Annotated in this window: 97 protein-coding genes, 1 pseudogene and 1 riboswitch (1 of these 99 only partly in view); of the genes and pseudogenes, 62 read left to right on the top strand and 36 right to left on the bottom strand. The window is 59.7% G+C overall.

Annotation, left to right across the window (positions count from 1 at the left end; all coding sequences use genetic code 11):
- Positions 1-98 precede the first annotated feature (98 nt).
- The 7 genes and pseudogenes from KHQ26_RS06925 to KHQ26_RS06895 all read left to right on the top strand — a co-directional run bounded on the left by KHQ26_RS06925 (position 99) and on the right by KHQ26_RS06895 (position 11533).
- Positions 99-638: a cellulose biosynthesis protein BcsO gene (locus KHQ26_RS06925; protein WP_004173939.1), complete on the top strand. Its 540-nt coding sequence runs from the start codon at positions 99-101 to the stop codon at positions 636-638.
- Between the two features lies 1 nt (position 639).
- Positions 640-1432, top strand: a pseudogene (locus KHQ26_RS06920) (cellulose synthase operon protein YhjQ/BcsQ).
- Positions 1433-1451: 19 nt separating this feature from the next.
- On the top strand, positions 1452-3563 hold the full coding sequence (bcsA, locus tag KHQ26_RS06915) for a UDP-forming cellulose synthase catalytic subunit (RefSeq protein ID WP_050484911.1): 2112 nt from the start codon (positions 1452-1454) through the stop codon (positions 3561-3563).
- Positions 3560-5995: a cellulose biosynthesis cyclic di-GMP-binding regulatory protein BcsB gene (gene bcsB / locus KHQ26_RS06910; RefSeq protein WP_004215309.1), complete on the top strand. Its 2436-nt coding sequence runs from the start codon at positions 3560-3562 to the stop codon at positions 5993-5995. The genes bcsA (KHQ26_RS06915) and bcsB (KHQ26_RS06910) overlap by 4 nt, the downstream gene beginning before the upstream one ends.
- Entirely contained in the window at positions 5992-10044 is a 4053-nt protein-coding gene (locus tag KHQ26_RS06905) for a cellulose biosynthesis protein BcsC (RefSeq protein WP_029496956.1), read from the top strand. The genes bcsB (KHQ26_RS06910) and KHQ26_RS06905 overlap by 4 nt, the downstream gene beginning before the upstream one ends.
- The gene (bcsD, locus tag KHQ26_RS06900; RefSeq protein WP_002921529.1) at positions 10044-10520 is read left to right on the top strand and encodes a cellulose biosynthesis protein BcsD; all 477 of its coding nucleotides are present in this window, start codon (positions 10044-10046) and stop codon (positions 10518-10520) included. The genes KHQ26_RS06905 and bcsD overlap by 1 nt, the downstream gene beginning before the upstream one ends.
- Before the next feature lie 11 nt (positions 10521-10531).
- Positions 10532-11533, top strand: coding sequence for a glycosyl hydrolase family 8 (locus KHQ26_RS06895; RefSeq protein WP_002921526.1), 1002 nt, complete (start codon positions 10532-10534; stop codon positions 11531-11533).
- Between the two features lie 107 nt (positions 11534-11640).
- On the opposite strand, the gene bcsG is transcribed toward KHQ26_RS06895, so the two are convergent.
- The 3 genes from bcsG to bcsE are packed head-to-tail and all read right to left on the bottom strand — an operon-like array spanning position 11641 to position 15067.
- Entirely contained in the window at positions 11641-13320 is a 1680-nt protein-coding gene (gene bcsG / locus KHQ26_RS06890; protein ID WP_004173944.1) for a cellulose biosynthesis protein BcsG, read from the bottom strand.
- Positions 13317-13514: a cellulose biosynthesis protein BcsF gene (bcsF, locus tag KHQ26_RS06885; protein ID WP_002921518.1), complete on the bottom strand. Its 198-nt coding sequence runs from the start codon at positions 13512-13514 to the stop codon at positions 13317-13319. Before bcsF ends, bcsG begins: the two co-directional genes overlap by 4 nt.
- Positions 13514-15067 (bottom strand): cellulose biosynthesis protein BcsE, encoded by a 1554-nt coding sequence (gene bcsE / locus KHQ26_RS06880; protein ID WP_004173945.1) that lies wholly within the window; start codon positions 15065-15067, stop codon positions 13514-13516. Before bcsE ends, bcsF begins: the two co-directional genes overlap by 1 nt.
- A gap of 168 nt (positions 15068-15235) precedes the next feature.
- On the opposite strand from bcsE, the gene bcsR reads away from it, so the two are divergent.
- The 9 genes from bcsR (at position 15236) to KHQ26_RS06835 (ending at position 31126) form a co-directional block, all read left to right on the top strand.
- Positions 15236-15424 carry a cellulose biosynthesis protein BcsR gene (gene bcsR, locus KHQ26_RS06875; RefSeq protein ID WP_002921513.1) on the top strand — a complete coding sequence of 63 codons (189 nt, stop codon included), beginning with the start codon at positions 15236-15238 and terminating at the stop codon, positions 15422-15424.
- Between the two features lie 11 nt (positions 15425-15435).
- Positions 15436-16167, top strand: coding sequence for a cellulose biosynthesis protein BcsQ (gene bcsQ, locus KHQ26_RS06870; protein WP_002921510.1), 732 nt, complete (start codon positions 15436-15438; stop codon positions 16165-16167).
- Positions 16164-18782, top strand: coding sequence for a UDP-forming cellulose synthase catalytic subunit (bcsA, locus tag KHQ26_RS06865; RefSeq protein WP_002921508.1), 2619 nt, complete (start codon positions 16164-16166; stop codon positions 18780-18782). The genes bcsQ and bcsA (KHQ26_RS06865) overlap by 4 nt, the downstream gene beginning before the upstream one ends.
- A 10-nt stretch (positions 18783-18792) precedes the next feature.
- Positions 18793-21138 carry a cellulose biosynthesis cyclic di-GMP-binding regulatory protein BcsB gene (gene bcsB, locus KHQ26_RS06860; protein ID WP_009484214.1) on the top strand — a complete coding sequence of 782 codons (2346 nt, stop codon included), beginning with the start codon at positions 18793-18795 and terminating at the stop codon, positions 21136-21138.
- 3 nt (positions 21139-21141) lie between these two features.
- Positions 21142-22251, top strand: coding sequence for a cellulose synthase complex periplasmic endoglucanase BcsZ (bcsZ, locus tag KHQ26_RS06855; protein ID WP_004173946.1), 1110 nt, complete (start codon positions 21142-21144; stop codon positions 22249-22251).
- Positions 22233-25712, top strand: a complete 3480-nt coding sequence (gene bcsC, locus KHQ26_RS06850; RefSeq protein ID WP_004173947.1) for a cellulose synthase complex outer membrane protein BcsC — start codon at positions 22233-22235, stop codon at positions 25710-25712. The genes bcsZ and bcsC overlap by 19 nt, the downstream gene beginning before the upstream one ends.
- Before the next feature lie 242 nt (positions 25713-25954).
- Positions 25955-27961: a biofilm formation regulator HmsP gene (hmsP, locus tag KHQ26_RS06845; protein ID WP_004173948.1), complete on the top strand. Its 2007-nt coding sequence runs from the start codon at positions 25955-25957 to the stop codon at positions 27959-27961.
- 156 nt (positions 27962-28117) lie between these two features.
- Positions 28118-29404, top strand: a complete 1287-nt coding sequence (locus tag KHQ26_RS06840) for a dicarboxylate/amino acid:cation symporter (protein ID WP_002921438.1) — start codon at positions 28118-28120, stop codon at positions 29402-29404.
- 219 nt (positions 29405-29623) lie between these two features.
- Positions 29624-31126 (top strand): M16 family metallopeptidase, encoded by a 1503-nt coding sequence (locus KHQ26_RS06835; RefSeq protein ID WP_002921436.1) that lies wholly within the window; start codon positions 29624-29626, stop codon positions 31124-31126.
- A gap of 54 nt (positions 31127-31180) precedes the next feature.
- Here the strand turns inward: KHQ26_RS06835 and KHQ26_RS06830 are convergent, their stop codons facing one another.
- Positions 31181-32110, bottom strand: a complete 930-nt coding sequence (locus KHQ26_RS06830; RefSeq protein ID WP_002921434.1) for a sugar kinase — start codon at positions 32108-32110, stop codon at positions 31181-31183.
- A gap of 194 nt (positions 32111-32304) precedes the next feature.
- On the opposite strand from KHQ26_RS06830, the gene KHQ26_RS06825 reads away from it, so the two are divergent.
- Positions 32305-34356: an AsmA family protein gene (locus tag KHQ26_RS06825; protein ID WP_004173949.1), complete on the top strand. Its 2052-nt coding sequence runs from the start codon at positions 32305-32307 to the stop codon at positions 34354-34356.
- A 37-nt stretch (positions 34357-34393) separates the two neighbouring features.
- Here KHQ26_RS06825 and KHQ26_RS06820 read toward each other — a convergent pair whose 3' ends face one another.
- The 3 genes from KHQ26_RS06820 to KHQ26_RS06810 form a co-directional block, all read right to left on the bottom strand.
- Positions 34394-35716, bottom strand: a complete 1323-nt coding sequence (locus KHQ26_RS06820; RefSeq protein WP_004150118.1) for an MFS transporter — start codon at positions 35714-35716, stop codon at positions 34394-34396.
- A gap of 271 nt (positions 35717-35987) precedes the next feature.
- Positions 35988-37019: an inner membrane protein YhjD gene (gene yhjD / locus KHQ26_RS06815; RefSeq protein ID WP_004173950.1), complete on the bottom strand. Its 1032-nt coding sequence runs from the start codon at positions 37017-37019 to the stop codon at positions 35988-35990.
- A 106-nt stretch (positions 37020-37125) separates the two neighbouring features.
- Positions 37126-38025, bottom strand: a complete 900-nt coding sequence (locus tag KHQ26_RS06810; protein ID WP_004145179.1) for a LysR family transcriptional regulator — start codon at positions 38023-38025, stop codon at positions 37126-37128.
- Between the two features lie 119 nt (positions 38026-38144).
- Between KHQ26_RS06810 and KHQ26_RS06805 the strand changes: the two genes are divergently transcribed.
- The gene (locus tag KHQ26_RS06805) at positions 38145-38903 is read left to right on the top strand and encodes an SDR family NAD(P)-dependent oxidoreductase (RefSeq protein ID WP_002921336.1); all 759 of its coding nucleotides are present in this window, start codon (positions 38145-38147) and stop codon (positions 38901-38903) included.
- Between the two features lie 34 nt (positions 38904-38937).
- On the opposite strand, the gene KHQ26_RS06800 is transcribed toward KHQ26_RS06805, so the two are convergent.
- The 3 genes from KHQ26_RS06800 to KHQ26_RS06790 all read right to left on the bottom strand — a co-directional run bounded on the left by KHQ26_RS06800 (position 38938) and on the right by KHQ26_RS06790 (position 42578).
- Positions 38938-39471: a GNAT family N-acetyltransferase gene (locus tag KHQ26_RS06800; protein ID WP_002921333.1), complete on the bottom strand. Its 534-nt coding sequence runs from the start codon at positions 39469-39471 to the stop codon at positions 38938-38940.
- Between the two features lie 66 nt (positions 39472-39537).
- The gene (locus KHQ26_RS06795; protein WP_004173951.1) at positions 39538-41190 is read right to left on the bottom strand and encodes an alpha,alpha-trehalase; all 1653 of its coding nucleotides are present in this window, start codon (positions 41188-41190) and stop codon (positions 39538-39540) included.
- A 239-nt stretch (positions 41191-41429) separates the two neighbouring features.
- Positions 41430-42578: an iron-containing alcohol dehydrogenase gene (locus KHQ26_RS06790; RefSeq protein WP_020804114.1), complete on the bottom strand. Its 1149-nt coding sequence runs from the start codon at positions 42576-42578 to the stop codon at positions 41430-41432.
- Positions 42579-42704: 126 nt separating this feature from the next.
- Here KHQ26_RS06790 and KHQ26_RS06785 point away from each other — a divergent pair, with 126 nt between their 5' ends.
- Positions 42705-43328: a glutathione S-transferase family protein gene (locus KHQ26_RS06785; protein WP_004173953.1), complete on the top strand. Its 624-nt coding sequence runs from the start codon at positions 42705-42707 to the stop codon at positions 43326-43328.
- Between the two features lie 53 nt (positions 43329-43381).
- On the opposite strand, the gene gorA is transcribed toward KHQ26_RS06785, so the two are convergent.
- Positions 43382-44734 carry a glutathione-disulfide reductase gene (gene gorA, locus KHQ26_RS06780; protein WP_002921271.1) on the bottom strand — a complete coding sequence of 451 codons (1353 nt, stop codon included), beginning with the start codon at positions 44732-44734 and terminating at the stop codon, positions 43382-43384.
- 72 nt (positions 44735-44806) lie between these two features.
- On the bottom strand, positions 44807-45649 hold the full coding sequence (locus tag KHQ26_RS06775) for a 23S rRNA (adenine(2030)-N(6))-methyltransferase RlmJ (RefSeq protein WP_002921269.1): 843 nt from the start codon (positions 45647-45649) through the stop codon (positions 44807-44809).
- Between the two features lie 193 nt (positions 45650-45842).
- On the opposite strand from KHQ26_RS06775, the gene KHQ26_RS06770 reads away from it, so the two are divergent.
- From KHQ26_RS06770 to rsmJ, 3 genes are all read left to right on the top strand, one after another.
- The gene (locus tag KHQ26_RS06770) at positions 45843-47114 is read left to right on the top strand and encodes an acid phosphatase (RefSeq protein ID WP_032410624.1); all 1272 of its coding nucleotides are present in this window, start codon (positions 45843-45845) and stop codon (positions 47112-47114) included.
- 182 nt (positions 47115-47296) lie between these two features.
- Positions 47297-49339, top strand: a complete 2043-nt coding sequence (gene prlC / locus KHQ26_RS06765; RefSeq protein WP_211777868.1) for an oligopeptidase A — start codon at positions 47297-47299, stop codon at positions 49337-49339.
- Between the two features lie 7 nt (positions 49340-49346).
- On the top strand, positions 49347-50099 hold the full coding sequence (rsmJ, locus tag KHQ26_RS06760) for a 16S rRNA (guanine(1516)-N(2))-methyltransferase RsmJ (protein WP_004173956.1): 753 nt from the start codon (positions 49347-49349) through the stop codon (positions 50097-50099).
- 127 nt (positions 50100-50226) lie between these two features.
- Here rsmJ and dtpB read toward each other — a convergent pair whose 3' ends face one another.
- Together dtpB and uspA are read right to left on the bottom strand one after the other, a co-directional pair.
- Positions 50227-51699, bottom strand: a complete 1473-nt coding sequence (gene dtpB / locus KHQ26_RS06755) for a dipeptide/tripeptide permease DtpB (RefSeq protein ID WP_002921264.1) — start codon at positions 51697-51699, stop codon at positions 50227-50229.
- A gap of 256 nt (positions 51700-51955) precedes the next feature.
- Positions 51956-52393, bottom strand: a complete 438-nt coding sequence (uspA, locus tag KHQ26_RS06750; RefSeq protein ID WP_004145166.1) for a universal stress protein UspA — start codon at positions 52391-52393, stop codon at positions 51956-51958.
- A gap of 382 nt (positions 52394-52775) precedes the next feature.
- Between uspA and uspB the strand changes: the two genes are divergently transcribed.
- Positions 52776-53111 carry a universal stress protein UspB gene (gene uspB, locus KHQ26_RS06745; RefSeq protein WP_002921203.1) on the top strand — a complete coding sequence of 112 codons (336 nt, stop codon included), beginning with the start codon at positions 52776-52778 and terminating at the stop codon, positions 53109-53111.
- 55 nt (positions 53112-53166) lie between these two features.
- Here the strand turns inward: uspB and pitA are convergent, their stop codons facing one another.
- The gene (gene pitA, locus KHQ26_RS06740; protein ID WP_002921200.1) at positions 53167-54663 is read right to left on the bottom strand and encodes an inorganic phosphate transporter PitA; all 1497 of its coding nucleotides are present in this window, start codon (positions 54661-54663) and stop codon (positions 53167-53169) included.
- 229 nt (positions 54664-54892) lie between these two features.
- On the opposite strand from pitA, the gene KHQ26_RS06735 reads away from it, so the two are divergent.
- A complete protein-coding gene (locus tag KHQ26_RS06735; protein ID WP_004150109.1) occupies positions 54893-56086 on the top strand; it encodes an NAD(P)/FAD-dependent oxidoreductase in 1194 nt (397 codons plus the stop codon).
- Positions 56087-56125: 39 nt separating this feature from the next.
- Here KHQ26_RS06735 and KHQ26_RS06730 read toward each other — a convergent pair whose 3' ends face one another.
- The 8 genes from KHQ26_RS06730 to KHQ26_RS06695 form a co-directional block, all read right to left on the bottom strand.
- On the bottom strand, positions 56126-57139 hold the full coding sequence (locus tag KHQ26_RS06730; protein ID WP_002921192.1) for a magnesium transporter: 1014 nt from the start codon (positions 57137-57139) through the stop codon (positions 56126-56128).
- A gap of 57 nt (positions 57140-57196) precedes the next feature.
- A riboswitch (M-box (ykoK) riboswitch) is annotated at positions 57197-57378 on the bottom strand.
- 98 nt (positions 57379-57476) lie between these two features.
- Positions 57477-57875 (bottom strand): nickel-responsive transcriptional regulator NikR, encoded by a 399-nt coding sequence (gene nikR / locus KHQ26_RS06725; protein WP_002921188.1) that lies wholly within the window; start codon positions 57873-57875, stop codon positions 57477-57479.
- Entirely contained in the window at positions 57863-58654 is a 792-nt protein-coding gene (gene nikE / locus KHQ26_RS06720; RefSeq protein WP_004173958.1) for a nickel import ATP-binding protein NikE, read from the bottom strand. Before nikE ends, nikR begins: the two co-directional genes overlap by 13 nt.
- Positions 58651-59415 carry a nickel import ATP-binding protein NikD gene (locus KHQ26_RS06715; protein ID WP_004173959.1) on the bottom strand — a complete coding sequence of 255 codons (765 nt, stop codon included), beginning with the start codon at positions 59413-59415 and terminating at the stop codon, positions 58651-58653. Before KHQ26_RS06715 ends, nikE begins: the two co-directional genes overlap by 4 nt.
- Positions 59415-60248 carry a nickel ABC transporter permease subunit NikC gene (gene nikC, locus KHQ26_RS06710; protein ID WP_004151422.1) on the bottom strand — a complete coding sequence of 278 codons (834 nt, stop codon included), beginning with the start codon at positions 60246-60248 and terminating at the stop codon, positions 59415-59417. Before nikC ends, KHQ26_RS06715 begins: the two co-directional genes overlap by 1 nt.
- The gene (nikB, locus tag KHQ26_RS06705) at positions 60245-61189 is read right to left on the bottom strand and encodes a nickel ABC transporter permease subunit NikB (RefSeq protein ID WP_002921105.1); all 945 of its coding nucleotides are present in this window, start codon (positions 61187-61189) and stop codon (positions 60245-60247) included. The genes nikC and nikB overlap by 4 nt, the downstream gene beginning before the upstream one ends.
- Entirely contained in the window at positions 61189-62757 is a 1569-nt protein-coding gene (gene nikA, locus KHQ26_RS06700) for a nickel ABC transporter substrate-binding protein (protein ID WP_004173960.1), read from the bottom strand. The genes nikB and nikA overlap by 1 nt, the downstream gene beginning before the upstream one ends.
- A gap of 138 nt (positions 62758-62895) precedes the next feature.
- Complete coding sequence (locus tag KHQ26_RS06695; protein ID WP_004151421.1) at positions 62896-63756, bottom strand: LysR family transcriptional regulator; 861 nt, start codon at positions 63754-63756, stop codon at positions 62896-62898.
- A 97-nt stretch (positions 63757-63853) separates the two neighbouring features.
- On the opposite strand from KHQ26_RS06695, the gene KHQ26_RS06690 reads away from it, so the two are divergent.
- From KHQ26_RS06690 to arnF, 8 genes are all read left to right on the top strand, one after another.
- Positions 63854-64360: a phenolic acid decarboxylase gene (locus tag KHQ26_RS06690; RefSeq protein WP_004173961.1), complete on the top strand. Its 507-nt coding sequence runs from the start codon at positions 63854-63856 to the stop codon at positions 64358-64360.
- 396 nt (positions 64361-64756) lie between these two features.
- Entirely contained in the window at positions 64757-65896 is a 1140-nt protein-coding gene (gene arnB / locus KHQ26_RS06685; RefSeq protein ID WP_004173962.1) for a UDP-4-amino-4-deoxy-L-arabinose aminotransferase, read from the top strand.
- Position 65897: 1 nt separating this feature from the next.
- Positions 65898-66881 carry an undecaprenyl-phosphate 4-deoxy-4-formamido-L-arabinose transferase gene (gene arnC, locus KHQ26_RS06680; RefSeq protein WP_002921035.1) on the top strand — a complete coding sequence of 328 codons (984 nt, stop codon included), beginning with the start codon at positions 65898-65900 and terminating at the stop codon, positions 66879-66881.
- On the top strand, positions 66878-68863 hold the full coding sequence (gene arnA / locus KHQ26_RS06675) for a bifunctional UDP-4-amino-4-deoxy-L-arabinose formyltransferase/UDP-glucuronic acid oxidase ArnA (RefSeq protein ID WP_049125505.1): 1986 nt from the start codon (positions 66878-66880) through the stop codon (positions 68861-68863). Before arnC ends, arnA begins: the two co-directional genes overlap by 4 nt.
- Entirely contained in the window at positions 68860-69762 is a 903-nt protein-coding gene (arnD, locus tag KHQ26_RS06670; RefSeq protein WP_004173977.1) for a 4-deoxy-4-formamido-L-arabinose-phosphoundecaprenol deformylase, read from the top strand. Before arnA ends, arnD begins: the two co-directional genes overlap by 4 nt.
- Positions 69762-71417: a lipid IV(A) 4-amino-4-deoxy-L-arabinosyltransferase gene (arnT, locus tag KHQ26_RS06665; protein ID WP_004173979.1), complete on the top strand. Its 1656-nt coding sequence runs from the start codon at positions 69762-69764 to the stop codon at positions 71415-71417. Before arnD ends, arnT begins: the two co-directional genes overlap by 1 nt.
- On the top strand, positions 71414-71752 hold the full coding sequence (gene arnE, locus KHQ26_RS06660; RefSeq protein WP_002920864.1) for a 4-amino-4-deoxy-L-arabinose-phosphoundecaprenol flippase subunit ArnE: 339 nt from the start codon (positions 71414-71416) through the stop codon (positions 71750-71752). Before arnT ends, arnE begins: the two co-directional genes overlap by 4 nt.
- Positions 71752-72132, top strand: coding sequence for a 4-amino-4-deoxy-L-arabinose-phosphoundecaprenol flippase subunit ArnF (arnF, locus tag KHQ26_RS06655; protein ID WP_002920863.1), 381 nt, complete (start codon positions 71752-71754; stop codon positions 72130-72132). The genes arnE and arnF overlap by 1 nt, the downstream gene beginning before the upstream one ends.
- Here arnF and KHQ26_RS06650 read toward each other — a convergent pair.
- On the bottom strand, positions 72129-73178 hold the full coding sequence (locus tag KHQ26_RS06650; RefSeq protein WP_004145147.1) for an AI-2E family transporter: 1050 nt from the start codon (positions 73176-73178) through the stop codon (positions 72129-72131). The genes arnF and KHQ26_RS06650 overlap by 4 nt on opposite strands.
- 133 nt (positions 73179-73311) lie before the next feature.
- Here KHQ26_RS06650 and KHQ26_RS06645 point away from each other — a divergent pair, with 133 nt between their 5' ends.
- Positions 73312-74532, top strand: a complete 1221-nt coding sequence (locus tag KHQ26_RS06645; protein ID WP_004173981.1) for an MFS transporter — start codon at positions 73312-73314, stop codon at positions 74530-74532.
- On the opposite strand, the gene KHQ26_RS06640 is transcribed toward KHQ26_RS06645, so the two are convergent.
- Both KHQ26_RS06640 and KHQ26_RS06635 read right to left on the bottom strand, forming a co-directional pair.
- Positions 74533-75090 (bottom strand): DcrB family lipoprotein, encoded by a 558-nt coding sequence (locus KHQ26_RS06640; RefSeq protein WP_002920861.1) that lies wholly within the window; start codon positions 75088-75090, stop codon positions 74533-74535.
- 73 nt (positions 75091-75163) lie between these two features.
- Positions 75164-75829: a 7-cyano-7-deazaguanine/7-aminomethyl-7-deazaguanine transporter gene (locus KHQ26_RS06635; RefSeq protein ID WP_002920860.1), complete on the bottom strand. Its 666-nt coding sequence runs from the start codon at positions 75827-75829 to the stop codon at positions 75164-75166.
- A 206-nt stretch (positions 75830-76035) separates the two neighbouring features.
- On the opposite strand from KHQ26_RS06635, the gene tusA reads away from it, so the two are divergent.
- Complete coding sequence (gene tusA / locus KHQ26_RS06630; RefSeq protein WP_004173983.1) at positions 76036-76281, top strand: sulfurtransferase TusA; 246 nt, start codon at positions 76036-76038, stop codon at positions 76279-76281.
- A 103-nt stretch (positions 76282-76384) separates the two neighbouring features.
- On the opposite strand, the gene zntA is transcribed toward tusA, so the two are convergent.
- The gene (gene zntA, locus KHQ26_RS06625) at positions 76385-78595 is read right to left on the bottom strand and encodes a Zn(II)/Cd(II)/Pb(II) translocating P-type ATPase ZntA (protein WP_004173985.1); all 2211 of its coding nucleotides are present in this window, start codon (positions 78593-78595) and stop codon (positions 76385-76387) included.
- Positions 78596-78673: 78 nt separating this feature from the next.
- Complete coding sequence (locus tag KHQ26_RS06620) at positions 78674-79300, bottom strand: lysoplasmalogenase (protein ID WP_004173987.1); 627 nt, start codon at positions 79298-79300, stop codon at positions 78674-78676.
- Positions 79301-79450: 150 nt separating this feature from the next.
- Between KHQ26_RS06620 and KHQ26_RS06615 the strand changes: the two genes are divergently transcribed.
- The gene (locus KHQ26_RS06615) at positions 79451-79801 is read left to right on the top strand and encodes a DUF2500 domain-containing protein (protein ID WP_004173989.1); all 351 of its coding nucleotides are present in this window, start codon (positions 79451-79453) and stop codon (positions 79799-79801) included.
- Between the two features lie 13 nt (positions 79802-79814).
- Here the strand turns inward: KHQ26_RS06615 and KHQ26_RS06610 are convergent, their stop codons facing one another.
- A complete protein-coding gene (locus KHQ26_RS06610; protein ID WP_002920822.1) occupies positions 79815-80090 on the bottom strand; it encodes a DUF1145 family protein in 276 nt (91 codons plus the stop codon).
- Positions 80080-80676: a 16S rRNA (guanine(966)-N(2))-methyltransferase gene (gene rsmD / locus KHQ26_RS06605; protein WP_002920820.1), complete on the bottom strand. Its 597-nt coding sequence runs from the start codon at positions 80674-80676 to the stop codon at positions 80080-80082. The genes KHQ26_RS06610 and rsmD overlap by 11 nt, the downstream gene beginning before the upstream one ends.
- A 182-nt stretch (positions 80677-80858) precedes the next feature.
- Here rsmD and ftsY point away from each other — a divergent pair, with 182 nt between their 5' ends.
- From ftsY to rpoH, 4 genes are all read left to right on the top strand, one after another.
- On the top strand, positions 80859-82382 hold the full coding sequence (gene ftsY / locus KHQ26_RS06600) for a signal recognition particle-docking protein FtsY (protein WP_004173992.1): 1524 nt from the start codon (positions 80859-80861) through the stop codon (positions 82380-82382).
- A 2-nt stretch (positions 82383-82384) separates the two neighbouring features.
- A complete protein-coding gene (gene ftsE / locus KHQ26_RS06595; protein ID WP_002920817.1) occupies positions 82385-83053 on the top strand; it encodes a cell division ATP-binding protein FtsE in 669 nt (222 codons plus the stop codon).
- A complete protein-coding gene (gene ftsX / locus KHQ26_RS06590; RefSeq protein WP_004173994.1) occupies positions 83046-84101 on the top strand; it encodes a permease-like cell division protein FtsX in 1056 nt (351 codons plus the stop codon). The genes ftsE and ftsX overlap by 8 nt, the downstream gene beginning before the upstream one ends.
- Positions 84102-84370: 269 nt before the next feature.
- Complete coding sequence (gene rpoH / locus KHQ26_RS06585) at positions 84371-85225, top strand: RNA polymerase sigma factor RpoH (RefSeq protein ID WP_002920815.1); 855 nt, start codon at positions 84371-84373, stop codon at positions 85223-85225.
- 52 nt (positions 85226-85277) lie between these two features.
- On the opposite strand, the gene KHQ26_RS06580 is transcribed toward rpoH, so the two are convergent.
- Positions 85278-86801 carry a PLP-dependent aminotransferase family protein gene (locus tag KHQ26_RS06580; protein ID WP_004173997.1) on the bottom strand — a complete coding sequence of 508 codons (1524 nt, stop codon included), beginning with the start codon at positions 86799-86801 and terminating at the stop codon, positions 85278-85280.
- 118 nt (positions 86802-86919) lie between these two features.
- Between KHQ26_RS06580 and KHQ26_RS06575 the strand changes: the two genes are divergently transcribed.
- From KHQ26_RS06575 to livJ, 3 genes are all read left to right on the top strand, one after another.
- Positions 86920-88185, top strand: coding sequence for a 4-aminobutyrate--2-oxoglutarate transaminase (locus tag KHQ26_RS06575; RefSeq protein ID WP_020803514.1), 1266 nt, complete (start codon positions 86920-86922; stop codon positions 88183-88185).
- A gap of 147 nt (positions 88186-88332) precedes the next feature.
- On the top strand, positions 88333-89577 hold the full coding sequence (locus tag KHQ26_RS06570) for an aromatic amino acid transport family protein (RefSeq protein ID WP_004150081.1): 1245 nt from the start codon (positions 88333-88335) through the stop codon (positions 89575-89577).
- 257 nt (positions 89578-89834) lie between these two features.
- Entirely contained in the window at positions 89835-90938 is a 1104-nt protein-coding gene (livJ, locus tag KHQ26_RS06565; RefSeq protein WP_002920812.1) for a branched chain amino acid ABC transporter substrate-binding protein LivJ, read from the top strand.
- A gap of 391 nt (positions 90939-91329) precedes the next feature.
- On the opposite strand, the gene panM is transcribed toward livJ, so the two are convergent.
- A complete protein-coding gene (gene panM / locus KHQ26_RS06560) occupies positions 91330-91713 on the bottom strand; it encodes an aspartate 1-decarboxylase autocleavage activator PanM (RefSeq protein WP_002920810.1) in 384 nt (127 codons plus the stop codon).
- A 423-nt stretch (positions 91714-92136) separates the two neighbouring features.
- On the opposite strand from panM, the gene livK reads away from it, so the two are divergent.
- The 12 genes from livK (at position 92137) to ugpQ (ending at position 102971) form a co-directional block, all read left to right on the top strand.
- Positions 92137-93246 (top strand): high-affinity branched-chain amino acid ABC transporter substrate-binding protein LivK, encoded by a 1110-nt coding sequence (gene livK, locus KHQ26_RS06555; protein WP_009484077.1) that lies wholly within the window; start codon positions 92137-92139, stop codon positions 93244-93246.
- A 61-nt stretch (positions 93247-93307) separates the two neighbouring features.
- A complete protein-coding gene (gene livH, locus KHQ26_RS06550) occupies positions 93308-94234 on the top strand; it encodes a high-affinity branched-chain amino acid ABC transporter permease LivH (RefSeq protein ID WP_002920807.1) in 927 nt (308 codons plus the stop codon).
- The gene (livM, locus tag KHQ26_RS06545) at positions 94231-95508 is read left to right on the top strand and encodes a branched chain amino acid ABC transporter permease LivM (protein WP_004174005.1); all 1278 of its coding nucleotides are present in this window, start codon (positions 94231-94233) and stop codon (positions 95506-95508) included. The genes livH and livM overlap by 4 nt, the downstream gene beginning before the upstream one ends.
- Positions 95505-96272, top strand: coding sequence for a high-affinity branched-chain amino acid ABC transporter ATP-binding protein LivG (gene livG, locus KHQ26_RS06540; RefSeq protein ID WP_002920803.1), 768 nt, complete (start codon positions 95505-95507; stop codon positions 96270-96272). The genes livM and livG overlap by 4 nt, the downstream gene beginning before the upstream one ends.
- Position 96273: 1 nt before the next feature.
- Positions 96274-96987, top strand: a complete 714-nt coding sequence (livF, locus tag KHQ26_RS06535) for a high-affinity branched-chain amino acid ABC transporter ATP-binding protein LivF (protein WP_004145133.1) — start codon at positions 96274-96276, stop codon at positions 96985-96987.
- Between the two features lie 163 nt (positions 96988-97150).
- Entirely contained in the window at positions 97151-97372 is a 222-nt protein-coding gene (locus KHQ26_RS06530) for a type II toxin-antitoxin system Phd/YefM family antitoxin (RefSeq protein WP_004174006.1), read from the top strand.
- Positions 97369-97737 (top strand): type II toxin-antitoxin system death-on-curing family toxin, encoded by a 369-nt coding sequence (locus tag KHQ26_RS06525; protein WP_004174007.1) that lies wholly within the window; start codon positions 97369-97371, stop codon positions 97735-97737. The genes KHQ26_RS06530 and KHQ26_RS06525 overlap by 4 nt, the downstream gene beginning before the upstream one ends.
- A 272-nt stretch (positions 97738-98009) precedes the next feature.
- Complete coding sequence (ugpB, locus tag KHQ26_RS06520) at positions 98010-99326, top strand: sn-glycerol-3-phosphate ABC transporter substrate-binding protein UgpB (RefSeq protein ID WP_004174008.1); 1317 nt, start codon at positions 98010-98012, stop codon at positions 99324-99326.
- 106 nt (positions 99327-99432) lie between these two features.
- Positions 99433-100320 carry a sn-glycerol-3-phosphate ABC transporter permease UgpA gene (gene ugpA / locus KHQ26_RS06515; RefSeq protein ID WP_002920792.1) on the top strand — a complete coding sequence of 296 codons (888 nt, stop codon included), beginning with the start codon at positions 99433-99435 and terminating at the stop codon, positions 100318-100320.
- On the top strand, positions 100317-101162 hold the full coding sequence (gene ugpE, locus KHQ26_RS06510; RefSeq protein ID WP_004174009.1) for a sn-glycerol-3-phosphate ABC transporter permease UgpE: 846 nt from the start codon (positions 100317-100319) through the stop codon (positions 101160-101162). Before ugpA ends, ugpE begins: the two co-directional genes overlap by 4 nt.
- Before the next feature lies 1 nt (position 101163).
- Positions 101164-102234: a sn-glycerol-3-phosphate import ATP-binding protein UgpC gene (locus KHQ26_RS06505; RefSeq protein ID WP_004150074.1), complete on the top strand. Its 1071-nt coding sequence runs from the start codon at positions 101164-101166 to the stop codon at positions 102232-102234.
- Entirely contained in the window at positions 102231-102971 is a 741-nt protein-coding gene (gene ugpQ / locus KHQ26_RS06500; protein WP_004174010.1) for a glycerophosphodiester phosphodiesterase, read from the top strand. Before KHQ26_RS06505 ends, ugpQ begins: the two co-directional genes overlap by 4 nt.
- A gap of 23 nt (positions 102972-102994) precedes the next feature.
- Here ugpQ and KHQ26_RS06495 read toward each other — a convergent pair whose 3' ends face one another.
- Positions 102995-103315, bottom strand: a complete 321-nt coding sequence (locus tag KHQ26_RS06495; protein ID WP_004150073.1) for a DUF2756 family protein — start codon at positions 103313-103315, stop codon at positions 102995-102997.
- Between the two features lie 123 nt (positions 103316-103438).
- Between KHQ26_RS06495 and ggt the strand changes: the two genes are divergently transcribed.
- Positions 103439-105184: a gamma-glutamyltransferase gene (ggt, locus tag KHQ26_RS06490; RefSeq protein WP_004150072.1), complete on the top strand. Its 1746-nt coding sequence runs from the start codon at positions 103439-103441 to the stop codon at positions 105182-105184.
- A gap of 89 nt (positions 105185-105273) precedes the next feature.
- On the opposite strand, the gene yhhY is transcribed toward ggt, so the two are convergent.
- The gene (gene yhhY / locus KHQ26_RS06485) at positions 105274-105762 is read right to left on the bottom strand and encodes an N-acetyltransferase (RefSeq protein ID WP_004174011.1); all 489 of its coding nucleotides are present in this window, start codon (positions 105760-105762) and stop codon (positions 105274-105276) included.
- A gap of 228 nt (positions 105763-105990) precedes the next feature.
- Positions 105991-106644, bottom strand: coding sequence for a bactofilin family protein (locus KHQ26_RS06480; protein ID WP_004174012.1), 654 nt, complete (start codon positions 106642-106644; stop codon positions 105991-105993).
- 264 nt (positions 106645-106908) lie between these two features.
- Between KHQ26_RS06480 and KHQ26_RS06475 the strand changes: the two genes are divergently transcribed.
- The 5 genes from KHQ26_RS06475 to gntU all read left to right on the top strand — a co-directional run bounded on the left by KHQ26_RS06475 (position 106909) and on the right by gntU (position 111923).
- Positions 106909-107946, top strand: a complete 1038-nt coding sequence (locus KHQ26_RS06475) for an oxidoreductase (protein ID WP_004174013.1) — start codon at positions 106909-106911, stop codon at positions 107944-107946.
- Between the two features lie 121 nt (positions 107947-108067).
- The gene (locus KHQ26_RS06470) at positions 108068-108763 is read left to right on the top strand and encodes a pirin family protein (protein WP_002920779.1); all 696 of its coding nucleotides are present in this window, start codon (positions 108068-108070) and stop codon (positions 108761-108763) included.
- A 113-nt stretch (positions 108764-108876) separates the two neighbouring features.
- On the top strand, positions 108877-109872 hold the full coding sequence (gene gntR / locus KHQ26_RS06465; protein ID WP_002920777.1) for a gluconate operon transcriptional repressor GntR: 996 nt from the start codon (positions 108877-108879) through the stop codon (positions 109870-109872).
- Between the two features lie 180 nt (positions 109873-110052).
- Complete coding sequence (gene gntK / locus KHQ26_RS06460; protein WP_002920775.1) at positions 110053-110583, top strand: gluconokinase; 531 nt, start codon at positions 110053-110055, stop codon at positions 110581-110583.
- A complete protein-coding gene (gene gntU, locus KHQ26_RS06455) occupies positions 110583-111923 on the top strand; it encodes a gluconate transporter (protein WP_002920773.1) in 1341 nt (446 codons plus the stop codon). The genes gntK and gntU overlap by 1 nt, the downstream gene beginning before the upstream one ends.
- Here the strand turns inward: gntU and KHQ26_RS06450 are convergent.
- A complete protein-coding gene (locus KHQ26_RS06450; RefSeq protein ID WP_020804865.1) occupies positions 111920-112282 on the bottom strand; it encodes a hypothetical protein in 363 nt (120 codons plus the stop codon). The two genes, gntU and KHQ26_RS06450, sit on opposite strands and share 4 nt — an antisense overlap.
- Before the next feature lie 103 nt (positions 112283-112385).
- Here KHQ26_RS06450 and asd point away from each other — a divergent pair, with 103 nt between their 5' ends.
- Positions 112386-113492 (top strand): aspartate-semialdehyde dehydrogenase, encoded by a 1107-nt coding sequence (gene asd, locus KHQ26_RS06445; protein ID WP_002920570.1) that lies wholly within the window; start codon positions 112386-112388, stop codon positions 113490-113492.
- Between the two features lie 238 nt (positions 113493-113730).
- On the top strand, positions 113731-114778 hold the 5' portion of the coding sequence (gene glgB, locus KHQ26_RS06440; protein WP_004150069.1) for a 1,4-alpha-glucan branching enzyme. It continues 1139 nt past the right edge of the window; the window shows 1048 of its 2187 coding nt (coding positions 1-1048); its start codon is at positions 113731-113733; its stop codon lies off the right edge, out of view.

Below are 114778 nucleotides of genomic sequence, written 5' to 3'. Positions count from 1 at the left end.
CGCGTTATCTGCCATCCCAGAAGCGTCACGATATTTTTAATATACCCAGAAAATAACAACAAACTTAATATGAAATTTTTAAAATCATGAGGTTATCAATGAACCATTATGATGATCTGCAGCGCTTTCAAGAAAAAACGCGGACGCAAAACCTCAACTTTCAGGATCTTTCTTCGCAAGCCGCCACGCGGGAACACGGCGACTGGGCGATCCTCAATCAGCTAAATCCCGGCGCCGAGAAACCCTCTTCTCTGGCGCTGGGAGGCTCGGTCTCCGCGCCGTTGCCGCAGTCGGTGCCCGCGGATCTGTTCCGCCAGGTAGAGGCGGCCGTAGCAGCGGCGCCAACCTCTGATCCTGTTGTGTCTGCCGCTTCGGCCGCGCCTGCTACCCCCCAGCCGGTCGTGGAGACCGCCGCAGCCGCACCGGATCCGGTCAGGCAGGAGCCTGCGCCGACCCCTGCGCCTTCAATTCCGGCGTCGGAACCGGCCATGGCGCCGCCGCCGAGAATGGCCCCCCGACCCGCGCCCGCCGCCGAGAACTATGCCCACCTGTTCGCCGCGAAAAGCGCGGAGCCGGTGGCGAAAAATAAAGACCAGCCTTTGAAATCACTTCTGGAAAGGATCGCGACATGCCGTTGATTTGCGTCTGTTCACCGAAAGGCGGCGTAGGGAAAACGACCCTGGCGGCCAATTTAGCCTATTCGCTGGCGCGGACGGGCAGCAAAGTTCTGGCGCTGGATTTTGATGTCCAGAACGCGCTGCGTTTGCATTTTGGCGTACCGCTGAACGATGAGCGGGGCTATGTGGCGAAGGCGCTGGAGCTGCACGACTGGAGCCAGTGCGTGTTGAGCGCCGGCAGTAATATTTTCGTCCTGCCATATGGCGAAGTGAGCGAGGCGCAGCGTCAGGCGTTTGATGAGCAACTGACCCATAATGACCATTTCCTCCAGCGCGGTCTGTCCGCGCTGCTTAATTATCCCGGGCTTATCACCATCGCCGATATGCCCCCTGGACCTTCGCCCGCGCTAAAGGCGCTGACGGGGCTGGCGGACCTGCATCTTATCCCGCTGCTGGCGGATACCGCCTCGATGTCGACCCTGGCGCACGTAGAAAAGCAGCGCCTGACCGGCGCGGCGCTGAATCATAAGCACGGGCACTATTTCGTCATTAACCAAAGCGATAGCCGTCGCCAGGTCAGCCGGGACGTCACCAGCCTGATGGAAGAGAAACTGGGCGAGCGACTGCTTGGCGTGATCCATCGTGATGAAAGCGTGGTGGAGGCCAATGCCTCGCAGAAGTCGATCCTGGACTTTAACGCTTCCTCGGCAGCGGCCTTCGATATTGAAATCATGGCTAAAAAAATATCTTCGCTGTTGGGTATTCATATTGGCGATGGCACGGTGCACAGCCAGCCACGCATGTCAGGGCGTTAACTTTTTGCAGGGCTGCTGAATGAAAAAATCTCTTTTTTGGTTGCTGGCGCTGGTGCTGTCACCCGTCGCCGTGCTGGTGGTGATCACGCCGATGGACAGCCAAAAGCAGTATATTTTTGGTCTGTTAAGTATCGGTATTCTCTTTCTGATGGGCTTCAGCAAGCGCCGCAGCGTATCGGTCATTATGGTCGTCACGTCGCTGCTGATGTCCACCCGTTACATGTATTTTCGCCTCACGCAGACCCTGCACTTCAACTCGTCCATTGAAGCTATTCTCGGCATGGGACTCTTTCTGGCGGAAGTCTATATCTGGGTGATGCTACTGCTTAACTATCTGCAGACGGTCTGGCCGCTGAAGCGCGGCATTGTTCCGCTGCCGGATGATATGAGTAAGTGGCCGACGGTCGATATCTATATTCCGAGCTATAACGAACCGCTGGAGGTGGTGCGCGATACCGTCCTGGCGGCACAATGCATTGATTATCCAAAAGATAAAATGAAAATCTATCTTCTGGATGACGGTAAGCGCAGCGAGTTTGCCGTCTTCGCCGCCGACGTTGGGGTGGGCTATATCACCCGCAATGACAACAAGCACGCCAAAGCGGGGAACCTTAACCATGCGCTGACCCTGACTCAGGGGGAGCTTATCTGCGTTTTCGACTGCGACCACGTCGCCACGCGCGTCTTCCTGCAGGCCACCGTCGGCGGTTTCCTGAAAGACCCGATGCTGGCTCTGGTGCAGACGCCGCACTACTTCTATTCCCCGGACCCGTTTGAACGTAACCTCTCCGTCGGACGCAACATTCCCAACGAAGGGATGTTGTTCTATGGCCCGATTCAGCAGGGGAACGACAACTGGAACGCCACCTTTTTCTGCGGCTCCTGCGCGGTGATCCGTCGCGAGGCGCTGGCGCAGATCGGCGGTTTCGCCGTCGAAACGGTGACCGAAGATGCTCATACGGCGCTGAAGTTTCAGCGTCTGGGGTGGAAGTCGGCCTTTCTCGATATCCCACTGGCCGCAGGCCTCGCTACTGAACGCCTGGTGGTGCACGTCATCCAGCGTACCCGCTGGGCGCGCGGGATGACGCAGATTTTCCGCGTCGATAATCCGCTGTTTGGCCGCGGGCTGACTTTTCAGCAGCGCTTGTGCTATCTCAGCGCCATGCTCTACTACCAGTTCGCGCTGCCCAGGGTGGTGTTTGTCACCGCCCCGCTGGCTTACCTGCTGTTTAACCTCAATATTATTTACTCGTCGGCGAGCCTGATCGTCTCCTATGCCCTGCCGCACCTGTTCCTCGCTATTTACGTCGGTTCGCGAATGAACGGCCGCTATCGCTACAGCTTCTGGGGGGAAATTTACGATATTGTGCTGGCCTTCCACCTGGTGCTGCCGACCCTGGTGACGATGATTTTCCCTAAACGCGGCAAGTTCAACGTCACCGATAAGGGCGGCCTGCTGGACGTCGGCTACTTCGATTTCACCGTGGTGCGCCCGCACCTGGTGGTGGCCTGCCTGCTGGCCCTGGGGGTGGTGGTCGGCATCGTCCGGGCGATTGGCCATGACTACTTTGGCTCGGATCCCAACGTTATCGCCCTCAACGTCGGGTGGGGGATCTACAGTCTGATCTTCCTGCTGGCGGCGATTGCCGTGGCGCGCGAAACGCGGCAGGTGCGAAAAACCATTCGTATCGATGTCGACATTCCGGTGGTGATCCATTACGCCAGCGGCATCGTCTCGCGCAGCCATACCGCGGATCTGTCGATGGGCGGCTGCCGCGTGGTCGCGCTTGATAATCGCCATCTGGAGGATGACATCGAAGAGATTGAGCTGATCCTGCAGTCCGGGGCTATCTCGATTCCGGCCCAGCTGGTCACCTCTGACGAGCGCTTCCTGCGCCTCAAGTTTGATGAAGATATTCCGCTTTCGCGCCGCCGTGAACTGGTGCGCGTGGTGCTGGCCCGCGCGGATGCGTGGATTAATCCGCCGCGCCCGCAGGATAACCCGTTCCGCTCCTTCTTCACCATTTTACGCTGCGTGTTCGAACTGTTCTGGCTGACGTGGAAAACCCGTCGCAGCCAGCGCAATCGGGCAACAGTGGCGAAAACGGCGCAGGAGGATGGGACGTTATGAAGCGATTAACCACGCTGGCGCTGCTGGCAGGGATGCTTTCTGCGCCTGCGCTACACAGTGAAGAACCGGGCTCCGGCTCCGCTGCCCCGCTGAGCTTCCCGCAGCTCAACGACGCGGCGGACAGCGAGCCAGGCGACGAACCTCCGGCTGCCTCGCCGGAGGAGGGCGCCTCTCCGGCAGCCCCCGCCACCGCCGGCGATGCGGTGGCGACGGCCCCTGCGCCGGTTATGCCGGACTTACCCCCGCCGGTGAGCGGCACGGCCGCGCCGGAGGTCATTCCTGTCGCTCCGGTCTGGGGAGGCGATCTGAATCTGGCGCAGATGGGGATGCCGGACGGGATTATCCTCAGCGGCGGCCAGCGACAGGGTGGGGTCAGCTTTACCCTGCCTGCCGATCAGGTGGTGATCCATTCGCAGCTCAGCCTTGCCGTTCGCGTATCGCCGGAGATGGCGAGCCGCAACGCCACCCTGCAGCTGATGCTCAACGGTCAACCGCTCGGCACGCTGCCGCTGGGCGCCGATGGCGAGGATGTCTCCCATTATCAGCTGGATATTCCGCCCGCGCTGATGGTCTCCAGCAATAACCTGAGCGTGAAGATCAACGATGGCGATACCCTGCAGTGCCAGCGTGACATTCATGATACGTCGCGCGTGACGGTGCTGCCCACGTCGCATTTCAGTTGGGAAAGCCAGCAGCTGAACATCAGCGACGACCTGAGCCACTTCCCGCGGCCCTTCTTTGACAGCATGCAGATGACCCCGGCGGACATTGCGGTCGCCTATGGGGCCAAGCCGTCGGCGGACGTCTTCAGCGCCGCGGCGCTGATCTCCTCCTGGCTGGGTATCCAGGCGGACTATCGCGGCATCGCCTTCAGCGCTCTGCGCGACCGTCTGCCGGAACGCCACGGCATCGTGATTGGCCATCCGGGGGAGCAGGTGGGCGGCATGATGCTGCCGGAAACCGATAAGCCGCTGCTGCGCATCATCGCCAACCCCGCCAATCCGGCCTATAAACTGCTGCTGATTGTCGGCAAAAACGATACGGCGCTGCGCATGGCCGCCTGGCGGTTAACCCGCGGCAACTTTGCGCCGCAAACCGCGACGCTGGATGTCGAACCGCAGACCATCCCGGTTGGCAAAGCATATGATGCCCCGCGCTGGATCCCCACCGATCGTCCGGTCAAGCTCAGCGAGCTGCTGCGTAAGGATCAAAGCCCGACCGTCAGCGGCGTCTGGCACGAACCTTTACGTATCGCCTTCCGCGCCGCGCCCGATCTCTATCTGTGGGATGGAGAGACCATTCCGCTACAGGTTGGCTACCGCTTCCCGTCGGAAAGCTGGATTAATGAGGACAAGTCCTTGCTGAGCGTCACGCTCAACGGCACCTTCCTCAACAACCTGCCGATGAACAAGCAGGGGCCGCTGGAGAAAGTCTGGCGCTACCTCGGGGGCGATGCGCGCCAGGAGCGCTTTACCATCCCGCTGGCGCCCTACCTGATTTACGGCGATAACCAGCTGTCGATGTACTTCAATGTGGTGCCGAAGGACGATGTTCCGTGTTCGGTGCTGCTGAATAACAATATCAAGAGCCGGATCACTGACGACTCCTGGATCGATTTGAGCAAGACGCGTCACTTCTCGCTGTTGCCCAATCTCTCCTACTTTGTCGGCGCCTCGTTCCCCTTCTCGCGGCTGGCGGACTATTCGCAGACGACCCTTCTGCTGCCGGCGGACCCGTCTGAAACCCAGGTGGCGACCCTGCTGAATCTGGCGGCACGCTCCGGGAACGCGACCGGCACCGCGCTGGCGAATAACCGCGTCGTGCTCGGGATGCCCACCGGCGGGGGGGATTTGCAGTCGCTGCGTGAACGTGACGTGCTGGCGGTCACCGCTCTCGATCAGCAGGCCTTTAACCAGAGCCTGCTGGCCGACTCACCCTATCGCCCGGTAGATAATGTGCTGAGCGTCCGCGAGCCAGACCTGTGGCAAAAAGTCCAGCGCCGGCTCACCGGCGACTGGACTTCCGCCAGCCTCGACGCCGATCGCTACTTTTCGTCGAGCAGCGCCTGGCGCGGGTTCATCAGCTATCGCTCGCCGTGGAATTCCACCCGCCTGGTGGTGGTGGCGCTGGCCAGCAATGATGACCAGCTGGCGCGACTGAAGACCGATCTGGAATCGCCGCGCATTAACGCCGGGATCCGCGGCGATACCGCGGTGATCACCAGCGATAACGGGGTGCGCAGCTTCCAGGTGAGTACGCCGTTCCCCAGCGGTCAGATGCCGTGGTACATGATGGCGGTCTGGTATGCCAGCCAGCACTCAGGTTTCCTGGCGGTGCTGGGGCTGATTGCCACCTCGATAATGGGACTGGCGCTGACCGCGATGTTTAAACGTCACGCCCGTAAGCGTCTGGGTTCGGGGGATAACCAATGAAAAGAAAAATAATAATAACGATGAAGACCTCCCGTCGGCTTACCACGTTCTGCCTCACCGGCGCGTTGACTCTCGCTGCCTCGGGCGGCGCGCTGGCGGCGGGGAACGACGCGGCGCTACAGGCGCTGTTCGCTCAGGCCAACTACTGGCATGAGAAATCTCATGACGAGCTGGCGATGGAGTCCCTGCAGAAGGTGCTCTCGGTGGATGCCAACAACACCCAGGCGCTGTATCTGATGGCGCTCTGGTCGCAGCAGGGCGGCGATATGCAGGCGGCGGCGCAGTGGCGCGCGCGGCTGGCGAAAGCGGCCCCTGACAGCCCGGGATTACAGGATCTGGACAACGCCAAAAAGATGTCGCAGGTGCCGCAGGGCCAGCTCAGCCTGGCCCGCCAGCAGGCGCGCGGAGGCAATATCCCCGGGGCGCTGGCGACCTGGCGCAGCATGTTCAATGGCAATACGCCGCCTGCCGGGCTGGCGGCGGAATATTACCTGACCATGGCCAGCGACAAATCGCTCTATCCGCAGGCTATCAGCGAGCTGCGCCAGTACGTGGCGCAGCATCCGCAGGAGAACGCCCCGCGGGTGGCGTTGGGCAAAGCGTTAACCTGGCGGGAAGAGACTCGCCGGGAAGGGATCGCCCTGCTCGAGCCGATGGCCAGCGGCAATAAAGAGGCGGACAGCGGCTTGCGCCAGGCGCTGCTCTGGCTGGGCCCGCAGGCCGGGGATGAGCAGTATTACGACACCTGGATGCAGCGGCATCCCCAGGACAGCGAAGTTCAGAATTACTTTCGCGAACGGCGCAGCGGTCAGGCGCGCGGCCAGGGCTACGCCAACCTCAACAGCGGCAATACCGCCGGCGCGAAGCAGCAGTTTGAAGAGGTATTGCAGACTAACCCCCAGGATGCCGATGCGCTGGCGGGCATGGGCTATATCGCCCAGCGCAGCGGCGACTACCAGGCCGCGTCGCAGTATCTGAGCCGGGCCGCGGACCTCGGCGGCGACGCCTCGGCGACCCGTCGTCAGCAGGCGGCCGATGCGCTGTTCTACGGCCAGCTGGCGCAGGCCCAGCAGGCCTATAAGCAGGGCAATATCAGCCAGGCGCTGGCGCTCTCCGCGCCGTTGGCGCAGCAGAGCGGGGCGCAGGGCGCCTCGGCGAAGCTGTTCCGCGCCGATGTGCTGCGGCACAACAAAGATTTGCCCCAGGCGGAGCAAACGCTGCGCTCACTGTTAAATGACGATCCGCAGAACGCGGCGGCGCGGGAAAATCTCTATTACGTGCTGCGCGAGCAGAATAAATCCGCCGAGGCGCAGGCGATGCTGCAGACGCTCCCGCAGAGCCTGCGGCAAAAACTGCAGCCGCGGGTGGTGGCCGGTATGCCGGGCGATGCCCTGCGCCGTCAGGCCCAGGCGCAGGTCAGCAGCGGTAACCCAGCCGGCGCCATTGCCACCCTGCGCGAAGGCGTCGCCCGCTATCCGGACGATCCCTGGCTGCGCCTCGACCTGGCCCGGCTGCTGCAAAAATCGGGTAACGGCAGCGAGGCCTCTTCGCTGATGTCGGCGGCCTATCGCCCCGGCGCCAGCAACAGTGCGCTGTATGCCGCCGCCCTGTTTGCCAGCGAAAACGGCGCCTGGCAGCAGGCGCAGACGCTGCTGGCGCGCATTCCCGGCGGCAGCCAGACCAGCGACATGCGCGATTTGCGCCAGCGGGTGAACTACAACCTGCAGTTGGTGACGGCCGAAAACTACCTGGCGCAGGGCAATACCATCGCCGCCAGCAATACCCTGCGGGCGATGGCCTCCACGCCGCCAAAAGCCCCGGCGGACGCCGGCAAGCTGGCGCGTCTGCTGGCCGAGAGCGGCGACCTGACCACCGCGGTCTCGCTGGTGCGCAACAATATCAGCAGCGGCGTATCCGGCAATGCCGGGGATTACGCCGATCAGATCGCCGTCCTGAATCAGGCCGGGCTGACCGGCGAGGCGCAGAACCTGATCAGCAATCCGCAGCTGCAGGCCAGCAGTACGCCGACGCAGCTGGCGAGCATTCGCAATGGCTATGTGATCAACGAAGCCGACCGCCTGCGCGAGCAGGGCAATTACGCTGCGGCGTATGACAAGCTGATCCGCGCTATGCAAAGCGATCCGCAAAATACCGATCTGATGTTCGCCATGGCGCGGCTGTACCAGAGCGGCAAAATGAACAAAGAGGCCGGGGTGGTCTATGACTACCTGATGACGCGCGATACGCCGAACCAGGATGCGCGCGCCGGGGCCATCGACGTGGCGCTGTCGGCGGGGAACAACGATCGCGCTGAACAGCTGGCCGGCGGTTTGCGCCAGGATAACTCCCCGGATCGCCTGCTGCTGCTGGCGAGAGTGGCGGAGGCCCAGGGACATCATCAGCAGGCGATGACCTATCTGCGCAGCGCCCGCGGCAAACTGCTGGGCATGCAAAGCACCAACAGTAGCGAAACGCCGACCGTCGGCGGGGTGCTGGCGGCGGATAACCCCTTTATCGGCGTGTCGCAAACGTCGGCGCCGACGCGGACGGCCTCCGCCTACGGGCAGTACATGCCGTGGCAGGTTGCCCAGTCGGCCGCCGCGCCTGGTTCCACGCTGCCGGGGATCCAGCGCACCGATCTGCCGGTGGACACCGCCCAGACGCGGATGCTGCGTCAGGTGGACACCATGATGGAGTCGCTGCAGGAGAAAACTGGCAGCTGGCTGCAGGGGGGAATGGACGTGCGTGGACGCGACGGCGAATCGGGCACCAGCAAGCTGACGGAGCTCCGGACGCCGCTGACCTGGTCATCCTCGCCGTTTGGCGACTCGCGCTTTGACTTTACCGTCACCCCGGTGTCTTTGAACGCCGGGACTGCCAGCGGCGACGCCTGGCGTCGCTACGGCGCCAACCCGCTGGCTAACGCGGTCTCCAACATGGTGAGTACCGCCACCAGCGAGCAGGCGGCGATCGCCTCGATGACCGAGGCGGAGCGGACGGCCTATTTCGCCAGCAATCCAGGGGCCGAGGCGTTAAGCGGCCTCGGCACCCTGAACGCGGCAGATTTCAATCCGACCACCAGCAGCGGGATGGAAAACCTGGCGAAGCTCGGGAGCTATGATGCGGGGCAGGTGGCCAGCTATCTCTCTTCGTCCAGCCGCAAGCCGAACGTTGACCAGACCAGCGGCTCGACCGATTCGCAGAAGGCCAATGGCGTCGAACTGGCGCTGGCGTTAAGCGGTGACGATTACCGGGTCGATATCGGCAGCACGCCGTTGGGCCAGGATCTTAATACCGTAGTCGGCGGGGTGAAATGGTCGCCCAAGCTGACCAACTATCTGTCGCTGATCCTCACCGGCGAACGCCGCTCGCTAACCGACAGCCTGCTTTCCTACGTGGGTCTGAAAGACGCCTATTCCGGGAAAACCTGGGGGCAGGTGACGAAAAACGGCGGCACCCTGCAGCTGAGCTATGACGACGGCGACGCGGGCTTCTATGTCGGCGGCGGTGGATACAGCTATCTGGGGCAGAACGTCGCCAGCAACACCAGTATCAACGCCAATGCCGGGGTCTATCTTCGTCCCTACCATGACGAATACCGCCAGCTGCAGGCCGGGTTGAGCATGAGCTATATGGATTACTCCAAAAACCTCAGCTACTTCACCTATGGTCAGGGGGGCTACTTTAGTCCGCAAAACTACGTCAGCGTATCGCTGCCGGTCAGTCTGACGGAGAAATATGATAACTGGACCATGAAGCTCGGCGGCTCGGTGGGCTATCAGTCTTACAGTCAGGATAAGAGCGCCTATTTCCCGACCAATTCGGAGTGGCAGCAGACCCTGGAGACGGCGGTGAGCAATGGGTTTGCCAAGGAAGCCTACTACTCCGCGACCTCGAAGAGCGGCATAGGGTATACCCTGCGCGCCGGGGCGGATTACAAGGTCAACAAACAAATGACCCTGGGGGGCCAGATTGGCTATGACACCTTCGGGGATTATAACGAAAGCACCGCCGGGCTCTATATTCGCTATATGTTAGGAGATCATTGATGATGACGGAGAACAATAACCCGGTGGTGATGACCTGGTTTCAGCAGCAGCAGACGCCTGCCGGATGGTTCGATCTGTTGATTATTATGATCGAAGGTATGCTAAATAATGCCGGCGAGCTGGAAAGCCAGCCCTTCCTGCGTCAGATGGGCGCCTCGCTGGCGGAGACCCATCCGCTGCCGGCGTCGGAGACGGTGGGGGATCTGGAGGCCAATATCAACCGGCTGCTGACTCATTTTCACTGGGGCGTGGTGACCATCGATGTCGGTGAGGACGGCCTGCGCCTGCGCCATCAGGCGTTGCCGGTCAGCCGCGACGAAGCGGGGCGCGTGCGCTGGTGCAACGCGTTCTGTGCCATACTCGAGGGGTTATATTCTCGCTGGCTGCAGAGTCAGGGAGGCAGTGCCCACGTGATACTGCAGCGTGAGCGGGTGTTCTCCGTCTCTGACGTTCAGTTTCTCTACTACCATCCATAAAGAGTGAATTTATGCCCCTGCGTGCTTTAGTGGCGGTGATAGTGACAACGGTAGTGATGCTGGTGCCCAGGGCGTGGGCGGATACGGCCTGGGAGCGCTATAAGGCCCGTTTTATGATGCCGGATGGTCGTATCATTGATACCGCCAATGGCAATGTGTCGCATACGGAAGGTCAGGGCTTCGCCATGCTCCTGGCGGTGGCGAATAACGATCGTCCGGCGTTCGACAAGCTGTGGCAGTGGACGGACAACACTCTGCGCAACAAGTCTAACGGGCTGTTTTACTGGCGCTATAACCCGGTGGCGCCGGACCCTATCGCCGATAAAAACAACGCCTCCGATGGCGATACCCTGATCGCCTGGGCGCTGCTGCGCGCGCAAAAGCAGTGGCAGGATAAGCGCTATGCGATTGCCTCTGACGCCATCACCGCCGCCCTGCTGAAGTCTACGGTGGTGACTTTCGCCGGTCGCCAGGTGATGCTCCCGGGCGTGAAAGGGTTCAACCTCAATGATCACCTGAACCTTAACCCTTCCTATTTCATCTTCCCGGCCTGGCGCGCCTTCGCGGAGCGGACGCATCTCACCGCCTGGCGGACATTGCAGAGCGACGGACAGGCGCTGCTGGGGCAGATGGGCTGGGGGAAATCACATCTACCCAGCGACTGGGTGGCGCTGCGGGCGGATGGCAAGATGCTGCCAGCCAAAGAGTGGCCGCCGCGGATGAGTTTCGATGCGATCCGTATCCCGCTGTATCTCTCGTGGGCCGATCCGCACAGCGCCTTGCTCGCGCCCTGGAAGGCCTGGATGCAGAGTTACCCGCGCCTGCAAACCCCGGCGTGGATCAACGTCAGCACCAACGAGGTGGCCCCCTGGTATATGGCCGGCGGCCTGTTGGCGGTGCGCGATCTGACGCTGGGTGAACCGCAGGAGGCGCCGCAGATTGACGACAAGGATGATTATTACTCTGCCAGCCTCAAGCTGTTGGTCTGGCTGGCGAAACAGGATCAGCGCTAAATACGGTGATTGATTTGCCGCCTTCCCCGCCCGTATGCCTGCGGGCTGAGAAGGTGGAATGGGAACGTCTCACGATGTAAGGCCGCCAACATAGGCGGCCTTGTCGCTTATTGCGGATAAGGCACCCAGCTACCGCCATTCAGCTGGACATAAGGCTTGCCCTGATACTGGATGACGATGGCGTTGGCGTTCTCGGACACCGCCGCGCTCTGCGGCAGGTTGGCGACATACTGCTGCCAGTTGACGCTGTCCTCGCTGAACATTTTGCCGTCGAGGGCGCGCACCACCAGCTCCGACACCGCCAGATAACTGCTGGGCTGATCGATGATAATCGGCGCCCCTTCATGCGGCGCCTTCATGCCGAAGAATTTCACCGCCGTCGGGACGTTAGTGATCGACGGGCTTGGAATATCGCGCAGGCCAGATACCTGCATCTTATCGCCCTTCAGCGCGCCGCCGTGTTCCGGCACCACCACCACCATCACTTTCCGCCCCGATTTCTCCAGCTCGGTGAAGAAGTTATCCAGGTCATCAAACAGCTTCTGCGCCCGCACTTTGTAGTCTGCGGTTTTGCTTTGTCCCGGGAAGTGGTTGCCGTCATGCAGCGGCAGGGTGTTATAGAAGGTGGCGTTCCGCGGATTGCTGCTGGCCTCTTCGGTCTTCAGCCAGCGGTTGAGGACCGCCAGATCCTCATACACCGGGGAGCCGTCAAACGCCTGCAGGCTGACCGGCAGACCGGTCTGGTCCATCAGCGGGCTCTGCATGCCGCCCAGCGAACGCAGCTCTTTCAGGAAGTCGCCGAACAGACCGTTATGGCCGAGCATCAGCTGCTGGTTGAAGCCGAGCTTCGCCAGGTTTTCAAACAGGTAGCAGTCGGCGCCGGAAGGCTGATACAGGTTGGTATGCGACAGCTGGCCGCAGCTGGCGCGCAGCAGGCGCACCGCCGCCGGGCCGCTGTAGGAGGTCGCGGAGTTAAAGTTTTTGAAGACAATATCAAAGTGCTTCCATAGCGGATGATCCATCAGACCGGCGGCTTCAATATCCGACCAGGAGAGGGAGCAGATGTTGATCACCAGCAGGTCAAACGGCTGCGCATCCGCCGGCAGCTGGTCCGGGAACGGCGTCTTGCGCTTCTGCTCGGCGGCATAGAAAGCGTTCAGCCAGTTGGTCAGGTTGGCTGAGGTCGGCGGCTCGGTCTGCGGCGGAATATCGCTGTTGGCGGGGCTGGACGCGGCGCCAGCGGCGGCGTTGGCCCCGGTATTGGCCTGTGCGGTCGTGGCGGCGGCCGTGGTGGGCTGACCGGAGGGCCATAGGGTAAAGGCCGGCAGCAGCGGGCTGACCGCCAGCCAGACGACCATTGCCGAGACAAACACGGTGACGCGCAGCCACTGGCTGATAAACAACCATAGCACCAGCAAAACAAAGAAGGCGCCAACCATGCTCCAGTTGATAAAGCGGACAATCAGATCCCAAATATAGCTGGCGCTGAAGCCGGCGATTTGCGACCCCTGGCTAAAAATCGACTCTGGCCCGGGCAGCCAGGTATCGTGCCAGAACAGAGCGAATCCCAGCGGAATAGCGATCCAGTGGCGGATACGGTGTAGCTTTTCGCGCGGGATCGGCACCAGCAGAAAGGCGAGAAATACCAGGTTCAGCATCGGATGGAAATTGAGATACCCGGCCCACAGCAGGGCAAACTTGACCAGAAAGTAGAAGTTCCAGCCGCCAAGGCCGCGCCAGTACTGCCAGAGCGGAAGCGGTGCCGCGGTCGTTTTTTTATTTGTCATTTGTTCGCTTTGCCTTGCTTAACCGTTGTTCCCCGGCGTAATACCCCTGCCGGTTTCACGTAACGGGGTTTAAAGAACATCAGTCTTAACGTCGTGCGGATCCGGCGCTGATAGTGGCGCGTCAGGTAGCCCAGCGGAAAAAACAGCAGGGCGCAGAGCACCACCAGTTGCAGAATATCGGCGAGAGACATCATCAGGCTTGCTCCTCGCGGGTGGTTAACCGGTGTGGTTCGGGGTAGCGTCGCCAGTGGCGTCCATCGTGAGTGGCGTTAATGGTCTCGTTTTTACCGACTGAGAGAGGCAGCGGCGTGTTCCAGCGCGCCGGCTCGACGCCGCGCATGATTACGATTTCCGAGAGGATTTGCTTGTCCTCAAACCACACCATACGGTTAGAAAAAATATCGCCGGTCGGCAGCGGGAAAATGTGGTTTAGCGCGGTATCGAGGTCATTGATCCGGCAAAACGACAAAAACAGCACCAGCCGGTTATTGCCGATGGTCATGATGTCGCCCATTCGGTTAGGTTTGCATAACGTCAGCGCCTGCTCAACGCGCAGCCCCGGCGCCGGGCGCAGGGCCACCATCACGCCTTTGCTGTCGGGTGGAAGCAGGGTATTGGTCATCACGTTGTGCACCGCTTCGCAGAAGGCATCCCACTTCTGGTAGCCGCGCAGCTTTAACGGCTGGCTCCAGGTCAGCAGGGTGGCAAAATCTTCCGGGATATGGCGGGAGAACTTTTGGTTCTGTACGCTTTCGATTAGCGTCAGGCAGCGGGAGAGCGATGCGCTGCTGGGGATCACCAGGCTGGCGCCGCTGCTGAGCAGTAGCCGCTCATCGGTCGCGCGCAGGCTCGGGGTTTGTTCACGGACGATGATTTTCAGCGCCGTACCGCGCTGGCGACGCAGGGTATGAATATAGCGGCCCAGCTGTTCAATTTGCGTATTTTGGGTAATGGAGAAGAGGATCGTCGCCGCTTGCGCGGTGCGCCCGGCGTTGAAGACCTCGTCGTTGGTGTCAAACAGCGTCCAGTATTCCGACAGCGGCGGGGCGCCTTCCAGCACGCGCACATGGCTGAGGATCGCTTTTTCGTCGCTGCGCGGCTGCACGCTGGTTTCAGCGTCCTGCGCTAATCGCCAGCCAGCGTCATCATGTTGCACCATCAGCTGCTGTTGGGCGCTGATACCCTTATCGCTTCCCCACCAGGCAATATCAAAGATATGCCGGTCGCCCTGGTAACGAATACTTGCCAGTCCGGAAAGGGAGCGGTACTCACGTAATAAGGGAGTCAGCTGCCGATCGATTTCCTGCGCGGAATTGATCGCTAAGAACGCGCAACGGTGATATTGCGCCCAGCGGCTGGTCTTTTCTACCCAGGCGCATAACTTTTCATTATTTATATTTTGCCAGGCATTTTCAGCGCATAGCAGAATAAACAAATAATTGCCAGGTTCGAGGGAGCAGACTAAATCGCGGTGTATTTCCTCCAGCGCCTGCGGGCGATTCGGCAGGGTGAACAGCGCGATATTATCCGGACCGTGAGTATGATCTAAGGAAATGATATCCTTGGGTTTGTTTCCCATAACCAGCGCGGCAACGTGGCTGTTTTTCGCCTGCGCGGCCAGCGTCTGATTAAACAGGCTGACGGCATCGGCATAACGGTCGACGTTGAGCCACCATACTCCGCCGACCGGCATATGGCACACTTCATCCCATAATGATGAAATACCCAAAGTAAATACATTATCCACGGCATCCCTCGTGCGCCCTGATTGACACTGAATAAGTTTACTAGCGAAACCGACAGAGTAAACCTAACATTGAAATTAAAGGTCATCAGTTTTAGCATGTACACCTGCTTTTAAGGATGAGCTGTATACGTCCTCTGGTTTAATAATAAATTTCGAACGGACAGAGATATGCCAGCAAAAGATCCTGCGGTACCCACGGACGCCACGCTGGGGTACACCTTTCAAAATGATTTTCTGGCGCTTAGCCGGGCATTTTCCCTGCCGGATATTGATTATCATGATATTTCCAGGCGCGAACAGCTGAACGCGGCGCTGAAGCGCTGGCCGCTGCTGGCAGAGTTTGCAGAGAAAAAATAAGGAAGCCGGAGATGGCTATTCTGGGATTACAGGGCGTGCGCGGGGGAACTGGCGTCACGTCCATTACGGCTGCACTCGCCTGGGCCCTGCAATTGCTCGGTGAAAGCGTGCTGGCGATCGACGCCAGCCCGGATAATATGCTGCGCTTTTTCTTTAATACCGATATCCATCATCAGGACGGCTGGGCGCGGGCGCTGCTCGACGGCCGGGACTGGCGTGACGCGGGCTTGCGCTATACGCAGCATATCGATCTACTGCCGTTTGGCCAGCTCAGCGCCGGCGAAAGAGAAAATGTCGACCAGCTGCAGCCCACCCTGGGGGCGATAGCGGAGGCAGTACAGCAGCTACAGGGCCAGTACCGCTGGCTGCTGCTGGATCTGCCGGCGGGTTATTCGCCGTTGACCCGCGAGCTGCTGACGCTTTGCGATCGCTCGCTGGTGGTGGTTCATCCCGACGCCAATAGCCATATCCGTCTACACCAGCAGCCCCTCCCGGCCAACGGCGATATTCTGATTAACGATCTGCGGGTCGGCAGCCAACTGCAGGAAGATCTCTACCAGCTGTGGCTGGAGAGCCAGCCGCGCATCCTGCCGGTGACGATTCACCGCGACGAGGCGATGGCCGAGTGCCTGGCGGCGAAACAACCTCTCGGGGAGTATCGTCAGGATTCGCTGGCGGCGGAAGAGGTGCTGACCCTGGCGAACTGGTGCCTGATCCACTATTCCGCCGGGAGAGCGGCATGATCCGCCTCAGTACGCTGCTGCTGGCCCCGCCGGTGGGGGAGCGGCTGCGTGCGCGCTATGATGACTATCGGCAGCACGGCGCTTCGTGGCTGTCGGCGTCGCTTGGCTGTCTGTGGGCGTCGCTGGTCTGGGCGCTGATGCCGCTGGAGACGCCGCGCTGGCAGGCGATTCTGGCCCGCCATGAAACCTATTTTCCCCACATAAATCCGCATCGCCCGCGTCCGCTGGATCCGCTGCGCTACCTGCTGCAATCCCTGTGGTTACTGACGACGCGCGTGCCGGAGCCGGAGAAAAAGGTCAACTGGCGTTCGCTGGCGGCGCTGGAAGGGGTGCACGGTCGCTATACGCAGTGGCTGGAAAAATTGCCTGAGCAGATGAACGCCCGCACCGGCCATCTGGATAAACAGAAAGAGCTGGCGCACCTCAATCCTAAACTGCGCCGGGCGATCCTTGGGGGGGTGACCTTCTGCTCGCTGGTGCTGGCGCTGATGTGTATTACGCAGCCCTTTAACCCGCTGTCGCAGTTTATCTTCCTGATGCTGCTGTGGGGCGTGGCGCTGCTGGTGCGACGCATCCCGGGCCGTTTCTCGGCGCTGATGCTGATCGTGCTGTCGCTGACGGTGTCGTGCCGCTATATCTGGTGGCGCTATACCTCGACGCTGAACTGGAACGACCCGGTAAGTCTGGTGTGCGGGATCATTCTGCTGTTCGCAGAGACCTACGCCTGGGTGGTGCTGGTGCTGGGCTACTTCCAGGTGGTCTGGCCGCTGAATCGCCAGCCGGTGCCGCTGCCGGAGGACATGGATTTGTGGCCAACCGTGGACATCTTCGTCCCCACCTATAACGAAGATCTCAACGTGGTGAAAAACACCATTTACGCCTCGCAGGGCATCGACTGGCCGAAGGACAAGCTGAACATCTGGATCCTCGACGACGGCGGACGGGAAGCGTTTCGCCAGTTTGCCAAAGATGTTGGGGTGCACTATATCGCCCGCACCAGCCACGAACACGCCAAGGCCGGCAACATCAATAATGCGCTGAAATATGCCAAAGGGGAGTTCGTCTCGATCTTTGACTGCGACCATGTGCCGACGCGCTCGTTTCTGCAGATGACCATGGGCTGGTTTCTGAAAGAGAAAGAGCTGGCGATGATGCAGACCCCGCACCACTTCTTCTCGCCCGATCCCTTTGAGCGCAACCTTGGTCGTTTTCGCAAAACGCCGAACGAAGGGACGCTATTCTACGGCCTGGTGCAGGACGGGAACGACATGTGGGACGCCACCTTCTTCTGCGGCTCCTGCGCCGTTATCCGCCGCGGCCCGCTGGATGAAATTGGCGGGATAGCCGTCGAAACGGTGACCGAAGATGCCCACACCTCGCTGCGTCTGCACCGGCGGGGATATACCTCCGCCTATATGCGTATTCCGCAGGCGGCGGGGCTGGCGACGGAGAGTTTATCCGCGCATATCGGCCAGCGCATCCGCTGGGCGCGCGGGATGGTGCAGATATTCCGCCTCGATAATCCGCTGTTTGGCAAAGGCCTGAAGCTGGTGCAGCGCGTCTGCTACGCCAACGCCATGCTTCACTTTCTCTCCGGTATTCCGCGCCTCATCTTCCTCACGGCGCCGCTGGCCTTTTTGCTGCTCCATGCCTATATCATTTATGCGCCAGCGCTGATGATCGCGCTATTCGTGTTGCCGCACATGATCCACGCCAGCCTGACCAACTCGAAGATTCAGGGCAAATATCGCCATTCGTTCTGGAGTGAAATTTACGAGACGGTGCTGGCCTGGTATATCGCGCCGCCCACTTTTGTGGCGCTGATCAACCCGCATAAAGGCAAGTTCAACGTCACCGCGAAGGGCGGGCTGGTGGAAGAGGAGTATGTCGACTGGGTGATCTCCCGGCCCTATATCTACCTGGTGCTGCTCAATCTGGTCGGCGTCGCGGTGGGGATCTGGCGCTTCATGTACGGCCCGGAAAATGAAATCCTCACCGTCTGGGTGAGTATTGTCTGGGTATTCTACAACCTGATTATTCTTGGCGGCGCGGTGGCGGTCTCGGTTGAAAGCAAGCAGGTTCGCCGTTCGCACCGTGTCGAAATGAGCATGCCGGCGGCTATCGCCCGCGAAGATGGTCACCTGTTCTCCTGCACCGTCCACGACTATTCCGACGGCGGACTGGGGATCAAAATTAACGGCGACGCGCAGGTGCTGGAAGGCCAGAACGCCAGGCTGCTGCTCAAACGGGGACAGCAGGAGTATGCCTTCCCGGTCAGGGTCGCGCGGGTCAACGGCAGCGAAGTGGGGCTCCAGCTGCTGCCGTTAACCAACCAGCAGCATATCGATTTTGTGCAGTGTACGTTTGCCCGCGCTGATACGTGGGCGCTTTGGCAGGATAGCTTCCCGGAAGATAAGCCGATGGAAAGCCTGCTGGATATCCTCAAGCTGGGCTTCCGTGGCTATCGTCACCTGGCGGAGTTTTCGCCGCCGTCGGTGAAGGTGGTTTTCCGCGCGCTCACTTCGCTGGTGGCCTGGATAGCGTCGTTTGTACCCCGACGCCCTGAACGCGCCGCGCCGACGCTCTCCGCAGACCCGGCAATGGCTCAACAATGATGATAATGCGATGAAAAGAAAACTTTCCTGGATGTGTGCAGTAGCGGTGGGCATGTGCAGCTGGTATCCACTGGCCTCTTACGCGGCGCCGGCCGCGGTGGCGAACGCTGCCCCTGGCGTTCAGCCGCAGGCCGCGACCCCGGCTGCGCCGATCGTGGTGGGCGAGCCGACGGCGACCCTCGCCGAACCGACCGCTCCGGCGGCGGTGGCCGAGAACGTGCCGCAGCGGGAGGTGAAGCTGAGCTTTGCCACCATCGCGCCGCCGCCCGGCAGCATCGTGCTGCGCGGCTCACGGCCTGACGCGTCGGTCGAATTCGGCATGCGCAGCGATGAGCTGGTCGCCAACGCGCTGCTCAATCTGGAATACACCCCATCGCCCTCGCTGCTGCCCGTGCAGTCGCAGTTGAAGGTCTATCTTAACGATGAGCTGATGGGCGTCCTGCCCGTCACTAAAGAGCAGCTGGGGAAAAAGATCCGCGCGCAGCTGCCGATTGACCCGCTGTACATCACCGACTTCAACCGCGTACGGCTGGAGTTTGTCGGCCACTACCGCGACGTCTGCGAAAACCCGGCCAGCAGTACGCTGTGGCTGGACGTCGGACGCGAAAGCTATCTGGATCTCACCTACCAGTCGCTGAAGGTAAATAACGATCTGTCACACTTCCCGGTGCCGTTCTACGATCCGCGCGATAACCGCCCGCTGAAGCTGCCGATGATTTTCCCGGGCTCGCCAGCGGTCACCCAGCAGCAGGCGGCGGCGATAGTCGCCTCCTGGTTCGGCAGCAAGGCCGGCTGGCGCGGCCAGCAGTTCCCGGTCTATTTCAATGAACTGCCGGATCGTAACGCCATTGTCTTCGCCACCAACGACAAGCGTCCGGACTTCCTGCGCGATCATCCGCCGGTCAAGGCGCCGACCATCGAAATGATCGACAACCCGAACGATCCCTACGTCAAGCTGCTGGTGATTTTCGGCCGCGATGATAACGACCTGCTGCTGGCGGCGAAGGGGATTGCTCAGGGCAATATTCTGTTCCGCGGCAGCAGCGTCACCGTGGACGGCATCAAAACCCTGCAGCCGCGTCAGCCTTACGACGCGCCGAACTGGGTGCGCACCGACCGCTCGGTCACCTTCGCTGAGCTGAAAACCTATGAGCAACAGCTGCAGTCCAGCGGCCTGGTGCCGGATGCCATCACCGTGGCGCTTAACCTGCCGCCGGATCTCTATCTGCTGCGGGCCAACGGCATCGATATGGATCTGAAATACCGCTACACCATGCCGCCGGTGAAGGACAGCTCGCGGATGGATATCAGCCTCAACGACCAGTTCCTGCAGTCGTTCAGCCTTAACAGCTCCCAGGACGTGAACAAACTGATCCTGCGCCTGCCGGTGCTGCAGGGGCTGCTGGACGGCAAATCGGAGGTCACCATCCCCGCGCTGCGTCTTGGGGCGGTCAACCAGCTGCGCTTTGACTTCCAGTATATGAACCCGATGCCCGGCGGCTCCATCGACAACTGTATTACCTTCCAGCCGGTGCAGAACCACGTGGTGATCGGCGACGATTCGACCATCGACTTCTCGAAGTATTATCACTTTATCGCCTTGCCGGACCTGCGCGTCTTCGCCAATGCGGGCTTCCCTTACAGCCGTATGGCGGACCTTTCCGACACGCTGGTGGTGGTGCCGAAGGCGCCGACCCAGGGCCAGGTGGCGACGCTGCTGCAGGCGCTGGGGGGCATCGGTTCGCAGACCGGTCTGGCGGCGATTAATCTGCAAATGACCGACGATGGCAACCAGATCAAGAATAAAGACGCGGATCTGCTGCTGATCGGCGCGATCCCGTCGTCGCTCAAGGACGACACCAAAATCAACCTGCTGGTCGAGGCGACCAAAAGCTGGGTGAAAATGCCGATGCGCCACTATGACCTGGCGAGCATTTATCCCGACGATGAGGCCCGCACGCCCAATACCCGCACCGACATTACCTCTTCCGGGCCGATGGCGGCGGTGATTGGCTTCCAGTCGCCGTATAACGATCAGCGCAGCGTGGTGGCCCTGCTGGCCGACAGCCCGCGCGGTAATGAACTGCTGACCAACGCCCTCAACGACAGCGGTAAGCGGGCAGCGATGTTTGGCTCGGTGGCGGTGATCCGCGAATCCGGCGTCAACAGTCTGCGGGTGGGGGATATTTACTACGTGGGTCATCTGCCCTGGTTCGAGCGCATCTGGTTCGCGCTCTCTAACCACCCGATACTGCTGGCGATCTTCGCCGCCATCAGCATTGTGCTGCTGGCATGGGTGCTGTGGCGCATGCTGCGCATCATCAGCCGCCGCCGTCTTAGCCTGGATGATGAGTAAACCATGATGAAAGTACTTTGTGGCGCGGTGCTCTCGGCGCTGCTGCTGGCGGCGGGCCAGGTGGGCGCCGCCTGCCAGTGGCCCGCCTGGGAGCAGTTTAAACAAGCGTACGTCAGCCCCGAGGGACGGGTGATTGACCCCAGCGATGCGCGCAAAATCTCCACCTCCGAAGGGCAGAGCTATGGCCTGTTTTTCGCCCTGGCGGCCAACGATCGCGCAGGGTTCGACAAACTGCTGACCTGGACGCAGAACAACCTGGCGGAAGGCGATCTGAAACAACATTTGCCGGGCTGGCTGTGGGGCAAAAAGGACGATGAGCAGTGGACCCTGCTGGACAGCAACTCGGCGTCCGACTCGGATCTGTGGATAGCCTGGGCGCTGCTGGAGGCGGGGCGCCTGTGGCAACAGCCGCAGTACACCGAGACCGGAAAAGCCCTGCTGGCGCGGATTGTCGCTGAAGAGACGGTGGCGGTGCCGGGCCTCGGCACGATGCTGCTGCCGGGAAAAGTCGGTTTTGCCGATGACAGCGGCTGGCGGTTTAACCCCAGCTATCTTCCGCCGCAGCTGGCCACCTACTTTGTGCGTTTTGGCGCGCCGTGGCCCGCTCTGCGCGACAGTAACCTGCGCCTGCTGCTGGAGACCGCGCCGAAAGGCTTTACCCCGGACTGGGTACGCTATGAGAAAGGGAAAGGCTGGCAGCTGAAAACCGAAAAGCCGCCGATCGGCAGCTATGACGCGATTCGCGTCTACCTGTGGGTGGGCATGCTCCATAATGGCGATAAGCAGAAAGCGCGTCTGCTGCAACGCTTCGCGCCGATGGCGGCGCAGACCACGGAGCAGGGGGCACCCCCGGAGAAAGTGAATATCGCCACCGGCAAAACCAGCGGTCAGGGGCCAGTGGGCTTCTCCGCGGCAATGCTGCCGTTTTTACAGGACGACGAGGCCCGGTCGGTGCAACGCCAGCGCGTCGCCGATAACTATCCCGGCGCGGATGCCTACTACAGCGCAGTTCTGACGCTGTTCGGCCAGGGTTGGGATCAACACCGTTTTCGTTTCACGGCGAGTGGCGAATTACAACCTGACTGGAACCAGGAATGCGCAAGCTCTCACTAAGTTTACTCACGCTGTCCCTCGGCGTTGCGCTGCTGCCGTTAGCGCAGGCGGCGACGACGCCTGCCCAGGAGCATCTGCTGGAGCAGGTCCGCCTCGGCGAGGCCAGCAATCGTGAAGACCTGGTGCGCCAGTCGCTGTACCGTCTGGAGCTGATTGATCCCAACAACCCGGAGCTGATTGCCGCGCGGATGCGCTATCTGCTGCGTCAGGGGGATGCCGCCGGGGCGCAAAAAGAGCTGGAACGACTGACGAAGCTGGCGCCGGACTCCCCGGAGCTGAAGGCGTCGCGCAATGAGATGAAAAGCAACACCGGCGAGGGCCGCCAGGCGCTGCAGCAGGCGCGACTGCTGGGCGTGGCCGGGAAGGTCGATGAAGCCATCGCCGCCTATGAAAAACTGTACGGCGGGGTGCCGGATGACGTTGACGTCGCCATTGAATACTGGACGCTGGTGGCGCGCCTGCCGGCCCGCCATAGCGAAGGCGTCAGCCAGTTGAAAAAACTGAACGCCAGCGCGCCGGGCAACGTCAGCCTGCTGACTTCGCTGGCGAAGCAGATGTTCGCCGATAACAAACCGCAGGAGGGGTTCGCCTATCTGGCGGAGATGGCCCGATCGGCCTCGGGACGCGGTATCGCCGCCGATATGTGGTTCAGTGAGGTGAAAAGCATGCCGGTGAGTAAGGCCAGCGTGCAGGCGTTGCAGCAATTTCTTCTGCAGTTTCCCACCGGCTCGGTGGCGGCGAACGCCCGCGTTCTGCTCGACCAACAGCAGGCGCAGCTGCAGGATCCGACTTTCCGCGCCCGCTCGGAAGGGCTGGCGGCGGTCAAGTCCGGGAATACCACGCAGGCGGTCGCGGATCTGCAGAAAGCCGTTCAGGCCGACAGCCGCGACAGCGACGCGGTGGGCGCTCTCGGCCAGGCCTATTCCCAGCGCGGCGACCGCGCGCGGGCAGTGGCGCAGCTCAGTAAAGCGATTGCCATGGACCCTGACAGCCCGAACCGCGGCAAGTGGGACAGCCTGCTGCAAACTAACCGCTACTGGCTGCTGATAAAGCAGGGGGATAACGCCCTGAAAGCCGGCCAGCTTTCGCAGGCGCAGAACTATTATGCCCAGGCGCAGCGGGTCGATCGCACCGACAGCTATGCCGTGCTGGGGCTGGGGGATGTCGCGGCGGCGCGCAAAGAGGCGGCGGCGGCGGAGCGCTATTACCAGCAGGCGTTGCGCCTGGATCGCGGCAATAACCTGGCGGTGCGCGGCCTGGCCAACCTCTATCGCGCCGAATCGCCGGAGAAAGCCAGCGCCTGGATCGCCGGCCTCCCTCCCGCTCAGCGGCGCAGTATCGATGATATTGAGCGCAGCCTGACTAACGACCGGCTGGAGAAACAGGCGCAGGCTCTGGAGAGCCAGGGCAACTGGGCGCAGGCGGCGGAAGTTCAGCGTCGGCGCCTGGCGCTGGATCCGGACAGCGTCTGGATAACCTACCGTCTGGCGCGGGATCTGGTCAGCGCTGGCGAACGCCAGGAGGCCGACGCGCTGATGCGGACGATGGTCAACCGCCAGCCGCAGGACGCCGAACGGGTCTACGCCTCGGGACTCTACCTGTCGGGGAACGACCAGGACGATCTGGCTCTGGCGCAAATCGCCGCTCTGCCGCGCAGCGCGTGGACGGATAACATTCGTGAACTCGAAGCGCGCCTGCAAAGCGACCGGGTGCTGCGCCAGGCCAACCAGCTGCGCGACAGCGGCGACGAAGCGCAGGCGATCGCCCTCATCAAACGGCAGCCGTCTTCAGTACGCTATGACCTGACGCTGGCCGACTGGGCGCAGCAGCGCGGCGACAGCCAGACGGCGATTGCCGACTATCAGCGGGTGCTGCGTCAGGAGGCCGACAACGGCGATGCGCGCCTCGGCCTTGCGGAAGTCTACCTGGCCGAGGGCGATAAACCGGCCGCCCGGGCGCAGGTCATGCAGCTGAAAGGCGCAGAGACCGAATCCATGAACATGCAGCGGCGGGTGGCGCTGGCGCGAGCTGGCCTTGGCGATACCGCTGACGCGCAACGGATTTTTAATCAGATTGTGCCGCAGGCGAAGGCGCAGCCGCCCTCGATGGAGAGCGCGCTGGTGCTGCGCGATGCCGCGCGCTTTGCCACCCAGAGCGGGGCGCCGCAGCAGGCGCTGACGCACTACCGGGAAGCGATGGTGGCCTCCGGCATTACCCCCGCGCAGCCGCAGGATAACGATACTTTTACGCGGCTGACGCGCAACGACAGCCATGATGACTGGCTGAAGCGCGGGATCCGCAGCGATGCCGCCGACCTTTATCGTCAGCAGGATCTGAACGTCACCCTGGAACATGACTTCTGGGGTTCCAGCGGCACCGGCGGCTATTCCGACCTGAAGGCGCATACCACCATGCTGCAGGTGGATGCTCCGCTGGCGGATGGCCGGATGTTCTTCCGCACCGACCTGGTCAATATGGATGCCGGCAGCTTTTCCACCCACAGCGACGGGAGCTACTCGCCCAGCTGGGGCACCTGCGGGGAGATCGCCTGTACCAGCGGCAGTAAAAATCAGACCGACAGCGGGGCCAGCGTGGCGGTCGGCTGGAAGAATGACACCTGGAGCGGGGATATCGGCACCACGCCGATGGGCTTCAATGTCGTCGATGTGGTGGGGGGGCTGAGCTACAGCAGCGACGTCGGGCCGGTGGGGTACACGGTCAACGTCCACCGGCGGCCTATCTCCAGCTCGCTGCTCTCCTTTGGCGGGCAGAAGGACAGCAGCAGCCATACCGGCGCCACCTGGGGCGGCGTCCGCGCCGACGGCGGCGGCCTGAGCCTGAGCTACGATCGCGGGGAGGCTCACGGCATCTGGTCCTCGCTGGGCGCCGACTCGCTGACCGGTAAAAACGTGGCGGATAACTGGCGCGTGCGCTGGATGACCGGGTACTACTACAAGGTCATCAACGAGAATAATCGTCGCGTCACCGTCGGCCTCAACAATATGATCTGGCACTACGACAAAGATCTCAGCGGCTACACCCTCGGCCAGGGCGGCTATTACAGCCCACAGGAGTATCTCTCGTTCGCCGTGCCGGTGACCTGGCGTCAGCGCACCGAGAACTGGTCCTGGGAGCTCGGCGGGTCGGTGTCATGGTCCCATTCGCGCACCCAGACGCAAGCCCGCTATCCGCTGCTGAACCTGATCCCGTCCGACTACCGGCAGCGCACCAGCGAGCTGACGGAGGAGGGGAGCAGCAGCCATGGATTCGGTTACACCGCCAGAGCGCTGGTGGAGCGGCGGGTGACCAGCAACTGGTTCGTCGGCGCCGCGGTCGATATTCAGCAGGCGAAGGATTACACCCCGAGCCATGCGCTGCTTTACGTCCGCTACTCGGCGGCCGGCTGGCAGGGGGATCTGGATATGCCGCCCCAGCCGCTGGTGCCCTACGCCGACTGGTAGCAGAATAGGCTGAATTACGTTACAGAGCGCCACTCCGCGACGCGCTTCGCGTATACTCGTGAGGCGTTGCCCACCGTTGGCCGTCGGGGATGTATCCCGGCGTCCGCGCCACCGCGCGGAAATATCCCGTCACTTCATCCCTCGCGGGCGTGGGCGAAGGATTTAAGTATATAATCAGCCTGAAACGACCGGGATTGAAGGATTGATACCGGGTATGTATTCAGTATCAGTGGAGAACACCGTTGCGCGTCAGCCGTTCACTTACAATCAAACAGATGGCGATGGTCGCGAGCGTGTCCATGGCCTTTGTATTGGTTTTTTGCACTATTTTGCTGTTTCACTTTGTGCAACAGAGTCGCTTTACCACGGCCACGCAGTTAGAAAGTATCGCGCGATCCGTTCGCGAACCGCTGTCTGCGGCTATTCTGAAAGCCGATATTCCGGAAGCGGAAGCCATTTTAAGCCGTATCCAGCCTGCTGGCATCGTCAGCCGGGCGGATGTGGTATTGCCGAACCAGTTCCAGGCGCTGCGGATGCGATTTATCCCCGAGCGGCCGGTGCCGGTAACCGTCACCCGGCTGTTTGAGCTGCCGGTGCAGATTTCGCTGCCCATTTATTCGCTGGAGCGACCGGCCAACCCGCAGCCGCTGGCCTATCTGGTGCTGCAGGCCGACTCCTATCGCATGTATAAATTCGTCATGAGCGCCCTTGCTACGTTAGTGACTGCTTACTTACTTCTGGTGTTGATGCTGACGGTGGCGCTCACCTGGTGCATCAACCGGCTGATGGTTCGCCCTCTGCGGCGTATCGCCCGCGAGCTGAACGATCTCTCCCAGCAGGAGCGTCTTGGCCATCAGCTGACCCTCCCGCGCCTGCACCATGACGACGAGATCGGTATGCTGGTGCGCAGCTATAACCGCAACCAGCAGAGCCTGGTCCGCCAGCATGATGAGATGTCCATCCAGTCGACCCGCTTCCCGGTCTCCGAGCTGCCGAATAAAGCCTTTTTGCTGGCGATGCTGGAGCAGACGGTGGCCCGCCCGCAGAGCGCCGCGCTGATCGTCGTCGCCTGTGAAACCCTGCAGGACGCCGCCGGGGTCCTCAAGGAGAGTCAGCGCGAAATGCTGCTCCTGACGCTGGTGGAGAAGCTGCGGGCCGCGATCCCGCCGCAGATGGTGCTGGCTCAGGTGAGCGGGTATGACTTCGCGATTCTCGCCGATGGCCTCGCCGAACCGTGGCAGGCGGTAACGTTAAGTAAGCAAGTGCTCACTATTATTAATGAGCGTTTACCGCTGCATGGGCTGCAGCTGCGGCCCTACGCCAGCGTCGGGATCGCCATGTTCCACGCCGGGCTCAACGCCGAGCAGTTTTACCGGCGCGCGGTGTCGGCCGCTGTCACCGCACGACGTAAAGGCAAAAACCAGATCGAGTTCTTCGATCCCGAGCAGATGGAAAAGGCTCAGCGCCGCCTGATGGAAGAGCACGATATTATGACCGCGCTCGATAACCAGCAGTTCGCGATCTGGCTGCAGCCGCAGGTGGCCTGCGCCAGCGGCGAGATCTGCGGCGCCGAGGTACTGCTGCGCCAGCGGCAGGCGGATGGCAGCTGGTCGCTACCGCCGTCGCTGATTGAGCGCATTGAGTCCTGCGGGCTGATTATCCCGGTCGGCTACTGGGTAATGGAAGAGGCCTGCCGCCAGCTTGCGGCCTGGCAAAGCCAGGGGATTATGCTGCCGCTGTCGGTCAATGTTTCGCTGCTCCAGCTGCTGGAGCATGACCGCGGCGAGGAGATGCTGAAGCTGATCGCCCGCTACCGCATCGCCCCGGGCACCCTCATCCTCGAGGTGACGGAGAGCTGCCGGATGGACGATCCGCAGGATGTGATGGCCCGGTTGCGCCCGCTGCGCGAGGCCGGGGTGCAGATTGCGCTGGATGATTTTGGCATGGGTTATGCCGGGTTGCACCAGCTGCAGCAGATGAAGGCCCTGCCGGTGGATATTCTGAAAATTGATAAGGTATTCATCGATATGCTGCCGGAGGATGTCAGCATGGTGCCGGCGATGATCCAGCTCGCGCGCGGCCTGTCGCTGCGTATCGTGGCGGAAGGGGTGGAGAACGACGCCCAGTACCGCTGGTTGCAAGCCGCGGGCGTCGAGGTGCTCCAGGGCCATCTGTTCGGTTGCGCTTTGCCGCAGGAGGCATTCAGCGCGCGCTATCTCTCCCCGGTTCGGGAGGGTGCAAATTTGTAAATGTTTTGTTGACTTGTGCGAGTCAGCTCAAAGATTTTAACAATTGCGTTGCACTTTCGGCGTTAGTTATTTCTGAAATGTTTCCAGGGTGTTATTTTTAAGCCACAGACGTCAAATATCCCTTCTTGCTCTATGGTTATTCCCAAAGGACACCCTATGAAAACCTCTATCTTTAAAAGCCTCTATGTCCAGGTTCTGACGGCCATAGCGATCGGTATTCTGCTGGGCCATTTTTACCCGGAACTGGGCGCGCAAATGAAACCCTTCGGCGACGCCTTCGTTAAGCTGATTAAAATGGTGATTGCTCCGGTGATCTTCTGTACCGTCGTGACGGGGATCGCCGGGATGGAAAGCATGAAAGCCGTTGGCCGTACCGGGGCGGTGGCGTTGCTCTATTTCGAAGTGGTCAGCACCATCGCGCTGATTATCGGTCTGATTATCGTCAACGTGGTGCAGCCGGGCGCCGGGATGAACGTCGACCCGTCGACGCTCGATGCGAAAGCGGTGGCGGTGTACGCTGAGCAGGCTAAAGATCAAGGGGTAGTGGCCTTTTTACTGGATGTGATCCCGGGCAGCGTCATTGGCGCCTTCGCCAGCGGCAACATTCTGCAGGTTCTGCTGTTCGCCGTCCTGTTTGGTTTTGCCCTGCACCGTCTGGGCAGCAAGGGCCAGCTGATTTTCAACGTCATTGAAAGCTTCTCCCAGGTTATCTTCGGCATTATCAATATGATCATGCGCCTGGCGCCGATCGGCGCCTTCGGAGCCATGGCCTTTACCATCGGTAAATATGGCGTCGGCACCCTGGTGCAGCTGGGTCAGCTGATTATTTGCTTCTATATCACTTGTATCCTGTTCGTGGTGGTGGTGCTGGGGAGCATCGCCCGGGCCACCGGCTTCAGCATCTTCAAATTTATCCGCTATATCCGGGAAGAGCTGCTGATTGTGCTGGGGACCTCCTCATCAGAATCGGCGCTGCCGAGAATGCTCGACAAGATGGAGAAGCTGGGCTGCCGTAAATCGGTGGTAGGCCTGGTGATCCCGACCGGCTATTCGTTCAACCTCGATGGCACCTCTATCTATCTGACGATGGCCGCAGTCTTTATCGCCCAGGCGACCAACAGCCATATGGATATTTTCCATCAGATCACCCTGCTGGTGGTGCTGTTGCTCTCCTCGAAAGGGGCGGCAGGGGTGACCGGCAGCGGCTTCATCGTGCTGGCGGCGACTATCTCGGCCGTCGGTCATTTACCGGTGGCTGGTCTGGCGCTGATCCTCGGTATCGACCGCTTTATGTCCGAAGCCCGCGCGCTGACTAACCTGGTGGGTAACGGCGTTGCCACGGTGGTGGTGGCGAAATGGGTGAAAGAACTGGATGCCAAACAGATGGATGACGTTCTGAATAACCGTGTTCCGGCGAACAAAACGCACGAATTATCCTCTTAAATCCTCCTCTTAGGCCCGTACTCCCTTGCTGGAGTACGGCCTCCTGCGCATAATTAGAGGTCATTCCCGCCCGGCGGGAATGACACGAAATGATTATTTTACGTTGTCATGCGACATTTTCGTCTCCGTGTGGTCTAACCGACGTATTTCACTCTCACTTTTTTCGGCAGCCCGTCAGTGGGGTGCTGTTGTAACCAGGAATGTTCATCAGGGGTTCACATGCAGGGCACAACAATTAAACTCTTAACGGGCGGTTTGCTGATGGTAGCGGCGGCCGGTTATGTGCAGGCAGAAGCGCTCCAGCCTGATCCGGCCTGGCAACAAGGGACCTTAGCGAATGGTTTGTCGTGGCAGGTATTGGCCACGCCGCAACGTCCCAGCGACCGTATCGAAGTCCGTTTGTCCGTCAATATTGGCTCGCTGAGCGAAAGCACTCAGCAGAGCGGTTTCAGCCGCTTTATTCCCCGCCTGGCGTTGACGCAAAGCGGCAGCCTGCCGACGATGCAGGCGCGCTCTTTATGGCAGCAGAGTATTGACCCGAAGCGTCCTCTGCCGCCGGCCATCGTCTCCTACGATTACACGATGTTTAATCTCAGCCTGCCCAATAACCGCAACGATCTGTTGAAAGAGGCGCTGAGCTGGCTGGCGGACGCCAGCGGTAAACTGGCCATTACGCCTGAATCGATCAATCATGCGCTGCAGGGCAGCGACATGGTGGCGACCTGGCCACTGGATACCAAAGAGGGTTGGTGGCGCTATCGCCTGAAAGGGTCCACCATGCTGGGCCATGACCCCGCCGCGCCGCTGAAGCAGCCGATCGATGTGGCGCAGCTGAAAGACTTTTATCAAAAATGGTACACCCCCGACGCCATGACGCTGATCGTGGTGGGGAATGTCGACAGCCGCAGCGTTGCCGAGCAAATCAATAAGACCTTTGGCGATCTGAAGGGCAAGCGGGAAACCCCCGCAGCGGTGCCGACCTTATCGCCGCTGCCTACCGTGCCGGTCAGCATCATGACCAACGCGGTGCGTCAGGACAAACTGTCCATCATGTGGGATGCGCCATGGCAGCCGATCCGCGACTCCGCGGCGCTGCAGCGCTACTGGCGTGACGATCTCGCCCGTGAAGCGCTGTTCTGGCACGTGCAGCAGAGCCTGAGCAAAAATAACGTGAAGGATATTGGCCTTGGCTTTGACTGCCGGGTGCTATATCAGCGCGCGCAGTGCGCCATCAACATCGATTCCCCGGGCGAGCGCCTGAACAACAACCTGAGCGTGGTTTCGCGCGAGCTGGCGAAAGTGCGGGACAACGGGCTGCCTCAGGAGGAGTTTGACGCGCTTATCGCCCAGAAAAGCCTCGAGCTGCAGAAGCTGTTTGCCACCTATGCGCGCACTGACACCGACATACTGATGAGCCAGCGCATGCGCTCCCTGCAGAATCAGGTGGTGGACATCGCGCCGGAGCAGTACCAGAAGCTGCGTCAGGAGTTCCTCAACTCCCTGACGGTGGACATGCTGAACCAGTATCTGCGCCAGCAGCTCTCGCAGGACATGGCGCTGGTGCTGCAACAGCCGAAGGGCGAACCGGAATACAATATGAAGGAGCTGCAGGCCACCTGGGAAAAACTGATGGCGCCGAATCCGGCGGCCACGGCGGCTAGCGGCAGCGCCGATACGGTTGACGCCCACAGCGAGGCCAGCGACATCCCGCCGGGGCAGTAACCTAACGCCTCTCCGGCGCGCCAGCGGCGGCCGGAGAGCGCTTTGTGCGGAGAATTACTGCGGCATCGCTTCCCGCGGGATGATCGCCCCGCGATACTGGATCACCGTGCTGGCGGTCAGGTGTCCGCGTCTGGCGGCGGATTCGGCATCGCCGCCGGTCAGGCGAACGGCCAGGTAGCCGGCGCTGAAAGAGTCTCCGGCGGCGGTGGTATCCACCACCTTCTCTTTGGCCAGCCTGACGGCCGGCACTTCCCGCAGCGGTTGCCCGCTAACCGAGACCAGGCAGGCATCCGCGCCGCGCTTCACCACCACCTCTTCCACGCCGGCGGCGTGGGTGCGGGCGATCACCTCAGCAACCGGTTTTTCTCCCCACAGCGCGTCTTCATCATCGAGGGTCAGAAACGCGATATCGGTGCAGGCGAGCATCTCCTGATAGACCTGCTGCGTTTCCGCCTGGCTGGCCCACAGGCGCGGACGATAGTTGTTGTCGAAGATCACCTTGCCGCCGTTGGCGCGGCACTCACGCAGCAGCGTGAACAGCTTGTCGCGGCTGGCCGGGCTGAGAATGGCGAGACTGATGCCGCTCAGATAGAGATAGTCGAAAGTGGCCAGCTCTTCGCAAATCGCCGCCGCGCGATCGCTCTCCAGCCAGAACTTTGCCGCCGCCTCGTTGCGCCAGTAGTAGAAGGTGCGCTCGCCGGTGTCATCGGTTTCAATGTAATACAGCCCCGGCAGGCGGTCGGCCATCCGCTGGATAAGATCGGTGTTGACGTTTTCCTGTTGCCAGCTGTCGAGCATCTGCTGGCTGAACGCATCGGTTCCCAGGGCGGTGACGTAGTGGACGCTCAATGCGCTGGCATCCGTCTGCCGCGCGATATAGACCGAGGTGTTTAAGGTATCGCCGCCAAAGCCGCGGTTAACGGCCCCGTTTTTCTCTGACAGCTCAATCATGCATTCGCCAATAACGGCAATTTTTTTAGACATAGCCAGAACCTGCAATGGAATCGATATAAGCGCTAGTGTGCGCTGCGCTGTTTTGCTGGTCAATCATATTAAAACATCGTTCCATTATTTTTTTGACCTGACGCGCGTAATGTGACGAAAAGCGCATTTCCAGGATAAACGCCGCTTTTTGACTATATTCAGGACTGACGTGATGCAAAAGGAGCGGAGTAGGGATGAGCAGAACCCGTAAAACGTTGGTTATCATCACAGGAACGATACTATTGCTGATCGTTCTTTTCTTTATCGTGCTGGCCACCTTTGACTGGAACCGGCTGAAGCCGACGATCAATCAGAAAGTGTCCGCCGAACTTAACCGCCCGTTCGCCATCCGCGGCGATCTCGGCGTGGTCTGGGAACGGCAGCCGGACGAGCGCGGCTGGCGCAGCTGGATCCCGTGGCCCCACGTACACGCGGAGGATATCGTGCTGGGCAACCCGCCGGCCATTCCCCAGGTGACCATGATCCATCTGCCGCGGGTGGAGGCGACCCTTGCCCCGCTGGCGCTGCTGAGCAAAACGGTGTACCTGCCGTGGATCAAGCTGGAGCAGCCCGACGTACGGTTGATCCGCCTTGCGGAAGACAACAATAACTGGACCTTTCAGCTGGCGGGCGATAAGCGTACTTCGGGCGACAGCGCGCCCTCCAGCTGGTCCTTTCGCCTCGATAATATTCTCTTTGATCGCGGGACTATCGCCATTGACGACAAGATCACCCGCAGCGATATCACCATCCTCGTCGATCCCCTAGGCAAACCGCTGCCGTTCAGCGAAGTGACCGGCACAAAAGATAGCCATAGCGCGGCGAAACCAGGCGACTATGTCTTTGGTCTGTCGCTGAAGGGCCGCTACAAGGGCCAGCCGGTCACCGGCAACGGGAAAATCGGCGGCATGCTGGCCCTGCGCAGCGCAAGCGCCCCCTTCCCATTGCAGGGCGACTTCCACTCCGGTAACACCCGGGTAGCGTTCAGCGGCACGGTCAGCGACCCGCTCAACGTCGGCGGCATTGACCTGCGGCTAAAATTCGCCGGCGACTCGCTGCGCGATCTCTATGACCTGACCGGCGTGCTGCTGCCGGAGACGCCGTCATTCTCCACCGACGGCCGCCTGCGCGCCGACTTTACGCAAAAAAACCGCATGCGCTTTAACTATCAGAATTTTAACGGCCGAATCGGCGATAGCGACATTCATGGCTCCCTGACCTACACCACCGGCAAGCCGCGGCCGAAACTCAGCGGCGATATGGAGTCGAAGCAGCTGCGTCTGGCGGACCTCGGGCCATTAATCGGCGTCGATTCCGGCAAAGGGACGAAGAAAAGCGCTTCGCGCCAGGCGGGGGACCGGCCGCAGCCGGCGGGTAAAGTGCTGCCGGCGGACCGCTTTGAAACCGACAAGTGGCAGGTGATGGATGCCGATGTGCGCTTTAAGGGCCGGAGAATTGAGCACGGCGGCACCCTGCCGATCAGCGATCTGTCGACCCATGTGATTCTGGAGGATGGTGACCTGCGCCTGCAGCCGGTGCGCTTTGGCCTGGCCAACGGGTCGATTGCCGGCAGCGTACACCTGCAGGGCGATAAAAAGCCGCTGCAGGGTGAGGCCAATCTGCAGGCGCGACGCCTGAAGCTGAAGGCGCTGATGCCAAACGTCGAGATGATGCAGAAAACCCTCGGCGAGATGAATGGCGACGTCCAGCTGCGCGGCAGCGGCAACTCGGTGGCGGCCCTGCTCGGCAACAGCAACGGTAACCTGAAGCTGCTGATGAACGACGGACTGATCAGTCGCAACCTGATGGAAATCCTCGGTCTTAACGTCGGTAACTACCTGATCGGCCAGATTTTTGGCGATGAGGAGGTTCGGGTAAACTGCGCCGCGGCCAATATCGACGTAACCAATGGCGTCGCCCGGCCGCAGATTTTTGCCTTCGATACAGAAAACGCGCTGATCAATGTGACCGGGACCGCCAGCTTCGCCTCCGAGCAGCTGGACCTGACCATCGATCCGGAAAGCAAAGGCTTTCGGGTAATCACCCTGCGTTCCCCGCTGTATGTCCGGGGCACCTTTAAATCGCCGCAGGCGGGGGTGAAGGCCGGGCCGCTGATTGTCCGCGGCGCGGTAGCGGCGGCGCTGGCAACCCTGGTGACGCCGGCCGCCGCGCTGCTGGCGCTGATCTCCCCGGCGGAGGGCGATAGCAACCAGTGTCGGACCATTTTGTCGCAGATGAAAAAGTAGAGGAGAGCCCTGACGCCGGGGGCGTCAGGGCGAAGGATCACAACGACTGGTGGCGGGTCTCGTGGGTCAGCAGCAGGGCGATCAGCGTCAGCGCCGCCATCGCCGCCAGATAGGTGCCGACCGCCGCGAGACCGTAGTTACCCTGCAGCCAGGCGGCAATGTACGGCGCGACCGAAGCGCCGAGGATCGACGACACGTTATAGGAGAACGACGCGCCGGTGTAGCGCACTTCCGTCGGGAACAGCTCCGGGAGCAGCGCGCCCATCGGGCCAAAGGTCAATCCCATCAGGCTTAAGCCCAGCAGCAGGAAGGCGAAGACCAGCAGCGGATTGCCGGAGCCCAGCAGCGGTTTAAAGGCGAACAGGGCGAACAAAATAATCATCGTGGTGATGATAATCATGCTCTTGCGACGACCAAAAGCGTCCGCCAGCAGGCCGGCGACAGGCACCATTACGCCAAAGCCAATCACCGCCATCATCAGCATCCACAGCACTTCGTTACGCGGCAGACCCAGGCCATTCGGCGCCGCGCCGGTGCTGAAGGTCATCGAGTAGACGGTCATGATGTAGAACAGGGTATAGGTGGCCAGCATGATGAAGGTGCCCAGCACCGTCACCCGGACGTGTTTGGTCAACAGGGTACCCAGCGGGATTTTGACCTGTTTTTTCGCCGCCGCTACTTTGGCGAAGACCGGGGTCTCATGCAGCGAGACGCGAACATACAGACCGATGATCACCAGCACCGCGGAGAAGATAAACGGCACGCGCCAGCCCCACTCCATAAACTGCTGGTCGGTCAGCAGCCAGGAGAGCAGCAGGAAGGTGCCGTTGGCGAAGAAGAAGCCGATCGGCGCGCCCAGCTGTGGGAAGGAGCCGTACAGGGCGCGCTTGCGCGCCGGGGCGTTTTCCGTAGCCAGCAGCGCTGCGCCGCCCCATTCCCCGCCGAGGCCAAGGCCCTGACCGAAACGCGCCAGCGCCAGCAGCATCGGCGCGACAATGCCAATGCTTTCATAGCCGGGCAGCAGGCCGATCACCACGGTGGAGATCCCCATGGTTAACAGCGAGGCCACGAGGGTGACCTTCCGGCCGACGCGATCGCCGAAGTGGCCAAACAGCGCGGAGCCGATCGGCCGGGCGACGAAGGCGATGGCGAAGGTGGCCAGCGACTGCAGGGTGGCCGCAGCGGCATCGCCCTGCGGGAAAAAGATATGCGGGAAGACGATGACCGCGGCGGTGGCATAGATGTAGAAGTCGAAAAACTCAATGGCGGTGCCAATGAGCGAGGCGACAACAACCTTGTTGCGTGAGTTGACCGGGGCGGTTTCCTGCGTGTTTTCGAGAGTGGTGGCTGTGGCTTGCATAGATCTTTCTTATTTTTGCGCGAACGAAAAGCCATATAGCCACAGCCACAGGGACATTTCAATCTGTAACAAACGCGGGAAATGGGCAAAAAAGAGGCAAAAAGCGGATAATTTTTACACCAGTAAAAATAGTTCTATGAAATGCTTCACACAATTAAAAAGATAGAGAATAAAACCAGTTTTGAGTTAAATAAAAGTTACATGCTGGATTTATCTGCTGAAATCAAGCGCGAGGATGAATTTTGCCTCTTTTATTCATCCTCGCAATACCTCAGCGGTGGGTTTTGCCCGGCATCCGCCGGTCGTCTTTATACTCCGCGGTGGCGATCCACGCGGCGCAGAATAGCGTCAGGCGGGCGAAGAAATAGAAAAAGGCCATCAGCCCCAGCACCGATCCGAACGCCGCCCCGGAGGGGGATTTCACCAGCGCCGGCAGCGTCCAGGTCATGACGATTTTTATGATTTCAAAGCCAATCGCCGCGATAAACGTGCCGCGAAACAGGGCCTTGCGCCGCGGACGATGGCGCGGCAGGCGCCAGAAAATCCAGAAAAAGAGCAGATAGTTGGCAAAAATCGAGATGGCGAGGCCGATTAGCCGCCAGGCGGGTTTCAGCCATTCAATGTTGTCGAGATACAGCGCGGAGATAATCATCTGCTGGGCGGAGCCGGCGACGGAGGTGATGGACAGCGTAATAATCAGCGCCACCAGCAGACCGATCAGCGAGATAAGATCGCGGAAGTACTTTACCCAGATTTTCTCCTCGTCCTGCGGCCGGCGCTCCCAGACGTCGCGCGATTGAGCGCGGATCGCTTCGCGCAGGTTGCCCATCCAGTTAATACCGGAATAGAGGGCGACCAGCAGGCCGACCAGACCGACGGCGGTGCGCTGTTGCACCGCGGTGTTGATGGTGTTTTTCAACGTTGCCGCCAGCGTTGGGTCGCTGACGTTTTGCAGAATTTTGTCGAAAATGTCCTGCAGCAGGGTTGGGTGCCAGGCCAGCACGAAGCCGGCGGCGGCAAAGGAGACCATCAGGATCGGGATCATCGACAGGAACGAGAAATAGGTGATAGCCGCCCCAAACTGATTGCCGAGCCGGTCATTGAAGCGCTCTGCGGCGCGCAACAGATGGGCGATCACCGGGTTGCGCTGCACTTTGGCCGCCGTTCCGGTGACGGTCTTCAGCGCCTGGCTGGCTTTTTGCCCGACGGCGGTGTCATTAAGGGCCTCGAGCGTGCTTTTGCTTTTCTCCGGCTGCGTATCCGGTTCCTGTGGCGGGCGTCGATCGTCGTTTTCCGGCGTCATACGTAATTTCTTCCTTTTTTACAGCGAGATTCAGCAAAAAGTATACCTTAAATGCCGTATCCTGCAGGAATGCCTCTCTCCACCGCCCGTTTTCCAGCCGCGCCGCTCAATCGACATACGCTTTCATCAGTCCGCCCAGCCACTCCATAAACAGATTTACCCGGCGGGAGAGATTGCGCCGGTGCGGATAGATCAGCGAGACCGGTAGCGGCTCGGCGCGGTACTGGGGCAGGATCTCAATCAGGTCGCCGGCGCGTAACGCCTCGCGCACGCCGGTGCGTGGCACCTGAATAATCCCCAGCCCGGCGATACAGGCTGCCTGATAGGTTTCCGTACTGTTGACCGTCAATATGCCGCCGGTTTTTACCCAGCGCACCGCGCCGTCGATCATTACCTCAAAGCCGGGGGGACGGACCCCGAGGGTGCTGGCGTAGTGGATCAGGGCATGATCCGCCAGATCCTCCAGGGATTGCGGATAGCCAAAACGCGCCAGATAGTCCGGGCTGGCGCAGTTAATTTGCGTCAGCTTGCCCAGCGGGCGGGCAATCAGCCCTGAGTCTTTGAGCGCGCCGACGCGCACCACGCAGTCAAACCCCTCGCGGATCACGTCCACCAGCCGATCGCTGCTGCTCAGCTCCAGTTCGATGCCCGGATACTGCTGTAAAAAAGTCGGCAGATGCGGGATCACCATTTTTTTAGCAAAACCGACCGGCATATCCACCCGCAGCCGGCCGCTGATGCTCGCCGGATCGTGCTGGAACATGCCGTCCAGTTCGTCGAGGTTGCTCAGCAGATCTTTCGCCCGCTCGTAGTAGACCATCCCATCCTGGGTGAGCTGGACCCGGCGGGTGGTGCGGTGCAGGAGCCGCACGCCAAGATGGCTTTCCAGGGCCTGAATCTGTCGCGAGACGCTACCCTTAGGTAGCGCCAGGGTCTCGGCGGCGCGGGAGAAGCTCTCCAGATCCGCTACGCGAATGAATAACTGCATTGCATGAATTTTATCCATACCGATCGCCTATTGTTGTTGTTACTGAAACAGTAAAACGCAATATAGCGTATTTATTGTTGCATGAGCAGTTAATAAGCTACAACACAATCACAACGCAACCTGAAAGGGGTCTTCTGATGACACAACGTATCGCTTTAGTGACCGGCGGCAGCCGCGGTCTGGGTAAAAACGCCGCGTTGAAGCTGGCGGCAAAGGGAACCGATATTCTTTTGACCTATCACAGCAACCGCCAGGCGGCCCTCGACGTGGTGGCGGAAATAGAGCAAAAAGGGGTCAAAGCGGCAGCATTAGCGCTGAACGTCGGCGATTCCACAACATTTGACGCATTCGCCAGCGAGGTGGCGCAGGTGCTGGCGCAGAAGTGGGGACGCACAACCTTTGATTATTTACTGAACAATGCCGGGATCGGACTCAACGCGCCCTTCGCCGAGACCAGCGAAGCGCAGTTTGACGAGCTGATGAATATCCAGTTCAAAGGGCCGTTTTTCCTGACCCAGCGTCTGCTGCCTCTCCTGCAGGATGGGGGGCGTATCCTCAATGTCTCCAGCGGCCTGGCGCGCTTTGCCCTGCCGGGCTATGCGGCCTACGCCGCGATGAAGGGGGCGATGGAGGTTCTGACCCGCTATCAGGCGAAAGAGCTGGGCGGACGGGGGATATCGGTGAACATCATCGCGCCGGGTGCCATTGAGACCGACTTTGGCGGAGGGGAGGTGCGCGATAACGCCGAGGTGAATCGGCATATCGCCGCCCAGACTGCGCTGGGGCGCGTTGGGCTGCCGGATGATATCGGCGACGCCATCGCCGCCCTGCTCAGCGATGAGCTGGCGTGGATGAACGCGCAGCGTGTGGAAGTCTCGGGCGGGATGTTCCTCTGATCCTGACTGCCCCCAGCCTGTGACCGGCGGTGCGCTACGGCGCATCGCCCTCCCCACGCAGCCGACCGAACAGCCAGTCGTTGTGCCAGCGTCCGTTGAGCCAGTAGTTTTCCCGCAGCTCCCCCTCCAGCCGGAAGCCGGCTTTGAGCAGTAACTGCTTAGACGCCTCGTTGCCGGCGGTGACGCTGGCGGTCAGGCGGCGCACGCCGCCGGTGGTAAAGGCGTAGTCGCACAGCGCGCGCAGCGATTCGTAGCCGTAGCCCCGACCCTGCGCCGCCGGGGCGAAGAGAAAGCCAACCTCGGCAATGTCGCGCTGATGATGCTGGTAGCCGGTCAGGCCGAGCGGGGTATGGGTCAGCCTGTCGCGCACCACCAGGCACAGCCAGTGTTCATCCCCGGGCGTCCACGGCGGCAGCCGCGAATCGAACGCCTCGCGGATGGCCGCCTGCGGTCGGGGATCGGCGACGTAGAGCATGACCTGCGGATCCTGCTGCAGGGAAAGAAAAAACGACCAGTCGTCCAGCTGCAGCGGTGAGCAGCGCAGGCGCGGCGTCAGAAGTTCAGGCATAAGCGTCGTTCCGGGCAGGGCGAATCCTCTGAACATAGCAGGAGAAAGCCGCCGGGAACAGCCCGACTAGGTTGGCTCACCGTACAGGCCAATCAGTCGGCGCACCACGCCGTTGGTCCAGCCAAAGCCATCCTGCAGGGGATACTCCCCGCCGCCGCCCTCATGGGGGACGCCGGTGGCAATATGGTATTTTTCAATCAGCTTGTGATGCTGCTTGTAAAAGTGGTTGACCGTCTGCAGCCAGCTCCAGGCAATCTCATCTCCCAGCGGATCCTGGCCGTAACGTTTAAATCCCTGGATCGCCATCCACTGCAGCGGCGCCCAGCCGTTGGGTTTATCCCACTGCTCACCGCTTTCGTATTCAGTGGCCATGATCCCCCCGGGGGTGAGCAGGCGGGCCCGCACCGCATCGGCAAGGCGTTCTGCCTGTTCGTGGGTCGCCAGGCCGACGTAAAGGGTGACGATACTGGCTGCGGAAAACAGCGCCAGCTGTTCACGGCGCCAGTCATAATCGCGGAAACAGCCGTTCTCATCATCCCACAGATAGCGGTTGACCGCCGCCCGCCGATCCTGGGCCTTCTGGCGGAAGGCCGTCTCCGTCTCGCGATCGCCCTTCAGGCCGGAGAGGTTGGCAATGGTCGTCTCCAGCTTGAACAGGAAGGCGTTCAGGTCGATGGGGATAAACTGCGTCGTGCGGATGCTGGCCAGCCGCGTGATATCCCGCAGCCAGCGGCTGGAGTAGTCCCAGCCGGACGCGGCGCCCGCCCGCAGGTCGCGGTATACTTCATTGGCGGGCCGCCCGGAGTGTCGGGCGGTCTCCACGTCTTCGCGCCACGACTCATCCCGCGGCGTGTCACGGTCGTCCCAGTAGCGATTGAGCAGGGAGCCATCCGGCATACGCACCACGTGGCGATACGCCTGGTGCGGGATCAACGACTCGGCGCCGTCCATCCAGAAGGCGTGCTCCATCTTCAGATGGTCCAGATAGCGCTTCGCGCCGCGCACGCCATCCTCTTCAAAGAGTTCGACCATCAGGGCGAACACCGGCGGCTGCGAGCGGCTGAGGTAGTAGGTGCGGTTGCCGTTCGGAATGTGGCCGTAGGTTTCAATCAGCCAGGCAAAGTTATCGGCCATGCATTTCAGCAAATCTTCCCGGCCGCTCTCCGCCAGCCCCAGCATGGTGAAATAAGAGTCCCAGTAATAGGTTTCGCTAAAGCGACCGCCGGGCACGATGTAGGCCTGCGGCAGCGCCAGTAGCGATGACCACGGGATATGATCCTGAGGCTCGCGGGTCAGCACCGGCCACAGCTTGTCGATGTGTTCTTTCAGGGTCAGGCTGGGGTCGGAGATATAGATGTCGCTCTGGCTCTCCGGCAGCCAGAAGTTGTCCTCAACGAACTGCCGCAGATCGAAGTCGGGCTGGCGTTTGACCTTGCGGTAGTTCCGCAGGATGTCCAGCGGATCGTGTTTCGGCGCGCAGTCGGGGAAGGTTTTGCTGTCCGCGAAAATGCGTGATTTCTGCACGTTGGTAAACAGCTCAAGATAGCGATCCGCCGGGGTGAGGGCATCGGACGCCGGAAGCCCCTCGATCACCTCAGGCTCCGGTTCAGCGTCTATCATCTCATCCAGCTTTAATTCGTACGGATCGGCTTCGTAGCAGGGATCGCTGTCGATCCTTAACTCGTCGTCTTCAACGTGGCGTAATTTCTGGCTGAACATAGCGATACGGACCTCCGGATAGCGTGAGTTCGGGGCCGGGCATACCCGGCCTTGTCTATTAAGCGTAGACAGTCGCTTCGGTGAGTGTGAAGCAAACTGTGCGTGAGATCACGCTTTTCCGCCGAGAAGAAAAGCTGCCATTTCAAAGTATGCTGTTGATAAGTAATTAAAAATTGTAGATCCTGGCGCAGATGAAATTCGGAGCATTCATTATGCAACAAAATTTTATCCCGGGGCGCTCACTCCCACGCCGCCTCCAGCATCTCCAGCAGCTGTTCGCCGCTCAGGCTGACCGGGTTGGCCTTCATCGATGAGGAGGTGCTGGCGGCCAGCGCCGCCGGTTCCAGCGCATCGCGCGCTACGCCGAGGTCGCGCAGGGTGCCAAGGCCAGCGCGATGGCTCCATTCCCGCAGACTGTCCCAGACCTGATCCACAGGGACGTCCAGCCCGTCGGCCAGCCAGCGGCGGACATCGTTAACGCGCTGGCGCAGGCCAGGGTCGTTGATCTGCGACTCATTGAGCGCCAGGCCAAACGGCAACAAACTGCCGCATAGGGCGCCGTGCGAGGCGCGGCTCAGGCCGCCCAGCGGGCCGGCGAGGCCGTGGATCACCCCCAGCCCGGCGTTCGCCAGCGCCAGTCCGCCGCACAGGCTGACCCAGGCCATCTCGTCGCGGCTGGCCGGACACTCTTGTTCCATCAGGATTTTTAGCGCGCGAATTCCCCGCGGGATCGCCTGCTGGCAGAGAGCATCGGTGAAGGGAGTGGCCCGGCTGCAGAGCCAGGGCTCGATCACCTGGGTCATGGCGTCGAGGCCGGAGCTCAGGGTGATGTTCCGCGGCGCGTTGTCGGTTAGCGCCGGGTCGACAATCGCCAGGTCAGGCAGCATTCGGTCGTCGCGCAGGCTCACTTTCCGCTGCTGTTCCGGAACGTTGATCACCGCATTTTTGGTGACCTCCGCGCCCGTGCCAGCGGTGGTGGGGATCGCCACGAACGGCAGGGGACTGGCTTCCAGCTGACGGCCCGTTCCCACCACCTCCAGATAGTCGATCACCGGGCCGGCGGCGGGGACCAGCGCCGCAATCGCCTTACCGGCGTCAATCACCGCGCCGCCGCCGAGGCTGACCACCGCTCTGATCCCTTTCTCGCGCGCCAGCTGGACGCCCTGCTCGATATCGCTAAGCCAGGGTTCGCGACTTATCGCCAGCGTCGTGACCGCAAGCTGCAGCGCCTCCAGCTGCTGGCGGAGAAACGCCGCCCGCTGCGGGCTGGCGCCATGCACCAGCAGAATTGGGCCGCCCTGTTGCGCCAGCCAGGGGGCGGCGCTCTCGGCCTGACCACGGCCAAAACGAATATTTGCAGGCATCAAAACGGTAAAAGGGGTCAACATGTCGGGTTCCTTTTCGGCAAACAGGCTGGAATCAACTATACACATTATCCAGCGCTCTGCCTTGTTGCTGGCTGGCAATAGAGTAGAGTGAATGAACTGTCTTTTATGGCTGAGGAATCGCTGACGATGCTAACAATTCTGGGTAAACGCTCTTCAATCAATGTACGGAAAGTGTTGTGGACCTGCGAGGAAGCCGGGCTGGCGTACCAGCAGGAAGATTACGGCAGCGGATTTAAGCCCCTGGATACGCCTGAGTTTCAGCGTCTGAATCCTAACAGCCTGGTGCCGGTGTTACTGGACGATGACTTCGTGCTCTGGGAGTCGAACAGTATCTGCCGCTATCTGGCGCGCAAAGCGGAGCGCTGGGATCTGCTGCCCGCCGAACCGCAGCCCGCCGCCGAGGTGGAGCACTGGATGGACTGGCAGGCGACCGAGTTTAACACTGCCTGGCGCCATGCTTTTATGGGGCTGGTGCGTAAAGATCCGCGCTTTCAGGATCCGGTGGCGATTAAAGAGAGTATTGCCGCCTGGACCCACTGCGTGCGCATTGTTGAAGCGCAGCTGCAGCGTACCGGGGCGTGGGTAGCCGGCGAGCGCTTCACCCTGGCCGATATCGTGCTGGGGCTGTCGGTGCATCGCTGGAAAATGACCCCTTTCGCCCATCCGGAGATGCCAGCCGTGGAGCGCTGGTATATGGCGCTCAATCAGCGCCCGGCGTTTATGCGCCATGGCAATAACGGCGTGGCCTGAGCATAAAAAAAGAAGCCCCTGGGGGCTTCTTTTTATCATCCGGCGATCGCGTCTTAGCGCATGGTGACGAACTCTTCTGCCGCCGTCGGGTGAATGGCGACGGTGTTGTCGAAGTCTTTTTTGGTGGCGCCCATCTTCAGGGCCACCGCAAAGCCCTGCAGCATCTCATCCATCCCGAAGCCGATGCCGTGGATGCCGACAATCTTCTCTTCCGGGCCGACGCACACCAGCTTCATGCGGCACGGCTGACGGTGAGAGGTCACGGCGGTATACATCGCGGTGAAGGAAGATTTGTAGACCTTCACGGCGTCGTCGCCGTACTGCTCGCGCGCCTGCGGCTCGGTCAAGCCGACGGTGCCGATTGGCGGATGGCTGAAGACCACGGTCGGGATGTTGCTGTAGTCCAGATGCTCTTCCGGTTTGTTGTTAAACAGGCGTTCGGAGAGACGTCGGCCTGCGGCCACGGCGACCGGCGTCAGCTCAACGGCGCCGGTATTATCGCCCACCGCGTAGATGCCCGGCACGTTGGTGTTCTGGAATTTATCAACGATGATGTACCCTTTATCGTTGGTTTTAACGCCCGTTGCCGCCAGATTGAAGTTGTCGGTCGCCGGTTCGCGGCCAATCGCCCAGATCAGGCAGTCAACGGTCTGGCTGCGGCCATCTTCCAGCTCCAGCGTCAGGCTGCCGTCGGCATTCTTCACCACCGCTTTCGGGATCGCATTGGTATGCAGCTGCGGGCCTTCGGCGTTCATCACTTCCACCAGGGTCTCAACGATCAGCGGATCGAAGCTGCGCAGCGGCGCGTGTTTACGCACGAACAGGTGGGTTTCGGCGCCGAGGCCGTTAATCACCCCCGCCAGCTCAACGGCGATATAGCCTGCGCCGACCACCGCCACGCGCTTCGGCAGCGCCGGCAGTTCGAAGAAACCGTCGGAATCAATACCGTATTCGACGCCCGGAATATCCGGGTGGCTCGGCCGGCCGCCGGTGGCGATCAGGATATGGTCAGCGGTGATGATCTCGCCGTTGACTTCCACTGTGTGGGCATCGACAAAGCGCGCGAAGCCTTTGATCACGTCGACTTTATTCTTACCCAGTACGTTGTCGTAAGAGGTATGAATACGGTCGATATAGGCGCTACGGCTGGCGACCAGCTTCTCCCAGTCAAAATGGTTGATGGTGGTATCGAAACCGTAGTCCGGGCCGTAAAGATGAATCGCTTCGCGGATCTGCGCCGCATGCCACATCACCTTTTTCGGCACGCAGCCGACGTTGACGCAGGTGCCGCCCAGCTCTTTGGCTTCAATCAGCGCGCACTTCTGGCCGTACATGGCCGCGCGGTTAATTGAGGCGATACCGCCGCTACCGCCGCCGATGGCGAGGTAATCATAATGTTTGCTCATGCCCATATGTCCTTAATCGTTGATTGCCGCGATTGTAGCGCGAGGCTTAAAAGGTTCCACCGATGGTTGCGATTACTCCGGTACGATCCAGCTGACGGTGGCGTGGCCGGTGCCGGTCGGAACCAGTTTGCTGTGCAGCCACGGCAGCACGTTATTCATCTGCTGCTCCAGCTTCCACGGCGGGTTGATGACGATCATCCCGGAGGCGGTCATGCCGCGCTGGTCGCTGTCCGGACGCACCGCCAGCTCAATCTGCAGGATTTTGCGAATGCCGGTGGCTTCTAACTCTTTGATCATGCGTTTGATTTGCGCGCGCAGCACCACCGGGTACCACAGGGCGTAGGTGCCGGTGGCGAAGCGTTTGTAGCCTTCGTTAATCCCGGTGACCACCGCCTGATAGTCGGTTTTAATTTCGTACGGCGGGTCGATCAGAATCAAACCGCGGCGCGATACCGGCGGCAGCTTGGCTTTCAGCTGCTGGTAGCCATCGGCTTTATCGACGCGCGCGCGGCTGTCTTTCTGGAATTCAGCGCGCAGCAGCGGGAAGTCGCTCGGGTGCAGCTCGGTCATCTGCAGGCTGTCCTGCTCGCGCAGCAGCTGGCGGGCAATCAGCGGCGAGCCCGGGTAGTAGCGCAGCTGGCCGTTACGGTTGAAGTGTTCTACGACCGAAATATACGGCTCCAGCTCTGCCGGCAGGTCGTCCTGCTGCCAGATGCGGGCGATGCCTTCAAGATACTCGCCGGTACGTTCGGCGTGCTCGCCGCTCAGCTGATAGCGGCCCGCGCCGGCGTGAGTGTCCAGGTAGAGAAACGGTTTTTCTTTCTCTTTCAGTGATTCAATGATCAGGCTCTGAACGGTGTGTTTGAGGACGTCGGCGTGGTTGCCTGCGTGAAAGCTGTGGCGATAACTGAGCATGGATGCAGAGATTCCGGGAAGTAAACAAGTTAACCGATAGTCTACCGCAGATCGGCCGAGATTACCGCTGCGCCGCCACGCTGTTTCATTTCTGCCAAAAGCGTTGCAAAACATAACGCTGTCATAAAAACGTCAAACGGCCGCGCTAGCGTCGGGTACAGGCAAGGTAATTATTTGAATAAAAGGAAAAATAATGAAAAGGCAACTCTCGCTGCTGGCCGTCGCGCTGCTGCTGGCGCAACCGGTTCTGGCTAAAGACATCCCGCTGAACAGGGCGGCGGCCCTCGCCAATAGCGTGACGCCGGCTGCCTCCAGCCAGGCGTATGACGATCTTGAGCAACAGGCGCTGGCGCAGCTACGCCACGCTCTGCAGGGGAATGCCGCCACGCTGACCCGCGATCGGCTGGCGCACACCAAACAAAACCAAACTCAGGCCGATACCGCCTGGCTGAAGGCCAGCGGCTATGACTTCCAGACCCGGGCCAACCAGCAGGCGGGCATTGCGCTGCTGTCGGCGTTCAGCACCCTGCCGGAGACCGTCGTGAAGCAGAATCTGGCGACGGTGACCGCCATCAATCGCGACGCCGTGCAGACCACGCGCCGTCAGGCGCTGGCCGATGCGGAAGGCATTAGCTACCTCTACTTCCTCAGCGATGCGCTGGGGCCACGCCTTGGCAAAGCGTTTCTGACCGCCTATGACCAGGGCGCGCTGGGGAAAGCGGCAGCGTTGATCAAAGCCTCGGAGGTCAGCACCGGCGAGGCGAAAAAGCACTTCAATAATCCGCGGCCGTTTCTGGTGCAGGGCAACACCATTCACCTGGTGCCTGACGATGTGGTGGTGAAAGATAACCAGCCCTACACCGCCGACGGCGGCTCGTTCCCCAGCGGCCACACCAACACCGGCTATACCGATGCGTTGCTGCTGGCGGCGATGATCCCGGAGCGCTACGACGCGCTGGTGGCGCGCGGCGCCCGCTATGGCTACTCGCGCATCGTGCTGGGCGTCCACTACCCGCTGGACGTGATCGGCTCGCGAATGGTGGCCGAGCGCAACGTGGCCCACTATCTTAACGATCCGCACTACCGGGTATTATTTAACGAAGCCCGCGATCAGCTGCGCGCCGCGCTGGCGAAGGCCTGCGGCACATCGCTTGCCGAGTGCGCGAAGAGCAGCGTGAAAGACGATCCCTGGCGCGATCCGGCGATGCGTGATTTCTCTCGCTTCACCATGACCTACGATCTGCCGCAGCAGAAGGGTCCGCAGCCGCGTTTACAGGTGCCGGAGGGGGCGGAAGTGCTGCTGGAAGATGCCCTGCCGCATCTGTCAGCGGCCCAGCGTCGGGCGCTGATGGTCAACACCGCGCTGCCGGCGGGTTACCCGCTATACGGCACCACCCCCGAACAGCAATTCTGGCAGCGGCTGAATCTGTCGGCGGCCTGGGAGATGGCGCAAAAAAGGCAGTAATGTGGTTTCCGGCACGCTGCACTGCGTGTCGCGCTTTTCCGGCAACGGGCGGACTTATCGCAGCAATACCCAGGCTGACGCACCGCCCGTCATTGAAATTCCCCCAACTATCCCCCATTCTAGATCTCATGCATAAGCGCCGGACGCGCGCTTCATTCACCCTTTTCAACAGGACAGCGCATATGACCAATCCATTATTGACGCCTTTCTCCCTGCCGCCTTTTTCTGCGATCAAACCAGAGCACGTGGTCCCTGCGGTCACCAAAGCGCTGGAGGATTGCCGGGCCGTGGTGGAAAGCGCGGTGGCGCACGGCGCGCCGTATAGCTGGGAAAATCTTTGCCAGCCGCTGGCGGAAGTGGACGATGTGCTGGGACGCATCTTCTCGCCTGTCAGCCATCTGAATTCGGTTAAAAACAGCCCTGAACTGCGTGAGGCCTACGAACAGACGCTGCCGCTGCTCTCCGAGTACAGCACCTGGGTCGGCCAGCATGAAGGCCTGTATAAAGCCTATCGCGACCTGCGCGATGGCGATAACTACGCCACGCTGAATACCGCGCAGAAAAAAGCGGTTGATAACGCGCTGCGCGATTTTGAATTATCCGGGATTGGCCTGCCGCCGGAGGCGCAGAAACGCTACGGTGAAATCGCCGCGCGCCTCTCTGAGCTGGGCAACCAGTACAGCAACAACGTCCTCGACGCCACCATGGGCTGGAACAAGCTGGTGACCGATGTCGCCGATCTGGCCGGCATGCCGGAAAGCGCGCTGGCCGCCGCTCAGGCTCAGGCGCAGGCCAAAGAGCAGGAAGGGTATCTGCTGACCCTGGATATTCCGAGCTATCTGCCGGTGATGACCTACTGCGATAACCAGGCGCTGCGCGAAGAGATGTATCGCGCCTATTCCACCCGCGCCTCCGATCAGGGCCCGAACGCCGGGAAATGGGATAACAGCCCGGTGATGGCGGAGATCCTCGCCCTGCGTCACGAGCTGGCGCAGCTGTTGGGCTTTGACAGCTATGCGTTTAAATCCCTCGCCACCAAAATGGCGAAGGATCCGCAGCAGGTGCTCGATTTCCTCACCGACCTGGCAAAACGCGCCCGTCCGCAGGGCGAAAAAGAGCTGGCCCAGCTGCGCGCCTTCGCCAAAGCCGAGTTTGGCGTCGATGAGCTGCAGCCGTGGGACATTGCCTACTACAGCGAAAAACAGAAGCAGCACCTCTACAGCATCAGTGATGAGCAGCTGCGCCCCTATTTCCCGGAAAACAAAGCCGTTAGCGGCCTGTTTGAAGTGGTTAAGCGCATTTACGGTATTACCGCTAAAGAGCGTACCGATGTCGATGTGTGGCATCCGGAAGTGCGCTTCTTCGAGCTGTATGACGAACACAACGAGCTGCGCGGCAGCTTCTATCTCGACCTGTATGCCCGCGAGCATAAGCGCGGGGGGGCGTGGATGGACGACTGCGTCGGCCAGATGCGTAAACTGGATGGTTCCCTGCAGAAGCCGGTCGCCTACCTGACCTGTAACTTCAACCGCCCGGTCAACGGCAAGCCGGCGCTGTTCACCCATGACGAAGTGATCACCCTGTTCCACGAGTTCGGCCACGGTCTGCACCATATGCTGACCCGCATCGACACCGCCGGGGTTTCCGGCATCAGCGGGGTGCCGTGGGATGCGGTCGAGCTGCCGAGCCAGTTTATGGAGAACTGGTGCTGGGAGCCGGAAGCGCTGGCGTTTATCTCCGGCCATTATGAAACCGGAGAACCGCTGCCGCAGGAGCTGCTGGAGAAAATGCTGGCGGCGAAAAACTACCAGGCGGCGATGTTTATTCTGCGCCAGCTGGAGTTCGGCCTGTTCGATTTCCGCCTGCATGCGGAGTACAAACCGGAGCAGGGGGCGAAAATCCTTGAGACCCTGGCCGAGATTAAAAAGCAGGTCGCCGTGGTGCCGGGGCCGACCTGGGGCCGCTTCCCGCACGCCTTCAGCCACATCTTCGCTGGCGGCTATGCGGCAGGTTACTACAGCTACCTGTGGGCCGACGTGCTGGCGGCAGACGCCTTCTCACGCTTCGAAGAAGAGGGGATTTTCAACCGTGAAACCGGTCAGTCGTTCCTCGACAATATCCTGAGCCGCGGCGGTTCCGAAGAGCCGATGGAGCTGTTCAAACGCTTCCGCGGGCGCGAGCCGCAGCTGGACGCGATGCTGGAGCATTACGGGATCAAAGGCTGATTGCTACGTGAAGATCTGCTTAATTGATGAAACAGGCGCCGGTGACGGCGCCTTATCTGTTTTAGCCGCCCGCTGGGGGCTGGAGCAGGATGACGATAACCCGATGGCGCTGGCGCTGACGACGGAGCATCTGGAGCTACGCAAGCGCGATGAGCCCAAGCTTGGCGGCATCTTCGTCGATTTCGTCGGCGGGGCGATGGCCCACCGGCGCAAGTTTGGCGGCGGCCGCGGCGAAGCGGTGGCTAAAGCGGTGGGTATTAAAGGCGATTACCTGCCGGATGTCGTCGATGCGACGGCCGGGCTGGGACGCGATGCCTTTGTGCTGGCGTCGGTCGGCTGTCGCGTGCGGATGCTGGAGCGTAATCCGGTGGTCGCCGCGCTGCTCGATGATGGCCTGGCGCGCGGTTATGCTGACGCGGAAATCGGCGGCTGGCTGCAGGAGCGGCTGCAGCTGATCCACGCCTCCAGCCTGACGGCGTTAACCGATATCACCCCGCGCCCGCAGGTGGTCTACCTCGATCCGATGTTCCCGCATAAGCAGAAAAGCGCGCTGGTGAAGAAAGAGATGCGCGTCTTTCAGTCGCTGGTGGGGCCGGATTTAGACGCCGATGGTCTGTTGGCGCCAGCGCGTCAGTTGGCGACCAAACGAGTGGTAGTCAAGCGCCCGGATTATGCGCCGCCGCTGGCGGATGTCGCCACGCCGAACGCGGTGGTGACCAAAGGACATCGGTTTGATATTTACGCCGGTACGCCGGCGTAATTTTTCGCCGTTGTGATATCACCCGGATAGCGGGCAAAGCGCCTTATCCGGGCTACCAAATTGTAGCGCGAGCCGGGAACCGCAATATTTAAACAAACGGCGCCAGCGGATCGGCCATCTCAAACGGTTATTCGGCGCTGGCCGGGGTATTAATCATCCGGTTCAGCCACGGCACCATCAGCGCCATAACCACCGTGACGCCCAGCGTCACCAGGCCAATTTTACTGAACACATTGGTGTAGACCGGCAGGGTCTGCAGCGGGTCGGTGATGTTTTCCGGCACCGCGGTAAAGGTCGCCACATAGCCGCCCAGCAGGAAAGCGGCGGCCTGGGTCAGAAACCACATCCCCAGAATAAAGCCCATCAGATGCTGCGGCACCAGCGCGGCAACCATCGCCAGCCCCAGAGCGCTGATTAACAGTTCGCCCAGACTCTGGAACAGATAGACCAGCACAATAAACCACGGCGAGGTTAACCCCTGGGCGTCGGCGAACCACATCCCGGCCGCCGCGGCGGTCAGGAAGCCCAGCGCGCAGAGGAACATCCCGAGGGTAAATTTCACCGGCATGGTCAGGTCTTTACCCTTATGACCGAGATGGGTGTAGATCGCCGCCAGCACCGGGCTGGCGACCACTACCCAGAAGGGATTCAGCGCCTGGAAGCTGACCGGGTTGATGGTAAAGCCAAGGATCTCATGATGGACGTTGTTGATGGCGAAGAAGTTCAGCGAGGTCGGCATCTGGGCATACAGAATGTAAAACAGCACCGCCTCGATCATCAGAATAAAGGCGACGAACATTTTGTTGCGTCCAGTTTTATCGAGGCGAAACGCCTCACGGAAAAAGAACGCAATAACCACGACCGACAGAACAATCAGCACCAGGTTGGCGATCATCACGTTATGCATCAGCCAGGCGCAGAGAAAAATCATTACCACCGTACCGGCCAGCACCAGCGCCAGATTGCGTAGGCTGAGGGGGCGATGATCCGGCTCGGAGCCAATATCTTTCACCATCCCGCGGCAGGCGAAGTAGACCAGCAGCGCGATAATCAGCCCCGCGCCGCACAGGTTATAGGTTACCGCGTAGCCAAATTTTTCGGCGATCACCGGCGCCAGCGACAGCGACAGCAGCGAACCGATGTTTATCGACATATAGAACAGGGTAAATGCTCCGTCGAGACGGGCATCCTTCGGCGGATAGCATTTGGAGAGCAGGCTCGCCGGGTTGGCTTTAAACAAACCGTTGCCGACGGCGATGGTGCCGAGAGCGATAAAGATCAGCTGCGGTTTCAGCAGCGACATCCCGGTCATAAAGTAGCCGATAGCCAGCACAATGGCGCCGAGCACCAGCGTGCGTTTGGTCCCCAGCAAATGGTCGCCCACGTAGCCGCCGATGGAGATCAGCCCGTAAACCAGCGCCGCGAAGGCGCCGAAGGTGATAAAGGCCTGTTCCTGAGAGAAGCCCAGCTGTTTAACAAAGAAGACCGCCAGGATCCCCTGAACGCCGTAATAGCCAAAACGTTCCCAGAGCTCCACAAAGAAGATCATAAAGAACGGACGAGGTTGCTGCAGCAAGCCCGTAGGTGCAGTTGTATTCATATTCCTTCGCCTTGTATTACTTTCCCAAAAAGTATGAACGCGTATGCCAGAACGCGCCGAAAATGTCTGATAACTCGCCATGCTGCGGTTATTGGCTTATGGAATAGATTATTATATAGATATTTCGCCGAATAACTGGTTGATCACACTAATTGAATGGCGATTTTATGGATTGAAGTTCTGCCGCATGGCGAGGGAAAGCGAAAATAAAAAACGCCCGCATCGGCGGGCGTATTGCGCGGATAAAACGAGACGGTTATTCGTCTTCTTCGTCGCGCAGCGGGACGATCAGCATGTCGACATGAACGGTGTTAATCAGCTGGCGGGCAGAGGACATCAGCTTGCTCCAGAAGTCCTGATGATGGCCGCAGACCACCAGGTCCATATCGTATTTTTTAATCGCATCGACCAGCACCTGGCCAAGGTCGCCGCTGCCGCTCAGGGTCTCGGTGATGGGATAGCCTGCGTTGGTCGAGAGCTCGGTCAGCGCGTGATGGGTCTCTTCGGAGATGCGTTTTTGCATGTCGCCGAGGTTAACGTCAATCAGCCCGGTGTAGAGGTCGGAGTAATTCACATCCACATGGATCAGGGAGACTTTCGCGTTATACGGGCGGGCCATAGAAACGGCTTTTTCAACCAGTACTTTACTCTCCGGGGACAGGTCTACTGCAATCAGAATATGTTTGTAAGCCATAGTGTTACTCCTTCCATAAGTTTGTCGATGACCATTGGACCTGACAGCTGGCGCTGCCGTTTCGCCCGCGTCCTGCGTGCTACATTCGCGGGAGGGTAGCCTTTAAGGACTTCATTGTAGAAGATATTTCCTACCTTATAGCGCCCCCCGCACTCCGTCAATGCACTGGGTTCACCTAAAAGTTAAACAAATTTATCCGTCTTACGTATTGATAACGAATAACCTTGTGGTAAAAAAATTAATGGATCTCCTACACTATTTAATGAGCCGGTCGGAAAAATAAATGTGATCGGAATCGCACTCTTTACGGTATCGTCGTGGGTTATTTGGGGAGCGGTAGCCGCGGAGGTTTTCTCCGTAGGCGGGTCGCCGGGGAGGAGGTATGATCAGCACTATTGCGCTGTTTTGGGCCCTGTGTGTCGTTTGTGTGGTGAATATGGCACGCTACTTCTCATCGTTGCGTGCATTATTGGTGGTGCTACGTGGTTGCGATCCCTTGCTCTATCAGTATGTTGATGGCGGCGGCTTTTTTACCTCGCACGGGCAGCCCAGCAAACAGATGCGGCTGGTGTGGTATATCTATGCCCAGCGCTACCGTGACCATCACGATGATGAATTTATTCGTCGCTGCGAACGTGTTCGTCGCCAGTTTATCCTGACCAGCGCCCTGTGCGGCCTGGTGGTGGTGAGCCTGATTGCGCTGATGATCTGGCACTAACGTTTCAGAATAAAAAAACGGGCCAGCAAGCTGGCCCGTTTTGAACGAATAACGCTTAAATCAGTTTCAGGGAGAGCCAGTAAAGGACGCCTGAAAGGATAATCGCTGCCGGCAGGGTCAGCACCCAGGCCATCAGAATGCTGGTCACCGTCTTTTTCTGCAGACCACCGCCATCCACCAGCATCGTCCCCGCTACCGAGGAGGAGAGTACGTGGGTGGTGGAAACCGGCATCCCGGTGTAGCTCGCCAGACCGATAGAAACCGCTGCGGTCATCTGAGCCGACATCCCCTGAGCGTAGGTCATGCCTTTCTTACCAATCTTCTCACCGATGGTGGTCGCCACGCGGCGCCAGCCGATCATGGTGCCGATACCCAGCGCCAGCGCGACAGCCATGATAATCCAGATTGGCGCGTACTCGATGGTGCTCAGCATATCGGTTTTCAGTTTCTTCAGCAGACGCTGGTCGTCAGCGCTCACATCCGGCAGCTTCGCCACCTTGTCGGTGGTGTCGGAGATGCAGAGCATGATGCGACGCAGCTGGCCGCGCTGTTCCGGTTTTAGCGACTCGTAGTTCTCAACGCCGGTCAGCATGGTTTTGACGCGGTCAAGGGCGTTGATGGTGTTCGCCGGATGGCAGTGGAACTCGCCATTGGCCGCGGTATTGGTATCCGGAGAAGGCACCAGCTGATCGACGCCGGTGGCTTTTTTCAGCAGTTCAGGACGCTGCTGGAAGAAGGTTTCCACGTTGTTGACCGCATCGCGGGTACGGGTGATTTCGTAACCAGAGGCATTCATATTCACCACGAAACCCGCCGGCGCGACGCCGATCAGCACCAGCATCACCAGGCCAATGCCTTTCTGCCCATCGTTAGCACCGTGAGAGAACGACACGCCAATAGCAGACAGGATCAGCGCGATACGGGTCCAGAACGGCGGCTTTTTCTTACCGTCTTTCTTTTCACGCTCTGCGGGCGTCAGGTGGATACGCGCGCGTTTTTTGGTTCCGCTCCAGTAGCGACGCAGCAGGAAAATCAGGCCGCCCGCGATCACCAGACCGACGATCGGCGAGATGATAAGCGAAGCAAAAATACCGATGACTTTCGGGATATTCAGCGCATCAACCACGGAAGTACCGGTCATCAGCGCATTGGTTAAACCAATGCCGATGATGGCGCCAATCAGGGTATGAGAACTGGAAGCTGGAAGACCGAAGTACCAGGTGCCGAGGTTCCAGATGATCGCCGCCAGCAGCATAGAGAACACCATGGCGAGGCCATGTGCGGAACCCATGTTAAGCAGCAGATCGGTCGGCAGCATATGCACGATGGCATAGGCTACGCTGAGACCGCCCAGCAGAACGCCGAAGAAGTTGAAGAGCGCCGCCATCGCCACAGCGAGCTGTGAGCGCATTGCGCGAGTGTAGATAACCGTAGCCACCGCGTTTGCGGTATCATGGAAACCGTTAATCGCTTCGTAAAACAGTACAAAAGCTAAAGCAAGCAATAATAATAGTCCGGTATGTAAATCCAGACCGGCAAATAAATGTAGCATAGGACGTTACGCCATTTTGAGGACATGAACGCGGCGCATTATCAGTGACTTTAGCGGCGCGGGCAAAGTGAAATATAGACTTTTTTTGATTTTCTTCCTGTTTAGGTTTTACCCTGTTGGGAGTAATCCTATATCTTTCAATGATGTATCTAATGCGGGATTTTTCCCGCTGGTGTGACCAGAGTGAAATATTTACAAAACCCGACAATTGGGGAACGAGGAACGCGGTGTGGAAAGGTTTGATGCCATTGTCGTTGGCGCCGGAGCGGCGGGAATGTTTTGCGCAGCGCAGGCGGGCCAGCTTGGCTGCCGCGTCCTGCTGCTGGATAACGGCAAAAAGCCGGGGAGAAAAATTCTGATGTCCGGCGGCGGCCGCTGCAACTTTACCAACATGTATGTTGAACCGGCGGCCTATTTGAGCCAAAACCCGCATTTTTGCAAATCTGCCCTGGCGCGCTACACCCAGTGGGACTTTATTGAGCTGGTCGGTAAATACGGCATCGCCTGGCATGAGAAGACCCTCGGCCAGCTGTTTTGCGATGATTCGGCGGAGCAGATCGTCAATCTGCTGCTCGCGGAATGTGAAAAGGGCGGCGTGCAGATCCGTCTGCGCAGCGAAATCCTCAGCGTGGAGCGCGATGAACAAGGCTACCGGCTACAGGTGAACGGCGAAACGCTGGTGACCAAAAAGCTGGTGATCGCCTCCGGCGGTCTGTCGATGCCGGGGCTCGGCGCCTCGCCGTTTGGCTATAAAGTCGCCGAGCAGTTCGGCCTGAAGGTGCTGCCGACCCGCGCGGGGCTGGTGCCGTTTACCCTCCACAAGCCATTGCTTGAGCAGCTGCAGGTCCTCTCCGGCGTGTCGGTGCCGTCGACCATTACCGCCGAGAACGGCACTCTGTTTCGCGAAAATCTGCTGTTCACCCACCGCGGCCTTTCCGGACCGGCGGTGCTGCAAATTTCCAGCTACTGGCAGCCCGGCGAGTTCGTCACCGTTAATCTGCTACCGGACTGCGATCTTGATGACTTCCTTAACGAGCAGCGCAGCGCGCATCCCAACCAGAGCCTGAAGAACACCCTGGCGATGCAGCTGCCGAAGCGGCTGGTGGAGTGTCTGCAGCAGCTGGGGCAGATACCTGATGTGACGCTCAAGCAACTGAACGTTCGCGATCAGCAGACGCTGGTGGAGACGTTAACCGCCTGGCGCGTGCAGCCGAACGGCACCGAAGGCTACCGGACGGCGGAGGTGACCCTCGGCGGCGTGGACACCAACGAACTCTCGTCGCGTACTATGGAGGCGCGTAAGGCGCCGGGTCTCTACTTTATCGGCGAAGTGATGGACGTTACCGGCTGGCTCGGGGGGTATAACTTCCAGTGGGCGTGGTCAAGCGCCTGGGCCTGCGCGCAGGCGCTGGTGGAAGGGTAATCTACGCGTCCGGGCGCCCTGGTGCCCGGACGTATATGATCAGTTCAACCCAAGAAAATACTGGGCGATTTTGAAATAGATAATCAGCCCGGTGCCATCAATCAGCGTGGCGATAAACGGCGCGGAAACTACCGCCGGGTCAATGCCGATCCGCTTAAGCACCATCGGAATGACCGAGGAGACAATCGCGCTCCACAGGGTAATGCACACCAGCGTCAGGCTGACGATGAGCGTGATTTCCATGCCAATCCCCATCATCCAGGCGCGCAGGCAGCCCGCCAGGCCCAGGGTCAGGGCAATCAGAAACGAGGTCGATACCTCTTTGCGGATCACCCGCCCCATATCGCGCAGTCGCACTTCCCCCAGCGCCATCGAGCGCACCAGCGTCGAGGTGATCTGCGTTCCGCTGTTGCCGCCGGTGCCGATGAGCAGCGGAATAAAGAAGGCCAGCGCGATGGCCGATTCCAGGGCTTCTTCGAAATGCTGCAGTACGCTGCTAGTGTAGGCTTCGGCCACGAACAGCAGCAGCAGCCACACCGAGCGTTTTTTCCACAGCGTCCAGGGGCTGATCTCGAGGTACGGTTTTTCCAGCGGCAGCGTTGCCCCCTGCAGCTGAGCATCTTCGGTGACGTCATCCTCCAGCAGATGGGCGATCTCCTTCTCCATCAGGCAGCCGACCAGCTCGCCTTTATCGACGACGGGGACCAGGTCGAGGCCGCGCTCGCTGAGCTCGGCAATCACCTGCTGGCGCTCATCGTCAGGTTTGACGCGAAACAGGCAGCTGTCCATCAGGTGGCGGATAGACTGGTTGATATCCGTTTCCTGGAGTAGCTTTTTGACCGACAGGCTGCCACGCAGCTTCTTGCCGGCGACGACAAACACCTGCCCGGGAATATCATCGCTGGCCAGCTGGGAGATAAAGTGTTCGCGCGCCTCATGAACGCTGAGATGTTCCTGCAGCGTAATAAAATCGGTACGCATGTACTGGACGATCGCATCGCCGTCGAAGCCAGAGGTCGCCTGATGGGCGGCGCAGAGTTGAATGGAAGACATGTTTAAAAATCCCTATAAAAAATCACTCATAGGGGCGAACAAGACAGGGTTAGCGCAGGCAGATCCCTACGTCCTGGTTTTAGCACTGCATAACGTATCTGAACGGTCATGACCGCCAGAAGTTACCTTGGCAACACCTTGATTCGATGGAAGCCTGTATTTCCCTGAGTGGTCTCTCTCGATACCAACAGGGCGGTAACTTGTATTTATGCAGGAGCCTCGCCATAACGAGATCGTTAAATGAGGCGCCATTATTGGCGAAGAGGGATAATTCACAAAGCGTATAGTTTATGTGGTTTATCAACTGTTGATAAACCACCCAAGAATTTTCAAATAATTAATCATCCGCTAAACACTGCAAATGCCCATGGCGCACGCCGCGCTGGGCAATCACGTCGTCGGCAAAATGCTGTACCTCGGCCATATCACCTTTCAGCACCGCAATCTCCAGGCAGTCGTCATGACTGATATGCACATGCAGCGTGGCGACGGAGAGATCGTGATGATGATGCTGGGTGGCCACCAGCCGGCTCGCCAGTTCGCGTTTCTCATGTTCATACACGTACGACAGGACGGCATACCCGCGCCGTGATTCCGGCGACGGAGGATCCTGGTTGAGGGCGTCGCGCAGAATATCGCGTACCGCCTCCGAACGGTTGTGGTAGCCGCGGCGGGCGCTTAGCGCATCGAGGGCGGCCAGCAGGTCATCATCAAGGGTCAGGGTTACGCGCTGCATGGCATGGCCTCGTTAAGCAGAGTGGCAGGAAAAGGGGGGAGCACCGCCTGCTGGAGCGCCTGTCCGGCAGGGGAACGCAGGCGTAGCGGTAGACTAACCGTTGCGGTTTCGACGATGCGCCCGTGCTCCATCACCAGCACTCGCTGGCAAAAGCGCTCCACCAGCCGCAGGTCATGGGTGATGAACAGGCAGGCGGTGTCAAACTGCGCCTGTAGACGCTTCAGCAGGGCGATAATCTCCGCCTGCAGCAGCAGATCGAGATTTGAAACCGCTTCATCAAGGATCAACAGCTGCGGCCGTACCGCCAGGGCGCGTGCCAGGCAGACGCGCTGCAGCTGTCCGCCGCTGACCTGCGCCGGGCGCTTATCGAGCAGCGACGGCGCGAGGTCGACGGCCAGCAGCATCTCTTCCACCCGCCGCGCACGCGCCTCACGCGACAAGCACAACAGATGGCGCAGCGGCTCGCTGACGATCTCGCGCACCGTTTTGCGCGGATTCACCGCGCTGAAGGCATCCTGAAATACCAGCTGAATATCACGGCGGAAGGCGCCGATGGCCTCGCCCTTCAGGGCGGCCAGCGGCGTGCCGCGCCAGGCAATATCGCCGTGCTGCGGCGTTTCCAGACCCACCAGCATCCGCGCCAGGGTGCTTTTCCCACAGCCGCTGCGTCCGAGCAGGGCCACCGTTTCGCCGGGGGCGATGGCGAGATGGATCGCATGCAGGACCCTGCCGTGGTGAGGATAATCGTGACTCACCCCGGTAGCGCTGAGTAAATTCATGGTGTTTTCTCCAGACCGTATAACGCCAGATGAGCGGCCAGCAGGCGCTGGCTGAGCGGGTGCCGCGGGGCGCTAAATAGCGTATTCACATCGCAGTGTTCAACGAGGCGACCGTTCTCCATCACCGTTACGTGATGCGCCAGCCGCGCCACGACGCCCATGTCATGCGTCACCAGCAGCAGTCCCAGACCGCGCCTGGCGACAATATCCGCCAGCAGGTCGAGGATGCGCGCCTGGGCGATGGCATCGAGATCGGTCGTCGGCTCGTCGGCGATGATAAAGGGCGCGCGGCTGAGCAGGGCGAGAGCGACCATCATCCGTTGCAGCATGCCCCCGCTCATTTCAAAAGGGTAGCGCTTCAGTAGCGCCCGCGGATTGTCCAGACCGACCTCCTCCATCGCTGCCAGCAGCACGGCGTCATTCGTTTCACGACCCGCTGCCCGGCAGGTTTCCCGGGCGTGCGCGGCCATGGTCTGCAGCGGGTTAAAGGCGCTACGCGGGTTCTGCATGATGGTGGCGATGGTCGCCCCGCGCAGCTGTTCGCCGTGCACCGGAATGCCGTCGAGAAGCACCCGGCCGGCGGTTTGCCTGACGCCGGGCGGCAGCAGGCCCAGCGCGGCGGCGCAGGTCAGCGATTTTCCGCAACCACTGCTGCCGAGCAGCGCCAGCACCTGGCCGCGGCGCAGGGTGAAGGAGACGTCGCTGACCAGCGGTCGGTCAGCGGCAAGCGAGATCTGTTCCAGTTGGATCTTCTGCGGCATCAGTGGCTATGCTCCGCGATCAGGTGGGGATCGAGACGATCGCGCAGCGCGTCGCCCAGCAGGTTAAAAGCCATCACGCTGATGAACAGCGCCAGCCCCGGCCAGACCATTTGCAGCGGCTGGGTCCAGATATACTGCCGGGCGTCGTTGATCATCACCCCCCATTCCGCCGTCGGCGCGCTGACGCCGAGACCGAGGAACGACATGCCGGCTACGTGAAGCATCATATGGCCGATATCCAGCGAGGCGAGCACCAGCAGCGAGGGGATCACCGCGCCGGCCAGATGGTCGCTGAACAGCCGCCACTGGCTGGCGCCGCTCAGACGGGCGGCGAGGATAAATTCGCGCTGGCGCAGGGAAACCACCAGGTTACGCACCATTCTGGCGTACCAGGCCCAGTGCGACAGCGCAATGGCGAGGATCACATTGGTCAGCCCGGTACCCAGCACTCCCACCATAAAGAACGATAGGATCGAGGTCGGAAAAGTCATAAACAGTTCGGCGATGCGCATCAGGCCGCGGTCGGCGCGGCCGCCCAGCAGTCCGGCGCAGCCGCCGACCGCCAGGCCGATCAGCAGCACCAGCAGCAGACAAGCCATCACCGCCCCCAGCGAAACGCGGGTGGCGGCCAGCAGGCGTGAGAAAATATCCCGGCCGAGATGATCGGTGCCGAGCCAGTGCGCTGCGCCCGGCGGTAGCAGCCGCTGCTGAAGGTCAATCGCCGCTGGATCCCAGGGCAGCCACCAGCCGCTGCCGATGGCGATGACCGCCAGCAGCGCGATAACCAGCATGGCCAGTTTTACCGGCCAGCGAAAGCTTTGTAGCCCTCTCATGCGCTCACCTCCTCGTGGCGGCGCAGGCGCGGGTCGAGCGCCGCGTTAAGCACATCTACCGCCAGATTAGCCAGCACGAACACCGTCACCATCATCAGGGTAAAGCACTGGATCACCGGGTAATCGCGATTGAAAATGGCGGAAACTGCGTAGCGGCCGACCCCGGGCCAGGCAAAGATATTTTCGATAATCATGGTGCCGCCGATCAGCTCGCCAATGTGCATGCCCATGGCGGTCACCACCGGCAGGGTGGCATTGCGCAGGATATGTCGGCGCTCCACCTGGCGCGCGCTCAATCCGCGCAGCCGCGCCCATATCACGTGACGCTGGCTGGCGGCGTCCAGCATGCTGGCGCGCAGCAGGCGGGCGTTGATCGCCAGCGACATAAAGGCGATGGAGACGGCGGGCAAAATCAGGTGCTGCCAGTCGCCATACCCCATCGCCGGGAGCCACTGCAGATGCACGGAAAAGAGCATCACCAGCAGAAAGGCCAGCCAGAAGTTGGGCATTGAGACGCCGAGGAAGGCAATCAGCCGTACGATATAGTCCGGCAGGCGATCGCGATGGCGCGCCGCCCAGATGCCCAACGGCAGGGAGGTGACGAGGATCAGCGCCAGCGCCGCGCCGGTGAGCAGCAGGGTGGCCGGCAGGAAGTGCAGCAGGTCGTCCAGCACCGGGCGCTGGGTGGCATAGGAGAGACCGAAATCCAGGTGCAGCGCCCGCCATAGCCAGTGCAGATACTGCATTGCCAGCGGCTGGTTGAGCCCCAGCAGCTCGCGGGTCGAGGCAACCATCTCTTCAGTGGGCGGCAGGTTCGACAGGCGTAAATAATCCAGCGCCGGGTCGCCGGCGCCGAGCCGCAGCAGCAGAAAGATGATGGCTGAGGCGGCGAGCAGCAGCGGGATCAGCAGCAGCAGGCGGCGTAAAATATAGCGTAGCATTATGGCGTTACCGGGGTAATCTGGTCGAAAGGGATCTCGCTGGTCACCGGGGCGAACGGGATCTCCCCGACTTCCTGGCGCGCGACCGACATCAGCGAGACATAGCTGATGGGCAGATACACCGCGTCCTGATGCAGACGGGTCAGCACATCATGGTACAGTTTTCTCCGCTGCGCCTCGTCCCCGGTGGTCAGCACTTCACTAATCTCTTTATCAATCAGTGCCTTGTCTGGCAGGCCGCGCTGGGCCTGGTAATCCGCATGCGAAGGGACGCGCATCGAGCTTAAAAAGGCATGCGGATCGTAGGGCGCGCCCCAGGTGCGATTGAAGATCATGCCGAAGCGGCCTTCGCGCTGGCGCGCGTAAATGCTGCTTTCCTCCTCGCCCACCAGGGTGACCTGCACGCCGACCTGCCGCAGATTGGCCTGAATAATTTCGGCCATCGATTTAGCCAGCGCGTCGGTGCCAATAAACGCCAGCTCAATCGCCAACGGTTGCCCGGCTTTTTGTCGCCAGGGCTGGCCCTCCAGCTGCTGCCAGCCGGCCTGTTCCAGCAGGGCGCGGGCTTTTGTCGGGTCGTAACGGCGCGGCGTCAGATTCTGCGGGGCGTAAGGGACGGAGGGGGCAAACAGGGTGTCGGCAACCTGCTGGGTGCCATACAACACGCTATCGACAAGGGTCTGTTTATCGACGGCGTAGTTGAGCGCCTCACGAACCGCCTGCTCGCGGGTCGGGCCCTGGCTGGCGTTTAGCGCCAGCATTACCGTCTCCGCCGGGGCGGACAGGCGCGCCACGTAGCCGGGGTGATGGCGAAAGCGTTCGAAGGTGTCCAGCGGCAGCAACCCTTCATCGCCGTAGAGCATATCGATTTCCCCGGTTTCGAACGCCACCGCCCGGCTGGTGGCGTCAGGGATCACCTTGATGGTGATTTGCTGTAGCGCGGGTTTGCGACCCCAGTAGCGCTCATTGCGCACCAGCACATCGCGCTGATTGAGCTGCGAGCTTGCCAGCCGCCACGGGCCGGTGCCGATCGGGGCTTTAATGCCCCTGGCGGTGCCGCCATCGATAAACTGCGAGGGGGCGATGAAGCGGAACGGGCGGGGCAGGGCCAGCTCTTGCAGTAAGGGGGCGTAGGCGCTTTTCAGGGTGATCTGCAGCTCGGTGGCGCTGAGGGCCCGCACGTCGGTTATTTGGTTGGCGAGCTCAAGCCAGGCGTGGCGTTGGCGGTTGGCCAGCACCGCCTGAAAATTGGCCGCCGCGGCCTGGGCATTAAACGGTTCGCCGTTGGAGAAGGCCACATCGTCGCGCAGGGTGAACCACCAGGTTTTGCCGTCGGCGGAGTGACGCCAGCGGGTTGCCAGCCAGGGCTGTACGCTGCCGTCAGCCTGATACTTCACCAGCGGTTCATAGACCATGCTTTGGGCAAACATCTGGTTGGGCGTATAGAGATGGGGATTCAGCGGGCCGACGTTAACCGGCCAGGCGGTGGTGAGCTGGTACGGCGCGGCCTGAGCCAGCAGAGGGACGCAGGCGAGCAGCGCCAGCAGGGTGAGGCGGATAATAGACAAGACGGCAATCTCAACGACAGGAAAGTATGACGATTTTAGTGATTCATCATACTTTGGGAGTAACCTGGATCAATATTGCGCCGGAAAGTATAAGAAAATCGTATCATTACGCCCAGGCGACCAGCGCCGCCTTACCCCTCAGGGCGTCCGGAACAACGCCAGCAGCGTGGCCACCTGTTCGTCGATCGGCGCCAGGTCCCGCTTGACGATCAGATGCAGCGGCGTCGCGCGGCGCGCGCCATGGCTGAGGGGCAGCCGCTTCAGCACGCCCTGGTCGAGATGGGGGCGAATGCGCTCCTCCGGCAGCCAGCCGAAGCCGACCTGATACATCACCGCATCAATGGCGGCATCAATGGTGGAGAAGGTCCAGGCGTCTCGCGGCGCCTGGCTATCGCCGCCCTGATCGGCAATGCGCACCAGCGGCCACGGCGCCAGCGCGCTATCCTCCAGCGGTCCGTCCAGCGCGGCGAGAGGGTGGTCGCGGTGGGCGACGGCGATGAAATCAATATTCATCAGCCACTCCCCGCGGCCGGTAATATCCTGGCGGCGGGTCAACACCATCACATCGGCTTCCGTCCGCGCCGCGCTCTCGTCATCCAGGTTTTCCAGCACTTCGGTGAGCCTGACCTGGGTCTGCGGATAGCGCTGCTGAAACTGGCGTAAAATCGCGAACAGCCGCTGGCGCGGGAAAATACTGTCGACCACCAGATCCAGGCGGGTCCGCGCCCCGTTGCGCAGAGTGGCGGCGTGCGTCTCGACGTAGGCGAAGGCCTGCAGCAGCGGCTTGACCTGATTCAGCAGTAGTTCGCCAGCCGGCGTCAGCACCGCCCGCCGGCCGGACGGCGCCAGCAGCGCCACGCCTAAGCGCTCCTGCAGCAGCGCGAGGTTATAGCTTACCGATGACTGACTGCGATTGGTCTCCTCCGCCGCTCTGGCAAAGCTCCCCAATTCCACTACCTTTTCGAGTAACGCCCACTGCTCCAGGGTTGTCTTGTGCATAATCAATCTAAAATTTTAATGTATTTAATCCAAACATAGCGTTATTCATTCATTTTTTAAAGACGTATGCTGTCCTCAACAAAACAGAGGAGAATAAATGATGAGCACTTTCGACAAACATGACCTCGGCGGCTTTATCGGTAAACATCTGGTCTATACCTACGACAACGGCTGGAACTACGAGATTTACGTCAAAAATGGCCACACCCTCGACTACCGTATTCACAGCGGCATCGTCGGCAATCGCTGGGTGAAAGATCAGGAAGCGTACATTGTGCGGGTGGGGGAAAGTATCTACAAAATCTCCTGGACCGAACCGACCGGCACCGACGTCAGCCTGATCGTCAACCTGGGCGACAAACTGTTCCACGGCACTATTTTCTTCCCGCGCTGGATCATGAATAACCCGGAAAAAACTATCTGCTTCCAGAACGACCATATTCCGCTGATGAATTCGTATCGCGATGCCGGCCCGGCCTACCCGACGGAAGTGATTGACGAGTTCGCCACTATCACCTTCATTCGCGACTGTGGCGCGGATAATGACGAGGTCATTAATTGCCCGGCGAGCGAATTGCCTGCGGATTTTCCTGCAAATTTGTAATTCAGCAGAAATAACTTTGTGATCTGCGCTAACTTTTTGTCATTAAGCGTGACAATGACAGAATAATAAATTGTGAACTGGTTTAGTTCTCGTTTAATTTCAACTATTGCGTTCCTGTTCTCTTTTTCGTGACAGGAACGCATCTCCGTCAAATTTCTGCCATAAAAAACTCCTATCATACTGTTTATTAATAATTTATTTCTTATTCCGAAGAAATATTAATTTCTTAATATTATCCTAAGCAAGGTCGACTACATTAATAGTGGTCGAGATACCCTGAAATGGAATGCCGTGCTGAACTCACTTCATTTTAATTTCGTTTAAGTCCGCAGGCGCAGGATATTTTATTCTAACGACCCAGATTCGTGCGTGGGTCATCTACAGAACAGGATGATGATGAGCGATTTTTTGCCTTTTTCACGCCCGTCGATGGGCGACGCAGAGCTGGCTGCGCTGCGTGAAGTTTTAGCGTCGGGCTGGATCACCACCGGGCCGAAGAATCAGGCACTTGAAGCGGCATTCTGCCAGCTGACCGGCAACCGTCATGCGATTGCCGTCAGTTCAGCGACCGGCGGGATGCATGTGACCCTGATGGCGCTGGGTATTGGCCCCGGCGATGAAGTCATTACGCCGTCCCAGACCTGGGTCTCCACTCTCAATATGATCTGCCTGCTGGGCGCCACGCCGGTGATGATCGATGTCGATAACGACAATCTGATGATTACCCCTGCAGCGGTGGAAGCGGCGATCACCTCGCGTACCAAAGCGATAATTCCCGTGCACTACGCGGGCGCGCCAGCCGATATCGACGCCATTCGCGCGGTGGGCGAGCGCCATGGCATTTCGGTGATCGAAGACGCCGCCCATGCGGCCGGTACCCATTATAAAGGCCGCCACGTGGGCTGGCAGGGGACCGCCATTTTCTCGTTCCACGCGATCAAAAACATGACCTGCGCCGAAGGCGGGCTGATTGTCACCGACGACGACGAGCTGGCCTCCCGCATCCGTAGCCTGAAATTCCATGGTCTGGGCGTGGACGCTTATGATCGCCAGACCCACGGCCGCGCGCCGCAGGCGGAGGTGATCACCCCGGGCTTCAAGTACAACCTTGCCGATATCAACGCCGCTCTGGCGCTGGTCCAGCTGGAAAAACTGAGCCACGCCAATCAGCGCCGGACCGAGATTGCCCAGCGCTACCTGCGCGAGCTGGCGGACACGTCGTTTAAACCGCTGAGCGTCCCGGCATGGGAGCACCAGCACGCCTGGCATCTGTTTATCATCCGCGTCGATGAGGCCGCGTGCGGCATCAGCCGCGACGCGCTGATGGAAAAGCTGAAGGCGATGGGCATCGGCACCGGCCTGCACTTCCGTGCGGCCCATACGCAAAAATATTACCGCGAGCGCTTCCCTGAGGTTTCCCTGCCGAATACCGAATGGAACAGCGCCCGCATCTGCTCTCTCCCGTTGTTCCCGGATATGACCGATGACGATGTCACTCGCGTTATCTCCGCACTGCGCCAGTTGTCAGGACGTTGATATGCTTACTTACCCTCCCGTGAAGAAGGTCTCGGTGGTTATCCCGGTTTATAACGAACAGGATAGCCTGCCGGAACTGCTTCGTCGTACGGATGCCGCCTGCGCCACCCTGGGGCGGCAATATGAAATTCTGTTGATCGACGATGGCAGCAGCGACGATTCCGCGCGCATGCTCACCGAAGCCGCCGAGGCGGAAGGCAGCCACGTCGTCGCCGTGCTGTTAAACCGTAACTACGGCCAGCACTCGGCGATCATGGCCGGCTTCAGCCATGTAACCGGCGATCTGATTATTACCCTCGACGCCGACCTGCAAAACCCGCCGGAGGAGATCCCGCGGCTGGTGGCGAAGGCTGATGAAGGTTACGACGTGGTGGGCACCGTCCGCCAGAACCGTCAGGACAGCATCTTCCGTAAAACCGCGTCGAAGATGATCAACCGCCTGATCCAGCGCACCACCGGCAAAGCGATGGGCGACTACGGCTGCATGCTGCGCGCTTACCGCCGCCATATCATCGACGCCATGCTCAACTGCCATGAGCGCAGCACCTTTATCCCGATCCTGGCGAATACCTTCGCCCGGCGCGCGGTGGAGATCCCGGTGATGCACGCCGAGCGCGAATTCGGCGACTCCAAATACAGCTTCATGCGCCTGATCAACCTGATGTACGACCTGGTGACCTGTCTGACCACCACGCCGCTGCGTCTGCTCAGCATTTTCGGCAGCGTGATTGCCCTGCTGGGCTTCGCCTTCGGCCTGCTGCTGGTGGTGCTGCGTCTGGCCTTTGGCCCGCAGTGGGCGGCGGAAGGGGTGTTTATGCTCTTCGCCGTGCTGTTCATGTTCATCGGCGCCCAGTTTGTCGGTATGGGCCTGCTCGGGGAGTATATCGGCCGCATCTATAACGACGTGCGCGCCCGCCCCCGCTACTTTATTCAACGTGTTGTTCGCCAGCCGGAAACGGCATCTAAAGAGGAAGATCGTTCATGAAAGCCGTAGTCTTCGCTTATCACGATATGGGCTGCACCGGTATCCAGGCTCTGCTGGACGCCGGGTATGATATCGCTGCTATTTTCACCCACCCGGATAACCCTGGCGAAAACCATTTCTTTGGCTCCGTGGCGCGCCTTGCCGCCGAGCAGGGCATTCCGGTGTGGGCGCCGGAAGACGTGAACCATCCGCTGTGGATTGAGCGTATCCGCGAGATGAAGCCGGACGTGCTGTTCTCCTTCTACTATCGCAACCTGCTGGGCGATGAGATCCTCAATCTGGCGCCGAAAGGGGCGTTCAACCTGCACGGTTCGCTGCTGCCAAAATATCGCGGCCGCGCGCCGCTGAACTGGGTGCTGGTCAATGGCGAAAGCGAAACCGGCGTCACCCTGCACCGGATGGTGAACCGCGCAGACGCTGGCGATATCGTCGCCCAGCAGGCCGTGGCGATTGGCGCGGATGACGCCGCCCTGACGCTGCATCGTAAGCTGTGCGCCGCCGCCACTGAGCTGCTGAGCCGGGCGCTGCCGGCGATCCTCGCCGGCACCACCGATGAGCGTCCGCAGGATCACAGCCAGGCAACCTATGTGGGGCGTCGTACCCCGGAAGATGGCCGGCTGGACTGGGAGCTGCCGGCGCAGACCCTGCACAATCTGGTGCGTGCGGTCTCGGATCCGTGGCCGGGCGCCTTCGGCTACGCCGGATCGAACAAGTTTATCGTCTGGAAATCCCGCGTTCGCCACGATTTGCCAGCAGCTAAACCGGGCACCGTGCTCTCCATTGCGCCGCTGATCGTCGCGTGCCAGGACGGGGCGCTGGAGATTGTCACCGGCCAGACCGAACGCGGCGTGTACATGCAGGGCGCTCAGCTGGCGCAGGCGCTGGGCCTGGTGTCCGGGGCGGTGATCAGCAGCAAACCGGTGGTGGCGATTAAGCGTCGCACCCGGGTGCTGATCCTCGGCGTCAACGGCTTTATCGGTAACCACCTGACCGAGCGCCTGCTGCAGGACGACAACTATGAGATTTACGGTCTGGATATCGGCTCCGACGCCATCAGCCGTTTTCTCGACTGTCCGCGTTTCCACTTTGTGGAAGGCGATATCAGCATTCACTCCGAGTGGATCGAGTATCACATTAAGAAATGCGACGTGGTGCTGCCGCTGGTGGCCATCGCCACGCCTATCGAATACACCCGCAACCCGCTGCGCGTGTTCGAGCTGGATTTCGAAGAGAACCTGAAAATCATCCGCGACTGCGTGAAATACAATAAGCGCATTATCTTCCCGTCGACCTCGGAAGTGTACGGCATGTGCACCGACAAAAATTTCGACGAAGATAGCTCCAACCTGGTGGTGGGGCCGATCAACAAACAGCGCTGGATCTACTCGGTCTCCAAGCAGCTGCTGGATCGCGTGATCTGGGCCTATGGCGATAAGAATGGCCTCAAGTTCACCCTGTTCCGTCCGTTCAACTGGATGGGGCCGCGTCTGGATAACCTCAACGCCGCGCGTATCGGTAGCTCCCGCGCCATCACTCAGCTGATCCTCAACCTGGTGGAAGGGTCGCCGATCAAGCTTATCGAAGGCGGCAAGCAGAAGCGCTGCTTCACCGACATCAGCGACGGTATCGAAGCGCTGTTCCGCATCATCGAGAACAAAGACGGCCGCTGCGACGGGCAGATCATTAACATCGGCAACCCGGATAACGAAGCGAGTATCAAAGAGCTGGCCGAAATGCTGCTCGCCTGCTTCGAACGTCATCCGCTGCGCGATCGCTTCCCGCCGTTCGCCGGCTTCCGTGAAGTGGAAAGCAGCGATTACTACGGAAAGGGCTACCAGGACGTTGAGCATCGTAAGCCGAGCATCCGCAACGCCAAACGCTGCCTGAACTGGGAGCCGAAGGTGGAGATGGAAGAAACGGTCGAACACACGCTGGACTTCTTCCTGCGCACGGTTGAACTGGTGGACGATAAAAATCCATGAAACAGGTCGGCTTACGCATAGATGTCGATACCTTTCGCGGCACGCGGGACGGCGTTCCGCGGCTGCTGGAGCTGCTGGGCCGGCATGGGATCCAGGCAAGCTTCTTCTTCAGCGTCGGGCCGGACAATATGGGGCGCCACCTGTGGCGCCTGGTAAAACCGAAGTTTCTGTGGAAGATGCTGCGTTCCAGAGCCGCCTCGCTGTACGGCTGGGATATTCTGCTGGCCGGCACCGCCTGGCCGGGGCGCCGCATCGGCGCAGGGAACGAAGCGGTGATCCGCGCCGCCGCCGAATCTCATGAAGTCGGCCTGCACGCCTGGGACCACTACAGCTGGCAGGCGTGGAGCGGCGTCTGGCCGCAGGAACGGCTGGCGCTGGAGGTTGAGCGCGGCCTGCTGGAGCTCGAGCGCATCATCGGCCGGCCGGTGACCTGCTCGGCCGTCGCCGGCTGGCGCGCCGATCAGCGGGTGGTTAAAGCCAAAGAATCCTTCGATTTTCTCTACAACAGCGACTGTCGCGGCACGCGGCCGTTTCTGCCCCAGCTCGGCAGCGGCGTCTCTGGTACCGTGCAGATCCCGGTCACGTTGCCGACCTGGGACGAGGCGGTGGGCACGGCGGTGGATATCGCCGGCTTTAACCGCTACCTGCTGGACTGCATCCATCGCGATGCGGGCGTGCCGGTCTATACCATTCACGCTGAAGTGGAAGGCATTGCCTACGCCGATCAGTTCAATGAACTACTGACCATGGCGGCGGAAGAAGAAATTCAGTTTTGCCCACTGAGCCAGCTGCTGCCCGCTGACTTTAGCGAGCTGCCCTCAGGCAAAGTGGTTCGTGGTGAACTGGCTGGCCGGGAAGGCTGGCTCGGACGTGAACAATTACTGACTTCGGGTGTTTGATGAAAAGCATTCGCTATGGCGTCTCTCTGATTGCGCTGTTTGCGCTGTATTATCTGCTGCCGCTCAATTTCCGTTTGCTCTGGCAACCCGACGAAACCCGCTACGCGGAGATCAGCCGTGAAATGCTGGCCACCGGCGACTGGGTGGTACCGCATTTTCTCGGCCTGCGCTACTTCGAAAAACCGATTGCCGGTTACTGGATCAACAGTATTGGTCAGTGGCTGTTTGGCCATAATAACTTCGGCGTACGCTTCGGGTCGGTCTTCGCTATCACCATGACCGCCCTGCTGGTGGCCTGGCTGGCGTGGCGGATCTTTCGTGATAAGCGGGTAGCTATCCTGTCGCCGATTATCTTCCTCACCGCGATGCTGGTGTATGCGATTGGCACCTATGCGGTGCTGGACCCGATGATCACCCTGTGGCTGGCGCTGGCGATGTGCAGCTTCTGGGGCGCGGCGCAGGCGCACAGCCGCAGCGGCAAAATACTGAGCTACGTGCTGCTGGGCGTCGCCTGCGGGATGGGGGTGATGACCAAAGGCTTCCTGGCGCTGGCGGTGCCGGTGGTGGGCGTTCTGCCGTGGGTGATCGCCCGTAAACGCTGGCGTGAAGTGCTGACCTACGGCTGGCTGGCGGTAATCGTCTGTACGCTGGTGGTGCTGCCCTGGGGGCTGGCTATCGCTCAGCGCGAGCCGGACTTCTGGCGCTACTTCTTCTGGGTCGAGCATATTCAGCGTTTTGCTGAAAAAGACGCCCAGCACAAAGCGCCGTTCTGGTACTACATCCCGTTCCTGATCGCCGGCAGTCTGCCGTGGCTGGCCCTGCTGCCGGGGGCGCTAAAGCGCGGCTGGCTTGAGCGCGATGAGGCCCGCGGCGCGCTGTATCTGTTAGGTTGGGTGGCGATGCCGTTCCTGTTCTTCAGTATCGCCAAAGGCAAACTGCCGACCTATATTCTGCCGTGCTTTGCGCCGCTGTCGATCCTGATGGCCCGCTACGCGCTGGAGGCCGCAAAGACCGGCGCGAAAGCGTTGCGCATCAACGGTATGATCAACCTGGGCGTTGGTTTGCTGGGGCTTATCGCCGTGCTGGTGGTCTCGCCGTGGGGCTTCATGCATAAGCCGGTGTGGACCAAGATTGAGCTGTATAAATGTCTGCTGGCGGCGATCGCTTTTGCCGTCTGGGCGCTGATGGGCTGGCTGGCGATGAAAGACTCTGGCCGCCGCTGGAGCCTCGCCGCGCTCTGTCCGCTCGGCCTGGCGCTGCTGGTGGGCTTCGCCATCCCGGACCGGGTTATCGACAGCAAACAGCCGCAGTTCCTTGTGGAGATCGTCAGCGAATCCCTGCAGCCCAGCCGTTACGTCCTGACCAACAACGTTGGGATCGCCGGCGGCCTGGCCTGGGAGCTGAAGCGAAGCGATATTATTATGTTCGACAAACAGGGTGAGCTGAAGTACGGTCTCGACTGGCCGGATGCTCAGGGAAGCTTTGTCAGCCAGGCCGGTTTTGCCGACTGGCTGGCCGCGCATCGTCAGCAGGGGCCGGTCTCGCTGGTGCTGTTGATGGATAAAGGAGAGAGTATGCTCGACTTACCGTTACCGAAACCGGATAACGCCTACGAGCTGGGCCGGGTCGTTTTCCTTCAGTACCTGCCGCAATGAGCGTCTGGATCTGTCTGGTGTGCGCCAGCCTGCTGAGCTGCGCCGGACAGCTCTGCCAGAAACAGGCGACCCGCCCGTCCCGTCGCGGACGGCGGAGTCGTCATATACTCTTCTGGTTGGGGATGGCGCTGTTATGTCTGGGCTGCGGCATGCTGCTGTGGCTGAGCGTCCTGCAGTCTATTCCGGTCAGCATCGCCTATCCGATGCTGAGTCTGAATTTCGTCTGGGTTACCCTCGCGGGCTGGGGCATCTGGCATGAGCCGGTCGCCCGTCGCCACTGGCTTGGCGTCGGGTTGATCGTCGTGGGCATTGTCATTCTGGGGACCAGCGTCTGATGGGCTTTTTCTGGGCATTACTCAGCGTCGGCCTCGTCAGCGCCGCGCAGTTGCTGCTGCGCAGCGCCATGGTGGCCTTGCCGCCGCTGACCGATATTGTGGCATTTCTCCAGCATCTGCTGCATTTCCAGCCCGGGACTTTCGGCCTGTTTTTCGGCCTGCTGGGCTACCTGCTGTCGATGGTCTGCTGGTACTTTGCCCTCCATCGCCTGCCGCTGTCGAAAGCGTATGCGCTACTGAGCCTGAGCTATATCCTCGTGTGGGCCGCCGCCATCTGGCTGCCCGGCTGGCATGAGCCGTTCTACTGGCAATCGCTGCTGGGCGTGGCGATCATCGTCGCCGGCGTATTGACCATCTTCTGGCCGGTGAAACGCCGCTAGCCGGGGAGCCGGCTTTTGGGACGGCCCGGGCCGAGCAGGATCGCCAGCTTGCTGCCTCCGACGGTGGTTTCCATCCAGATTTTACAGACGCTGGTTAACGGCACCGAGAGCAGCATTCCCACCGGCCCCAGCAGCCAGCCCCAGACCAACAACGACAGGAACACCACCAGGGTCGACATCCCCAGCCGGTGGCCCATCATGCGCGGCTCCACCATGTTGCCCAGCACCATATGCACCACCAGAAACAGCGCCCCTACCAACAGGCACTCATAGATGCCGCTGAACAGCAGCGCCTGCAGCATGGGGGGGATAGCGGAGATGGCGGAGCCAATGTTCGGCACATAGTTCAGCAAAAACGCCAGCACCCCCCACATCAGGGCGAACTGTACCCCCATCGCCAGCAGCCCCAGCCAGACAATCAGCCCGGTCCACAGGCTAATCAGCGTCTTCAGCGCCAGATAATGGGTGACGCCTTTCAGCGCCCGGTGCAATCCGGCGATATGCAGGCGCGGGTTATTGAGGGCAAAACGCAGTTTGTAGGGCAGGTGGCGAACCTCAAACAGCATAAAGATCACCGTCATCACCAGCAGCACGATGCTGGCCATCGCCCCGGAAAGCTGGGTCATCAGCGTCGTGGCCCAGGTCATCAGCCGTTCTGAATCCATGCGCCGCAGCATCCGCTCCGGATTGATATGCAGATTAAGGAAGGGGAGATACTCCTGGAGCTGGAGGATCTTGCGCGTCAGGGCGCGGTTGAAATCGGGCAGCATGGCGACAAAGTCATTGAGCGACGCCGCCAGCACGCCGAGCAGCGCGGTGAGCATCACCAGCATCGCCGTCACCACCAGGGTAATGGCGAACGGACGCCGCACCCCGCGGCGAATGAACCAGGTGACCAGCGGGTTGAGAACAATAGCGAAAAACAGCGCCAGCAGCAGCTGCACCAGGATATCGGCGGCGGCGTGGATCCCGGCGAGGATAATCACCAGCGCCGCCAGCTTAAGTAAAATATGAAGCCCGGCTTTATCAGCCTGCGGAGGGGACATAGGTATTCCTTTTATGAGTCGCGCCAGATAAGTGTAGCGGTTCGCCGACTGCCAATATTCCGAAAGGAGGGCTGCTTTTCCGCCGACAGCGTGGTAATAGTGAAAGCTGGTTGTCGAAATCTGGTGGAACCTGATGCCCGAACCCGTCGCCGAACCGGCGCTTAATGGACTGCGCCTCAATCTGCGGATTGTCTCTGTCGTTATCTTTAACTTTGCCAGCTACCTCACCATCGGCCTGCCGCTGGCGGTGCTGCCCGGCTATGTGCATGATGTCATGGGCTTTAGCGCTTTCTGGGCCGGGCTGGTGATTAGCCTGCAATATTTCGCCACGCTGCTCAGCCGCCCGCATGCCGGGCGCTATGCCGACCTGCTGGGGCCCAAAAAGATTGTCGTCTTCGGCCTCGGCGGCTGCTTTTTGAGCGGTTTGAGCTATCTGCTGGCCGCCTGGGGCAGCGGCTGGCCACTGATTAGCCTGCTGCTGTTATGCCTCGGACGGGTGATCCTTGGTATCGGCCAGAGCTTCGCCGGCACAGGCTCGACGCTGTGGGGCGTCGGCGTGGTCGGTTCGCTGCATATCGGGCGGGTGATCTCGTGGAACGGGATTGTGACCTATGGGGCGATGGCGATGGGCGCGCCGCTCGGCGTGCTGTGCTATTCGCACATTGGCCTCAGCGGTCTGGCCGGGGTCATTATGGCGGTAGCGCTGGTGGCTATCCTCTGCGCGCTGCCCCGCGCGGCGGTGAAGGCTGCCAAAGGCAAAGCGATGTCGTTTCGCGCGGTGCTCGGCCGGGTCTGGCCCTACGGCATGGCGCTGGCGTTGGCCTCCGCCGGCTTTGGGGTGATCGCCACCTTTATCACGCTATTTTATGACGCCAAAGGTTGGGACGGCGCGGCTTTCGCGCTGACATTATTCAGCTGCGCGTTCGTTGGCGCGCGGCTGCTGTTTCCCAACGCCATTAACCGACTCGGCGGGCTGAACGTGGCGATGCTCTGCTTTAGCGTGGAGGCGATCGGCCTGCTGCTGGTCGGCTTTGCCGATACGCCGATGATGGCGAAAATCGGTACTTTCCTTACCGGGGCTGGCTTTTCGCTGGTCTTTCCGGCGCTGGGGGTGGTGGCGGTGAAAGCGGTGCCGCAGCACAATCAGGGGTCGGCGCTGGCGACCTATACCGTGTTTATGGATTTGTCGTTGGGCGTCAGCGGGCCGCTGGCCGGATTGCTGATGGCCTGGACCGGGATCTCGATGATTTATCTCGCCGCGGCGGGGCTGGTGATGGCGGCGCTGCTGTTGGGCTGGCGGCTAAAAAAACGGCCCCCGGTTAGCGAACCGGAGGCCAGCGCACCAGGCCAGTAATTACTGGATGGTGAGGGTGTTGATGATGCTTTCCGCTTCGGTCTGCGCCTGCTGCTGGTTATCCGCCGGCAGGGTGACCTGCAGGGTCAGCAGCTTGTCATCCACTTTGCCGAGGATCACGGAAGACCAGGCGGTCTGCCCCTTGGCGGAGATGATGCTGTCCAGCTGCTGCAGGGTATGGCCTTTAATCTCCAGCGGTTTATTGCTTACCACCTGCAGCTGCGGGTCGCGGCTGCGCTGCTGATCTTCCAGGCGTTTCGCCAGCACCGCCAGATCTTCATTGGTGCTGTCGCCGACGATGACGATGACCGCTTTCTGGCCGGTAGCGTCAGAGTAGACGTGCATATTGTTCGCCTGGGTACCCAGTTTGCCGCTCTGGTCGGCCATGCCCGCAGGCAGGGTGAAGCTCAGCTTGCCATCCAGCAGGCTGATTGCCTGGCCGCTGGCATTGCTCTCCGCTGCTGCGCCAACGGTTGGCGCTTTTGAATCGCTGTTATCGCAGGCGGCAAGCCCCATCACCAGCAGGCCAATACCGACATATTTAACCAAATTGCGCATTGACATCTTCCTTTCGATAAACGGCCACTAATGGCTCATCCGGCTATCTTAACACATCAGCCCGCGAGTACCTTTAACTCGGCTGTAATGCCGACAAATCAGATTTATCCGCCAGTCTTTTCAACAGCATATTTAACAGCACGCCGTACATCGGCAGGAAGAAAATGATGCTGATAAGCACTTTAAAGCTGTAGTCGACGAGGGCGATTTCCCCCCAGTGGGCGGCCATAAACGGGTCCGGGCTGCGCCAGAAAGCGATAAAGAAAAACGCCACGGTATCGCTGATGTTGCCGAACAGCGTCGAGGCGGTAGGGGCCAACCACCAGCGGCGGCTCTGCCGCAGGCGGTTAAAGACGTGAACGTCGAGGATCTGCCCCAGCGCATAGGCCATAAAGCTGGCGACGGCGATGCGCGCGACGAAGAGATTAAAGGTGCCCAGAGCGGCAAAGCCCTGCCATTCGCCCATGTAGAACAGCGCGGAGATGCCGTAAGAGATGGCCAGCGCCGGGACCATCACCGCGAAAATGATGCGTCGCGCCAGCGGGGCGCCAAAAATCCGCACCGTCAGGTCGGTGGCGAGGAAAATAAAAGGAAAACTAAACGCGCCCCAGGTGGTATGGAAACCAAAAATGGAGATCGGCAGCTGAACCAGATAGTTGCTGGAGGTGATGACCAGCAAATGAAATAGCGAAAGCCAGACGAGCGCTTTTTTGCGCTGTACGGTAGTAAACGGATTCATATTGTGACCTTTTTATGCCCGTCATGCTTCAGGTAAATGAGCAATCGGCAGCGGAACGTTGGGGTGAGGGAACCCAATTAAAAACGGCTGCATGATACTGCGTTGCCGGCGTAATGCAATGGTTGTTTTTCGCGCAAACGTTAACCTGGCTTGCGTACTGGCGAGCAGGGGGTAAACTAAGGCCGTTTTGTTGACGTGAGACTAAAATGAGCGAACTTTTCTCCACTCCTGACCACACCCTGGATGCCCTGGGACTCCGCTGCCCGGAGCCGGTCATGATGGTGCGTAAAACCGTGCGGACGATGCTGGTGGGCGAGACGCTGCTGATTATTGCTGACGATCCGGCCACCACCCGCGATATCCCGGGATTCTGCCGCTTTATGGAGCATGAGCTGGTGGCCCAGGAAACCGAAGCCCTGCCGTACCGCTACCTGATCCGCAAAAGCCACTGAGCCTCTCCCGGATGGCGGCGCGTAGCGCCTTATCCGGGCTACCCGACGGTCTGGAACCGTAGCCCTGCTAAGCGTAGCGCGAGCAGGGAAGCCGGTATCGATGCTACAACTTCTTACGCAATAACCGCAGCGCGTTAGCCGTTACCAGCACGGTGGCGCCGGTATCCGCCAGCACCGCCAGCCACAGACCGGTCAGGCCGAGCAGGGTGGTGACGAGGAAAATCCCCTTCAGCCCTAAGGCAATCGCGATGTTCTGGCGGATATTGGCGTGGGTGGCGCGCGCCAGGGAAATCATCTGCGCCAGGCCGGTCAGACGGTTATGGGTCAGCGCGGCGTCGGCCGTCTCCAGCGCCACGTCGGTTCCGCTGCCCATGGCGATGCCGATGGTGGCCGCTTTCATCGCCGGCGCGTCGTTGATACCGTCCCCGACCATCGCCAGCGGCGCGTCGGCATTCAGCGCTATCACCGCGTTGACCTTGTCCGCCGGTAGCAGACCGGCGCGGAATTCCAGCCCCAGTTCGCTGGCGATGGCCGCCGCTGCGCGCGGGTTATCCCCGGTAAGGATCACCCCCTGAACGCCCAACTGATGCAAAGCATCCACCGCCTGACGCGCGTCGTCGCGCAGGGTATCGCGCAGCGCCAGAATGCCGAGCAGCGTCTCGCCGCGCATCACCAGCACTACCGTTTGCCCGGCGCTTTCCAGCTGCTGGATCTGCGCCTCATGCTCTGCCGGGGCGGCTTTGCTGGCGGCGCAGATCAGGATGCGGCTGCCGTTGACTTCGGCTTCGATACCAGAGCCCGCCAGCGCCCGCTGGCCGCTGGCAAGCGGAATGCTCAGCTGACGCCGCTGCGCTTCACGGACGATAGCCTGCGCCAGCGGGTGGCTGGAGCCTTGCTCCACCGCCGCCGCCAGCGCCAGCAGCGCGTTGTCGTCAACTTCGGCCGTGGCAATAACCGAAGTCACCTGCGGCTGGCCGACGGTCAGGGTGCCGGTTTTATCGAACGCCACCTGGCGCACCTGGCCCAGCTGCTCCAGCGCCGCGCCGCCTTTGATTAGCGCCCCGCGGCGAGCGGCGACCGCCAGGCCGGAGGTGATGGCCGCCGGCGTGGAGATGACCAGCGCGCACGGACAGCCGATCAGCAGCAGCGTCAGCCCTTTATAAATCCACGGCAGCCAGGCGCTGGCGAAGAACAGCGGCGGGACAATAGCGACCAACAAGGCCACCACCATAATGGCCGGGGTGTAGATCCGGCTGAAGCGGTCGATGAAGCGCTCGATCGGCGCCCGACGCTCCTCAGCCTCTTCAATCAGCTTCAGGATGCGGTCGATGGCGCTGTCGCCTGGTTCGGATATCACGGTAAGCTGCACCAGGCGGTCGACGCTGGTGGCGCCCGCCGCTACCCGTTCCCCGGCCTGACGTTCCACCGGCACCGACTCGCCGGTCAGGGCGCTTTCATCAAAGCTGGCAAACGGCGACAGCAGCTGGCCATCCGCCGGCAGACGCCCGCCGGCAGCCACTTCAATCACATCTCCGGGACGCAGGTCGCGCTGGGCGACGGTTTCCCGCACGCCGTTGCGCAGACGGATGGCGGTGTCGGGCTTCAGCGCCATCAGCGCGCTCACCCCCTGCCGTGCGCGGCTGGCGGCCCAGCCTTCGAGACGCTCGCCGATCAGGAACAGCAGCAGGACCATCGCCGCCTCCGCGGTGGCGCCGATAAACAGCGCCCCGATGGCGGCGACGCTCATCAGCGTTTCAATGGCGAACCAGCTCCCGCTCTTGATCAGGCGTAGCGCCTGGCGGGCAACCGGCCACAGGCCAACCAGGGTGGTGGCAATAAAGGCCAACTGACCGGCAGGGTGGTTGGCCTGCTCCAGCCCCCAGCTCAAGGCCATCATGATAACCAGCGTCAGTAACGGCAGATTGTCGCGCAGCAGCGACCCTCGGGTTTGCTCTGCTGCGGGAGCATCGGCATCGCGCAGCGTATACCCCGCCTGGCGGACCGCGTTCTCAACCTGAGCGCGGACATCGCCCTCGGCGTTAACCAGCAGCTTTTCTGTGGCGAACAGCACCTGGACCTGACTGACCCCGGGCACCTGACGGACCGCGGTTTCCACCTTGCGGGCGCAGGCGGCGCAGTCCATGCCATCTACCTGCCAGCGGTAGCGGGCGTCGCTAAGCGCTTCGGCGGCAGGGGCGGACTCTGTGGCGCAGGCGTGATCTGTACAGCAGCTCTCCGCCGGGGCGGTTGCTGGCCGCATGGTGAAAGACGAGAATTGTGGAACTTTTTTATCCTGCGCGTCTGGAGTCGACATGGCACCCTCCGGGAAATGATAATTTTCTCATTAGCCGTAGGATACACTCTGGAGTCGACTCCAGAGTCAAGGACTAAATTACAGGTACAGCGCGCGCACGATCAGGAAGTGGCCGGCAAAGTAGAATGCGGCGGCGATGGCGTTATCGGCGCGGAAGCGGCGACGATAGTGGCTCACCAGCCACACGGCATTGCTCAGCAGCAGCAGGGCTGCGCCGGCGAAACCGGACAGCGCGGTGTTGGTGGGGCGGGCAAACCACAGCTCACCGGCCAGCCAGACCATTACCAGCGTCATTCCGATAAAGGTCAGCACCGGCATTTTCATCTCTTCCAGCCGACTCCAGATCACCGCCATTAGCAGGGCGCCGAATACCAGCAGCACCAGCGGCAGCGGCCAGAAGAACGACAGCGTCAGCTGGCTGGCGAACCAGATGGTATACAGCAGATGTGACAGGAAGAAAGCGCCCACCGCGTACATCACCCGCTGGCGCGGCAGCAGGGTCAGGGCGTCGCCGAGCAGCGAGGCGCACAGGCCAGCCAGCACCAGATAGCTGATGGCATTGAACATCGGCGCCTGCCAGGCCAGTAACAGCAACAGAATCAGGGTGACAGGTTTAAAAACCCAGCGTCGCCATGCCGGCCCACGATAGGATGCATCGACATAAAGCCATGCGGAGAAACAGACAGCAATAAATGACCAAAGCATAGTAAGTCCCTGTATCTGTTATCATAAAGAAAGTTACGGATGCGTGATGCTACTACTCAGTGTAGTGGTTTGGCGTAGCAGATGACAATGTTATTCCCGACGCAGTATGCTGATTCCTGATATTTTTTATGGGTAACCCTAATGAGTAAAATGCCCCTCTTTTTTGTTCTGGTCGTCGCGGTGATTGTGGTGGCGGCTTCGTTTCGCTATGTCCAGCAGCGCCGTGAGAAACAGGCGAATGACGCCGCGCCGTTGCTACAAAAGCGGGTTATCGTCAGCAATAAACGGGAAAAAGTGATTAACGATCGGCGCTCGCGGCAGCAGACGGTGACGCCTGCAGGCAGTGAGATGCGCTATGAAGCGAGCTTTCGCCCCGAAAACGGTGGGCTGGAGGTGGTGTTTCGCCTTGACGCGCCGCAATATCACGCGCTGAGCGTCGGCGATCGTGGGATGTTGAGTTATAAGGGCACAGCGTTCGTGGCGTTTACGCCCGATCCCTGAGCCCTTTTCAGGACTATTTTTTCAGCGTCGCCTTCAGTTTTTTCTGCCAGGCCACGAGCTCAAACACGCCGAAAATAAAAATGCGGATTTGCTCAAAGCGGCTCAGCGGCGGCGCCTCTTTCGGCTGCGTCGCCTTGAGCAGCGTCAGCTGCAGACCGTGCATCAGGATCATGAAAATCAGCGCGACGTTGACAAAGATATTCAGCGGCTTCGGGAAGGGCTGAAACAGATTCAATAACAGAAAGGCCCAGACGCACAGCATCAGCAGGCGGCCTAAATTAATCAGCATGGTGCTCTCCTTGGGCCTCACGTTGGTAAAGACGGTAGGCGACCTGTCCGGCCACTTTTTCACGATACAATTGCCAGTTAGCCGGCACCGGCGGTAAGCCGTTTTCGACTTCGCTTTCGACGTACACCAGGGCCTCATCGGCCAGCCAGCCTTGTGTCTCCAGCAGACGTAGCGTCTCCTCCAGCAGCCCCTGACGGAACGGCGGGTCGACGAACACGATCTGGTGCGGGGTCCCCGGCTGGCTCAGGAAGCTGAGGGTGTTGGTGGTGATCACCTTGCCGCGATCCGCTTTCAGGGTGGCGAGATTTTTTTGCAGCTGCTGGGCTACGCCGCGCTCCATCTCCAGCAGCGTGGTGCTGGCCGCATAGCGGGACAGCGCTTCCAGCCCCAGCGCGCCGCTGCCGGCAAAGCAATCGAGGCAGTGCGCGTCAACAATGGACGGCGCCAGCCAGTTAAAAAGGGTTTCGCGAACCCGGTCGGTGGTCGGCCGCAGGCCCGGGCTCTCCGGCACCGGTAATTTACGGCCGCGCCATTGCCCGCCGATGATGCGGATCTGACCGCTGCCCGCGTGGTTTGGTTTTTTCATCTCTCTGCTCAAGTCTCAACTTCCAGCCTGCTATTCTAGCGATCGACGGCGGTTGACGAAACCTTAATCCGGGGGCGGTGCTGCGAGTTAAGTTAAGTGATAGACTATCCAACTAATTTCATCATTTTTTCAGCTTCTGATGAAGCTGCGCCATGAATAAACAGCGAGGAGTGTGGTCGCAAATGGCAAAAGAGAAAAAACGTGGCTTCTTTTCCTGGCTGGGCTTTGGACAGAAAGAACAGGCACAGGAAACCGAGACTGAGCAAAAAGTAGAAGAACAGCAAGCGGTTGCCGAAGAGATACCGGCGGTTGAAACCCCTGCTGAGCCGAGCGCGCCGAAAGCAGACCCGGAGGCGTTTGCCGAAGACGTCGTCGAAGTGACCGAGACGGTGGTCGAAAGCGAAAAAGCGCACCTCGCGGAGCCTGCCAGCGCGCAGGAAGAAGAGTGGGTGGAAACGCCTGCTCTGACCGAAGAAACGCCTGTTGTTGAACCGGAGCCCGCGGTCAGCGAACCGCCTGAACAGCCTGCGGTGGTTGAGCCGCTGGCGGAAGAGGTTATCGCCGAACCGGTGGTGGCGGAAGCCGTAGCAGAGCAGCCTGTGGAAGGCATCGTTGTCCAGCCGCAGGAGACAGAAGCGCCCGAAGAGGACGCGCCGTTAAGCGATGAAGAGCTGGAAGCGCAGGCGCTGGCGGCCGAAGCGGCAGAAGAGGCGGCGGTAGTGGTGCCGGCGCCCGAGGACGAGGCGCCGCTTGAAGCGCTGGCTCAGGAGCAGGAAAAACCGACAAAAGAAGGCTTCTTCGCCCGCCTCAAGCGTAGCCTGCTGAAAACGAAGCAAAATCTCGGTTCCGGATTTATCAGCCTGTTCCGCGGTAAGAAGATCGACGATGATCTGTTTGAAGAGCTGGAAGAACAGCTGCTGATCGCCGACGTCGGGGTGGAAACCACCCGCAAGATCATTACCAACCTGACGGAAGGCGCCAGCCGTAAGCAGCTGCGCGATGCGGAAGCGCTGTACGGCCTGCTGAAAGAAGAGATGGGCGAGATTCTCGCCAAAGTAGACGAGCCGCTGAACGTTGAAGGCAAAACGCCATTTGTTATTCTGATGGTCGGCGTGAACGGGGTGGGGAAAACCACTACCATCGGCAAGCTGGCGCGTCAGTTTGAACAGCAGGGTAAGTCGGTGATGCTGGCGGCGGGGGATACCTTCCGTGCGGCGGCGGTGGAACAGCTGCAGGTCTGGGGCCAGCGTAATAATATCCCGGTGATCGCCCAGCACACCGGCGCCGACTCCGCCTCGGTGATTTTCGACGCCATTCAGGCGGCGAAGGCGCGCCATGTTGACGTACTGATTGCCGATACCGCCGGGCGTTTGCAGAATAAATCGCACCTGATGGAAGAGCTGAAGAAGATTGTCCGGGTAATGAAAAAGCTGGACGTCGACGCGCCGCACGAGGTGATGTTAACCATTGACGCCAGCACCGGGCAGAATGCTATTAGCCAGGCCAAACTGTTCCATGAAGCGGTAGGATTGACCGGGATCACCCTGACCAAGCTGGACGGCACCGCCAAAGGCGGCGTGATCTTCTCGGTGGCCGATCAGTTCGGCATTCCGATTCGCTATATTGGCGTCGGCGAGCGTATTGAGGATCTGCGTCCGTTTAATGCGGGCGACTTTATTGAGGCACTTTTTGCCCGAGAGGATTAAGAATGATTCGCTTTGAACAAGTCAGCAAAGCCTATCTCGGTGGGAGACAAGCGCTGCAGGGGGTGACCTTCCACCTGCAGCCGGGCGAGATGGCGTTTCTGACCGGCCATTCCGGCGCAGGGAAGAGTACCCTGCTGAAGCTTATCTGTGGTATCGAACGGCCCAGCGCCGGGAAAATCTTCTTCAGCGGTCATGAAATCAGCCGTCTGAAGAGCCGTGAGGTGCCGTTCCTGCGCCGCCAGATCGGTATGATTTTCCAGGACCACCATTTGCTGATGGATCGTACCGTGTATGACAACGTGGCGATCCCGCTGATTATCGCCGGCGCCAGCGGCGATGATATTCGTCGTCGCGTCTCGGCGGCGCTGGACAAGGTTGGCCTGCTGGACAAAGCGAAGAATTTTCCCATTCAGCTCTCCGGCGGTGAGCAGCAGCGCGTGGGAATCGCTCGCGCGGTGGTCAACAAGCCGGCGGTGCTGCTGGCGGATGAACCGACCGGCAACCTCGACGAGGCGCTCTCGGAGGGGATTTTACGTCTGTTTGAAGAGTTTAACCGCGTCGGGGTGACGGTACTGATGGCCACGCACGATCTGGGGCTTATCTCCAGTCGTCCGTACCGCGTGCTGACGCTTAGCGACGGCCATCTGCATGGAGGCATTCGGGGTGAATAAGCGCGACGCAATGAACCAGATTCGCCAGTTCGGCAGCAAGTTCGATCGCCTGCGCAACGCCGCGGGCGGCGGCGGCGGCGGGCGCAATGCGCCAAAACGGCCGAAAGCGGCGCCTAACCCGGCCTCGCGTAAGAGCAACGTATTCAACGAGCAGGTGCGCTATGCCTGGCACGGCGCGCTGCAGGATCTAAAAAGCACGCCGCTGGCGACCTTCCTGACGGTAATGGTCATCGCCATTTCGTTGACCCTGCCAAGCGTCTGCTACATGGTCTACAAAAACGTCAGCAGCGCGGCGTCCCAGTATTATCCCTCGCCGCAGATCACCGTTTATCTGGAGAAAACGCTGGATGACGATGCCGCGGCGCGGGTGGTGGGCCAGCTGCAGGCGGAGCAGGGCGTCGACAAGGTAAACTATTTGTCCCGTGACGAGGCGCTGGGGGAATTCCGTAACTGGTCTGGCTTTGGCGGCGCCCTGGATATGCTGGAGGAGAACCCGCTGCCGGCGGTCGCCATCGTGGTGCCGAAGCTGGATTTCCAGAGCACCGAGGCGCTGAATACCCTGCGCGATCGGGTAACGCGGATCCAGGGCGTCGATGAAGTGCGGATGGACGACAGCTGGTTTGCCCGTCTCTCCTCGCTCACCGGGCTGGTAGGACGCGTGTCGGCGATGATCGGCGTGCTGATGGTGGCGGCGGTGTTCCTGGTGATCGGCAACAGCGTGCGCCTGAGCATCTTCGCCCGCCGCGATACCATTAACGTTCAGAAGCTTATCGGCGCCACCGACGGCTTTATCCTGCGTCCGTTCCTCTACGGCGGAGCGATGCTGGGCTTTTCCGGCGCGTTTTTATCGCTGATCCTGTCGGAGATTCTGGTAATGCGCCTCTCGTCGGCGGTGACCGAAGTGGCGAAAGTCTTCGGCACCCAGTTTGAGCTGAGCGGCTTAGGCTTCGACGAGTGTCTGTTGATGTTGATCGTCTGCTCGATGATCGGGTGGGTAGCCGCCTGGCTGGCGACAGTGCAACATTTACGTCACTTTACTCCCGATTAATAAAAGCGTGATATAATCTTTCCCTGCTGCAATGAGTTCCTGTTCGCAGGGAAAGATACCGCAAGCTTGTTCCCCTTTTCCTGCCCTCACTTTTTCATCGTGGTGTCACATTTTGTGCGTAATTTATTCACACCGTTGCATGGAACTTGTGGATAAAATCACTGTCTGATACTAATGTGAGTGATATTCTCGTTGCTCATGAATGCTGGCATGCTTGTTGCCTGATGGGGACAAGAACGCGTCAGAAGATATCAATTGAGAGGATTTGAATGACCAAAGAAATGCAAACTTTAGCTTTAGCCCCCGTTGGTAACCTGGAATCGTACATCCGGGCCGCTAACACTTGGCCGATGCTGTCGGCTGATGAAGAGCGGGAGCTTGCTGAAAAGCTGCATTACCAGGGCGATCTGGAAGCAGCGAAAAAGCTGATTCTGTCTCACCTGCGCTTTGTTGTTCACATTGCCCGTAACTACTCGGGCTATGGCCTGCCGCAGGCGGATCTGATCCAGGAAGGCAATATCGGCCTGATGAAAGCCGTGCGTCGCTTCAACCCGGAAGTGGGTGTGCGCCTGGTCTCCTTCGCCGTGCACTGGATTAAAGCCGAAATTCACGAATACGTGCTGCGCAACTGGCGTATTGTGAAGGTCGCTACCACCAAAGCACAGCGTAAGCTGTTCTTTAACCTGCGTAAAACCAAACAGCGTTTGGGTTGGTTCAACCAGGATGAAGTGGAAATGGTGGCCCGTGAGCTGGGCGTGTCGAGCAAAGACGTCCGCGAGATGGAATCCCGTATGGCGGCCCAGGACATGACCTTCGACATGTCGTCCGACGATGAGTCCGACAGCCAGCCGATGGCGCCGGTCCTGTATCTGCAGGACAAAACGTCTAACTTTGCCGACGGCATCGAAGACGATAACTGGGAAGAGCAGGCGGCGAATAAGCTGACTGATGCGATGCAGGGCCTGGACGAGCGTAGCCAGGACATCATCCGCGCCCGCTGGCTGGACGAAGATAACAAGTCCACGCTGCAGGAACTGGCCGACCGCTACGGCGTCTCCGCAGAGCGCGTGCGTCAGCTGGAAAAGAACGCCATGAAAAAACTGCGTGCCGCTATCGAAGCCTGATACGCCATGCCTGCCTGATACCTGATACCAGGCTCCCCGATAACGCCCCGCCTCAGGTTGGGGCGTTTTGTTTTTCTGCGTCCTCCCGGAGCAGGAGCGTCTGCGGGCAGTGCGTCTGCAGGCAGCCGAGTAAGACGCTGAACGCCGACGCCATCTGCTCTTCGGGCTGGCTGGCGAATCCCATCAGTAATCCTTTCTTGCGCGCCGCCGTCAGGTAGTAGCGCGACAGCGGCCGCACCAGAATGTGCCGCGCATTGGCCTCTCTGGCGATCGCCACATCGTCAGCCTCTGCGGGCAAATTGAGGATCAAATGCAGTCCGGCATTATCGCTGAAGTCAGACAGGGCGTACGGCATACAGTGCCGCTGGATAAGCTCAGTTAAAAAGACCCGGCGACGGCTGTAGAGCAGCCGCATACGGCGGATATGGGCCGAATAGTGGCCGGCGGTAATAAACTCCGCCAGCGCCATCTGGATCAGCGAATGGCCGCCGCGGTAAAGCTCGGCATGGGCGTGCTTCAGATCGCTGACCAGCGGCCGCGGGATCACCACGTAGCCCAGGCGCAGGCCGGGATAGAGCGTCTTGCTGAAGGTGCCGATATAGACCACCGGGGCGTCGGCGACCAGACCCTGCAGGGCGGGGATCGGCTGACCGGAAAAGCGAAACTCGCTGTCATAATCATCTTCGACGATCCAGCTCCCCTGCTGACGGGCGAGTGCCAGCAGGCGCTGGCGGCGCTCAAGGCTCATCACCGCGCCCAGCGGATACTGGTGGGAAGGCGTAACGAAGATCAGCCTCGGCGCATCGTCAACCGTCTCCGGCGGGCACAGGCCGTTGGCATCGACGGTCAGGGGCTCTGCCCGAACGTCGTTCATCGCCAGCACGTGGCGGATCCCCCAGTAGGAAGGCTCCTCCACCCACGCCAGATCGCCGTTATCACACAGCATGCGGGTGACCAGATCGATCGCCTGGTGGATCCCCTCGGTGATAAGAATTTGATCTGACTGACAGTGGACGCCGCGCGACACGCGCAGATAATCCACCAGCGCCTGCTGCAGTTCCGGGGTGCCGCCGTTGCAGCTATAGCTGAGCCGCTCCGGTTTGGGCCGACGGCTGATGCGGGCCTGGATCTTACTGAACAGCGGGTGGGGAAAGGCGTTAACGTCCGGCACGCCGGGTATAAACGCTCCCCACTGGCGCGGGCTGGCGCTGACCTGGCCGAGCAGATGTTGGCCTCGGCGTGAAAGATGCGCCGTAGGTGCTGCGATACTGCTGTTTTCTTGCTGACCTTTAGCCGTCAATGAGCTCTCAGGGGCGGTTTGGGCAACGAATGTTCCGCTTCCCCGACGGGAAACCACATATCCTTCCGCCAGCAATTGTTCATAAGTTGTTAATATGGTGTTTCTTGATACGCCAAGTTCGCCCGCCAGGTCCCGCGACGGCGGCAGACGGCTTTGAGGCGCCAGCGAACCGTCGAGGATCGCGCGGCGCAGCGCGTTATATAAGCGTTTGTGCAGAAGAGGATCCCGCTCTTCCTGCAGACGGACCAGCACCAGGTCACCCACCAGCGAACGCAATTGGATCCCTCAGATATTCAAAATTGGTACTCGATTATAGGGCCAACTCCTGTGTAAATAAACGACATCGTTTCTAATTTGTTGCGATAACGTGACATACACGACAGGAGATTCGCAGGTGAAAAGCTCAGAACTGAATCAACGTCGCCAGCAGGCGACGCCGCGCGGCGTAGGCGTAATGTGTAACTACTTTGTCGAGAAGGCGGAAAACGCCACGCTGTGGGATATCGAAGGCAATGAGGTGATCGATTTCGCCGCCGGGATCGCCGTGTTAAATACCGGTCACCGCCATCCGAAAGTGGTCGCCGCGGTTGCCGACCAGCTGCAGGCGTTCACCCACACCGCCTATCAGATTGTGCCGTACGAAAGCTATGTTTCGCTGGCGGAGCGTATCAACGATCTGGCGCCAATTGACGGGCCGGCAAAAACGGCTTTCTTCACCACCGGCGCGGAAGCGGTCGAGAACGCGGTGAAAATCGCCCGCGCTTACACCGGTCGTCCGGGGCTGATTACCTTCGGCGGCGGTTTCCACGGCCGTACCTTTATGACCATGGCCCTCACCGGTAAGGTCGCACCCTACAAAATCGGCTTCGGGCCGTTCCCGGGCTCGGTGTATCACGGCGTTTACCCCAATGCGGCGCATGGCGTGACCACCGCGGATGCGCTGAAAAGCCTGGAGCGCATTTTCAAAGCGGATATTGCGCCGGATCAGGTCGCGGCCATCATCCTCGAGCCGATCCAGGGGGAAGGCGGCTTTAACGTCGCGCCGGCCGATTTTATGCAGGCGCTGCGCGACCTGTGCGATACCCACGGCATTCTGCTGATCGCCGATGAAGTGCAAACCGGTTTCGCCCGTACCGGCAAGCTGTTCGCCATGCAGCATTATGAGGTGAAACCGGATCTGATGACGATGGCGAAAAGCCTCGCCGGCGGTTTCCCGCTGTCGGGCGTCGTTGGTCGCGCCGAAGTGATGGATGCGCCAGCGCCTGGCGGGCTGGGCGGAACCTATGCCGGTAACCCGCTGGCGGTGGCCGCGGCGCACGCGGTGCTGGATGTGATTGCCGAAGAGCAGCTGTGTCAGCGCGCTGAACAGCTGGGTAGCCATCTGCAGGAAGTGCTCAACCAGGCGCGCGCTACCTGCCCGGCGATCGTGGATGTCCGCGGCCGGGGGTCGATGGTGGCGGTGGAGTTTAACGATCCGCAAACAGGCGAACCGTCGCCGGAATTCACCCGCCAGGTGCAACAGAAAGCGCAGGAGAACGGCCTGCTGCTACTGAGCTGTGGCGTCTACGGCAACGTGATCCGATTCCTGTATCCGTTGACTATCCCGGATACCCAGTTCTCGAAAGCGCTGGATATTCTGGCGCGCGTACTGAAGAGCTAACGTCTCCCCGGCGGGCTGCGGCGGCAGGGAAGCCGAACAGAAACAGGACGCCGCAGCCGGCTGTTTATGCTCAGCGTGAGTGGTTTATCACCCTGATATCACCTTTTTTCCGGCGGTGACAACCGCCGGAGTAAAACGGAAAGTATTATGTCTGAAAACTCCACCTTTTCTCCCGTCCTCACCGGCCGGGAACGTACGGCTGTCCCTGCAAAATCTCTGAGCTTCGTCGAAGGGGTATCGATGATTGTCGGTACCAATATTGGCGCGGGCGTCCTTTCTATCGCCTATGCGTCGAGCAAAGCGGGCTTCTTACCGCTGCTGTTCTGGCTGGTGCTGGTGGGCAGCCTGACGACGGTGACTATGCTCTATGTCGCGGAATCCACGCTGCGCACCCGTAAACATCTGCAGCTCAGTGGATTATCGAAGCGCTACGTCGGCGGCTTTGGCGCGCTGATGATGTTTCTCTCCGTCTGCGTCAATAGCGTCGGGGCATTGACGGCGTATATGACTGGCAGCGGTAAGCTGCTGCACTCCCTGTTTGGCATCTCGCCGGCGCTGGGTAGCGTGCTGTTTTTCGTTCCGGCGGCAGGGGTACTCTACCTGGGGCTGAAGGCGATCGGCCGCGGTGAGAAATTTATCAGCATCGGCATGGTGGTGATGATCTCGGTGCTGGTGATTGCCACGCTGTTGAAAGAGACCACTCGCGTCGGCTATCTGCTCGACGGCAACTGGCTGTATATGGTTCCGGTCTTCAACGTCGTGGCATTCTGCTTCTCGGCACAGTATATCGTGCCGGAGATGGCGCGGGGCTTCGCCGACAAACCGGAAAAATTGCCTAAAGCCATCATGGTCGGCATGGCGCTGACCTTTACCCTGCTGGCGCTGGTGCCGTTGTCGGTGATCTCGCTTAACGGTCTGGACAATATCTCGGATGTGGCCACCATCTCCTGGGGCCGGGCGCTTGGCGAATGGGCCTTCTTCTCAGCCAATCTGTTTGCGCTGTGCGCGATGCTGACCTCCTACTGGGGACTGGGCGGCAGCTTCCTGACCAATATCTTCGATCAGTTCCGCCTGGGGAATGACGAACAGCCCGCCCGGCGCCTGATGGTGCTGCTGGTGGTGGCGATCCCGCCGTTCGTACTGGCCTATAGCGGCATGGTCTCCTTCGTCAACGCGCTCTATTTTGCCGGGGTGTTCAGCGGCGTCATTTTATCGATTATGCCGATCCTGATGCTCAAGGGCGCCCGCCAGCGTGGCGATCTGACCCCGGGCTGGACCTGTCCGGCCTGGATGACCCATCCGCTTATCCAATGCTTCATTGTGTTGTTGTATCTTTGCAGCGCCGCCTACGCGATAGCATCCGCGGTGGGCTACCTACCCGCAGGCTGGTAATCAGGCTCTGTTTTGCACCGCGTCCGGTTCATGCTGGCGCGGTTTTTTTATTTGTCACTTATCTGTTACATAGCCCGCAATTTAGTCGTTTCAAATTCCTCAGAATGACGGTATGTTTAGCATAGTGTGCTGCAAAAGCGCGGGCAGCCCCCGGTTGATTAGCTATCATATGCTTTTCCTATCGGTATAAACAAAATAATGCGCTAATAAACAACATCACAACAAATGCAAAAACCATAATAATGGGGAGCCTCAGGATGAATATGAAGGGTAAAGCGTTACTGGCAGGATGTATTGCCTTAGTTATGAGCAGCGCGGCGCTGGCGGAAGATATCAAAATCGCGGTAGTCGGGGCGATGTCCGGCCCGGTGGCCCAGTACGGCGACCAGGAGTTTACCGGCGCAGAGCAGGCGGTAGCGGATATCAACGCTAAGGGCGGCATCAAGGGCAATAAGCTGCAGATCGTCAAATATGATGACGCTTGCGACCCGAAACAGGCGGTAGCGGTAGCCAACAAAGTGGTCAACGACGGCATCAAATACGTCATTGGTCACCTGTGCTCCTCTTCCACTCAGCCGGCGTCTGATATCTATGAAGACGAAGGCATTCTGATGATTACCCCGGCAGCGACTGCTCCGGAGCTGACGGCGCGCGGCTATAAGCTGATCCTGCGCACCACCGGTCTGGACTCCGATCAGGGGCCAACCGCGGCGAAATACATTCTCGACAAAGTGAAGCCGCAGCGTATCGCAGTGGTACATGACAAACAGCAGTACGGCGAAGGTTTGGCCCGTGCGGTGCAGGATGGCCTGAAAAAAGGCGGGGCAAACGTGGTCTTCTTCGACGGGATCACCGCCGGTGAGAAAGATTTCTCCACCCTGGTGGCGCGCCTGAAGAAAGAGAATATCGATTTCGTCTACTACGGCGGCTATCACCCGGAAATGGGCCAGATCCTGCGTCAGGCGCGCGCCGCCGGTCTGAAAACCCAGTTTATGGGCCCGGAAGGCGTAGCGAACGTCTCCCTGTCTAACATCGCCGGCGAGTCGGCGGAAGGCCTGCTGGTAACCAAGCCGAAGAACTACGACCAGGTGCCGGCGAACAAACCGATCGTGGATGCGATCAAGGCGAAGAAACAGGATCCGAGCGGCGCCTTCGTGTGGACCACCTACGCGGCGCTGCAGTCGCTGCAGGCAGGTCTGAATCAGTCTGACGATCCGGCGGAAATCGCTAAATACCTGAAAGGCGCGACAGTAGACACCGTGATGGGCCCGCTGTCGTGGGATCAGAAAGGCGACCTGAAAGGCTTCGAGTTCGGGGTCTTTACCTGGCATGCGAACGGTACGGCGACCGACGCCAAATAATTTAACCGGCGCCTTTCACGCTGCAAATGCGTTGTCTGCGGCCCTCAACCCCGGTCACTTACTGATGTAAGCTCCCGGGGATTTCGGGTCTTGACGCCTTTTTGCAACGCGAAATGCTGGGTTAAATGGGGGCGCCTTTCACGCTGCAAATGCGTTGTCTGCGGCCCTCAACCCCGGTCACTTACTGATGTAAGCTCCCGGGGATTTCGGGTCTTGACGCCTTTTTGCAACGCGAAATGCTGGGTTAAATGGGGGCGCCTTTCACGCCGCAAATGCGTTGTCTGACCCCGGTCGCGCTGCGCTTACCGGGGCTACAGTCGCCAGGTAGCCCGGCTAAGCGAAGCGCCGCCGGGTTCTTCCTTGGTCATGCTCCGCTTATTGGGGCTACGGCTTAATGCTTTTCCCAACCATTCTGCTGGGCGCTAAAGCCGAGCGCCTGCATAAAGGCCGCCATCACGCCGCGGTCCTCCACCCCATGGTCGGCGACGCGCCAGCTATTGATCGCCGGGTTATCACGCAATGTCTCTTCCACTAAGTATTGTCCGACGCCGCGGCGGCGGGTCACTTCACGCACGCACAGATCGCTGAGCTCACCTTCGACGCCGCGCAGGGTAACGCGCACGGCGCCCAGCAGGCGCTCGTTAAATCGGGCGGCGTAGAGACGATGGTTTTCATCAAGGGTCAGCGTCGACAGATCCTGCGACGGCCAGATTTTCCCCAGATCAATGCGATCCTGATCGCTGAAGTGCTGTAAACGGATAATGGTCAGTTTCATGGGCGGCAAATCCAGTGCAAAACAGAGGCGCCAGTGTACCCAAAATTGCTGTCTGGCGGAGCGCTGTTTTTTGCGCGTACATCAGGGGATTCGTTTTCCTGGCGTTGTCAGGGTAGCTCAATCCGTCATGGATCGAAAAATAAGCAGAATTTTAACCTAATGTGCAGCGTTTTATTCCGCCTTATGTATCGTTATTTTATGCTGCAGGATGGACTTTTTTTTGTTTATCTTCACCAAAATACAGAATATTATCTTTGCTTAATCGACTGAAAAATAGAGATTTTAATCTGTTTTTTAGTGAAAAACTGCGCTAAACCATTAAACTCAATGGTAAAAATGGCGTTGTTTAATAAAAGCACAGAATGCTTTTTAACCATAAAAATACAAAACATTTACACCACATCACGAACGGGGTTCTGCAGCATGAAAAGGAACGCGAAAACCATCGTCGCGGGCATTGTCGCATTAGCGATGTCGCACGCGGCGATGGCCAAGGATATTAAGGTCGCCGTGGTCGGCGCGATGTCGGGTCCGGTGGCCCAGTGGGGCGACATGGAGTTCAATGGCGCGCGTCAGGCGATTAAAGACATCAACGCCAGCGGCGGCATTAAGGGCGACAAGCTGGTGGCCGTCGAATATGACGACGCCTGCGATCCGAAGCAAGCGGTCGCGGTGGCCAACAAAATCGTCAACGACGGCATTCAGTACGTTATCGGCCACCTGTGCTCCTCTTCCACCCAGCCGGCTTCCGACATCTATGAGGATGAAGGCATCCTGATGATCTCCCCCGGGGCGACCAACCCGGAGCTGACCCAGCGCGGATACCAGTACATCATGCGTACCGCCGGCCTCGACTCCTCGCAGGGGCCGACCGCGGCGAAATATATCGTCGAGAAAGTGAAACCGCAGCGTATCGCCATCATTCATGACAAGCAGCAGTACGGCGAAGGGCTGGCGCGTTCGGTGCAGGACAACCTGAAGAAAGCCGGGGCCAACATCGTCTTCTTCGATGGCATCACCGCGGGGGAAAAAGATTTCTCCGCCCTGCTGGCGCGCCTGAAGAAAGAGAACATCGACTTCGTCTACTACGGCGGCTACTACCCGGAAATGGGCCAGATGCTGCGCCAGGCGCGCTCCGTCGGGTTGAAAACCGTGTTTATGGGGCCGGAAGGGGTCGGCAACGCCTCGCTGTCCAATATCGCGGGCGCCGCGGCGGAAGGCATGCTGGTGACAATGCCAAAACGCTACGATCAGGACCCTGCCAACAGCGCCATCGTCAACGCGCTGAAAGCGGAGAAGAAAGATCCGAGCGGACCGTACGTCTGGATCACCTATGCCGCCGTGCAGTCGCTGACGCAGGCGATGGACAGAACCGGCAGCCAGCAGCCGCTGGATTTAATCAACGATTTGAAAGCGCACGGGGCGAAAACCGTGATTGGGCCGCTGACCTGGGATGAAAAAGGCGATCTGAAGGGATTTGAGTTTGGTGTCTTCCAGTGGCACGCCGATGGCTCTTCGAGCGCGGCGAAATAAGCGCTGAAGACGAGTTATCCCTCCGCCTGCGAACCGCGGGCGGTTTGAAAAAGGTTACCTTATGTCCGAGCAGTTTCTCTATTTTCTGCAGCAGATGTTTAACGGCGTCACGCTGGGCAGTACCTATGCGTTGATCGCCATCGGCTATACGATGGTGTACGGCATTATCGGCATGATCAACTTCGCCCACGGCGAGGTCTATATGATTGGCAGCTATGTCTCCTTCATGATCATCGCCGCGCTGATGATGATGGGCATTGACACTAGCTGGCTGCTGGTCGCCGCCGGATTCGTGGGCGCCATTGTGATTGCCAGCGCCTACGGCTGGAGCATTGAGCGCGTGGCCTATCGGCCGGTGCGTAACTCCAAGCGCCTGATTGCGCTGATCTCCGCCATCGGGATGTCTATCTTCCTGCAGAACTACGTCAGCCTGACCCAGGGCTCCCGCGACGTGGCGCTGCCGAGCTTGTTTAACGGCCAGTGGGTCGTCGGCCACAGCGACAGCTTCTCCGCGACAATCACCACCATGCAACTGGTGATCTGGGTGGTGACCTTTATCGCCATGCTGGCCCTGACGCTGTTTATTCGCTACTCGCGGATGGGGCGCGCCTGCCGCGCCTGCGCGGAAGATCTGAAAATGGCCAGCCTGCTCGGGATTAACACCGACCGCGTCATTGCCCTGACCTTTGTCATCGGCGCAGCGATGGCGGCGGTGGCCGGCGTGCTGCTGGGGCAGTTCTACGGCGTGATTAACCCCTACATCGGCTTTATGGCCGGGATGAAGGCGTTCACCGCCGCCGTGCTCGGCGGGATCGGCAGTATCCCTGGCGCGATGATCGGCGGCCTGATCCTGGGTATTGCCGAGGCGCTCTCTTCCGCCTATCTCAGCACCGAATATAAGGACGTCGTTTCCTTCGCGCTGCTGATTCTGGTGCTGTTAGTGATGCCGACCGGCATTCTGGGCCGCCCGGAGGTGGAAAAAGTATGAAACCGATGCAAATTGCAATGGCGCTGCTCTCTGCCGTGATGTTCTTCATTCTGGCGGGCGTCTTTATGGGCGTGCAGCTGGAGCTGAACGGCACCAAACTGGTGGTCGATACCGCCGCCGATATTCGCTGGCAGTGGATCTTCATCGGTACCGCGGTGGTCTTTTTCTTCCAGCTGCTGCGGCCGCTGTTCCAGAAAGCGGTTAAGAACGTCTCCGGGCCGAAATTTATTATGCCGGCGATTGACGGGTCGACGGTGAAGCAGAAGCTGTTCCTGATCGCCCTGCTGGTGATTGCCGTGGCCTGGCCGTTTATGGTGTCGCGCGGCACGGTGGATATCGCCACCCTGACGATGATCTATATCATCCTCGGCCTCGGGTTGAACGTGGTGGTCGGCCTTTCCGGCCTGCTGGTGCTGGGCTACGGCGGGTTCTATGCCATCGGCGCGTATACCTTTGCGCTGCTGAACCACTATTACGGTCTCGGCTTCTGGACCTGTCTCCCGCTGGCCGGCCTGGTCTCCGCGGCGGCCGGTTTCCTGCTGGGCTTCCCGGTGTTGCGTTTGCGCGGCGACTACCTGGCGATTGTGACCTTAGGCTTCGGCGAGATCGTGCGCATTCTGCTGCTCAACAATACCGAGATCACCGGCGGGCCGAACGGCATCAGCCAGATCCCGAAACCGACCTTCTTTGGCCTCGAATTTAGCCGCAGCGCCCGCGAAGGCGGCTGGGATACCTTCAGCAACTTCTTCGGCGTCAAATACGATCCCTCCGACCGGGTGATTTTCCTCTACCTGGTGGCGTTGCTGCTGGTAGTGCTCAGCCTGTTCGTCATCAACCGCCTGCTGCGAATGCCGCTGGGCCGGGCGTGGGAAGCGCTGCGTGAAGATGAGATCGCCTGTCGTTCGCTGGGCCTGAGCCCGACGCGCATCAAGCTGACCGCCTTTACCATCAGCGCCGCGTTTGCTGGCTTCGCCGGCACGCTGTTCGCCGCGCGCCAGGGCTTCGTCAGCCCGGAATCCTTTACCTTCGCCGAGTCAGCCTTTGTGCTGGCGATCGTCGTGCTGGGCGGGATGGGCTCGCAGTTCGCGGTGATCCTCGCGGCTATTCTGCTGGTGGTCTCGCGCGAGTTGATGCGTGACTTCAACGAATACAGCATGTTAATGCTCGGCGGCCTGATGGTGCTGATGATGATCTGGCGTCCGCAGGGGCTTCTGCCAATGACGCGCGTGCAGTTGAAGCTGAAAAACGGTCAGGCGAAAGGAGAGCAGGCATGAGTCAGCCATTATTATCCGTTAGCGGCCTGATGATGCGTTTCGGCGGTCTGCTGGCCGTCAACAATGTGTCGCTGGAGCTCAGAGAGCGCGAGATCGTCTCGCTGATCGGCCCCAATGGCGCCGGGAAGACCACCGTCTTTAACTGCCTGACCGGTTTTTACAAGCCCACCGGCGGCACTATTCTGCTGCGCGACCAGCACCTGGAAGGGCTGCCGGGTCAGCAGATTGCGCGGATGGGCGTGGTGCGGACCTTCCAGCACGTGCGCCTGTTCCGCGAAATGACGGTGATTGAAAACCTGCTGGTGGCGCAGCATCAGCAGCTGAAAACCGGGCTCTTCTCCGGCCTGCTGAAAACGCCGGCCTTCCGTCGGGCGCAGAGCGAAGCGCTGGACAGGGCCGCCACCTGGCTGGAGCGCATCGGCCTGCTGGAGCATGCCAACCGTCAGGCCAGCAACCTGGCCTACGGCGACCAGCGTCGGCTGGAGATTGCCCGCTGCATGGTGACCCAGCCGGAAATTCTGATGCTCGATGAACCGGCGGCGGGGCTGAACCCGAAAGAGACCAAAGAGCTGGACGAGCTTATCGCCGAGCTGCGTAACCATCACAACACCACCATCCTGCTTATCGAACACGATATGAAGCTGGTGATGGGCATTTCCGATCGCATCTACGTCGTGAACCAGGGAACACCGCTGGCCAACGGGACGCCGGAAGAGATTCGTAATAACCCGGATGTGATCCGCGCATACCTTGGTGAGGCATAAGATGGAAAACGCGATGTTAACTTTTGACAACGTCAGCGCCCACTACGGCAAGATTCAGGCGCTGCACAACGTCAGCCTGCATATCAAACAGGGCGAGATCGTCACGCTTATCGGCGCCAACGGCGCGGGGAAAACCACCCTGCTCGGCACGCTGTGCGGCGACCCGCGCGCCTCCAGCGGGCGCATTGTCTTTGACGGTAAGGATATTACCGACTGGCAAACCGCGAAGATCATGCGCGAGGCGGTGGCGATCGTTCCGGAAGGGCGGCGCGTCTTTTCGCGTATGACGGTGGAAGAGAACCTGGCGATGGGCGGTTTTTTTGCCGACCGCGATCAGTTCCAGACCCGCATCAAATGGGTGTATGAGCTGTTCCCGCGTCTGCATGAACGCCGTATTCAGCGCGCCGGCACCATGTCCGGCGGCGAGCAGCAGATGCTGGCGATCGGTCGCGCCCTGATGAGCCAACCGCGCCTGCTGCTGCTGGATGAACCGTCGCTGGGGCTGGCGCCGATTATCATTCAGCAGATTTTCGACACCATCGAGCAGCTGCGCGAGCAAGGGATGACGATCTTCCTGGTTGAGCAGAACGCCAACCAGGCGCTGAAGCTGGCCGACCGCGGCTATGTGCTGGAGAACGGCCACGTGGTGCTGGAGGACACTGGCGACGCGCTGTTGGCCAACGAGGCGGTGCGCAGCGCCTATCTCGGCGGTTAATTCATCGCAACCCGGCGTCGTTCACTTCGCCGGGTTGTAGCCCGGGCGAGGCGCTTGCGCCGACCCCGGGAGCCGATCGCAAGAATACATTTAAAAGAGCCTGTTGGCTCTTTTTTTGTACATGTATGTTGTACAATAAAAGAGTACAGCTTTGGAGGTTTTTATGAGAACGGTTAACTATAGCGAAGCCCGGCAAAATCTGGCCGATGTGCTGGAAAGCGCAGTGACAGGTGTACCTGTGACCATTACCCGTCGTGGGCATAAATCTGCAGTCATCATTAGTGCAGAAGAGTTTGAACGCTACCAGGCGGCCAGAATGGATGATGAGTTCGCGGCTATCATGGCGGTTCATGGTGATGAGATCAGGGAGCTTGCGGATAAATGACGCTGCAGATTATCTCAGCGGAAGAGATAATACAGTTTCACGACAGGCTGCTCCGCGTCACGCCTGGCGTTGCCGGTATGCCCGATCTGGGGCGTGCCGAAGCGATAATGTATAGGGTGCTAAACAAAATTGAATATGAAGGTGTGACAGACGTGTGGCGACTCGCTGCGATGCATCTGCTGGCGATTTCTCGCGGTCATATATTTAATGATGGTAATAAGCGTACGGCACTGTTTATCACCCTGCTTTTTTTAAAGCGAAATGGAATTATATTGCCGGCGAATCCAGACTTCGTCGGCATGACCGTCGAGGCAGCAGCAGGGCAACTTACCCTGGAACAGATTGTCGCGCGTTTGCGTGGATGACGGTTAACTCGTTGCAACCCGGCGGCTTCGCCGGTTTGTAGCCCGGGCGAGGCGCTTGCGCCGACCCCGGGAGCCGACCGCACGAATATTATCCGTGTCTCAGCTCCCACTTTACTTCCCCCGTCCTTTCATCGGCTTGTCATCTCTCTGACCCGTTACTATCTTTTTTTTGTAATAAAAAAGTTATTTTTCTGTAATTCGAACATGTCATGTTACCCCGCGAGCATAAAACGCGTGAAATCGCGCATCCGGCACAACAAGAGAGATAACCGATGATATCGTTACGACATACAGCTTTAGGACTGGCGCTGAGCCTGGCTTTTGCCGGTCAGGCCCTGGCGGTTACCACCATCCCATTCTGGCACTCAATGGAAGGCGAGCTGGGTAAAGAAGTGGATTCTCTGGCGCAACGCTTTAACGCGGCCAATCCTGATTACAAAATCGTTCCGGTATACAAAGGCAACTACGAGCAGAGCCTGAGCGCCGGTATCGCCGCCTTCCGTACCGGCAACGCGCCGGCTATCCTGCAGGTGTATGAAGTCGGCACCGCCACCATGATGGCGTCAAAAGCCATTAAGCCGGTCTACCAGGTGTTTAGCGAGGCGGGCATCAAGTTTGATGAATCGCAGTTCGTACCGACGGTGGCCGGGTATTACACCGATTCGAAAACCGGCCATCTGCTCTCCCAGCCGTTTAACAGCTCTACCCCGGTGCTCTACTACAACAAAGACGCCTTCAAAAAAGCCGGCTTAGATCCGGAGCAGCCGCCGAAGACCTGGCAGGATCTGGCGGCCTATACCGCGAAGCTGAAAGCCGCCGGGATGAAGTGCGGCTACGCCAGCGGCTGGCAGGGCTGGATCCAGATTGAAAACTTCAGCGCCTGGCACGGTCTGCCGGTGGCCACGAAGAATAACGGCTTCGACGGTACCGACGCGGTTCTTGAGTTCAACAAGCCGGAGCAGGTGAAGCATATCGCGCTGCTCGAAGAGATGAACAAGAAGGGCGATTTCAGCTACTTCGGGCGTAAAGACGAGTCTACCGAAAAGTTCTATAACGGCGACTGCGCCATTACCACTGCCTCGTCCGGATCGCTGGCCGATATCCGCCAGTACGCCAAATTTAACTACGGCGTCGGCATGATGCCTTACGATGCCGACGTGAAAGGCGCGCCGCAGAACGCCATCATCGGCGGGGCCAGCCTGTGGGTGATGCAGGGCAAAGACAAAGAGACCTACACCGGCGTGGCGAAGTTCCTCGACTTCCTGACCAAACCGGAAAACGCCGCCGAGTGGCACCAGAAAACCGGCTACCTGCCGATCACTACCGCGGCCTACGATCTGACGCGTCAGCAGGGCTTCTATGATAAGAACCCGGGCGCCGATATCGCTACCCGCCAGATGCTGAACAAGCCGCCGTTGCCGTTCACCAAAGGTCTGCGCCTGGGCAACATGCCGCAAATCCGCACCATCGTCGATGAAGAGCTGGAGAGCGTGTGGACCGGCAAGAAAACCCCGCAGCAGGCGCTGGATTCCGCCGTGCAGCGCGGAAACCAGCTGCTGCGTCGCTTCGAGCAAGCGACCAAATCGTAATCTGTAACTTGCCCGGTGGCGCTGCGCTTACCGGGCCTACGATGTGCCCTATGTAGGCCGGGTAAGGCGTAGCCGCCACCCGGCATTGTTCAGGAACCCAATCTCAATGTCATCATCCCGTCCGGTATTCCGCTCGCGCTGGCTGCCCTATGTGCTGGTCGCGCCGCAGCTGATTATCACGTTGATTTTCTTTATCTGGCCCGCAGGCGAAGCGCTGTGGTACTCGCTGCAGAGCGTCGATCCCTTTGGCCTTTCCAGCCAGTTCGTCGGCCTGGATAACTTCGTTGCGCTGTTCCACGATCCGTACTACCTGGACTCGTTCTGGACCACCATAAAATTTAGCGCCCTGGTGACCGTCAGCGGCCTGCTCATTTCACTGTTTTTCGCCGCGCTGGTCGACTATGTGGTGCGCGGCAGCCGCTTTTATCAAACGCTGATGCTGCTGCCGTACGCCGTGGCCCCCGCCGTCGCGGCGGTGCTGTGGATCTTCCTCTTTAACCCCGGGCGCGGGCTGATCACCCATTTCCTCGGCGAGCTGGGCTATGACTGGAACCATGCGCAGAACAGCGGCCAGGCGATGTTTCTGGTGGTCTTCGCCTCGGTGTGGAAGCAGATAAGCTACAACTTCCTGTTCTTCTTCGCCGCGCTGCAGTCGATTCCGCGTTCGCTGGTTGAGGCCGCCGCCATCGACGGCGCCGGGCCGATTCGACGCTTCTTTAAGCTGGCGCTGCCGCTGATTGCGCCGGTGAGTTTCTTCCTGCTGGTGGTCAACCTGGTTTATGCCTTCTTCGACACCTTCCCGGTGATCGATGCCGCCACCGCTGGCGGCCCGGTGCAGGCGACCACCACTCTGATCTACAAAATCTATCGCGAAGGTTTCGCCGGGCTCGATCTATCCGCTTCCGCCGCGCAGTCGGTGGTGCTGATGTTCCTCGTCATTATCCTGACGGTGGTGCAGTTCCGTTACGTTGAAAGTAAGGTGCGTTACCAATGATTGAGAACCGTCGCGGGCTGACGATTTTCAGCCACACCATGCTGATCCTGGGTATCGCCGTCATTTTATTCCCGCTGTACGTCGCCTTCGTGGCGGCGACGCTGGATAACAAATCGGTATTTGAAACGCCGATGACGCTGATCCCCGGTAGCCATCTGCTGGAGAACATGAAGACCATTTGGGTGAACGGCGTCGGCGTCAACAGCGCGCCGTTCTGGCTGATGATGCTCAACAGCTTCATCATGGCGTTCGCCATTACGGTCGGCAAAATCGTGGTGTCGATGCTTTCGGCGTTCGCTATCGTCTGGTTCCGCTTTCCGCTGCGTAACCTGTTCTTCTGGATGATCTTTATCACCCTGATGCTGCCGGTCGAGGTGCGTATTTTCCCGACGGTGGAGGTGATCGCCAACCTCAACATGCTCGACAGCTATGCCGGGTTAACGCTGCCGTTGATGGCTTCGGCCACCGCTACCTTCCTGTTCCGCCAGTTCTTTATGACCCTGCCGGACGAGCTGATTGAAGCGGCGCGTATCGATGGCGCTTCGCCGATGCGCTTCTTTCGCGACATCGTGCTGCCGCTGTCGAAAACCAACCTCGCCGCGCTGTTCGTCATCACCTTTATCTACGGCTGGAACCAGTATCTATGGCCGTTGCTGATTATTCAGGATGTGAATCTTGGCACCGCCGTCGCCGGTATTAAAGGCATGATCGCCACCGGCGAAGGTACTACCCAGTGGAATCAGGTGATGGCGGCGATGCTGCTGACCCTGATCCCGCCGGTCGTCATCGTTTTAGCCATGCAGCGCGCGTTTGTGCGCGGCCTGGTCGATAGTGAGAAATAAAATGGCTGGTTTAAAACTACAGGCAGTAAGCAAAAGCTGGGATGGCAAAACCCAGGTAATTCAACCGTTGACGCTGGACGTGGCGGACGGGGAATTTATCGTCATGGTCGGCCCGTCGGGCTGCGGGAAATCAACGCTGCTGCGGATGGTCGCCGGACTTGAACGGGTGACCAGCGGCGATATCTGGATCGATCGCAAACGGGTGACCGAGATGGAGCCGAAAGATCGCGGCATCGCGATGGTGTTCCAGAACTATGCCCTTTATCCGCATATGAGCGTGGAAGAGAACATGGCGTGGGGGCTGAAGATTCGCGGCATGGGTAAGGGATTGATCGCCGAGCGGGTGCAGGAGGCGGCGCGCATTCTTGAGCTGGATGGTCTGCTCAAGCGCCGCCCGCGGGAACTGTCCGGCGGTCAGCGCCAGCGCGTGGCGATGGGCCGCGCTATCGTGCGTGACCCGGCGGTATTCCTCTTCGACGAACCGTTGTCAAATCTCGACGCCAAGCTGCGCGTGCAGATGCGTCTGGAATTGCAGCAGCTGCATCGCCGCCTGAAAACCACCTCGCTGTACGTCACCCATGACCAGGTGGAGGCGATGACCCTCGCCCAGCGGGTGATGGTGATGAACAAAGGCGTTGCCGAGCAGATCGGCACCCCGGTGGAAGTGTATGAGAAGCCAGCCAGCCGCTTTGTGGCGAGCTTTATCGGCAGCCCGGCCATGAACCTGCTGGAAGGGCGCATCAGCGATGACGGCGGTCGCTTTGAGCTGGCGGGCGGCATGCAGCTGCCGACGAATCATGAGCACCGGCGCCACGCTGGGCGTAAAATGACGCTCGGTATCCGTCCGGAGCATTTTATCTTAAGCTCGCAGGCGCAAGGCGGCATTCCGCTGCTGATGGACACCCTGGAAATTTTAGGTGCCGATAACCTCGCTCACGGGCGCTGGGGCGAACAGAAGCTGGTGGTCAGACTGCCGCACCAGCAGCGCCCGGCGGCAGGCAGCACGCTATGGCTGCATCTGCCTTTGGAACATCTGCACCTCTTTGATGGTGAAACAGGACAACGCGCATGAGTAACTGGCCTTATCCCCGCATCGTCGCCCATCGCGGCGGCGGTAAACTGGCGCCGGAGAACACCCTGGCGGCTATCGACGTCGGCGCCCGCTACGGGCACACGATGATTGAATTTGACGCCAAGCTGTCGAAGGACGGGCAGATCTTTCTGCTGCATGACGATAATCTCGAACGCACCAGCAATGGCTGGGGCGTGGCGGGCGAGCTGGCGTGGGACGATCTGCTGAAGGTCGATGCCGGTAGCTGGTTCAGCCGTGAATTTAAGGGCGAGCCGCTGCCGTTGCTCTCCCAGGTGGCGGAGCGCTGCCGTCGTCACGGCATGATGGCGAATATCGAAATTAAGCCGACCACCGGGCTGGGGCCGCAGACCGGGAAAGTGGTGGCGCTGGCCGCGCGCGATCTATGGCAAGGCATGACCGCGCCGCTGCTCTCCTCTTTTGAAATCGACGCCCTGGAGGCGGCGCAGGAAGCCGCGCCCGAGCTGCCGCGCGGGCTGCTGCTGGATGAGTGGCGCGATGACTGGCGCGAATTGACCACCCGGTTGGGCTGCGTGTCGATTCACCTCAATCACAAACTGCTGGATGCGGCGCGGGTGGCGAGCCTGAAACAGGCCGGCCTGCACATTCTGGTGTACACGGTCAATAAACCCCAGCGCGCCGCCGAACTGCTGCGCTGGGGCGTAGACTGCATCTGCACCGATGCCATTGATGTCATCGGGCCGAATTTCCAGCCTTAAGACGGATTTGCGGCGGACGATCTTTACGGATTAGTCTGCCGCAGCATCCCACCGTTGTTATTTGGCCGCACCTGCTGCGGCGCATTCAGATTGCCGCCCTGGGCCGCGCGCTGCTGATTAGTCTGCAGCTGGTTTTGCAAATGCTGCTGCTGCGAGCGGGTCTGATTGTTCAGATCCTGCTTCAGCATGCTCTGCTGCTGCTGTTGCTGGATCTTCATCTCATTTTGCATGCGCTGCTGGCTGGGGACCACGTAACCCGGCTGGTTAGGGTTGTTATTAATATTGATCGGCTGGGCTAATACGCCAAGCGGCATCAGCGCCGCCAGAAACAGAATCGCTTTCATGGTTTTCTCCTCCCGTGCGTGGGATCACTTAAGTGTACCTCGAATCTGCCATAACAATGATTTTTTAGGAGTTATCAACCAGGCTTAAGCGGGGAATGAAACCTACCTTTCAGGAGTAAGACAATGATAAAAACAACAATATGGCGTCAGGTGGTCATCGCTGCGTTGCTGGCGGGGGGCAGCTTTACCGTCGCCGCCAATCCGCCACCGCCGCCGCCGGTCTCTTATGGCGTAGAGGAAGATGTGTTCCACCCGGTACGCGCCCGGCAGGGGATGGTGGCCTCGGTGGACGCGCTGGCGACCCGCGTCGGCGTGGATATCCTGCGCCAGGGCGGTAACGCTGTCGATGCGGCGGTAGCGGTAGGCTACGCGCTGGCGGTCACCCATCCGCAGGCCGGGAATATTGGCGGTGGCGGTTTTATGATGCTGCGGACTAAAGACGGCAAGACCACGGCGATCGATTTCCGCGAAATGGCGCCAGAGCAGGCCACCCGCGACATGTTCCTTGACGACCAGGGCAACCCGGACAGTAAAAAATCACTGACTTCGCATCTGGCCTCCGGCACGCCAGGCAGCGTCGCCGGTTTCTCCCTCGCGCTGGAAAAGTATGGCACCATGCCGTTGAACAAAGTGATCCGTCCGGCGATTAAGCTGGCGGAAGAGGGGTTTATCGTTAACGATGCGCTGGCGGACGATCTGAAGACCTACGGCAGCGAAGTGATCCCGCAGCATGAAAATAGTAAAGCGATCTTCTGGAAGAACGGCGAGCCGCTGAAAAAGGGCGATCGGCTGGTGCAGAAGAACCTCGGTAAGAGCCTGGAGCTGATTGCCGAGCACGGCCCGGACGCCTTCTATAAAGGGGCCATCGCCGACCAGATCGCTGACGAGATGAAAAAGCACGGCGGGCTAATCACCAAAGCCGATCTCGCCGGCTATAAGGCTGTGGAGCGTACGCCGGTTAGCGGCGAGTATCGCGGGTATGAGGTTTACTCTATGCCGCCGCCGTCCTCCGGCGGGATCCATATCGTGCAGATCCTCAATATCCTCGAAAACTTCGATATGCAGAAATATGGTTTTGGCAGCGCCGACGCCATGCAGGTGATGGCGGAGGCGGAGAAACATGCCTATGCCGACCGTTCCGAATATCTCGGCGATCCTGACTTCGTCAACGTGCCGTGGCAGGCGCTGACCAGCAAGGCTTACGCCAAAGCGATCGCCGCCGAGATTGATGTCAACAAGGCGAAGCCTTCCAGCCAGATCCGTCCGGGCAAGCTGGCGCCCTATGAAAGCAACCAGACCACCCACTTCTCGGTGGTCGATAAAGACGGCAATGCGGTGGCGGTGACCTATACGCTGAATACCACCTTCGGTACCGGCATTGTGGCCGGTGATTCCGGCATTCTGCTCAATAACCAGATGGATGATTTCTCGGCGAAGCCCGGCGTGCCTAACGTCTATGGTCTGGTGGGCGGCGACGCCAATGCGGTGGAGCCGAAAAAACGCCCGCTGTCGTCAATGTCGCCGACCATTGTGGTGAAAGATGGCAAAACCTGGCTGGTGACCGGCAGCCCGGGCGGCAGTCGGATCATCACCACCGTACTGCAGATGGTGGTCAATACCATCGATTTCGGGATGAACGTCGCGGAAGCCACCAACGCGCCGCGTTTCCACCATCAATGGCTGCCGGATGAGCTGCGGGTGGAGAAAGGCTTTAGCCCGGATACCCTCAAGCTGCTGGAGGCGAAGGGGCAGAAAGTGGCGCTGAAAGAGGCGATGGGCAGTACCCAGAGCATCATGGTGGGACCGGACGGCATGCTGTATGGCGCCTCCGATCCGCGTTCGCCGGATGATTTAACGGCGGGGTATTGATGTGTTGCCCGGTGGCGCTGCTGCGCTTACCGGGCCTACAACTGTGCGAACGCAGGCCGGGTAAGGCGAAGCCGCCACCCGGCAACACGCTACTTCATTCTCGCCATATAATACGCATCCACATACTCACCGTTGCGCAGCGCGTAACGCCTGCCGGTGCCTTCGATCTCAAAGCCGTACTTCTTATACACCGCAATCGCCGGGGCATTATCGGCGAACACCGTCAGCTCAATACGCTCGACGCGCAGCCAGTTGTCGCACAGGTCGATCATCTCGCGCATCAGCGCGCTGGCGACGCCGCGGTTGTGCCAGCGCGAATCCACGCTGACACCAAAATCGGCGACGTGGCTACGGCGGGGACGTTGGACGACGGCAATGCTTAAATGGCCGACAACTTGCTCATCGATACAGGCCACCAGCTGCTTCACGCCGGGCGTATCGGTTAGCCGCTCCCGCCACATATGTTCGGATGGATGAGGGACCTGTAGCGTGTTGTGATACACCTCCGGCTGGGCGTGAATTTGACGAATCGCGTCAATATCTTTCGGTTCAGCATGGCGTATCACGATGTCACTCATTCCTTGTTCCTCATTCAGGTGAAAAGTCCCTTTAAACATCACTGACTACGGCGTTCGAGTCAACACGCATTATTTGCAAAAAAAAGTAGACAAGTGCGAATGAGAATGATTATTATTGTCCTGCATTCAGGGAGACCCTTGCGGAAAGCCTGAAAGCACGACATTGCTCACATTGCTTCCAGTATTACTTTAGCCAGCCGGGTGCTGGCTTTTTTTTTTGCTGCTATCTCAGGCGCTCTGCGGCCTGACGGGCTCCGCGTCGGTTTTGGAGGGTGCGTCTGCTACCAGACCGAGAATATGACTTTTGTTCTCCGCGGCGGCCAGCATTTCAGCGCGACCGCTAAAAACGCCGCCTTTCTTGATCGCCAGCGCGCGATAGGCGAGGGTACCCTCCAGATGGCCGTGCTCCTCGATGGTGATGCTGTCGCCATGACACTGGCCCTGCACCTTGCCGTCAATTATTAGCTCCCGGCAGCTGACGTTGCCCTCCACCTGGCCTTCACGCATTACCTTAATCAAATGCTCTTTGGCCTCAATGTTGCCGGTGACCTGACCGTGGATATAGACATGGCCGCTGGCGACTATATTGCCGACGAAATGCACCCCGCTGGCGATGACCGTAGTCTCGTGTTTTTTGCTGGCGACCGCTTCGGGTTCTGGGTTAATTGCCGGAGGCGTGGCTGCTTCTGATATCAGAGGTTCCGTTTTATTTTTCTTAATAAACATCGCGTTAATCTTGTTCCGTTGGCTATGGAGGAGGAAAGCGATAAGCGCGCAGGCGGCCGCCAGGCGCGCCAGCGCGCTTGCATCGACAGACCAGGCGATCAGCGCGAGAAGCCAGAAAAAAAGGGCGCCGTTTATGGCGAGATACTGTTTGTCCATCAGCAGCGGCTGGCTACTCCGTTAGTCATCAGCAACCTCCTGGTTTGCTCTCCACTTATCCGCAGTTTTGCCATGGCGATCAAGGTTTTTTGCCGAAAACTGCTGATTTAATCACTTATTAATCAATAAGTTATTAATAATTACGTATGAGTGATACTCGAACTATTTTCCTAACGAATCTTCACTGCAAGCAAACAGAGAGGATGAAGTGAGGGACCGGCTTGCGCTATGGTTGAAGGTAGCTCATTAACTAAGGACAGCGTTATGACTCTGCACTGCGCATTTATTGGCTTTGGTAAAAGCACCACCCGCTATCACCTTCCTTACGTTTTGCACCGCAAAGACCGCTGGCAGGTAGCGCACATTTACCGCCGCCGGGCGAAGCCCGAGGAGCAGGCGCCGCAGTATTCCCATATTCATTTCACCAGCGACCTTGAAGAAGTATTAAACGATCCACTGGTCAAGCTGGTGGTGGTCTGCACTCACGCCGACAGCCATTTTGAATATGCGAAAAAGGCGCTGGAGGCAGGAAAAAACGTGCTGGTGGAAAAGCCGTTCACCCCGACGCTGGAGGAAGCAAAAACTCTGTTTGCCCTGGCGAACAGCAAAGGCCTGACGGTGACGCCCTATCAGAACCGCCGTTTCGACTCCTGCTTCCTGACCACCAAAAAGGTGATTGAGAGCGGGAAACTCGGCGAACTGGTGGAGATCGAAAGCCATTTCGATAACTACCGCCCGCTGGCGGAGACCAACCCCGGCGGTCCGCAAAACGGCGAGTTCTATGGCCTTGGCGTGCATACCCTGGATCAGATCATTTCGTTGTTCGGCCGCCCGGACCATGTCTCTTACGATCTGCGCTCGCTGCGCAATAAAGCCAACCCGGATGACACCTTTGAAGCCCAGCTGTTCTACGGCGATATGAAGGCCATCGTTAAGACCAGCCATCTGGTGCAGATCGATTACCCGAAATTTATCGTTCACGGGCACAAAGGTTCGTTTGTGAAGTACGGCATTGACCAGCAGGAGACCAGCCTGAAGGCCAATATCATGCCGGGCGAGCCGGGATTTGGCGCGGACGACAGCGTTGGCGAGCTGGTGTATGTCAACGAGGCAGGGGAGATGGTGCGCGAAGCGGTGCCGCTGGAGAGCGGCGATTATGGTCGGGTGTACGACGCGCTGTACGACACCCTCGTCAACGGCCAGCCGAATTACGTCAAGGAAACTGACGTTCTCACCAATATGGAGATCCTGCAGCGCGGCTTTGAGCAGCCTTCACCGGCCACCATTACCCTTACCCGATAAGTCAAATTGGCTCTTCTGCGCTTGTTCATATTTTTTGAACAGAGGAGTCAATTTTCACCCTCTATGATCGCCGGCGAAATGGGTCCACACTGACTCCATCGACAACATACGGGGGTGCAACATGATCTATTTACGCAAAGCGAACGAACGTGGCCACGCTAACCATGGCTGGCTGGATTCCTGGCATACTTTCTCTTTCGCCAACTATTATGACCCGAACTTTATGGGCTTCTCGGCCCTGCGGGTGATTAACGACGACGTCATCGACGCCGGTCAGGGCTTCGGTACCCACCCGCACAAAGACATGGAGATCCTGACCTATGTGCTGGAAGGGGCGGTGGAGCACCAGGACAGCATGGGCAACAAAGAGCAGGTGCCGGCGGGCGAGTTCCAGATCATGAGCGCGGGTACCGGGGTGCGCCACTCTGAGTACAACCCGAGCAAAACCGATCGTCTGCGTCTGTATCAGATCTGGATTATTCCGGAAGAAACCGGCATTACCCCGCGCTACGAGCAGCGCCGCTTCGACGCCGCCCAGGGCAAACAGCTGGTGCTGTCGCCGGATGCGCGAGATGGCTCGCTGAAGGTGTACCAGGATATGGAACTCTATCGCTGGGCGCTGCTGAAAGATGAGCAGTCGGTTCACCAGATTGCCGCGGAACGCCGCGTGTGGATCCAGGTGGTCAAAGGCGAAGTGACCATCAACGGTACCAAAGCCACCACCAGCGACGGTTTGGCCATCTGGGACGAGCAGGCGATTTCGGTTCATGCCGACAGCGATAGCGAGATCCTGCTGTTCGATCTGCCGCCGGTTTGATAGTTATCTGAGCCAGGTTAAATAAATTGCGCAGCCTTCCCTCATGTTAGGGAAGGTTGCGCTTTGTCCGTGATAAACTGAGAAAATGTTTCCCGTTGATCACAGTCAGGACGATGAAAAAGAAAAGACCCGTACTTCAGGATGTAGCCGATCTTGTCGGCGTGACCAAAATGACGGTCAGTCGCTATTTACGCAACCCGGAGCAGGTCTCCGAAGCGCTGCGTGGCAAGATTGCCGTTGCCCTCGATGAACTGGGTTATATTCCCAATCGCGCCCCTGACATTCTTTCCAACGCCACCAGCCGCGCCATCGGCGTGCTGCTGCCGTCGTTAACCAATCAGGTCTTTTCGGAAGTACTGCGCGGTATCGAAAGCGTCACCGACGCCTTCGGCTATCAAACCATGCTGGCGCACTACGGCTATAAGCCGGAAATGGAAGAGAAACGCCTCGAATCGATGCTCTCCTGGAACATTGATGGCCTGATCCTCACCGAACGCACCCATACGCCGCGCACCCTGAAGATGATCGAAGTCGCCGGCATTCCGGTGGTGGAGCTGATGGACAGCCGGTCGCCGTGTCTCGATATTGCCGTCGGGTTTGATAACTTTGAAGCCGCCCGGCAGATGACCGCGGCGATCATCGCCCGCGGCCATCGCCATGTCGCCTATCTGGGGGCGCGTCTTGATGAACGTACTATCATCAAACAGAAGGGGTACGAGCAGGCGATGCTTGACGCCGGGATGACGCCCTACAGCGTGATGGTGGAGCAATCCTCGTCCTATTCTTCGGGGATTGAGCTGATGCGCCAGGCGCGCCGCGAATATCCGCAGCTCGACGGCATCTTCTGCACCAACGATGACCTCGCGGTCGGCGCGGCGTTCGAGTGCCAGCGTCTGGGGCTGAAGATACCCGATGATATGGCGATCGCCGGGTTCCACGGCCATGATATCGGCCAGGTGATGGAGCCGCGGCTGGCCAGCGTCCTGACCCCGCGCGAGCGAATGGGGCGCATCGGCGCCGAACGGCTGCTGGCGCGCATTCGTGGTGAAGCGATTACCCCTAAGATGTTAGATTTAGGTTTCACATTGTCACCGGGCGGATCAATTTAAACTGACAAGTTTGAAGTAGATCACACATATTCACATCTGGCACGAATGGATATTGCTTCTCCACAGGTCCGGCATGACAATGTTACCGATAACAGTTACCCGTAACAATTAACCGATACGCCGCCTTCGCGCTGGATGAGTCAGCCCCGGCGCGGCGTACCAGTCCAGTGGGAGGACGCTTTGAGCACGACTAACCATGATCACCACGTCTATGTCCTGATGGGCGTTTCCGGCAGCGGAAAATCCGCTGTCGCCAGCGAAGTGGCGCATCAACTGCATGCCGCGTTTCTTGACGGCGACTTTCTCCATCCGCGCAGCAATATCACCAAGATGGCCTCCGGCGAGCCGCTCAACGATGACGACCGCACGCCGTGGCTGCAGGCGCTAAATGACGCCGCGTTCGCCATGCAGCGTACCAACAAGGTGTCGCTGATCGTCTGCTCGGCGCTGAAGAAGAGCTATCGCGACATTCTGCGCAAGGGCAACCCGAACCTCTCCTTCATCTACCTGAAAGGCGATTTCGACGTGATCGAAAGCCGTCTGAAGGCGCGTAAAGGGCACTTCTTTAAAACCCAAATGTTGGTGACGCAGTTTGAAACGCTGCAGGAACCAGGCGCCGACGAGAGCGATGTGCTTATCGTCGATATCGACCAGCCGCTGGAAGGCGTGGTGGCCAGCACCATCGAGGTGATCAACAAAGGCAGTCACTAGTGAGTACTTTAACGCTTGTTTTAACAGCAGTCGGCTCGGTATTGCTGCTGCTGTTTTTAGTCATGAAGGCGCGAATGCACGCCTTCGTGGCTTTGATGGTGGTTTCTATTGGCGCCGGCCTCTTCTCCGGCATGCCGCTGGATAAAATCGCGGCGACGATGGAGAAAGGGATGGGCGGTACGCTGGGCTTCCTGGCGATCGTCGTCGCGCTCGGCGCGATGTTCGGTAAGATCCTGCATGAAACGGGGGCGGTCGATCAGATTGCCGTCAAGATGCTCAAATCCTTTGGCCACAATCGCGCGCACTATGCGATTGGTCTCGCCGGTCTCATCTGCGCGCTGCCGCTGTTCTTCGAAGTGGCGATCGTACTGCTGATTAGCGTCGCCTTCTCGATGGCGCGCCATACCGGTACTAACCTCGTGAAGCTGGTGATCCCGCTGTTTGCCGGCGTTGCCGCCGCCGCGGCGTTTCTGTTGCCTGGACCGGCGCCGATGCTGCTGGCGTCGCAAATGCACGCCGACTTTGGCTGGATGATCCTGATTGGCCTGTGTGCGGCCATTCCGGGGATGATTATCGCCGGTCCGCTATGGGGCAACTTCATCAGCCGCTACGTCGAATTGCATATTCCTGACGACGTCACGGAACCGCATCTCGGCGAAGGCAAAATGCCCTCCTTCGGCTTCAGCCTGGCGCTGATCCTGCTGCCGCTGGTGCTGGTTGGCCTGAAAACCATCGCCGCGCGCTTTGTGCCGGTGGGTTCCACTGCCTACGAATGGTTCGAGTTTATCGGCCACCCGTTCACCGCGATCCTGGTGGCCTGCCTGGTGGCGATTTACGGTCTGGCGGTACGTCAGGGAATGGCGAAAGACCGGGTGATGGAGATTTGCGGCCACGCGCTGCAGCCGGCCGGGATTATTCTGCTGGTGATCGGGGCTGGCGGCGTCTTCAAGCAGGTGCTGGTTGACTCCGGCGTTGGCCCGGCGCTTGGTGAAGCGCTGACCGGAATGGGGCTGCCGATCGCTATTACCTGCTTCGTACTGGCGGCGGCGGTGCGTATCATTCAGGGCTCTGCCACCGTGGCGTGCCTGACGGCGGTCGGCCTGGTGATGCCGGTGATTGAGCAGCTGAACTACAGCGGCGCGCAGATGGCGGCATTGTCTATCTGTATCGCCGGCGGCTCGATTGTGGTAAGCCACGTGAACGACGCCGGCTTCTGGCTGTTCGGTAAATTTACCGGCGCCAGTGAAGCCCAGACGCTGAAGACCTGGACCATGATGGAAACCATCCTTGGCACCACCGGGGCGATTGTCGGTATGATCGCCTTCCAGCTGCTGAGCTAAGCCCGCTCATCTCCCGCTCGTGGGAAATAAAAAGCCAGGGTAACGCTGCTTACCCTGGCTTCTTTGCAATAAGCCGCCCTTTTTCCCTCTTTTCCTTGCCAGCTATTGGCCCTTATTAGCGCTACGACGATGCTCGTATCCCTCGTCAGCCCTTGCTGTGACTGGGTTTGTCGCTTTTTTTTGGCAAGCGGAAAAGCACCAGATTTCACGCTTAATCCATAATCAGGATCAATAAAATAGCGACGGAAAATATTCCATTCCCCGGGGGTTTTCCCCGATAATCGTTGCGCTTTTGACGACGACCAGCGACGGTGGACAATGTGCAGGATAAGTTGCTTTTCTGATTGTTCAGCAATCATTGATTAATTTCACTTGCGACTTTAGCTGCATTTTGTAAGGTGAGGGATAATCCAGTTGGAAACTGGCCAGGCACAAACAGCACACACCTCGCAGGAATACGTTATGAAAAATGTTGGTTTTATCGGCTGGCGCGGAATGGTCGGCTCTGTTCTCATGCAACGCATGGTTGAAGAGCGCGATTTCGACGCCATTCGCCCGGTGTTCTTCTCTACCTCCCAGCTGGGACAGCCAGCGCCGTCATTCGGCGGTAGCACCGGTGGCACGCTGCAGGATGCGTTCGATCTGGACGCGCTGAAGGCGCTGGACATTATTGTCACGTGCCAGGGCGGCGATTACACCAACGAGATTTACCCGAAGCTGCGCGCAAGCGGCTGGCAGGGTTACTGGATTGACGCGGCTTCTTCGCTGCGCATGAAGGACGATGCGATCATTATCCTCGACCCGGTTAACCAGGATGTGATCACCGCCGGCCTGAACAACGGCGTGAAAACCTTTGTCGGCGGCAACTGCACCGTCAGCCTGATGCTGATGTCCCTCGGCGGCCTGTTTGCTCAGGATCTGGTGGAGTGGGTCAGCGTGGCGACGTACCAGGCGGCTTCCGGCGGCGGCGCGCGTCATATGCGCGAGCTGCTGAGCCAGATGGGGCAGCTGCATAATCATGTGGCCGCGGAGCTGGCGGACCCGGCTTCCGCCATCCTGGATATTGAGCGCAAAGTGACGTCGCTGACCCGCAGCGGCGAGCTGCCGGTCGATAACTTTGGCGTACCGCTGGCGGGCAGCCTGATCCCGTGGATCGACAAACAGCTGGATAACGGTCAGAGCCGCGAAGAGTGGAAAGGCCAGGCGGAGACCAACAAGATCCTCGCCACCTCGTCCGTTATCCCGGTAGATGGCCTCTGCGTTCGCGTTGGCGCGCTGCGCTGCCACAGCCAGGCGTTTACCATCAAGCTGAAGAAAGATGTTTCTATCCCGACCGTTGAGGAGCTGCTGGCCGCGCACAACCCGTGGGCCAAAGTGGTACCGAACGATCGTGAGATTACCATGCGCGAGCTGACCCCAGCCGCGGTGACGGGCACCCTGACCACCCCGGTAGGACGCCTGCGTAAACTGAATATGGGGCCGGAGTATCTATCGGCCTTTACCGTTGGCGACCAGCTGCTGTGGGGCGCCGCGGAGCCGCTGCGCCGGATGCTTCGCCAGCTGGCGTAAGCCCAGGATGAACAGAAAGGGGGTCTTCAAGCCCCCTTTTTTTTTGCGTAATACAAGGAGTAAACGCGGATGATAGATTTTTCCCCACGGAGGTAACTCAGCCTTGGCTATGCTTTAAGTAAGGAATTCCTTACCTGAAGGTGGGACGGAGCAGGAGGATGCTGAGAGCACTGCGCCGTTCAGGTCAAAAAAAGTCGCCAGTTACAGGAATGAGCGACACTTACAACAGGATGAAAGCATGTCTAATCATATTGATAGAGACGTGATTAATGCGCTAATCGCCGGTCATTTCGCGGATCCCTTTTCCGTGCTCGGCATGCACCGTACTGACGCCGGGCTGGAAGTGCGCGCATTATTACCCGATGCCACCGACGTGTGGGTTATTGAACCGAAAACCGGACGCAAAGTCGGCAAGCTCGAATGTCTCGACTCGCGTGGTTTCTTCAGCGGCGTCCTGCCGCGGCGTAAAAACGCTTTTCGCTATCAGCTGGCCGTCACCTGGCACGGGCAGCAGAATCTGATCGATGACCCTTATCGCTTTGGTCCGCTGTTGCAGGACCTTGACGTCTGGCTGCTGTCGGAAGGGACCCACCTGCGCCCTTACGAAACGCTGGGCGCGCACGCTGCCACCATGGACGGCGTCACCGGTACCCGTTTCTCGGTGTGGGCGCCGAACGCCCGCCGCGTATCGGTGGTGGGGCAGTTTAACTACTGGGATGGCCGTCGCCACCCGATGCGATTCCGCAAAGAGTCCGGGATCTGGGAGCTGTTCGTTCCCGGCGCGCATAATGGCCAGCTGTATAAATTCGAACTGATTGACGCCCACGGCAATCTGCGGGTCAAAGCCGACCCTTACGCCTTTGAGTCGCAAATGCGTCCGGAAAGCGCCTCGCTTATCTGCGACCTGCCGCCCAAAGTGGAACAGCCAGCGGACCGCAGAGCGGCGAACCAGTTTGATGCCCCGATCTCTATCTATGAAGTGCATCTCGGCTCCTGGCGCCGTCATACCGATAATAATTTCTGGCTGAGCTACCGCGAGCTGGCCGACCAGCTGGTGCCCTATGCGAAATGGATGGGCTTCACCCATCTCGAACTATTGCCGGTTAACGAGCACCCGTTCGACGGCAGCTGGGGCTACCAACCCACCGGGCTCTATGCGCCGACCCGCCGCTTCGGCACCCGCGACGATTTCCGTTACTTTATCAATGCCGCGCACGCCGCCGGGCTGAACGTCATTCTTGACTGGGTGCCCGGCCACTTCCCGGCGGATGATTTTGCCCTTGCCT

The sequence above is a fragment of the Klebsiella sp. 10 genome (assembly GCF_018223925.1).
GTDB classification, from domain to species: domain Bacteria; phylum Pseudomonadota; class Gammaproteobacteria; order Enterobacterales; family Enterobacteriaceae; genus Klebsiella; species Klebsiella pneumoniae.
This window is presented reverse-complemented; position numbering and strand designations above follow the sequence as displayed.

Bases quoted from the DNA above. Each gene is read 5' to 3' on its own strand.
- asd (WP_002920570.1), top strand. From the start codon at position 112,386: ATGAAAAATGTTGGTTTTATCGGCTGGCGCGGAATGGTCGGCTCTGTT.
- nikR (WP_002921188.1), bottom strand. From the start codon at position 57,875: ATGCAGCGCGTAACCCTGACCCTTGATGATGACCTGCTGGCCGCCCTC.
- gorA (WP_002921271.1), bottom strand. From the start codon at position 44,734: ATGAGCAAACATTATGATTACCTCGCCATCGGCGGCGGTAGCGGCGGT.
- KHQ26_RS06810 (WP_004145179.1), bottom strand. From the start codon at position 38,025: ATGGATAAAATTCATGCAATGCAGTTATTCATTCGCGTAGCGGATCTG.
- rpoH (WP_002920815.1), top strand. From the start codon at position 84,371: ATGACCAAAGAAATGCAAACTTTAGCTTTAGCCCCCGTTGGTAACCTG.
- KHQ26_RS06610 (WP_002920822.1), bottom strand. From the start codon at position 80,090: ATGCTGATTAATTTAGGCCGCCTGCTGATGCTGTGCGTCTGGGCCTTT.
- KHQ26_RS06495 (WP_004150073.1), bottom strand. From the start codon at position 103,315: ATGAAAGCGATTCTGTTTCTGGCGGCGCTGATGCCGCTTGGCGTATTA.
- KHQ26_RS06905 (WP_029496956.1), top strand. From the start codon at position 5,992: ATGAAAAGAAAAATAATAATAACGATGAAGACCTCCCGTCGGCTTACC.
- ftsY (WP_004173992.1), top strand. From the start codon at position 80,859: ATGGCAAAAGAGAAAAAACGTGGCTTCTTTTCCTGGCTGGGCTTTGGA.
- bcsA (WP_002921508.1), top strand. From the start codon at position 16,164: ATGATCCGCCTCAGTACGCTGCTGCTGGCCCCGCCGGTGGGGGAGCGG.
- nikB (WP_002921105.1), bottom strand. From the start codon at position 61,189: ATGCTACGCTATATTTTACGCCGCCTGCTGCTGCTGATCCCGCTGCTG.
- arnT (WP_004173979.1), top strand. From the start codon at position 69,762: ATGAAAAGCATTCGCTATGGCGTCTCTCTGATTGCGCTGTTTGCGCTG.
- livM (WP_004174005.1), top strand. From the start codon at position 94,231: ATGAAACCGATGCAAATTGCAATGGCGCTGCTCTCTGCCGTGATGTTC.
- KHQ26_RS06770 (WP_032410624.1), top strand. From the start codon at position 45,843: ATGAAAAGGCAACTCTCGCTGCTGGCCGTCGCGCTGCTGCTGGCGCAA.
- rsmD (WP_002920820.1), bottom strand. From the start codon at position 80,676: ATGAAAAAACCAAACCACGCGGGCAGCGGTCAGATCCGCATCATCGGC.
- KHQ26_RS06470 (WP_002920779.1), top strand. From the start codon at position 108,068: ATGATCTATTTACGCAAAGCGAACGAACGTGGCCACGCTAACCATGGC.
- arnE (WP_002920864.1), top strand. From the start codon at position 71,414: ATGAGCGTCTGGATCTGTCTGGTGTGCGCCAGCCTGCTGAGCTGCGCC.
- KHQ26_RS06690 (WP_004173961.1), top strand. From the start codon at position 63,854: ATGATGAGCACTTTCGACAAACATGACCTCGGCGGCTTTATCGGTAAA.
- KHQ26_RS06505 (WP_004150074.1), top strand. From the start codon at position 101,164: ATGGCTGGTTTAAAACTACAGGCAGTAAGCAAAAGCTGGGATGGCAAA.
- KHQ26_RS06475 (WP_004174013.1), top strand. From the start codon at position 106,909: ATGACTCTGCACTGCGCATTTATTGGCTTTGGTAAAAGCACCACCCGC.
- dtpB (WP_002921264.1), bottom strand. From the start codon at position 51,699: ATGAATACAACTGCACCTACGGGCTTGCTGCAGCAACCTCGTCCGTTC.
- KHQ26_RS06635 (WP_002920860.1), bottom strand. From the start codon at position 75,829: ATGAATCCGTTTACTACCGTACAGCGCAAAAAAGCGCTCGTCTGGCTT.
- zntA (WP_004173985.1), bottom strand. From the start codon at position 78,595: ATGTCGACTCCAGACGCGCAGGATAAAAAAGTTCCACAATTCTCGTCT.
- arnB (WP_004173962.1), top strand. From the start codon at position 64,757: ATGAGCGATTTTTTGCCTTTTTCACGCCCGTCGATGGGCGACGCAGAG.
- arnA (WP_049125505.1), top strand. From the start codon at position 66,878: ATGAAAGCCGTAGTCTTCGCTTATCACGATATGGGCTGCACCGGTATC.
- gntR (WP_002920777.1), top strand. From the start codon at position 108,877: ATGAAAAAGAAAAGACCCGTACTTCAGGATGTAGCCGATCTTGTCGGC.
- arnC (WP_002921035.1), top strand. From the start codon at position 65,898: ATGCTTACTTACCCTCCCGTGAAGAAGGTCTCGGTGGTTATCCCGGTT.
- arnD (WP_004173977.1), top strand. From the start codon at position 68,860: ATGAAACAGGTCGGCTTACGCATAGATGTCGATACCTTTCGCGGCACG.
- KHQ26_RS06620 (WP_004173987.1), bottom strand. From the start codon at position 79,300: ATGCTTTGGTCATTTATTGCTGTCTGTTTCTCCGCATGGCTTTATGTC.
- KHQ26_RS06730 (WP_002921192.1), bottom strand. From the start codon at position 57,139: ATGTCTTCCATTCAACTCTGCGCCGCCCATCAGGCGACCTCTGGCTTC.
- bcsD (WP_002921529.1), top strand. From the start codon at position 10,044: ATGATGACGGAGAACAATAACCCGGTGGTGATGACCTGGTTTCAGCAG.
- bcsA (WP_050484911.1), top strand. From the start codon at position 1,452: ATGAAAAAATCTCTTTTTTGGTTGCTGGCGCTGGTGCTGTCACCCGTC.
- arnF (WP_002920863.1), top strand. From the start codon at position 71,752: ATGGGCTTTTTCTGGGCATTACTCAGCGTCGGCCTCGTCAGCGCCGCG.
- panM (WP_002920810.1), bottom strand. From the start codon at position 91,713: ATGAAACTGACCATTATCCGTTTACAGCACTTCAGCGATCAGGATCGC.
- livG (WP_002920803.1), top strand. From the start codon at position 95,505: ATGAGTCAGCCATTATTATCCGTTAGCGGCCTGATGATGCGTTTCGGC.
- yhhY (WP_004174011.1), bottom strand. From the start codon at position 105,762: ATGAGTGACATCGTGATACGCCATGCTGAACCGAAAGATATTGACGCG.
- KHQ26_RS06615 (WP_004173989.1), top strand. From the start codon at position 79,451: ATGCCCCTCTTTTTTGTTCTGGTCGTCGCGGTGATTGTGGTGGCGGCT.
- KHQ26_RS06830 (WP_002921434.1), bottom strand. From the start codon at position 32,110: ATGTCTAAAAAAATTGCCGTTATTGGCGAATGCATGATTGAGCTGTCA.
- bcsB (WP_004215309.1), top strand. From the start codon at position 3,560: ATGAAGCGATTAACCACGCTGGCGCTGCTGGCAGGGATGCTTTCTGCG.
- ugpE (WP_004174009.1), top strand. From the start codon at position 100,317: ATGATTGAGAACCGTCGCGGGCTGACGATTTTCAGCCACACCATGCTG.
- KHQ26_RS06480 (WP_004174012.1), bottom strand. From the start codon at position 106,644: ATGGACAAACAGTATCTCGCCATAAACGGCGCCCTTTTTTTCTGGCTT.
- KHQ26_RS06800 (WP_002921333.1), bottom strand. From the start codon at position 39,471: ATGCCTGAACTTCTGACGCCGCGCCTGCGCTGCTCACCGCTGCAGCTG.
- KHQ26_RS06925 (WP_004173939.1), top strand. From the start codon at position 99: ATGAACCATTATGATGATCTGCAGCGCTTTCAAGAAAAAACGCGGACG.
- KHQ26_RS06640 (WP_002920861.1), bottom strand. From the start codon at position 75,090: ATGCGCAATTTGGTTAAATATGTCGGTATTGGCCTGCTGGTGATGGGG.
- KHQ26_RS06650 (WP_004145147.1), bottom strand. From the start codon at position 73,178: ATGTCCCCTCCGCAGGCTGATAAAGCCGGGCTTCATATTTTACTTAAG.
- bcsC (WP_004173947.1), top strand. From the start codon at position 22,233: ATGCGCAAGCTCTCACTAAGTTTACTCACGCTGTCCCTCGGCGTTGCG.
- livH (WP_002920807.1), top strand. From the start codon at position 93,308: ATGTCCGAGCAGTTTCTCTATTTTCTGCAGCAGATGTTTAACGGCGTC.
- bcsR (WP_002921513.1), top strand. From the start codon at position 15,236: ATGCCAGCAAAAGATCCTGCGGTACCCACGGACGCCACGCTGGGGTAC.
- KHQ26_RS06645 (WP_004173981.1), top strand. From the start codon at position 73,312: ATGCCCGAACCCGTCGCCGAACCGGCGCTTAATGGACTGCGCCTCAAT.
- KHQ26_RS06775 (WP_002921269.1), bottom strand. From the start codon at position 45,649: ATGCTCAGTTATCGCCACAGCTTTCACGCAGGCAACCACGCCGACGTC.
- KHQ26_RS06820 (WP_004150118.1), bottom strand. From the start codon at position 35,716: ATGCAAGCCACAGCCACCACTCTCGAAAACACGCAGGAAACCGCCCCG.
- KHQ26_RS06795 (WP_004173951.1), bottom strand. From the start codon at position 41,190: ATGTTCAGCCAGAAATTACGCCACGTTGAAGACGACGAGTTAAGGATC.
- ugpQ (WP_004174010.1), top strand. From the start codon at position 102,231: ATGAGTAACTGGCCTTATCCCCGCATCGTCGCCCATCGCGGCGGCGGT.
- bcsG (WP_004173944.1), bottom strand. From the start codon at position 13,320: ATGACAAATAAAAAAACGACCGCGGCACCGCTTCCGCTCTGGCAGTAC.
- nikE (WP_004173958.1), bottom strand. From the start codon at position 58,654: ATGAATTTACTCAGCGCTACCGGGGTGAGTCACGATTATCCTCACCAC.
- KHQ26_RS06835 (WP_002921436.1), top strand. From the start codon at position 29,624: ATGCAGGGCACAACAATTAAACTCTTAACGGGCGGTTTGCTGATGGTA.
- KHQ26_RS06530 (WP_004174006.1), top strand. From the start codon at position 97,151: ATGAGAACGGTTAACTATAGCGAAGCCCGGCAAAATCTGGCCGATGTG.
- KHQ26_RS06825 (WP_004173949.1), top strand. From the start codon at position 32,305: ATGAGCAGAACCCGTAAAACGTTGGTTATCATCACAGGAACGATACTA.
- prlC (WP_211777868.1), top strand. From the start codon at position 47,297: ATGACCAATCCATTATTGACGCCTTTCTCCCTGCCGCCTTTTTCTGCG.
- bcsB (WP_009484214.1), top strand. From the start codon at position 18,793: ATGAAAAGAAAACTTTCCTGGATGTGTGCAGTAGCGGTGGGCATGTGC.
- KHQ26_RS06785 (WP_004173953.1), top strand. From the start codon at position 42,705: ATGCTAACAATTCTGGGTAAACGCTCTTCAATCAATGTACGGAAAGTG.
- bcsQ (WP_002921510.1), top strand. From the start codon at position 15,436: ATGGCTATTCTGGGATTACAGGGCGTGCGCGGGGGAACTGGCGTCACG.
- KHQ26_RS06695 (WP_004151421.1), bottom strand. From the start codon at position 63,756: ATGCACAAGACAACCCTGGAGCAGTGGGCGTTACTCGAAAAGGTAGTG.
- pitA (WP_002921200.1), bottom strand. From the start codon at position 54,663: ATGCTACATTTATTTGCCGGTCTGGATTTACATACCGGACTATTATTA.
- KHQ26_RS06790 (WP_020804114.1), bottom strand. From the start codon at position 42,578: ATGTTGACCCCTTTTACCGTTTTGATGCCTGCAAATATTCGTTTTGGC.
- KHQ26_RS06840 (WP_002921438.1), top strand. From the start codon at position 28,118: ATGAAAACCTCTATCTTTAAAAGCCTCTATGTCCAGGTTCTGACGGCC.
- ugpB (WP_004174008.1), top strand. From the start codon at position 98,010: ATGATATCGTTACGACATACAGCTTTAGGACTGGCGCTGAGCCTGGCT.
- livK (WP_009484077.1), top strand. From the start codon at position 92,137: ATGAAAAGGAACGCGAAAACCATCGTCGCGGGCATTGTCGCATTAGCG.
- livF (WP_004145133.1), top strand. From the start codon at position 96,274: ATGGAAAACGCGATGTTAACTTTTGACAACGTCAGCGCCCACTACGGC.
- ftsE (WP_002920817.1), top strand. From the start codon at position 82,385: ATGATTCGCTTTGAACAAGTCAGCAAAGCCTATCTCGGTGGGAGACAA.
- ugpA (WP_002920792.1), top strand. From the start codon at position 99,433: ATGTCATCATCCCGTCCGGTATTCCGCTCGCGCTGGCTGCCCTATGTG.
- KHQ26_RS06525 (WP_004174007.1), top strand. From the start codon at position 97,369: ATGACGCTGCAGATTATCTCAGCGGAAGAGATAATACAGTTTCACGAC.
- KHQ26_RS06715 (WP_004173959.1), bottom strand. From the start codon at position 59,415: ATGCCGCAGAAGATCCAACTGGAACAGATCTCGCTTGCCGCTGACCGA.
- uspB (WP_002921203.1), top strand. From the start codon at position 52,776: ATGATCAGCACTATTGCGCTGTTTTGGGCCCTGTGTGTCGTTTGTGTG.
- livJ (WP_002920812.1), top strand. From the start codon at position 89,835: ATGAATATGAAGGGTAAAGCGTTACTGGCAGGATGTATTGCCTTAGTT.
- KHQ26_RS06895 (WP_002921526.1), top strand. From the start codon at position 10,532: ATGCCCCTGCGTGCTTTAGTGGCGGTGATAGTGACAACGGTAGTGATG.
- yhjD (WP_004173950.1), bottom strand. From the start codon at position 37,019: ATGACGCCGGAAAACGACGATCGACGCCCGCCACAGGAACCGGATACG.
- KHQ26_RS06570 (WP_004150081.1), top strand. From the start codon at position 88,333: ATGTCTGAAAACTCCACCTTTTCTCCCGTCCTCACCGGCCGGGAACGT.
- bcsZ (WP_004173946.1), top strand. From the start codon at position 21,142: ATGATGAAAGTACTTTGTGGCGCGGTGCTCTCGGCGCTGCTGCTGGCG.
- uspA (WP_004145166.1), bottom strand. From the start codon at position 52,393: ATGGCTTACAAACATATTCTGATTGCAGTAGACCTGTCCCCGGAGAGT.
- ggt (WP_004150072.1), top strand. From the start codon at position 103,439: ATGATAAAAACAACAATATGGCGTCAGGTGGTCATCGCTGCGTTGCTG.
- KHQ26_RS06450 (WP_020804865.1), bottom strand. From the start codon at position 112,282: ATGATTGCTGAACAATCAGAAAAGCAACTTATCCTGCACATTGTCCAC.
- KHQ26_RS06805 (WP_002921336.1), top strand. From the start codon at position 38,145: ATGACACAACGTATCGCTTTAGTGACCGGCGGCAGCCGCGGTCTGGGT.
- tusA (WP_004173983.1), top strand. From the start codon at position 76,036: ATGAGCGAACTTTTCTCCACTCCTGACCACACCCTGGATGCCCTGGGA.
- bcsF (WP_002921518.1), bottom strand. From the start codon at position 13,514: ATGATGTCTCTCGCCGATATTCTGCAACTGGTGGTGCTCTGCGCCCTG.
- nikC (WP_004151422.1), bottom strand. From the start codon at position 60,248: ATGAGAGGGCTACAAAGCTTTCGCTGGCCGGTAAAACTGGCCATGCTG.